This window comes from Pseudomonas sp. 1176_21 (genome assembly GCF_052850635.1).
Map to the genome: position 1 here is coordinate 394333 of NZ_VXCV01000004.1, position 115343 is coordinate 509675.

Consider the following 115343-nt stretch of genomic DNA (forward strand, 5'->3'; position numbering starts at 1 on the left):
CCTGACCCGCCTGCGCAGCATCGCGACCCTGCAGCTGGAGCACGCCCCGTCGCTGCAGGACGAGGTGGTTCAGGCCCTGCACGAACGCCAGCTGGCCCAGGGGCAGTTGCGCCAGCAACTGCTGGAGGTCGAGCAGCAGATCGCCCAGTCGCTGGAGGCGACCGCGCAGGTACAGGAGCGCCTCGACGACCTCGACCGCCAGGCCCGCGACCAACTGGCCCAGGACCCGACCTACACGGCGCAGATGCACCAGCTGGAACAGGCCATCGCCGCCAACCTCGAAACCGTCACCGGGTATGCCGACATTCGCCAGGAGTGTGCCGACAAGCTGCCGATGTTCGGCCGCAACCCGATCTACCACTTCCTGCGTGATCGCGATTTCGGCACCGAACAGTATCGGTTGGGCCGCATCAGCCGCTGGCTCGATGGCTGGCTGGCCAGGCAGGTCGACTACAGCGGCAACCGCAGCAACGAGCTGAACCTGCTCAACATGCAGCAGCGCAACGAGGCACTGCAGCTCGAACGCGACGCGCACATTGCCGCGCTGGAGCAAAGCACCGGCCAGCAACTGGCCGACGCCCAGCAGCAGGCAGGCATGGAGCCGCTGCGCGAAGCGCACAAGGCGTTGTACAAGCAGACCGTGGCCAGCAAGCAGCAGGCCAACGACATTCACGCGCAACTGACCGCATTCACCCACAACCAGGACCCGCACTACCTGCGTGCCCGCCAGTGGCTCACCGACCAGTTGCAGGCCAAGAGCATCGAGCAACTGCTCGAGCAGGTGAAGAAGACCCCCGATACCGCAGACGACCAGATCGCCTTGCAGCTGCAGCGGCTGTACCCGCAGGTCGACGGCGTGGAACGGGCACTGGCCGAGGCGCGCCAGACCCATGGCCTGGCCCAGCAGTCCTATGACCGGGCCAAGGAGCTGGAGCGCGCGCTGCGCACCGACTTCTTCCGTGACGACGGCTATCAGTACAAGGCAACGCTGGGCATCGAACGTCTGCTGTCGGACTACATGACCCGCGATGTCACCCTGGGCTATCTGGTCGGGACCATCCGCGAACACCGCGAACTGGTGCCGCGCGTCGCCGTCGAGCGCAGCTCGTACAGCAGTAGCAGCTCGGGGTCGAGCTGGAGCAGCTCCAGTTCCAGCAGTTCGAGCAGCAGCTCCAGCAGCAGTGGCGGCTTCTCCAGCTCCGACAGCAGCGGGGGCGGCGGCTTCAGGACCTCGGACAGCTTCTGATGGCATGCCCGCTGGCCTGCCGACGCAGGCCAGCGCGGCGCATCACCCGCGCGGGTAGCGCTCGTTCACGCTGAAATCGAAGCGCCAGCAGCCCGCGTTTTTCCGGGAACTGTAGTGCTCGAACAACACCTTTTTCTGCAGTTCGTCCCAGCCGAGCGGATCCACCGAGGCCTCCTCCAGCACCGTGACCAGCGTGTCGGTGGCAACCGACGACAGGTAGATCAGGTCTTCGCGCATCACCTGCGCGTTGGCATCGAGAATCGGCAGCACCTTGTTGTGCTCGAAGTAGTAATCGATCTCCGACGCGCCCATCACACAGTGCGCATACAGGATGTGCACCTGATAGGCATAGAACACCCCGGGGCCGACCAGCTTGCGGGTGTGCTTCTGGGTGGTGGAGTCGTTCCAGCTTTGCGCAGCCTGGAACGATACCCGGACCTCTGAACTCACCCCCACGCCCTTGAATTCCAGCTGCACGCCACCAGACACTTCGGTGGTACGGCTGAAGCTTCGGGTAAAGCCATGGGTGACCTCGAAGGTGCGTTCATCCTCGCCGTTGCTCGGTACCTGGACGGTGCCGACATGCTCCACGTAAGCGGCAACCGGCACCGAATACATGTCCCACCAGCGCTTGCCGTCGAACATCTGGCCGAACTCGGTGGCATCCTTTATCCAGCAGGCCTGGCGTACCTTGTCACCGCCAAAGAGGTACTTGTCGATGTGGTAGCTCCCGCGCTGTGCGGGGGAGTCGGCGCCAAACACGTTGTCTTCACTCATGACGGTTCCCTCAGTACTTGTAGTGAATCTTCTGGCTTGCGGAAAAATCGAACGACCAGGCGCCGGCATTGCATTCAACCTCGTAACCTTCGGTCAGCACCTTGCGCTGCAGGGCATCCCAGGCAATCGGAGGGGTGGCCGCGGCATCGGCCACCGCCACATACACGGCCGTGCTGATGGCCGACAGGAAGTACAGGTCGGTACGCCCCTGCGTGGCCAGCGTCTTGCTGGTGCGAAACGCCTTGCTCAGCTGTCCGGCCGAGGTCGCGCAATGGGCATACACCAGGTTCATCTGGTAGATGGCGAACACCCCGCTGCCGGGCAGCAGCAGCGTCAGGCGGTTGTCGTTCGGCGCCCCCCAGGCGATGTCGTCGACAAAGCCGGTGTGCAGGCTGGAGAGGATATTGACCCGCTCGATGGCCGACGACACCGAATAGGGCGCGTCCACTTCACGGATGAACTGCTTGCTGTGGCCCTGGGCAAAGGTGATGGCATGGCGCTGGTTGCTCAGGCCGTTGAGCCGCAGGGTATCCACCGCTGACAGGTAGGCGAACACCGGTCGGGTGTAGGTGGCCCAGGCACTGGAGCCAATGCGGATATCGCCGTAGACGGTCTTGCCGTTGACCCAGCAGCCGGGTGCCAGGCGCTTGCCGCCGATCAGGTGGCGCTCGAGCGAATAGGACCCGGTCTTGACCGCGTAGCCGCTGAGTCGCGGATTTGTAGCGTGTTCGATTTCGTCGTCCAAGGTATGCACTCCCTGCAGAAAACCCATGAGTTTTCGATACTAGGGAGGCCGCGACAGGCTCGGCAGCGGGACGTGCTTCCTGGATGGGCAGCGGCCTTGCCGGTCAATGGCGCCGGCAAAAAAAAAGGTGCGCCGACCAAGCGCACCTCAAAGCCGTACAGCACACAACGAATTCTCTAGTCCAGCAACGCCAGCGCCTGGGCACTGCACGCCTGCACGCGTGCCCACTCGCCGTTCTTGATCCAGCTGCTGTCGAGCATCCAGGTTCCGCCCACGCACATCACATTGGCCAGGGCCATGTACTGCTTGACGTTGCCCGGGTTGACCCCGCCGGTGGGGCAGAAACGCACCTCGCCGAACGGCCCGCCGAATGCCTTGATCGCCGCCGCCCCGCCGCTGATCTCGGCCGGGAACAGCTTGAAGCGCCGATAGCCCAGCGCGTAGCCCATCATGATCTCCGAGGCGCTGCTGATGCCCGGCAACAGTGGCAACGGGCTCTCGACCCCCGCCTCCAGGATGTCCTGGGTGCACCCCGGCGTGACCACGAACTGCGCACCGGCCTGTTCCACCGCCGCCAGCATGCTGCGGTCGAGCACCGTACCGGCTCCGACGCACAGCTCCGGGCGCTGTTCGCGCAGCAGGCGGATGGCGGTCAGGCCGTGTTCGGAACGCAGCGTCACCTCGAGCGTCTTCAGCCCCCCGGCCGCCAGCGCATCGGCCAGCGGCAGGATGTCCTGCTCGCGGGCGATGGTGATCACCGGCAGAATGCGCGCCTGGCCGCAGATGCGGTCGATCAGGGCAATCTTGTCGGCCATGGAAATGCCCGGCTGTGAAGGTTCAAGGGTTGTCATAACGGCGTGTCCTTGGTTCATGGGCACCAGTAGATTTCCAGGGGGTCTTGAAGAAAGGCGCGAATCGGCATCTGCGCCGGGTCGTCACCGCCCAGCGCGGCGCGCAGGGTAGCGAGTTTGCCCGGCCCTTGCACCGACAACAGTGTCGCACCTGCACCGGCCAGCACACGCCGGGTCAGGGTCAGGCGCTGATGCGGCACGCTCGGCGCCAGCATCGGCAGTACCCGGCGCTGGCTCTGGGCCTGCAGGCCCTCGGCCAGGTTGGGGCTGCCCGGAAACAGCGAGGCGGTGTGACCGTCATCGCCCATGCCCAGCACCAGCACATCGATCGGCGGCAGCTGGGCAAGCGCCTGGTCCGCCTGCTCGGCAGCGGCTTCGAGGCTCGCGGCGGGACGGTACAGGCCGACGAACCGCGCCTTGGCGGCCTCGCCCTGCAAGAGGTGCTGCGCCACCAGGCCGGCATTGCTGTCGGCATGTTCCACCGGCACCCAGCGCTCGTCCGCCAGGCTGACCACCACCCTGGACCAGTCCAGCGGCTGCCTGGCCAGGCGCTGGAAGAACGCCACCGGGCTGCGCCCGCCCGACACCACCAGGGTGGCCTGGCCGTTTTCGTCCATCGCCGTGCGCAACCGCTGCGCCACATCCACAGCCAGGCCCTCGGCCAGGCGCGCCGCATCGGCAAACTCATGTGCCGTCACGCTCGCCGGCAGTTGCAGTTCAGATATCGCCATACCATGCCCTCCCATCGCGGGTAATCAGTGCTATCGAGCTCATCGGCCCCCAGGTGCCCGCCGCATACGGCTTGGGCGCATCACCGGCGTGGTTCCAGCCGGCGATCAACTGGTCGCACCATTTCCACGCATATTCGATTTCATCCTTGCGTACAAACAGGTTCTGGTTGCCGCGCATCACTTCCAGCAGCAGGCGCTCGTAGGCATCCGGAATGCGTGCGCTGTGCCAGGTATCGGAAAAATTCAGCTGCAACGGGCCGCTGCGCAGTTGCATGCCCTTGTCCAGGCCCTGCTCCTTGGTCATCACCCGCAACGAAATGCCTTCGTCCGGCTGCAGGCGGATGATCAGCTTGTTGCCGATCTGCAAACGTTGTTCCGCCGCGAAGATGTAGTGCTGCGGCTCCTTGAAATGGATGACGATCTGCGACAGTTTCTGCGGCATGCGCTTGCCGGTGCGCAGGTAGAACGGCACCCCGGCCCAGCGCCAGTTGCGGATATCGGCCCGCAGCGCGACGAAGGTTTCGGTGTCGCTCTGGGTATTGGAGTTGTCTTCCTCGAGGTAGCCGGGCACAGCCCGCCCCTCGCTATAGCCCGCTATGTACTGGCCACGCACCACCTGGGTGCTCAGGCCCTCGCCGCTGATCGGTGCCAGTGCCTTGAGCACCTTGACCTTCTCGTCGCGAATGCTGTCGGCCGAGAGGTCGCTGGGCGGGTCCATGGCGATCAGGCACAGCAACTGCAGCAGGTGGTTCTGGATCATGTCGCGCAGTTGCCCGGCCTTGTCGAAGTAGCCCCAGCGGCCCTCGATGCCGACCTTCTCGGCCACGGTGATTTCCACGTGGGAGATGGAGTTCTGGTTCCACTGGGTTTCGAACAGGCTGTTGGCAAAGCGCAGGGCAATGAGGTTCTGCACCGTCTCCTTGCCCAGGTAATGGTCGATGCGATACACGCGGTTTTCGGGGAAGTACTGCGCCACCGCGTCATTGACCCTGCGCGACGACTCCAGGTCATGGCCGATGGGCTTTTCCAGCACCACGCGGGTGCGCTCGCTCAGGCCGACCTTGTCGAGGTTCTCGCAGATGCCGCCGTACACCGCCGCGGCGGTGGCGAAATAGGCGATCAGTGGCGCGTCGGGTTGTACCTGTTCGAGCAGCGCCGGGTAGTCCTGAGCCTGAAGAAAATCCACATGCAGGTAGCTCAGGCGCGCCATGAAGCGCTGCAGGGCCAGGGCCTCGATATCGCTGCCCACGTGCTTGTGCAGGTGCGCCTCGATCGTCGCCAGGTGCTCCTGCGGGCTGCCGGCTTCGCGGGCCAGTGCCAGCACGCGGGTCTGCTCATTCAGCAGGCCCGCGCGATCGAGCTGGTACAGCGCCGGGAACAGCTTGCGCAACGCCAGGTCGCCGAGGGCGCCGAACAGGGCAAAGGTGCAGGGTTCAACGGTGATCGAAGCCATGATGTTGGTTCTTTTATCAAGTTGACGTAGAAATACCGGTTTCAATCGCAGTTTTCAAGGACTAATGTAGTAAAACTAACAACATATTGCCGTGTATACAGAATCAAGTGGTGCGCCAACCGTGCCATCAGTACGATAGGCCACCGCCTAAAAAGCCGTCTGCCCGTGGCAGCCGGCGGCCTCCCCGACCCAAGGACATACCCCCATGGACCGCGTGCGAAACCTCCTGGAGCAGATCCAGGGCCGCCTCGACGAGCTGAACAAGGCTGAGCGCAAAGTCGCCGAAGTCATCCTGGCCAACCCGCAGCAAGCCACGCGCTTCAGCATCGCGGCTCTGGCCCAGGCAGCCAAGGTCAGCGAACCCACCGTCAACCGCTTCTGCCGTTCGTTCGGCGTCAGCGGCTACCCCGAGCTCAAGCTGCAACTGGCGCAGAGCCTGGCCAGCGGCGCCGCCTATGTCAGCCGTGCGGTAGAAGCCGACGACGACCCTGCATCCTATACCCAGAAGATCTTCGGCAGCGCCATCGCCTCGCTCGACAGTGCCTGCCAGCAGCTCGACCCGCAACTGGTCAGCCGCGCCGTCGACATGCTGATCCAGGCGCGCCAGATCCACTTCTTCGGCCTGGGCGCCTCGGCCCCGGTGGCACTGGACGCACAACACAAGTTCTTCCGCTTCAACCTCGCCGTGTCGGCGCATGCCGACGTGCTGATGCAGCGCATGCTGGCCTCGGTGGCCCATACCGGCGAGCTGTTCGTGATCATCTCCTACACCGGGCGCACCCGCGAACTGGTCGAAGTGGCGCGCCTGGCACGGGAAAACGGCGCCTCGGTGCTCGGCCTCACCGCTGCCGACTCGCCACTGGCCAAGGCCAGCAGCCTGAGCCTGAACATCCCGCTGCCCGAAGACACCGACATCTACATGCCGATGACCTCGCGCATCATCCAGCTGACCGTGCTCGACGTGCTGGCCACCGGCATGACCCTGCGTCGTGGCGTGGACTTCCAGCCGCACCTGCGCAAGATCAAGGAAAGCCTCAACGCCAGCCGCTACCCGATCGACGACGAACTCAATTGAGCGAATGCGCCTGCAACTGCAGGTGCGCCCGCTCCCCCGGCGCCAGGCTGAGGCTGTCGCTGCTGCCACTGGCGGCCTCGACGCAGATGAAGCCCTGGGTCTCGCTGCCGCTCACGCCCATCAGCGGCCGGCTGCCTGGATGCCACACCACGGTGTCGTCGCTGTCGCCGGTATCGATGCACAGCTGACGCTGCCAGGCCGGATCGTTGACCTGCAGGGTCGCAGCATTCTGGAACACCCGCTGACAGCCGCCCTGCACTTTCAAGGCGCCCTTCTGCTGGCATGCCTGACGCCTCAGATGATCATAACCCCTCGCATTCTCGAGCCCAGATAGCGCTATCTCGGAAACGTCACTAATACGCCAGTAGGCCAGCAGAGCATGACTCAACTGGCACGGCAGGCTGTCCTGGTGCTCGGTGCTCAGTTGCAACTGCATGCGCTGGCCCAGGTTGGCCACCAGGTCGACCTGCCAGTCGCACAGTTGCAGGCGCCACGTGAGGGTCACACCCTCGTCGCTTTCGCTGCTGTCGATCAGTTTCCAGTCGAGCAGGCGCGCCCAGCCGTGGGCCGGCCACATGTCTTCACTGGGGTGACGGCCGTACCAGGGCCAGCACACCGGCACACCGCCACGAATGGCGCCGACCTGCGGCCACTGCGCCGCGCACCACAGCCACGGGCGTTCGCCACGGGGCTGGAAGTGCAGCAGTTGCGCGCCCTGGCGACTGAACACCGCCTGGCACTGGGGGTGATCGATGATCAGCACGTCGCGCTGCTGGTAACGCTCCCACTCGAAGGTCGGTCGCGGCCGCTGCGAGGTGAAGAAGCGTTGAAGCGGGTGCTCGGACATGTTTCGGGACTCTTGTTGTTAGGGGGCCTGTTCGCCGGCAACGCCGGCTCCTACAGAAGTCGACCTTGCCGGCGAAACGCCGAATTGGCGTAAATTTACAACATATCCCCTCAGAACGACGACTGAATCTTCAGCCCGGCGACGACCGCATTGTCCACCTCGCTCACCCCGCCCGGGTGACGGATGTACTGAAGGTTGGGGCGCACGGTCAGCCAGTTGGTCACGTGCACGCCGTAGTACAGCTCGGCGTTGTACTCGGTACGCTGGATCGGCACGAAGCCCATGTCGTTGTAGTCATCGATACCGCTGACCCCATTGAGCTGCTGCGCACGCTTCTTCACGTCATCGTTGACATGAATGCGCGCCACGCCGAAGCCGATGTCGTCCTTGGGCCGCGAATCGAAGGCGCCCTTGTACACCATGCCCACCTGCTGGTAGTTGTCGACCACGTTGGTGGCCTTGTCGTGCACGGTAAAGTTGGCGAACAGGCTCAGGCCGCGATTGGCATCGCCGTTGTGCGCAGTAACCTGCTGCTGCGCCACCACCCACCAGCCATGCTTGCTCGAATGCGACTTGGGGTCTGCGCCAGTCAGGCCCTGGGGTTGGCCATTGACGTCCTCGTAGATGTCATCGGCCTTGGCAGTGCTGTAGTAGTAACCCAGGCGGTACTCGCCGGGCAGGCCGTTGACCCTGGGGGCCCACACCAGCTCCACCGGCAGGATCATGCCCTTGGTGCCGCTGCCGCTGAGCTTGAAGCCATTGCCCGTCTCAAGGTTCGAAGGGTTCTGCTCGAACACCCCGACCTGGGCGAAGAACTCCGGCGTGAGGTTGTATTTGGCGCGCAACGCCCACTGGCTGACCGGCCAGTTGTACCAGATGCTGCCCACCCAGTTGCCCACCTGCGAGCCGCAGAAAGCCAGGTTCTGGAAATCGCAGGGGAAGCTGTTGAACTCCTCGCCCGGGCCGAAGCGCCCCGCCTTGAGGTCGAGCTTGCCGTCGAAGTACGTCTGCTTGACCCACATCTGGGTCAGGCGCCAGGTCTGCCCGCGGCCCCACACCTCCTGCACCGAGCTGAACTGCCCGGCCCGAGGGTCGCTGATGCGGTCGTTGGACAGGTTGCGCCCGCTGCGCTCGGTGATCGCCAGCTTGAACTCGGCGTCGTGCCAACCCAGGATCTTCTCCAGGTCCATCTTCACGCCCAGGGCGAACTGGTCGCTGTAGCGCGCCGTCTTGTCGTTGTTGTAGCCACCCTTCAGGTTGCCGGCAACCTCGCCCACGTAATCCAGCGAAAAATCGTAGCCCTTGTCCAGCAACTCGGTGCGTGTGCCGCCCCAGTCGCCACTCATCCACTTCGACTCCGGGTCGAAGGCGCCGGCAGCGTGCGCCCCGCAACTGACCCCGAAGGCGGCCAGCAGGGTCATGCAGCCCCGCGGCAAAACACGTTTGAAATGATCCATCCCCTGTGTCCTCGTCTTATTGTTTTCGATGGTGTCCATGCTTTACAACGAATTCAGCGGCCCCTGAATTGGGCAATGTTGTCGGTGCCGACCGTATCGAGCGGTGCACGCCCGCGCCCCAGCCGTTCGCCCGTTTCTGCATCGAACAGCAGCACCCGCGCAGGATCGAACTGCAAGCTCAGGCTTTCGCCGACCTGCGGCGCGAACTCCGGTGCCAGTCGGCAGCACACCTTGGTCTGGTTGAGGGTCACGAACACCAGGGTGTCCGGCCCGGTCGGCTCGGTGACCTGCACCTGGGCGCGAATGCTCGGCAGGCCATTGCCTTCGACCGCCGCCAGGCTGATCTGCTCCGGGCGAATGCCCAGGATCACCTCGCGCGCCTCCAGCCCCGCCTCACCGATGCCCAGTGGTAGCTCGCAGCGCCCCTGGCCGCTGTCGAGCAGGGCCAGCAGGCGACCCTCCTGGCGTTGCAGGCGCAAGGGTATGAAGTTCATCGGCGGCGAGCCGATGAAACTCGCCACGAACAGGTTGGCCGGGTCGTTGTAGATCTGCTGCGGGGTGCCGAACTGCTGGATCAGCCCATCCTTCATCACCGCCACCTTGTCGCCCAGGGTCATGGCCTCGATCTGGTCGTGGGTCACGTACACCGTGGTGGTCTTCAGGCGCTGGTGCATCAGCTTGATCTCGGTGCGCATCTCCACCCGCAGCTTGGCGTCGAGGTTGGACAGCGGTTCGTCGAACAGGTAGATCCTGGGCCGGCGTGCCAGCGCCCGGCCCATGGCCACGCGCTGCTGCTGCCCACCGGACAGCTGGCCGGGCTTGCGCCCCAGCAGGTGCTCGATCTGCAGTAGCTTGGCCACCCGCGCCACCTCCTCGTCGATGGCCGCCGGGGTCATCTTGCGAATCTTCAGGCCGAAGGCGATGTTGTCGCGCACGTTCATGGTCGGGTACAGCGCATACGACTGGAACACCATGGCGATGTCGCGATCCTTGGGGCTCATGCCACTGATGTCGGCGTCGTCCACCAGAATCGCCCCGCCGCTGATCTGCTCCAGCCCCGCGATGCAGTTCATGAGGGTGGATTTGCCGCAGCCCGAGGGGCCCACCAGGATCAGGAACTCGCCCGAGCCGATCTTCAGTTCGATGTTCTTCAGCGTGTCCGGCAGGCCGCTGCCGTAGGTCTTGTTGACGTTGCGCAATTCAAGCGTTGCCATGTTCTACCCCTTGACCGCGCCGGCGGTGAGCCCACGCAGGAAATACTTGCCAGCCAGCACATAGACCAACAGGGTCGGTAACCCGGCGATCATCGCCGCCGCCATGTCGACGTTGTATTCCTTGGCCCCGGTGCTGGTGTTGACCAGGTTGTTGAGGGCCACGGTGATCGGTTGCGCGTCGCCACTGGCGAACACCACGCCGAACAGAAAGTCGTTCCAGATCTGGGTGAACTGCCAGATCAGGCACACCATGATGATCGGGATCGACATGGGCAGCAGGATGCGCCCGAAGATGGTGAAGAACCCCGCGCCATCCAGCCGCGCCGCCTGCACCAGGGCCTGGGGCACGCTGGTGTAGTAGTTGCGGAAAAACAGCGTGGTGAAGGCCAGGCCGTACACGATGTGCACCAGCACCAGGCCGGTGGTGGTACTGGCCAGGCCCAGCTTGCCGAGGGTGAACGAGGCCGGCAGCAGCACCGTCTGGAACGGCAGGAAGCAGCCGAACAGCAGCAGCCCGAAGAACAGCTGCGAGCCGCGAAAGCGCCACATCGACAGCACGTAGCCGTTGAGCGCCCCCACCAGGGTGGAGATCAGCACCGCCGGCACGGTGATCTTCACCGAGTTCCAGAAATACCCGCCCACCGCGTCCCAGGCCTTGACCCAGCCGATGCCGGTGACCACCTCGGGCCAGCTCAGCAGGTTGCCGGTGCGGATGTCGTCGGGGCTCTTGAAGCTGGTCAGCAGCATCACGATCAGCGGCACCAGGTACACCAGGCAGGCCGCGATCAGGGTGGCGTAGACCGCCAGGCGGCTCAGGCTCGGTCGACGAGCAGCAAGTGAACTACTCATGGCGCTTGCTCCTGAGTTCCGAATACAGGTACGGCACCAGGATCGCCAGGATCGCCCCCAGCATCAGGATCGCGCTGGCCGAGCCCATGCCCATCTGGCCGCGGCTGAAGGTGAACGAATACATGAACATCGCCGGCAGGTCCGAAGCGTAGCCCGGGCCACCGGCGGTCATTGCCGCCACCAGGTCGAAGCTCTTGATCGCGATGTGCGCCAGAATCATCAATGCACTGAAGAACACCGGGCGCAGGCTGGGCAGCACGATGCGCAGGTAGATGGTCGGCAGGCTCGCGCCATCGACCTGGGCTGCGCGGATGATCGACGGGTCGACCCCGCGCAGCCCGGCCAGAAACAGCGCCATGACGAACCCCGAGGCCTGCCACACGGCAGCAATCACCAGGCAGTACACCACGCGGTCGGGGTCGACCAGCCAGTCCAGGCGAAAGCCTTCCCAGCCCCAGTCGCGCAGCATCTTGTCCAGGCCAAGGCCGGGGTTGAGCAGCCATTTCCAGGCGGTGCCGGTGACGATCATCGACAGCGCCATGGGGTACAGGTAGACGGTGCGGATAAAGCCTTCGCGGCGGATACGCTGGTCGAGCAGCACCGCCAGCAGCACGCCGACCACCAGGCTGATGCCGATGAACATGCCGCCGAACAGCAGCAGGTTCTTGCTGGCGACCCACCAGCGGTCGTTGTCCATCAGGCGGGCGTACTGGGCCAGGCCCACCCACTTGTAGCTGGGCATGAAGCTTGAATTGGTGAATGACAGGACGAAGGTCCACAGGATGTAGCCGTAGAAGCCCACCAGCACGATCAGCATGCTCGGCGCCAGTACCAGTCGGGGCAGCCAGCGTTGCAATGCGTCGAGGGGTGAGGCCTTGTTGAGGACGGCGATAGTGCTCATCGGAAGGTTCTCGGTTGGAAAGGCGGCGCGTTGCGCCGCATCGCGGGTCAAGCCCGCTCCCACAAAGTCATCGCAGTACCTGTGGAAGCGGGCTTGACCCGCGATGAGGCCCGAAAGATTCAGCGGATCATTTAGCCGACTTGATCGCCGAATCCAGCTGCTTGACCGCCTTGGCCGGGTCGGCCTTCGGGTCGTTGAGGAAGTTGGTCACCACATCGAAGATGGCGCCCTGCACCGCCAGGCTGGTGGCCATGTTGTGCGCCATGCTCGGTTGCAGGCCATCGCCCTGCTCGGCCGCCTTGAAGTCCGCGGCGGACTTTTGCGTGCAGGCATCGAACGGGCCCATGTCCATGTCCTGGCGTACCGGCAGCGACCCCTTGTTCTGGTTGAACACGGTCTGGAACGCCGGCTCCAGCGCCACCTTGGCCAGGTCGTTCTGGGCCTTGATGTCGTTCTCGTCCTTGAGCCTGAACATCACCAGCGAGTCGATGTTGTAGGCAAAGCTGCCCTGGGTACCGGGAAATGCTACGCACTCGTAGTCCTTGCCGGCGATCTTGCCCGCAGCGGTCCATTCGCTCTTGGCCCAGTCGCCCATGATCTGCATGCCGGCCTTGCCGTTGATGACCTCGGCGGCCGCAACGTTCCAGTCACGCCCGGCACGGTTGGGGTCCATGTAGGTGCCCAGGCGCTGCAAGGTGCTGAACGCCTTGATCATCTGCGCACCGGTCAGGGTCTTTTCATCCAGTTCGACAAAGGCGGCGTGGTAGCCCTTGGGCCCGAGAATGCTCAGCACCACGTCCTCGAACACGGTACTGTCCTGCCACGGCTGGCCGCCGTGGGCCAGGGGCACGAAGCCGGCAGCCTTGAGCTTGTCGGCGGCGGCGAACAGTTCGTCCAGGGTGGTCGGCACCTTGGCCCCGGCCTTGGCGAACACCTGCGGGTTGATCCACAGCCAGTTGACCCGATGGATGTTCACCGGCACGGCCACGTAATGACCGTCGTACTTCATGATGTCGGCAACCTTTCTGGGCAGCAGCGCGTCCCAGTCGTTGGCCTTGGCCACATCGTCCAGGTTGGTCAGCAGGCCCAGCGCGCCCCAGTCCTGGATGTCCGGGCCCTTGACCTGGGCAGCGGCTGGCGGGTTGCCGGCCACCGCGCGGCTCTTGAGCACGGTCATGGCGGCCGCGCCGCCGCCCCCGGCCACGGCGTTGTCCTTCCACACAAAGCCGTCCTGTTCGATCTGCTTGCGCAGCGTGTCCACGGCCGCCTTCTCGCCACCGGACGTCCACCAGTGGGTCACCTCGACCGTGCCGGGTTCGGCAGCCAGGGCGCTCAATGGCAACAGGGAAGCAAGGGAAACAACGGCGGCGAGGCGATTGATCGCATTCATCAAGGGAAACCTTTCTTGTTGTTATGCCGGTGCAAGTCATGCTGCTTGCGCGTGAATCGAAGTCTAGCCACCCCCTGGGGCGGCAGAAGTAACGAAGGGATGCGCGAATGTCACCGACCTGTGACATTCACCCGCTGGCCCGCACTGCGCGGCAGGCTCAGGGTGACCCGCAGGCCGCCTTCGCGCAGGTTGCGCAGGCTCACCTCGCCGCCGTGGCTGTGGGCGATGTTGCGCGCGATGCCCAGCCCCAGCCCGTAGCCCTGCTGCTGGCCGGCCAGGCGCACATGTGGCTCGAACACCTGTTCCTGACGCTGCTCCGGCACGCCGGGGCCCTCGTCGTCCACCTGCAGCACGAAGCCGGTGGCACTGTCGATGATGCGCAGGTGCGCACGCTCGCCGTACTTGAGCGCGTTGTCGATCAGGTTGCCGATGCAGCGCTTGAGCGCCAGCGGCTTGCCCGGATACGCCGCCAGCGCCCTGCCCTGCACGGTGACGCGCGCACTGGCCAGGTAGGGTTCCACCAGGCAGTCGAGCACCTGGTTGAGGTCGATGGGTTCGATGTTCTCGTGGATGTCGGTGTCCTTCACGCACTGCAGGGCGCCCTTGACCAGCAGCTCCAGCTCGTCCAGGTCACGGCCGAACTTGTGTTGCAGCTGTTCATCCTCCAGCAGCTCGACGCGCAGGCGCAGGCGCGTGATCGGCGTGCGCAGGTCGTGGGAGATCGCGCTGAACAGTTGGCTGCGCTCGGTCAGGTAGCGGCTGATGCGTTCGCGCATGGCATTGAAGGCGCGCCCCACCTCCACCACTTCGCTGCCGCCGCCCTCTACCTCCGGCGGCGCGTCGGCGCCCAGCGACAGCTCCCGCGCCGCGCGTGCCAGGCGCTTGAGCGGACGGGTCTGCCAATGCACCAGCAGGCCGATGAACAGCAGCAGAAAGAAACTGGTCAGTGCGATGAACCCCACCTGCTGGCGCGGCAGGCCCTCGGCCTCGAGGCTGGTGTAGGGCTCGGGCAGCAGCGAGGCGATGTACAGCCATTCGCCCTCGCCCAGGCGTATCTGGGTCACCAGCACCGGCGGGTTGACCGGCTCCAGGGTCAGCGAGTAGTGCGCCCAGGAGCGCGGCAGTTCATCGAGTTTGAGCCCGCTGTTGAACAGACGCAGTTGCTCGGGGCCGACGAACTCCACCGAGATTTCCATCTGCTCGCCCAGGCGCTCGTGCAGTACCTGCTCGAACGCCTCGATCACCGCCTGCTTGCGCGGGGTCACCGGCAGCACCTGCATGTCCAGCGGCCGGTCATTGAGCGACACCACGAAGCGCGTGCCCCCCATGCTGCGCAGCTGGTCCAGCACCAGCGGCCGGTAGGCCAGCGGCAGCGAACGAAAGTAACTGACGCTGGCGGTCATCGAATGCGCCAGGCTGCGCGCGCTGGCCAGCAGCCCTTCGAGCTGGCTGGCGCGCAACTGCGACACCCAGATCACGCTGGACAACCCCTGGGCCGCCGTCACCACCAGCAGGGTCAGCAGCAGCATGCGCCCCAGCAGTGAGCGTGGCAGCGGCAGGCGCCAGCGCCGCTCAGTGCGCGGGCGCAACACTGGCCGCCAGCAGGTAGCCGCTGCCGCGTACGGTGCGGATCAGTCGCGGAGGTTTTTCGGTATCGCGCAGACGCTGGCGCAGGCGGCTGACCGCCATGTCGACGATACGGTCCAGCGGCATCGGCTCGCGACCACGGGTGGCATTGCCGATGGTGTCGCGGTCGAGGATCTGTTGCGGGTGGTCGAGGAACAGCTTGAGCAGGGCGAAATCGGCGCCAGACAGGATCACCTCTTCGCCGTCGCGGTGGAACAGGCGGTGGCTGACCGTATCCAGGCGCCACTCGTCGAAGGTCAGCACGTCACCGCCGGGGCGTTCATGCATGAAGCCGGCGCGGCGCAGCAGGGCCTTGATGCGGGCTTGCAGCTCGCGGGGGCTGAAGGGTTTGCCCAGGTAATCGTCGGCGCCCAGTTCCAGGCCGATGACGCGATCGGTTTCGTCGGAACTGGCGGTGAGCATGATGATCGGCACCCGCGCCTGACGCGGATGCTGTCGCACCCAGCGGCACAGGCTGAAACCGTCTTCGTCGGGCAGCATCACATCGAGGATCACCAGGTCGGCGCCGTGTGTGTCCAGAGCCTGGCGAAAACCCTGGCCATCGGCCTGGGCCTGCACCTGGAAGCCGCATTTGCTCAGGTAGGCCTGCAGCAGTTCACGGATGTCCTGGTCGTCATCGACCAGCAGAATCGACTTGGTCACGGTTGTTGTCCTTGTCAGTGCATTCCTTGGCGGCCCCATCGCGGGTCAAGCCCGCTCCCACAGGTACGGCATCGAACCTGGTGGGAGCGGGCTTGACCCGCGACAGGGCCCGGCCAGTCACTCCAACTCAGGCGTGCTGGGCCAGTGCCTGCTGCAACGCCACTCCCGCCCCTTCCAACCCGGAATACTCCGCCGTCACCAGCCACACCGGCACCCCTTCAAGGTAGGCGCTCATGCAGCCCTTGTCGGCAAAACTCGCGGCAAAGCCGCTGCGCAGGAACAGCTCGGCAAAGCGCGGAATCACCCCGCCCACGATGAACACCCCGCCACGCCCGCCCAGGGTCAGCACATTGTTGCCGGCCACCCGCCCCAGAAAACGGCAGAACTGCTCGATCACCTCCAGCGCCACCGGGTCGTCGTGCAACGCCGCGTCGGTGATCTGGGCCGGCGTGCCCAGCGTGGGGGCATGCCCGTCCAGTGCACAGATGGCGTGGTACAGGCGCAGCAGCCCGCCGCCACTGAGCACGGTTTCGGCGCTGACGTGGCCGGTGTCCAGCGCGATCGCCTGGCGAATCGCCGCCTCGCGCGCACTGCCCACCGGCAGGTCGACATGCCCGCCCTCACCCGGCAGCGCCAGCCAGCGCTGCTCGCCCAGGCCAAGCAAGGTCCCGACACCCAGGCCGGTACCCGGCCCGATCACCACCGCCGGACGGGTGGTGTCCGGCGTGCCGGCGCACACATTGCGCACTTCATCCGGCTGCAGGCGGGTCATGCCCAGCGCCATGGCGGTGAAGTCGTTGATCAGCAGCAGGTGCCCGACCTGCAGGTTGGCGCAAAATGCCTTGCGGCTCAGGCGCCAATGGCTGTTGGTAAAACGAAATTCATCGCCGCTGACCGGCCCGGCCACCGCCAGGCACACCGCCGCCACCTCGCCCTTGGCCAGGCCCTGCGCGGCCAGGTACACGCCGATGGCCTGCTCGGGGCTGGTGTAGTCAGCCGTGGGGAACACCTGCACCGCGTGCAGCGCGTTGTCGCGCCACAACGCGAAGCGGGCATTGGTGCCGCCTATGTCACCGACCAGTGCGACCTTCATTTGAAGTTCTCCAGGGCCGAGGTGAAGGCGCTGGCGCCCTGCTCGGCCGAGCTCAGCGCCACGCGCAGGAAGCCGAACAGCTCGCGCCCGCAGCCCAGGTCATTGCCCAGCGGCGCTGCCGGCAGCTCGCGAGCGGCCAGTTCGGCCGACTCGACGCGCACCTGCAAGGTGCCGGCCACGCCGTCCACGCGCACGATGTCGCCATCGCGCACCCGCGCCAGCGGGCCGCCATCGAACGCTTCCGGGCACACATGAATGGCCGCCGGAATCTTGCCCGAAGCTCCCGACATGCGCCCGTCGGTCACCAACGCGACCTTGAAGCCGCGGTCCTGCAGCACACCCAGGAACGGGGTCATCTTGTGCAGTTCGGGCATGCCGTTGCAGCGCGGGCCCTGGAAGCGCACCACGGCGACGAAATCGCGCTCCAGCTCGCCGGCCTTGAACGCATCGGCCAGTTCCTGCTGATCGTGGAACACCCGCGCCGGGGCTTCGACCACCTGGTGCTCGGCCGCCACCGCAGACACCTTCATCACCCCACGGCCAAGGTTGCCTTGCATCACCCGCAGGCCGCCCTCGGCGGAGAACGGTTTGGCCACCGGACGCAGGATGCTTTCGTCAAGGCTGGCCTCGGGGCCTTCGCGCCACACCAGCCTGCCGTTGTCCAGGAACGGCTCCTGGGTATAACGGCGCAGGCCGGGGCCAGCCACGGTGTTCACGTCCTCGTGCAGCAACCCGGCATCGAGCAGCTCGCGGATCAGGAAGGCCATGCCGCCCGCCGCCTGGAAGTGGTTGATGTCGGCCTTGCCGTTGGGGTACACGTGCGACAGCGTTGGCACCACCTCGGACAGGTCGGCCATGTCCTGCCAGGTCAGCTGGATGCCGGCCGCCTGGGCAATCGCCGGCATGTGCAGGGTATGGTTGGTGGAGCCGCCGGTGGCGTGCAGCGCGACGATGGAGTTGACCAGCGACTTCTCGTCGACGATCTCGCCCAGCGGCATGAAGTTGCCACTGGCCCTGGTCAGGCGCGTGACCTGCTGCGCGGCCTCTACGGTGAGCGCATCGCGCAGCGGCGTGTACGGGTTGACGAACGAGGCACCGGGCAGGTGCAGGCCCATCACTTCCATCAGCAACTGGTTGGTATTGGCCGTGCCGTAGAAGGTGCAGGTGCCGGGGCTGTGGTAGGACTTCATTTCCGACTCCAGCAGCTCTTCGCGACTGGCCTTGCCCTCGGCGTAGCGCTGGCGCACGTCGGCCTTTTCCTTGTTGGAGATACCCGAGGGCATCGGCCCGCCCGGCACGAACAGCTGGGGCAGATGGCCAAAGCGCAGCGCCCCCATCAACAGGCCCGGCACGATCTTGTCGCAGATACCCAGCAGCAGCGCCGCGTCGAACATGTTGTGCGACAGCGCAATCGCGGTAGACATGGCGATCACTTCACGGCTGGCGATGCCCAGCTCCATGCCCGGTTCACCCTGGGTGACGCCGTCGCACATGGCCGGCACCCCGCCGGCAAACTGGCCCACCGAGCCGATTTCGCGCAGCGCCTGCTTGATCTGCTGGGGGAAGTGCTTGTAGGGCTGGTGCGCCGAGAGCATGTCGTTGTAGGCCGAGACGATGGCGACGTTGGCCGCGTTCATCATGCGCAGGCTGTGCTTGTCGTCGCTGCCGCAGCCGGCCACGCCATGGGCGAAGTTGGCGCATTGCAGCTTGGCGCGCATCGGGCCGTCGCTGGCCGCCCCGCGAATCAACTGAAGGTAGCGCTCGCGGGTAGGACGGCTACGGGCGATCAGCCGTTCGGTGACCTCAAGAATGCGCGGATGCATGTACTGGACTCCAGGCTAAGGGGCAGCAACCTCTGCGGCGGTTTCCCTTACAAACGATTGCGACCTAGGCTCAAGGCAGGGGCGCGAATGTCGATGGGTAACGGCTTGGCCGGTCACTCGTTGTAGATTGAACAAAATACTGCCAGCAAAAAGGCTTGTTTTCTATTTTTTTACGAATAATCTTGTAATTCCAACAACAAAATCAGATTCAGGCTCTTTCCGGGGCTCAGACAGTCTGCCAGAGGTAGCTCCATGACATTACGTATCGCAATCAATGGTTTTGGCCGCATCGGCCGCAACATTCTTCGCGCACTGTATACCCAAGGCTACCGTCAGGACCTGCAGGTCGTCGCCATCAACGACCTGGGCGACAGCTCGATCAATGCGCACCTGCTCAAGTACGACAGCGTGCACGGGGCATTCGATGCACAGGTTCACAGCGATGGCGAGAGCATCACGGTCAACGGCGACCGAATTGCCGTCAGCGCGATTCGCAACCCTGCCGAGCTGCCGTGGCAGGCGCTGGGTGTGGACGTGGTGTTCGAATGCACGGGCCTGTTCACCGAGCGCACCCGGGCCGCGGCCCATCTTACTGCCGGGGCACGCAAAGTCATCATCTCGGCCCCTGGCAAGGGCGTGGACGCAACAGTTGTGTACGGGGTCAACCACGACATCCTGCGCCCCTCGCACCAGATCATCTCCAGTGCTTCATGCACCACCAACTGCCTGGCGCCGGTGGCGCAGGTACTGCACCGCGAACTGGGCATCGAACAGGGCCTGATGACCACCATCCATGCCTACACCAACGACCAGAGCCTGACCGACGTGTACCACAGCGACCCGTACCGGGCGCGGGCGGCCACCCAGTCGATGATCCCGAGCAAGACCGGCGCAGCCGAGGCCGTGGGCCTGGTGTTGCCGGAACTGGCCGGCAAGCTGACCGGCATGGCGGTGCGGGTGCCGGTGATCAACGTGTCGCTGGTGGACCTGACCCTGAACGTGACGCGCGAGGCCAGCGTGGAAGAGGTCAATGCGCTGATGAAAGAGGCCAGCCAGCACTCGAAGATCCTCGGTTACAACACCCTGCCGCTGGTGTCGTGCGACTTCAACCACAACCCGCTTTCGTCGATCTTCGACGCCAATCACACCAAGGTTGCCGGCAAGATGCTCAAGGTGATGGCCTGGTACGACAACGAATGGGGCTTTTCCAACCGCATGCTGGACAACTGCCTGGCGCTATGGGAGGCGCAATAGTCTCAACCCGCAAGCTTCAGGCGGCAGGCAAGGCGGGGGTTAAGCCTGCTTTTCCTCCTGCCGCCTGGCACTAAAAGCTTGCCGCTGCTTTTCCCCCTTGACCAACAGCATTGATGATAAGCATTATCATTCGCTGAAATCCCGGTCAGGTATCGCTGTGAGTCAGTCCCACTTCAACGCCGTCTTCCTCGCCCAGCGGGTCACCCTGCTACGCACCCTGCAGCGCATGGTCGACAACCCCAGCACCGCCGAAGACCTGCTTCAGGAAACCTACCTGCGCGTCACCCGCGCCCTGGGCGAACGCCCCATCGAGCACCTCGAACCCTTCGTGTTCCAGACCGCCCGCAACCTCGCCCTGGACCACCTGCGCGCCCGCCGCGTGCAAGCCCGCACCCTGCTCGACGATGTGCCCGAGGCGGTGCTGCACAACGTGGCCGCCAGCCACGGCAGCGCCGAGGACGCCACCCACGCGGAGCAGTTGCTGCGCCGCCTGAGCACCTCGCTGGGCGAGCTCAGCGCCCGCCAGCAGCGCATCTTCATCCTCAGCCGATTGCACGGCGCCAGCTATCTGGAAATCGCCGAACAACTGAAGGTGTCCGCCAGCACGGTTCAGAAGGAACTGAAACTGATCATGGCCATCTGTGTAGGCGTAGCCGATCGTCTCAATCGCGATTGAGCCTGCTTGCCTCACATGCCGATACACTTGATCATTACCTGATACACAAGCATGCCAAGGACCCTCCGTGACCGACAGTGCCCCTGACCGCCCTGCGCCGCCAGACCCGGCTGCCTGCGACAGCGCCATGGACCAGGCGCTGGACTGGCTGATACGCCTGCAATGCGCCACGCCCGAAGACACCCGGGCCTTCGAGGCCTGGCTCGAGGCCGACCCGGCCAATGCCCCGGCCTACGTGCAGGCCGAAGCCCTGTGGCACGGCGACAGCGTGCGCGCCGCCGCGCTGCAGCTGCAGCAACGTCAGCGCCCCTCACGCCTGGCCCGCCTGCGCCCGCACTGGAAGCCGCTGGCCACCGCCGCGGTGCTGCTGGTGGGTGTGTTCACGGTCGGCAACCTGCCCATGCGCCTGCAGGCCGATCACCTGACCGTGGTCGGCGAGCGCCAGCGCCTGGAACTGCAGGACGGCTCCAAGGTACTGCTCAATACCAATTCGGCGTTCTCCAGCAACATCAACGACCGCCAGCGCATCGCCCGGCTGTACCAGGGCGAAGCTTACTTCCAGGTCCCCGGCGGGCAGCAGCCCTTCGAGCTGCGCGCCGGGCCGTTGCGCGCCAGCGTGCGCGACACCGATTTCGCCGTGCGCTACCTCGACGGCCAGGCACAGGTGCGGGTGCAGCGCGGCGACGTCGACCTGCTGGGCAACAGCGACCAGCGCATCCGCCTGTCGGCCGGCGACAGCATCAGCCTCGGCCCCAACGGTTTCAGCCAGCGCGAGCGCCTGGACGGGCAAAAGGACCTGGCCTGGATCGAGGGCCGGCTGGTGTTCGAGAACTGCCCCCTGAGCCAGGTGCTGGCCGAGTTGGGGCGCTACTACCCGGGCTGGATCATCAACACCAGCGAGCGCCTGCAGAACGTCGCCGTCACCGGCAACTACCGCCTCGACCAACCCCTCGAAGCGGTGCGCTCGCTGGCCCACATCACCTCCGCACGCCTGCAGGAGTACCCGGCGCTGGTGATTCTGAACTGAATCGGAATCTTTTTTTACGCGATGCCCCGTGGTCACACGTCTCGTTATAGCCAATGCAACTGATTCTTATTTTTGAATCGGCCGCACCTATAACATTCGCGCGACAGGGAGCGCTTTCGATGTCCAGAGGTTTCACTCGCCGGTCTACCGTCTCCACCCGCACAGCGGGCCTGCAACGTTGCACGCTGTCGCTGCTGACCCTGGCCATGCTGGCCGGCGGCGTCTGCAGCCTGCCGGCGCTGGCCGCCGAGCCCGCCCAGGCAGCCAACCCGCGCATGGGTGACTACCGCTTCGCCATTGCCCAGCAGCCGCTGGTGTCGGCGCTCAACGCGTTTACCGCCGTCACCGGCTGGCAGGTGGGGTTGTCCGCCGAGCTGGCCGAAGGTGTCGCCTCGCCAGGCGTGCGCGGCTCGATGCCGCCCGAGCAGGCCCTGCGCCAGATGCTCGCCGGCACCCAGCTGAACTACCGCAAGCTCAGTGCCGGCAATGTGGTGATCGAGCGCGCCGCCTCCAACGCCATCACCCTGCAGCAGGTGACCGTCAGCGCCACCCGTACCGCGCAGGACGTGAACCAGGTGCCAAGCACGGTGAGCGTGCAGACCCGCGAGCAGCTGGACAGCAGCAACGTCAACACCATCAAGGACCTGGTGCGCTACGAGCCAGGTGTCTCGGTCAGCGGCGTCGGCCAGCGCAGCGGCCTCAACGGCTACAACATCCGCGGCATCGATGGCGAGCGCGTACTGACCCAGATCGATGGCGTGTCGATCCCCGACAGCTACTTCTACGGCCCCTACGCCCAGACCCAGCGCAACTACGTCGACCCCGAGATCGTCAAGCGCGTGGAGATCCTGCGCGGCCCGGCCTCGGTGCTGTACGGCAGCAACGCCATCGGCGGCGCGGTCAGCTACTTCACCCTCGACCCGGACGACATCATCAAGCCGGGCAAGGACGTGGGTGCACGCCTCAAGGCCGGCTACAGCTCGGCCGACGAGAGCTGGCTGACCTCGGCCACCGTGGCCGGGCGCGAGGGCGATTTCGACGGCCTGCTGCACCTGAGCCAGCGCAACGGCCACGAGACCGAGTCCTACGGCAGCCACAGCGGCGATGGCCTGGCGCGCACCGAGGCCAACCCGCAGGATGCGCGCACCACAAACGTGCTGGCCAAGCTGGGCTGGAACTACGCCGACGACGCGCGGCTGGGCCTGACCTACGAGCGCTACAAGGATGATCGCGATACCAACCAACTGAGCGCAGTGGGTGGGCCGTTCATTCCCGGCTTTGGTGCCTCCAACTCCTACCGCGTACGTACCGGCAACGACACCGTCACCCGCGAGCGATTTGCCATCAACCACGAATTTGCCCTGGGCAGCCTACTGGCCGACAACATGAAGTGGAGCCTGAACTACCAGATCGGCAAGACCGACCAGCGCACCGAAGAGGTGTATGCGGCCAGAGGGCGCGAGGTGTTCCGTGATCGCCAGACCCTCTACCAGGACCGTCAGTGGGTACTCGACGCCCAGCTCGACAAAGCCTTCAGCCTTGGCGATACCGAACACCTGCTGACCTACGGCACCACGCTCAAGCAGCAGAAGGTCACCGGTTCGCGCAGCGGCACGGCAACCTGTCTGAATGTGGGCGGTACCTGCCGCGCCGTTGGCGATGCCAGCCCTGGGGACGCCCAGGTCAAGGTCAGCGACTTCCCGGACCCGACCATCAACACATACAGCCTGTTCGCCCAGGACGAGATCCGCTGGAACGACTGGACTTTCCTGCCGGGTGCACGCTATGACTACACCCGCCTCAAGCCCGACATGACCGACGAGTACCTCGGTGCACTGGGCAGCGCCAACAGCGTCAATGACGCCGAGAAGAAATGGCACCGCGTCTCGCCCAAGCTGGGTGTGACCTACGCCTTCAACGACAACTACACCTGGTACGGGCAATACGCTGAAGGCTTCCGCACGCCGACGGCCAAGTCGCTGTATGGTCGCTTCGTGAACCTGGCAGGCGGGTATACCGTGGAGCCGAACCCGAACCTGGAGCCGGAAAAGAGCAAAAGCTACGAAACCGGCCTGCGCGGCAACTTCGATGCGGGGCACTTCGATGTGGCGGTGTTCTATAACAAGTACCGCGACTTCATCAACGAAGACGCCGTGCAGTCGTCCGACCTGGGCAACACCTTCGCCGCCAACAACATCAAGCACGCGACCATCAAGGGCGTCGAGTTCAAGGGCCGCCTGAGCCTGGCGCCTTTTGGCGCGCCAGAGGGCCTGTATGCTCAGACCTCCCTGGCCTATGCCAATGGCCGCAACGACGACACCGGCCAACCGCTCAACAGCGTCAACCCGCTGACCGGGGTGTTCGGCCTGGGCTACGAACAACGCGACTACGGCACCCTGCTCAGTTGGACCGTGGTCAAGCGCAAGAACCGCGTCGATGACACCAACTTCTTCGCCCCCGACGGCAGCAGCGGCCGCTTCCGCACCCCGGGCTACGGCACGCTGGATCTGAGCGGGTTCTACAAGGTTACAGACGACATCACCATCAATGCCGGGGTGTACAACCTTGCCGACAAGAAGTACTGGCAATGGGATGACGTGCGCAGCTACGCCACCGTGGGCAAGGATGGCCTGGGTGAAGCGGCGGTTACCCAGCCGGCCAATCTGGACCGCCTGACCGCACCGGGGCGCAACTTCGCCATCAACCTGGTGTGGGATATCTAGACGCTACGCCGGCAAGGCCGGCTCCCACAGGGAGCTGGCCTGCCGGCGAATGGCCCGCAACCTTTTTTACTATTTCCACGCCCCTCATTCGTCTAGTTACTAACGTCTAGTCACCCGCTCACCATTTCCCAAGGATGCCCCATGACCGCAACCGCCGAACGCCCTGCCCTGCGCTCGCAGCGCCTCAACCAGCTCACCCATGCGCCGCACAGCGAGCTCGATGCGCTGGTCAAGTCCCATGCCCCCTTCGACACCCGCGAAAGCTTCGCCCGTTTCGTGGTCGCCCAGTACCTGTTCCAGTCCGAACTCCAGGCGCTGTACAACGACCCGCAACTGATCGCCATCGTGCCCGACCTGGCCGAGCGCTGCCGCGCCGAACAGGCCCGCCTCGACCTCGCCGACCTCGACACCGCAGTACCGGCCGCCTTCCCCGGCGCCGTGCACAACCCGAGCCTGGGCGCCGCCATGGGCTGGATATTCGTCTCCGAAGGCTCCAAACTCGGCGCCGCGTTCCTGATCAAGCGCGCCGTCGGCCTGGGCCTGTCGGACAGCTTCGGTGCCCGTCACCTGGGCGAGCCGGCCGGTGGTCGCGCCGAGGGCTGGAAGCAGTTCACCCGCATCCTCGACGGTCTGGAGCTCAGCGCCGAAGAAGAAGCGGCCGCTGAACAAGGCGCCGTGGCTGCGTTCGAACGTTTTACCGAGTTGCTCAAACACGCCTACGCCACCGCGCCCAAGGCCGAGCTGGCCTGATGCGTGCCGGGCCGGCCAGCCGCGCTGGCAGCCGGCCCTCACCTGTGCAGTCAATGGACCCCATGACCCGCCCATCCACCTCCAAGCTGTCCCGCGTGCTGTTCGGCCTGCTTGCCTATGTAAGCCTGGGCATCGGCCTGGTGGCCATCGTGATCCCCGGCCTGCCGACCACCGAGTTCATCCTACTCGCGGCCTGGGCTGCCACGCGCAGCTCGCCGCGCCTGAGCGCCTGGTTGGAAAACCACCGGTTGTTCGGGCCGATCCTGCACAACTGGCGCAACGGCAAGGTGATTCAGCGCCGGGCCAAGGTCAGCGCCACGCTCAGCATGCTGCTGTGCGCCGGCCTGATGCTGGTGTTCATCGGCCTGCGCTGGCCGGTAGGGCTCGCCATCGGCGGCATGGCCCTGGGCAACCTGTGGATCTGGTCGCGCCCCGAGCGCGTGCCTGCCGCCCCGCATTTGACCAATCAGCCCTGATGGTCTGCAATGGCCCACCAACGGGAGGGCCAACCATGAGTCATGTTCTCAACAGCATCGTCAGCGCCCTGGGGCTAGCCCAGGATGCGCTTGAGCACCTGCACCTGCACACTGCAGGAGCCCTGCCATCGACCTTCGAAGTCACCGAACTGGCCAGTGCCAGCATTGCCGCCACGGGCCTGGCCATTGCCGACCTGCTCGCCGGCCAGACCGGCACGCGCCCCGGGGTGCAGGTGGACCGACGTCTGAGCTCCCTGTGGTTCGCCACCAGCATTCGCCCCCAGGGCTGGAGCCTGCCGCCGCTGTGGGACGCCGTGGCAGGCGATTACCCGACCCGCGATGGCTGGATCCGCCTGCACACCAATGCCGCGCATCACCGCGCCGCTGCCGAACGGGTGCTGGGAGCGGTACACGACCGCGATCAGATGGCCCGGCGGGTTGTCGAGTGGGAGGCAGAGGCGCTGGAAACTGCCGTGGTGGCTGCGGGCGGATGTGCCGCGCAGATGCGCAGCTGGCAGCAATGGTCGGCGCACCCGCAGGGCATGGCGGTCAATGCCGAGCCGCTGATCGATCGCAAGGCTGGGCCGGCTGGCGAACTCAAGGGCTGGACCGGCACCGCGGCGCAGCCGCTCAAGGGGGTACGCGTGCTGGACCTGACGCGCATTCTTGCCGGGCCCGTTGCCAGCCGCCTGCTGGCGGGGTTCGGTGCCGACGTGTTGCGCATCGATCCGCCGGGCTGGGAGGAGCCCTCGGTGGTGGCCGAGGTGACCTTGGGCAAGCGCTGCGCGCGCCTGGACCTGCATGCTGCAGAGGACCGCGCCGTGTTCGAAGGCCTGCTGGCAGGTGCCGATATCCTCCTGCACGGCTACCGCGCCGACGCGCTGGAGCGCCTCGGCTATGGCGCCGAACAACGGCGCAGGCTCAACCCCGGGCTGATCGATGTCAGCCTCAATGCCTATGGCTGGAGCGGCCCGTGGCAGCATCGTCGCGGCTTCGACAGCCTGGTGCAGATGAGCAGCGGGATCGCTCGCGAGGGCATGCGCTGGCGTCAGGGCGAGCGGCCGGTGCCGTTGCCGGTGCAGGCCCTGGACCATGCCACCGGCTACCTGATGGCGGCTGCCGCGATCCGTGCACTGGATGAGCGGCTGCGCAGCGGCTGTGGCGGCTCGGCGCGTCTGTCGCTGGCGCGCACGGCCAAGCTGCTGGTGGACCAGGGCACGGTGATCGAGGACTTGCCGTTGGCCGGCGAAACCGAGGCAGACCTGGCCCCGGCCGTGGAGCAGACGCCGTGGGGGCCGGCCAGGCGCCTGCAGGCGCCGTTGCAGGTGCAAGGCGCGCCGCTGGTATGGGCGCGGGGGGCTTGCGAGCTGGGGTCGGCCGAGCCTCGCTGGTGACCGCCAGAGGCTCTTCGCCGGCAAGGCCGGCTCCTACAGAAGGTCGCACCAACCTGTAGGAGCCGGCCTTGCCGGCGAACACCTCGACACCGCTCTAAAGCGTCAACCACCCCGCATACAACGCATACGCCGCCACCCCCGCCCCCACCAGCACCGCCGCGAAAATCAGCTTCTCCCACCCGGTGAACAGCGGCTGCCCCTGCTCGTGCTTGGCGCGGTAGAACAGGATCACCCCCGGCGCGTACAGCAGCGCCGACAGCAGCAGGTACTTCAGCCCCCCGGCGTAAAGCAGCCAGATCGCATACACCAGCGCCACCCCGGCCACCAGCAGGTCCTTGCGCCGCGCCCCGGGGTGGCGCTCATAGGTTTCCCCGCGCAGTGCCAGCAGAAACGCATAGGCCGCCGACCACAGGTACGGCACCAGGATCATCGATGACGCCAGGTAGATCAGGCTGGTGTAGGTGCCCGCAGAGAACAGCGTGATCAGCAGGAACAGCTGGATCATGCAGTTGGTCATCCACAGCGCATTGACCGGCACATGGTTGGCATTCTCGCGGGTCAGAAACCGCGGCATGGTCTTGTCGCGGGCGGTGGCGAACAGGATCTCGGCACACAGCAACGCCCACGACAGCAGCGCCCCCAGCAGCGACACCGCCAGCCCCAGGCTGATCAGCAGCCCGCCCCAGGGCCCGACGATATGCTCCATCACCGAGGCCAGTGACGGGTTCTGCAAGCCGGCAAGCTCCGGCTGGGTCATCACCCCCAGCGACAGCACGTTGACCAGCACCAGCAGCGCCAGCACCCCGAGAAAGCCGATCACCGTGGCCTTGCCCACGTCCGAACGCCTTTCGGCACGGGCCGAATACACGCTGGCGCCCTCGATGCCGATGAACACGAACACGGTCACCAGCATCATGTTGCGCACCTGGTCCAGCACCCCGCCGAACTTGGGGTTGCTCAGTCCCCAGATGTCGCGGGTGAAGATATCGGCGCGAAACGCCACCGCCGCGATCACGATGAACATCACCAGCGGCACCACCTTGGCCACGGTGGTCACCAGGTTGATGAACGCCGCCTCCTTGATGCCGCGCAGTACCAGAAAGTGCACCGCCCACAGCAATAGCGAAGCGCAGGCGATGGCGATCGGCGTGTTGCCCTCCCCGAACACCGGAAAGTAGAAGCCCAGGGTGCTGAACAGCAGCACGAAGTAGCCCACGTTGCCCAGCCAGGCGCTGATCCAGTAACCCCAGGCCGACGAAAAGCCCATGTACTCGCCAAACCCGGCCTTGGCATAGGCATATACACCCGAATCGAGCTCGGGCTTGCGGTTGGCCAGGGTCTGGAACACGAACGCCAGCGCCAGCATGCCCACGGCGGTGATGCTCCAGCCGATCAGCACGGCGCCGACGTCGGCCCGCGCGGCCATGTTCTGCGGCAGCGAGAAGATACCGCCACCGATCATCGAGCCCACCACCAGCGCGACGAGCGCACCCAAGCGCAGTTTCTGTCCTGGTTCGGACATGCAGTTCCCCTTTTCGTCCCGCGTTGTCATGGTGCTGTTACACACTAGGCCTAAATATAAGCACAGCCCTGACGTTTATAGTGGATTGTCTTCAAAACTATAACCTTCATAACTAGTACGTCTATGCCGAGGCGAACTAAACAGTGAGTTTTGCGTACCCCATCTACTTCATCAAGCAAACAAGATCTTTTCTCGTCAAAAATTTGCTAAACCCGTAAAAGCGACTAGCTTCAAATCTCGCAGCCATTCAGAGCGAATGCTCTAGAAAAAGGCTGGAGGTGCCATTGCACAAGGCTTGCGGGGTGTCGGCGAGGCGCCGGCTGCAGCGCTTCAAGTCCTTCAACAACAATGGAATGTATCAATGAACTGACCTGAATCAGCTCTCGTCACGCTTGCTGGATTTATTCTGGCATCTCTCTTCTCCTGGAATGGAGTTATCCAATGTCAGACACTCCCGGAAAACTACGACTGGGTGCGTTAGTCGCACTTGTAGTGGGTTCCATGATCGGCGGCGGCATCTTCTCGCTGCCGCAGAACATGGCCGCCAGCGCCGATGTCGGCGCCGTGCTGATCGGCTGGGGCATCACCGCCATCGGCATGCTGACCCTGGCCTTCGTGTTCCAGACCCTGGCCAATCGCAAACCTGACCTGGACGGTGGCGTATACGCCTACGCCAAGGCCGGTTTTGGCGACTACATGGGCTTTTCGTCCGCCTGGGGCTACTGGATCAGTGCCTGGCTGGGCAACGTGGGCTACTTCGTACTGCTGTTCAGCACCCTGGGCTACTTCTTCCCGATCTTCGGCGAAGGCAACACCCCGGCGGCGATCATCGGTGCCTCGATCCTGCTGTGGGCAGTGCACTTTCTGGTGCTGCGCGGCATCAAGGAAGCAGCGTTCATCAACCTGGTCACCACCGTGGCCAAGGTCGTGCCACTGGCGCTGTTCATCCTGATTGCCCTGTTCGCGTTCAAGCTGGACATCTTCACCGCCGACATCTGGGGCACGATGAACCCGGATCTGGGCAGCGTGATGAACCAGGTGCGCAACATGATGCTGGTCACCGTGTGGGTGTTCATCGGCATCGAGGGCGCCAGCATCTTCTCGGCCCGCGCCGAAAAACGCTCCGACGTGGGCAAGGCCACCGTGATCGGCTTCATCACCGTGCTGCTGTTCCTGGTACTGGTGAACGTGCTGTCGCTGGGCATCATGACCCAACCGGAACTGGCCAAGCTGCAGAACCCGTCGATGGCCGCAGTGCTGGAGCACGTGGTCGGTCACTGGGGCGCGGTGCTGATCAGCGTCGGCCTGATCGTCTCGCTGCTGGGGGCCCTGCTGTCGTGGGTACTGCTGTGCGCCGAGATCATGTTCGCCGCAGCCAAGGACCACACCATGCCGGAGTTCCTGCGCCGCGAGAACGCCAACCACGTGCCGGCCAACGCCCTGTGGCTGACCAACGCCATGGTGCAGATCTTCCTGGTCATCACGCTGTTCTCGGCCAGTACCTACCTGTCGCTGATCTACCTCGCCACCTCGATGATCCTGGTGCCCTACCTGTGGTCGGCGGCCTATGCGTTCCTGCTGGCACTGCGCAGCGAAACCTATGAACAGGCCCTGGCCGAACGCAAGAAAGACCTGATCATCGGCGGTATCGCACTGCTCTATGCCATCTGGCTGCTGTACGCCGGTGGCGTCAAGTACCTGCTGCTCTCGGCCCTGCTGTATGCCCCTGGCGTGGTGCTGTTCGCCAAGGCCAAGCGCGAGGTGGGCCAACCGATCTTTACCAACGTGGAGAAGCTGATCTTCGCCGCCGTAGTCATTGGCGCCCTGGTGGCGGCCTATGGCCTGTACGACGGCTTCCTGACTCTGTAACCCCCCGTATTCGCAACTTGGAGGAAATGAACCATGTCCACGGAAAAAGCTAAGTACGGCGTACATTCCGAAGCCGGCAAACTGCGCAAAGTGATGGTTTGCTCCCCAGGCCTGGCTCACCAGCGCCTGACCCCGAACAACTGCGACGAACTGCTGTTCGACGACGTACTCTGGGTCGCCCAGGCCAAGCGCGACCACTTCGACTTCGTGACCAAGATGCGCGAGCGCGGCATCGAAGTGCTGGAAATGCACAACCTGCTGACCGACATCGTCGCCATGCCCGAAGCACTGGACTGGATTCTGGAGCGCAAGGTCACCGCCGACTCGGTGGGCCTGGGCCTGATCAACGAAGTGAAATCCTGGCTGCGCAGCCTGGAGCCGCGACACATCGCCGAGTACCTGATTGGCGGCGTCTCGGCCGATGACCTGCCCGACAGCTTCGGTGGCAAGACCATCCAGATGTTCCGCGACTTCCTGGGCCACTCCAGCTTCATCCTGCCGCCGCTGCCCAACACCCAGTTCACCCGCGACACCACCTGCTGGATCTACGGCGGCGTGACGCTGAACCCGATGTACTGGCCGGCGCGTCGCCAGGAGACCCTGCTGACCACCGCCATCTACAAGTTCCACCCGCAGTTCACCAACGCCGATTTCGAGATCTGGTACGGCGACCCGGACAAGGACCACGGCAACTCCACCCTCGAAGGCGGCGACGTGATGCCTATCGGCAACGGCGTGGTACTGATCGGCATGGGCGAACGCACGTCGCGTCAGGCCATCGGCCAACTGGCGCTGAACCTGTTCAAGAACAAGGCCGTGGAACGCGTGATCGTGGCCGGGCTGCCGAAGTCCCGCGCTGCGATGCACCTGGACACCGTGTTCAGCTTCTGCGACCGCGACCTGGTCACGATCTTCCCCGAAGTGGTGAACCAGATCGTCGCCTTCACCCTGCAACCCGACGAAGGCAAGCAGGGCGGCATCGACATCCGCCGCGAAGAAGCCAGCTTCCTCGATGTGGTGGCCAAGGCCCTCAAGCTGCCCAAGCTGCGCGTGGTTGAAACCGGTGGCAACAGCTTCGCCGCCGAACGCGAGCAGTGGGACGACGGCAACAACGTGGTGGCCGTGGAGCCGGGCGTGGTCATCGGCTACGACCGCAACACCTACACCAACACCCTGCTGCGCAAGGCCGGTGTCGAGGTCATCACCATCAGTGCCGGCGAACTGGGCCGCGGACGTGGGGGCGGCCACTGCATGACCTGCCCGATCGTGCGCGACCCAATCGACTACTAAAACGACCATCGTCCGGCCGCGCCCACAAGGCGCCGGCCGGGCCGATCAGCCCTTTGCGTTCTAAAAGAACAGGAGCAACATCATGGCGTTCAACATCCACAACCGCAGCCTGCTGAGCCTGGAACACCACACCCCGCGCGAGCTGCGCTACCTGCTGGACCTGTCCCGTGACCTCAAGCGTGCCAAGTACACCGGCACCGAGCAGCAGCACCTCAAGGGCAACAACATTGCGCTGATTTTCGAGAAGACCTCGACCCGCACCCGTTGCGCCTTCGAAGTGGCCGCCTATGACCAGGGCGCCAACGTCACCTATATCGACCCCAACTCCTCGCAGATCGGCCACAAGGAGAGCATGAAGGACACCGCCCGCGTGCTCGGGCGCATGTACGATGCCATCGAGTACCGTGGCTTCAAGCAGGAAGTGGTCGAGGAACTGGCCAAGTTCGCCGGCGTACCGGTGTTCAACGGCCTCACCGACGAATACCACCCCACCCAGATGATCGCCGACGTGCTGACCATGCGCGAGCATGCCGACAAGCCGATCCACGACATCAGCTACGCCTACCTGGGCGATGCGCGCAACAACATGGGCAACTCGCTGCTGCTGGTCGGCTCCAAGCTGGGCATGGACGTGCGTATCTGTGCGCCCAAGGCCCTGTGGCCGCATGACGACCTGGTGGCACGCTGCAAACAGTACGCAGGGGAAAGCGGTGCCCGCATCACCCTCACCGAAGACCCGAAAGCTGCGGTCAAGGGCGTGGACTTCATCCACACCGACGTGTGGGTATCGATGGGCGAGCCGGTCGAAGCCTGGGGCGAACGCATCAAGCAACTGCTGCCATACCAGGTCAACGCCGAGCTGATGAAGGCCACCGGCAACCCACGCACCAAGTTCATGCACTGCCTGCCGGCGTTCCACAACTCCGACACCAAGGTCGGCAAGCAGATCGCCGAGCAGTACCCGCACCTGGCCAACGGCATCGAAGTGACCGATGACGTGTTCGAGTCGCCGGCCTGCATCGCCTTCGAGCAGGCGGAAAACCGCATGCACACGATCAAGGCGATCCTGGTGTCGACCCTGGCCGACCTGTAACCCCGCCGGGAGCCGGCGCTGCCGGCTCCTGCACCCTAGAAAGGACATCATCATGCGTATCGTTGTTGCATTGGGCGGCAACGCCCTGCTGCGCCGCGGCGAGCCCCTTACCGCCGACAATCAGCGCGCCAACATCCGTATCGCCGCCGAACAGATCGCCAAGATCCACCCCGGCAACGAACTGGTCATCGCCCACGGCAACGGCCCGCAGGTCGGCCTGCTGTCACTGCAGGCGCAATCCTACAAACCCGACGAAGCCTACCCGCTGGACGTGCTCGGTGCCGAAACCGAAGGCATGATCGGCTACATCATCGAACAGGAGCTGGGCAACCTGCTGGATTTCGAGGTGCCCTTCGCCACCCTGCTGACCCAGGTGGAAGTGGACGCCAACGACCCTGCCTTCAAGGACCCGACCAAGTTCATCGGCCCGGTCTACGGCAAGGAAGAAGCCGAGCGCCTGGCCAAGGAAAAAGGCTGGGTGGTCAAGGCCGACGGCGACAAGTTCCGCCGCGTGGTGGCCAGCCCCAAACCCAAGCGCATCTTCGAGATCCGCCCGATCAAGTGGCTGCTGGAAAAGAGCAGTATCGTGATCTGTGCCGGGGGTGGCGGCATCCCCACCATGTATGGTGAGAACGGCAAGCTGCAGGGCATCGAGGCGGTGATCGACAAGGACCTGTGCTCGTCGCTGCTGGCCGAACAGCTGGACGCCGACCTGCTGGTGATTGCCACGGACGTGAACGCGGCGTATGTCGACTTCAACAAGCCGACCCAGAAAGCCATCGCCCAGGCCCACCCGGACGAACTGGAGCGCCTGGGCTTTGCCGCAGGCTCCATGGGGCCGAAGGTACAGGCCGCTTGCGACTTTGCCCGGCACACCGGCAAAGTAGCGGTTATCGGCTCGCTGGCCGATATCGAAGACATCGTCAAGGGCACTGCCGGCACTCGGGTGAGTACGTCCAAGCCGGGTATCGACTACCGTTGATGCAGTTGGGCGGATCTGCAGGTCCGCCCGTTTCAACCTTCCAGAGGAGCCGCCATGGCCATATTCGAACCCGGTCATCTGCACATCGAGCGCCATGCGCTGAACAAGGCCGATTACAGCTACAACCTGTGCATCGACTACAAGGTTGAGCAGGATCCCAAGGAAGGCAAAGGCATGAGTTTTCGCATGCATGGCACCATCGAGGACAAGCCGATGGACGAAACCTTCTTCATGCCCAAGGACCAGGCCTTCGACTTCGCGCGGCAGGCCTCGATCATCGCGCAGAAGTACGGCATGCCCAAAACCGCCAGCATCAGCTCGCTGCACAAGATCTACGACATGATGTTCGAGGATGTGCGCGCACAGCTCGATGTGAAATCGGGCGACCCGGTCAAGCCCGAGCACCTGGGCTAGCTCACCACGACCTCATCGCGGGTCAAGCCCGCTCCCACAAAAATCACCTGCGTCTGTGGGAGCGGGCTTGACCCGCGATTCGACCGCGCAGCGGTCGCAGGGCATACTTGCCATCCCGGCAAGCCAGAACATCCCCCATGCGTATCCACGTCAGCTTCATCGACCGCGTCGGCATCACCCAGGAAGTGCTGGCCCTGCTCGGTGCCCGCCACCTCAACCTGGACGCCGTGGAGATGGTGCCGCCCAACGTCTACATCGACGCCCCGACCCTGAGCCCCGACGTGCTCGAAGAGCTGCATGACGCGCTGTTCAACGTGCACGGCGTGCAAAGCGTGAAAGTGGTCGACATCCTCCCCGGACAGCGCCGCCACCTGCAACTCGATGCCCTGCTCGCCGCCATGAGCGACCCGGTCCTGGCCCTGGACAGCGCCGGCCATGTGCTGCTGGCCAACCCCGCATTGATTGCCCTGTGCGGCCAGGACCCGGAGGGCCGCTCGGTGGGTGAGCTGTTCGGCGACCCGCAACTGCTCGATGCGCTGATCGAACAGGGTTTCCACCTGCCCCTGCGCGAAGTCACCCTCAACGGCCAGACCCTGCTGCTCGACGCCACCCCGATCACCAACGCCGGCGCCCTGCTGACGCTGTACCAGGCCAACCGCATCGGCGAACGCCTGTCGGCCCTGCACCACGACCATGCCGAAGGCTTCGACGCGCTGCTCGGCGACTCGCCGCCCATCCGTACCCTCAAGGCCCGCGCCCTGCGTGTGGCGGCGCTGGATGCGCCGCTGCTGATCCACGGCGAGACCGGCACCGGCAAGGAACTTGTAGCCCGTGCCTGCCACGCCATCAGCAGCCGCCACAACGCACCCTTCCTGGCACTGAACTGTGCGGCGCTGCCGGAGAACCTGGCCGAGAGCGAGCTGTTCGGCTACGCCCCCGGTGCCTTCACCGGCGCGCAACGCGGCGGCAAGCCGGGGCTGATGGAGCTGGCCAACCAGGGCACGGTGTTTCTCGATGAAATCGGCGAGATGTCGCCTTACCTTCAGGCCAAGCTGCTGCGGTTTCTGAGCGATGGCAGCTTTCGCCGCGTGGGCGGTGATCGCGAGGTCAAGGTCAACGTGCGCATCCTCAGCGCCACCCACCGCGACCTGGAAAAGATGGTTGCCGAAGGCAGTTTTCGCGAAGACCTGTTCTACCGCCTGAACGTGCTCAACCTGGAAGTGCCGCCGCTGCGCGAGCGTGGCCAGGACATCCTGATGCTGGCGCGTGCCTTCATGCGCCAGGCCTGCACGCAGATCCAGCGTCCACTGTGCCGGCTGGCGCCGGGCACCTACCCGGCGTTGCTGGGCAACCGCTGGCCGGGCAACGTGCGCCAGTTGCAGAACGTGATCTTTCGCGCTGCGGCCATCTGCGAGAGCAGCCTGGTGGATATTGGTGACCTGGACATTGCCGGCACCTCGGTGGCGCGCCAAAGCGATGGTGAAGTGGCCAGCCTGGAGCAGGCCGTGGAGAACTTCGAGCGTGGCCTGCTGGAAAAGCTCTACGTCACCTACCCCTCCACCCGCCAGTTGGCCAGTCGCTTGCAGACTTCGCACACAGCTATTGCGCATCGGCTGCGCAAGTATGGCATTCCCGGAAAGGAAACCCTTCCGTAGCGAATTCGATACACCGTATCGAATTCGCTACATCGCCCGTTTGCCACTGTAATGCAAGGTTTTGATCCCTCTGCGCTTTTTCAATACTCGACAGGTGTAGCGATTTCGCTACGACCTGCATAACGAGCAGCGCCGACAAATACATAACTAATTGATTTGTAATCATTTTTTATAAATGGCCACGAACTTGCTAAGGAGATGTCAGTTCCGGGCTGGCCTGATGGTGAGCCCTACCGCACCCCTGAGGAGTTCCCATGAGCGAGTTGCGTTTTACCGAAGATCACGAATGGCTGCGCGCCGAAGCCGACGGCAGCGTCACGGTCGGGATCACCGCCTTTGCCCAGAACGCACTGGGTGACGTGGTCTATGTGCAACTGCCGGAACTGCAAACCTACGAAGCCGGGGCCGAAGCCTCCACCGTCGAATCGGTCAAAGCCGCCAGCGGCGTGTACATGCCGCTGACCGGTGAAGTGGTGGCAGTCAACGAACAGCTGCAGGACAGCCCCGAGCTGGTCAACGAAGACCCGCTGGGCGAAGGCTGGTTCTTCCGCTTCATCCCGGCCGATGCCGGCGCCGTCGCGCAACTGCTCGACCAGGACGCCTACGACCGTCTGATCAAAGCCAACGCCGACGCCTGAGGAAATCACCATGACCATCAACCTCGGCACCGCCAATCAGTTCATCGCCCGTCATATCGGCCCGCGCGACACCGACGAGCAGGCCATGCTCGCCACCCTGGGCTTCGACTCGCTGGAGGCCATGAGCGCCGCCGTGATCCCCGACAGCATCAAGGGCACCAGCGTGCTCGAGCTCGGTGACGGGCAGAGCGAAGCCGATGCCCTGGCTTCGCTCAAGGCCATCGCCGGCAAGAACCAGCTGTTCAAAAGCTTCATCGGCCAGGGCTACTACAACACCCACACCCCGGCACCGATCCTGCGCAACCTGCTGGAAAACCCGGCCTGGTACACCGCCTACACCCCCTATCAGCCCGAGATTTCCCAGGGCCGCCTGGAAGCGCTGCTGAACTTCCAGACCCTGATCAGCGACCTCACCGGCTTGCCGATCGCCAACGCCTCCCTGCTCGACGAAGCCACGGCCGCCGCCGAAGCCATGACCTTCTGCAAGCGCCTGAGCAAGAACAAGGGCAGCCACGCCTTCTTCGCCTCGGTGCATTGCCACCCGCAGACCCTCGACGTGCTGCGTACCCGTGCCGAGCCGCTGGGCATCGAGGTGGTGGTGGGCGACGAGCGCGAGCTGGGCGACGTGAGCGCCTTCTTCGGCGCCCTGCTGCAGTACCCGGCCAGCAACGGCGAGGTGTTCGACTACCGCGAACTGGTGGAGCGCCTGCACGCCGCCAACGCGCTGGTGGCGGTAGCCGCCGACCTGCTGGCGCTGACCCTGCTGACCCCGCCGGGTGAGTTCGGCGCCGACGTGGCCATCGGCAGCGCCCAGCGCTTCGGCGTGCCGCTGGGCTTCGGCGGCCCGCATGCGGCGTACTTCTCCACCCGCGATGCGTTCAAGCGCGACATGCCAGGGCGCCTGGTCGGCGTGTCCATCGACCGCTTCGGCAAGACCGCCCTGCGCCTGGCCATGCAGACCCGCGAGCAGCACATCCGCCGCGAGAAGGCCACCAGCAACATCTGCACCGCCCAGGTACTGCTGGCCAACATCGCCAGCATGTACGCCGTGTACCACGGCCCGCAGGGCCTCAAGCAGATCGCCCAGCGCACCCACCAGCTGACCGCGATCCTGGCCTGCGGCCTCAAGGCACTGGGCGTGAACGTGCAGAACGCCGCGTTCTTCGACACCCTGACCCTGGCCACCGGCGGCGCGACTGCCGCGCTGCATGAACAGGCGCGCGCCCGCCAGCTCAACCTGCGCCAGATCGATGCCGACCACCTGGGCCTGTCGCTGGATGAAACCAGCACCCAGGCCGATGTCGAGGCCCTGTGGCAGCTGTTCGCCAATGGCCAGGCCGTACCGGACTTCGCCGCGCTGGCCGCTGCCACGCCAGCACGACTGCCGGCCGCCCTGCTGCGCCAGTCGGCCATCCTCGAACACCCGGTGTTCAACCGCTACCACAGCGAAACCGAACTGATGCGCTACCTGCGCAAGCTGGCCGACAAGGACCTGGCGCTGGACCGCACCATGATCCCGCTGGGCTCGTGCACCATGAAGCTCAATGCCGCCAGCGAAATGATCCCGGTGACCTGGGCCGAGTTCGGCAACCTGCACCCCTTTGCCCCCGCCGAGCAGAGCCAGGGCTACCAGCAGCTGACCGACGAGCTGGAGGCCATGCTGTGCGCCGCCACTGGCTATGACGCCGTGTCGCTGCAGCCCAACGCCGGTTCGCAGGGCGAGTACGCCGGCCTGCTGGCGATCCGCGCCTACCACCAGAGCCGGGGCGATGCCCGCCGCGATATCTGCCTGATTCCCTCATCGGCCCACGGCACCAACCCGGCCACCGCACACATGGCCGGCATGCGCGTGGTGGTCACTGCGTGCGATGCCCGTGGCAATGTCGACATCGACGACCTGCGCGCCAAGGCCATCGAGCACCGCGACCAGTTGGCTGCGCTGATGATCACCTACCCGTCCACCCACGGTGTGTTCGAGGAGGCCATCGGCGAGATCTGCGCGATCATCCACGACAACGGCGGCCAGGTGTACATCGACGGCGCCAACATGAACGCGATGGTCGGCCTGTGCGCCCCGGGCAAGTTCGGCGGCGACGTGTCCCACCTGAACCTGCACAAGACCTTCTGCATCCCCCACGGCGGTGGCGGCCCGGGCGTCGGCCCGATCGGCGTCAAGGCGCACCTGGCGCCGTTCCTGCCGGGCCATGCGCACCTGCACAACCCCCAGGGCGCGGTATGCGCAGCGCCGTTCGGCAGTGCCAGCATCCTGCCGATCACCTGGATGTACATCCGCATGATGGGCGGCGCCGGGCTCAAGCGTGCGTCGCAGATGGCGATCCTGAATGCCAACTACATCGCCCGCCGCCTGGAAGAGCACTATCCTGTGTTGTACACCGGCGGCAATGGCCTGGTGGCGCACGAGTGCATCCTGGACCTGCGCCCGCTCAAGGACAGCAGCGGCATCAGCGTCGACGACGTGGCCAAGCGCCTGATCGACTTCGGCTTCCATGCCCCGACCATGTCGTTCCCGGTGGCCGGCACGTTGATGATCGAGCCGACCGAGAGCGAGGCCAAGGAGGAACTGGACCGCTTCTGCAACGCCATGATCTGTATTCGCGAAGAGATTCGCGCAGTGGAGAACGGCAGCCTGGACAAGGACGACAACCCGCTGAAGAACGCCCCGCATACCGCGGCCGAACTGGCCGGCGAATGGCCCCACGGCTATAGCCGCCAGCAGGCGGTGTACCCGCTGCCATCGCTGGTGGAGGCCAAGTACTGGCCACCCGTGGGGCGTGTCGACAACGTGTTCGGCGACCGCAACCTGATCTGCGCCTGCCCGTCGATCGAAAGCTATCAGGACGCCTGAGGGCCTCTTCGCCGGCAAGGCCGGCTCCTGCAGAGCCCGCGCGCATCTGTAGGGGCCGGCCTTGCCGGCGAAGCTTTTCAACCTGCACGAGGGTACGACCATGTCACTCAGCGTCTTCGACCTGTTCAAGATCGGCATCGGCCCCTCCAGCTCCCATACCGTCGGGCCGATGCGCGCAGCCGCGCGTTTTGCCGAGGGCCTGCGCCGCGACGACCTGCTGGCCAGTACCGCCAGCGTCAAGGTCGAGCTGTACGGCTCGCTCGGCGCCACCGGCAAGGGCCACGGCAGCGACAAGGCGGTGCTGCTGGGGCTTGAGGGCGAACACCCCGACAGCGTCGACACCGACACCATCGCAGCGCGCCTGCAGGCGATCCGCAGCAGCGGGCAGCTCTACCTGCTGGGCGAGCACGCCATCGAGTTCAACGAAAAACAGCACCTGGCGATGATCCGCAAGCCGCTGGCCTTTCACCCCAACGGCATGATCTTTCGTGCCTTCGACGCCGCCGGCCTGCAGGTACGCAGCCGCGAGTACTACTCGGTGGGCGGCGGTTTCGTGGTCGACGAAGGCGCCGCCGGGGCCGACCGTATCGTCGAGGACAGCACCACACTGCCCTACCCGTTCAAGACGGCCCGGGAACTGCTTGGCCACTGCACCACGCATCACCTGAGCATCAGCCAGGTGATGCTGGCCAACGAATCGGCCTGGCGCCCCGAGGCCGAGACTCGCAGCGGCCTGCTGCACATCTGGCAAGTGATGCAGGACTGCGTGGCTGCCGGCTGTCGCAACGAGGGCATTCTGCCCGGCGGGCTCAAGGTCAAGCGCCGCGCTGCGGCCCTGCACCGCCAGCTGTGCGCCAACCCCGAGGCGAGCCTGCGCGATGCGCTGTCGGTACTCGACTGGGTCAACCTCTATGCCCTGGCGGTCAACGAAGAGAATGCCTCCGGCGGTCGAGTGGTCACCGCACCCACCAATGGCGCTGCCGGCATCGTGCCGGCGGTGCTGCACTACTACATGCGCTTCATCGGGGGGGCCAGCGAAGACGGCGTGGTGCGCTTTCTGCTCACCGCCGCTGCCATCGGCATCCTGTACAAGGAAAACGCCTCGATCTCGGGGGCCGAGGTGGGCTGCCAGGGTGAGGTCGGGGTGGCCTGTTCGATGGCAGCCGGGGCCCTGTGCGAGGTGCTGGGCGGCAGCGTGCAACAGGTCGAGAACGCCGCCGAAATCGGCATGGAACACAACCTGGGCCTGACCTGCGACCCGATTGGCGGGCTGGTCCAGGTGCCCTGCATCGAACGCAATGCCATGGGCTCGGTCAAGGCGATCAACGCGGTGCGCATGGCCTTGCGCGGCGACGGGCAGCACTTCGTCTCGCTCGACAAGGTGATCCGCACCATGCGCCAGACCGGCGCCGACATGAAAAGCAAATACAAGGAGACCGCCCGCGGCGGTCTGGCCGTCAACATCATCGAGTGCTGACAACCTCAAGCCTCTAGAAGGAGTCATCAATGTCCACCGACACACTGCTGCAAACACCGCTTCATGCCCTGCATCTGGAACTGGGCGCGCGCATGGTGCCGTTCGCCGGCTACGACATGCCCGTGCAGTACCCGCTGGGAGTGCTCAAGGAGCACCTGCACACCCGCGAACAGGCCGGCCTGTTCGACGTGTCGCACATGGGCCAGATCCGCCTGGTGGGCGCCGATGCCGCCAAGGCCCTGGAAGCCCTGGTGCCGGTCGACATCATCGATTTGCCGGTGGGCATGCAGCGTTACGCGATGTTCACCAACGAACAGGGCGGCATCCTCGACGACCTGATGGTGGCCAACCTGGGCAACGACGAACTGTTCCTGGTGGTCAACGCCGCCTGCAAGGACCAGGACCTGGCCCACCTGCGCCAGCACATCGGCACGCTGTGCCAGGTGCAGCCGCTGTTCGAAGAGCGCGCCCTGCTGGCCCTGCAGGGCCCGGCGGCGGTCAAGGTGCTGCAGCGCCTGGCCCCCGAGGTGGCGGACATGACCTTCATGCAGTTCAAGCCCGTGGTGTTGCTGGGCGTGGACTGCTACGTGAGCCGTTCGGGCTACACCGGCGAAGACGGCTTCGAGATCAGTGTGCCCAGCGCCAGCGCCGAGGCCCTGGCCCGTCACCTGCTGGCCGAGCCGGAAGTGGCCGCCATCGGCCTGGGCGCGCGCGACTCGCTGCGCCTGGAAGCCGGCCTGTGCCTGTACGGGCATGACATGAATGCTGACACCACGCCGATCGAGGCGAGCCTGCTGTGGGCCATCTCCAAGGTACGCCGCGCCGATGGCTCGCGGGCGGGAGGCTTCCCCGGCGCTGCTGCGATCTTCGCCCAGCAGCACAGCGGCGTGGCGCGCAAGCGCGTCGGCCTGCTGCCGCAGGAGCGTACCCCGGTGCGCGAAGGGGCCGAGATCGTGGATGAGGCCGGCACGGTGGTCGGCAGCATCTGCAGCGGAGGCTTCGGGCCCACGCTGGGCGCGCCAGTGGCGATGGGATATGTGGACCAGGCCCATGCAGCGCTCGATACACCGCTGTGGGCCATCGTGCGCGGCAAACGGGTGGCGATGAAAGTCAGCAAGATGCCGTTCGTTGCCCAGCGCTACTATCGCGGCTGATACAGCGCAATTGAAACAAGGTGTCATGGCGCGTTCGGGATATTCGTTTTCGAACGCGTTTTACAACTTTCGAACACGCCCGACAGCGGCCCGCAAACAGCCCCGGAAATTTCCCGCCAGGCCCCGTGGTGCGGCGCTCTGCGGGACTTGTTTTTGCAATCGAAATGAGTGTAGATTCACTGCACTGTGTTTGCATGGGTCGCTATGGTTCGTGACCTGGGCAGTAGCGCCGAGTTTTGCTACAACCCGTTCGACGTCTCTTACTTTCCTGCAACCCAGCCCAGTACTCTTTCAATGAAAGAAACTGTTACTAATTCTAAGTTTCAAAGGAAATAAGACAATGTCCCAACGTCAGAGCGGTACCGTCAAGTGGTTTAACGACGAGAAAGGTTTTGGTTTCATCACTCCAGAAAGCGGTCCGGATCTGTTCGTACACTTCCGCGCTATTCAGGGCAACGGCTTCAAGAGCCTGAAAGAAGGCCAGAAAGTGACCTTCGTTGCTGTGCAGGGCCAAAAAGGCATGCAAGCCGACGAAGTTCAAGCCGAAGCCTGATCTTCATCAACGAAAGAGCCCCTGCTGGCAACAGCAGGGGCTTTTTTGTGCGCGCAATTCCGTAGAATGGGCGCTTTGTCACCCGGAGCCTGAGCGCATGCCCAAGCAACTTCTTCAACCACAGGGCGAGTTCCCCGTGGTCGGCCTGGGCCGTCGCCTGGCCGCGATGTTCTATGACTTCCTGTTGTGCACCGCCCTGCTGATGGTGACCACGCTGGTGTACAAGATGGTGCAGATGGCGATCATCGGCGAGACGCGCATGCGCGCCCTGACCGAGGCGGGGGCGCTGGATGGCGATCCATTGCTGTCGACCGTTCTGCTGTTCATGCTGTTCGGCTTCTTCGCCAAGTTCTGGACCCACGGCGGCCAGACCCTTGGCATGCAGGTATGGGGCATCCGCGTGCAGAATGCCGACGGCAGTGCCATCAGCCTGTGGCAGGCACTGCTGCGCTTTGTGGTGTCGATTGCGTCGTGGCTGTGCCTGGGCCTGGGGTTTCTGTGGTCGCTGGTGGACAAGAAAAAACGCGCCTGGCATGACATGTACTCGGAAACCCAGCTGGTGCGGATTCCCAAGCGCAAGAAGTAGAACCGCAGCGCCCCGTTCGCCGGCACAGGCAACCAATGAAAAAGCCGACCCTGAGGTCGGCTTTTTGTTGGCCAGGGTAATCGCTACCCCGCCCTGCGTAGCAACCACACCCCCGCCAGCGCACAGATTGCCGCCGGGATCACCACCGCCAGCAGCGGCGGGAAGCCGAACACCTGGCTCGAAGGGCCCAGCAGGTCCTGGGCGATGCGGAACACGAAGCCCACCAGCACCCCGGTGAACACCCGCTGGCCCAGCGTCACCGAACGCAGCGGGCCGAAGATGAACGACACCGCCATGAGTACCAGCGCCGCCGTGACCACCGGTTGCAGCACCTTGGTCCAGAACGCCAGCCAGTAGCGCGCGTTGTTCAGGCCCTGGTCGGAGAGGTAATGAATGTAGTCCCACAGCCCGCTGATCGACAGCGACTCGGGCGCCAGTACCACGGTGCTGAGCAGCTCGGGGGTCAGCGCGACGTCCCAGCGCTCCTCGGCATTGTGGATGACTTCGGTGTGGTCCCCACGGAAGTGCGTGGTGGTCACGTCGGTCAGTTCCCAGTGGCCCTGGGTGTATTGCGCCCTGCGCGCAAAGCTGGAGGTCTGCATGTGACGCTCGTTGTCGAAGCGATAACGCGTCACGCCCAGCAACAGCCCATTGGGCTGCACGGTGTTGATGTGCACGAACTCTTCGCCCTGGCGGTGCCACAGGCCGCGCTTGGAGCTTTGCGCCTCACCGCCACCCTGCGCCAGCGAACGGTCGGCCTGGGCCTTGTTCTCGGTCACGGGTGCCAGGTACTCGCCCATCAGCACGCCGATCAGCATCAGTACCAGCATCGGCTTCATGACCGCCCACACGATGCGCCCGATGGACACGCCGGCAGCGCGCATGATGGTCAGTTCGCTGCTGCTGGCCAGGCTGCCCAGGCCGATCAGGCAGCCGATCAGCGCGGCCATCGGCAGCATGTCGTACAGGCGCCGTGGCGCGGTCAGCAGCACGTAGTTGCCCGCGTCCCACAAGGTGTAGGTATCGCTGATGTCGCCCATCTCGTCGATGAAGGCGAACAGCGACGCCAGGCCGAGGATGATCCCCAGCACGGCGATGATGGCCATGAACACGCTCTGGCCGATATAGCGATCGAGTTTAGCCACGGGCCACCTCCGCACGACGGCTGGCACGCTTGAGGCGCAGCGGTTCCCAGAACATCAGGCCCAGGCCGATCAGCAGGAACAGCCCATGCACCGGCCACAGGCCCAGGCCGATCGGCAACTTGCCTTTCTCCAGGGCGCCGCGGGCGGCAATCAGAATCGTCAGGTAAGCCATATACAGAAGGATCGCCGGCAGCAGCTTGAGGAAACGGCCCTGGCGCGGGTTGACCCGCGACAGCGGCACCGCCATCAGGGTCACGATGAACACCAGCAGCGGCAGCGAAAGGCGCCACTGCAGTTCGGCACGCTCGCGCAGCCCGGTACTGCCGATCAGTTCGGACGTCGGGATGGCCTCGCGCTCGGTGACTTCCTGGCTGACCTCCGGCTTGGGCAGCAGCACACCGTAGGTGTCGTACTTGATGGCGCGGTAATCGGCCTGGCCCGGGTTGCCGTCGTAGCGGTAGCCGTTTTCAAGGATCAGGTAGCGGTTGCCGTCGGCCTGCACTTCCTGACGGCCCTTTTCGGCCACCAGCACGGAGATGCCACGGTCCTTGCTCTTGTCCTGGGACAGGCGCTTCTCGGAAATGAACACGCCGGCCAGCTTTGAACGGTCATCCGACAGCTGCTCGGTGTAGGTGACCCGCGAACCGTCGCGCAGGTTCTGGAAGCGGCCCGGCACCAGGGTGTCGAACTCGGTCAGCGCATCCTGCTGGTTGATGATCTGCGATACCTGGGTCACGCCCTGGGGCGCCAGGCTCAGGCTCAGCCAGGCCACCAGCACCGCGATCAGTGCAGCCGGCATCAGGGTCATGCCCAGCAGGCGCTGCTGGCTCATGCCGGTTGCCGAGAGCACGGTCATCTCGCTTTCCAGATACAGCCGGCCGTAGGCCAGCAGGATGCCCAGAAACAGGCCCAGCGGCAGGATCAGTTGCAGAAAGCCCGGCAGGCGGTAGCCCATGATCAGGAACAGTACGCCCGGATCGAGCATGCCCTGGGCCGCCTGGGCCAGGTATTTGATGAAGCGCCCGCTCATGATGATGACCAGCAGCACAGCGCTGACGGCACTCAAGGTCACCAGGACCTCGCGGGACAGATAACGGAAGACGATCAAACCAGACACTCCTGGGTTGTCAGGCTCGGACAGCCGAACAAGGGAAAACGTTGCAACCAAGATAGTCGCCCGCCCGCCAAAGGCGAACCCGGACAAAAGTGCGCGCATTATCCTGTGAATGGCCGTGCCTGTCACTTGGCGCCGTGCAAAGCTTCATCTCGGGGTTGTCAGCGCGCCCGCCGCAGGCTCAAACTGGGCGCTTTCTGACTGGCCCGCCACGGCGCGCCAGGCCGCTTCGAGCGCCTGCACCGCCAGCGCGCACTGACAGTTCATTCGGGGACCCTGACATGGAATTGGTTGTAAAAAGCGTAGCCGCAGCATCCTTGAAAACCGCCACCCTGGTACTGAGCGTGGGTGAAGGCCGCACACTGGGCGCTACCGCCAAGGCCGTGGACGACGCCAGCAACGGCGCCCTGAGCGCAGTGCTCAAGCGCGGCGACCTGGCCGGCAAGGTCGGGCAGACCCTGCTGCTGCAAGGCCTGGCCGGGGTCAAGGCCGAGCGCGTATTGCTGGTGGGGACCGGCAAGGACGCCCTTGCCGACCGCGCCTGGCGCAAGCTGGCGGGCAGCGTGCTCAACGTGCTCAAGGGCCTGGCTGGCAGCGATGCGGTGCTGGCACTGGACGACGTTGCCGTGACCGGCCGCGATGCCAACTACGGCAAGGTACGCCTGCTGGCCGAGAGCCTGCTCGATGGTCAATATGTATTCGATCATTACAAGAGCAAGAAGGCCGAGCCGATCGCCCTGAAGAAGATCACCCTGCTCAGCGACAAGGCCGGCCTGGCCGAGGTGGAGCGCGCCGTCAAGCACGCCACCGCGATCGCCAACGGCATGGGCTTCACCCGCGACCTGGGCAACCTGCCGCCGAACATCTGCCACCCAAGCTACCTGGCCGAACAGGCCAAGGCGCTGGGCAAGGAGTTCAAGGGCCTCAAGGTCGAGGTGCTGGACGAGAAGAAGATCAAGGACCTGGGCATGGGCGCGTTCTACGCCGTGGGCCAGGGCAGCGATCAGCCGCCACGCCTGATCGTGCTCAGCTACCAGGGCGCCGCCAAGAAGAGCGAGAAGCCTTACGTACTGGTGGGCAAGGGCATCACCTTCGACACCGGCGGCATCAGCCTCAAGCCCGGTGCCGGCATGGATGAAATGAAGTACGACATGGGCGGTGCAGCCAGCGTGTTCGGCACCCTGCGTGCCGTGCTCGAACTCAAGCTGCCGATCAACCTGGTGTGTGTACTGGCCTGTGCCGAGAACATGCCCAGCGGTGGCGCCAGCCGTCCGGGCGACATCGTCACCACCATGAGCGGGCAGACCGTCGAAATCCTCAACACCGACGCCGAAGGCCGCCTGGTGCTGTGCGACGCACTGACCTACGTGGAGCGCTTCAAGCCGCAGGCAGTGATCGACATCGCCACCCTGACCGGCGCCTGCATCGTCGCCCTGGGCAGCCATACCTCGGGCCTGATGGGCAACGACGACGAACTGATCGGCCAACTGCTGGACGCCGGCAAGCGTGCCGACGACCGCGCCTGGCAACTGCCGCTGTTCGACGAATACCAGGAGCAGCTCGACAGCCCGTTCGCCGACATCGCCAACATCGGCGGCCCGAAGGCGGGCAGCATTACCGCCGGCTGCTTCCTGTCGCGCTTTGCCAAGGCCTACCACTGGGCCCACCTGGACATCGCCGGCACGGCCTGGACCAGCGGCGGCAAGGACAAGGGCGCCACTGGCCGCCCGGTACCGCTGCTGACCCAATACCTGCTCGACCGCGCCAACGCCTGAGGCGCCGTCCACCGGCCGCGCTGCAAGGCGTAGCCGGTGGGCCACCCCACCATGAGCAAAGTCGACTTCTATATCCTGCCCAGCCCCGCGCCTGCCGCGCGGCTGGATTTCGCCTGCAAGCTGTGCGAAAAGGCCTGGCGCCTTGGGCACCGCGTGTACCTCAACTGCAGCGATGCGGCCCAGCGCGACGAGCTGGATGCGCGGCTGTGGGCGTTCAAGGGCGAGGCCTTCGTGCCCCACAGCGCGCTCGAGGACGACCCGCACGGCGCGGTGGCGCTGGGGGTCGGTGACGACCCGGGCGATCATCAGGACCTGCTGGTCAATCTCGACCTGAAGGTACCCGGTTTTGCCGCACGCTTTGCCCGCATTGCCGAGATCGTGGTGGAGGAGCCGGCCATTCGTGCGGCGGCGCGGGAGAGTTTCCGTTTCTACCGTGAACAGGGCTATGCTCTGCAAGACCACCGTTTACAGCGACTCTGATGATGGACAAACCTGCCCCCATGCCAAAACCTGCGCATTTGCTGGACGATCTGGAGTCGATTCGCCAGTTGCTGGGTGACGATGCCCTGGAACCGCCACTGCTGACCGAGACCGTCGAGGAGCAGATACCGTTGCTGCTCGAGCCGGCCGAACCGGCAGCGCGGGCCCCGGTGGCTGCCGAGCCGGCTGCCGAGCCCGACCCGCAGGCGCGCCGCCAGGACACCCTGCTGCACCTGGACAGCGAACTGCGCGCGGCGGCGCAGTTGATCATGCAGGATGTGATCAAGGACTTTACCCCGCATATCGAGAACGAGATCAAGCGACGCCTGGATGCCCGCCTGGAGCGGTTGTTGAACTCACGCTCGTAATCAAAAACGGGGGGCGAGCCTTTGGCTCGCTTCGCCGGCAAGGCCGGCTCCTACGCGAAGAATTCCCCACAGTTTTTTGCCCCACTCCCGCACCTCACGCTACGCCCCGGCCCTTATCCCCGCTATACTTCTCGGCTTTCCTGAATAAATGCCATAGGGTCCCGCCGCGCATGGATAAGACCTACCAGCCGCACGCCATTGAAACTTCCTGGTACAACACCTGGGAGTCAGAGAATTATTTCGCCCCGCAAGGCGCGGGCGATTCGTACACCATCATGATCCCGCCGCCGAACGTGACCGGCAGCCTGCACATGGGTCACGGCTTCAACAACGCGATCATGGACGCCCTGATCCGTTTTCGCCGCATGCAGGGTCGCAACACCCTGTGGCAACCAGGCACCGACCACGCCGGCATCGCCACGCAGATGCTGGTGGAGCGTCAACTGGAGGCCAAGGGCCAGAACCGTCACGACCTGGGCCGCGACAAATTCCTCGAGAAAGTCTGGGAATGGAAGGATCAGTCCGGTGGCAACATCAGCCGCCAGATCCGCCGCCTGGGCTCGTCGGTAGACTGGAGCCGCGAGCGCTTCACCATGGACGACGGCCTGTCCGAAGCGGTCAAGGAAGCCTTCGTGCGCCTGCATGAAGATGGCCTGATCTACCGCGGCAAGCGCCTGGTCAACTGGGACACCAAGCTGCACACGGCGATCTCCGACCTCGAAGTGGAAAGCCACGACGAGAAAGGCCATCTGTGGAACCTGCGCTACCCGCTGGCCGACGGTGCCACCACGGCCGACGGCAAGGACCACCTGGTGGTCGCCACCACCCGCCCGGAAACCCTGCTCGGCGACGCCGCCGTGGCCGTCAACCCGAACGACGAGCGCTACCAGGCGCTGATCGGCAAGTTCGTCAAGCTGCCGCTGGTCGGTCGCCTGATCCCGATCATCGCCGATGACTACTGCGACCCCGAATTCGGCACCGGCTGCGTGAAGATCACCCCGGCCCACGACTTCAACGACTACGAAGTCGGCAAGCGCCACAACCTGCCGCTGCTCAACATCTTCGACAAGAACGCCGCGGTGCTGCCGGCAGCCCAGGTGTTCAACCTCGACGGCAGCCTGAACGAAAGCCTGGACGCCAGCCTGCCTGCCGCCTACGCCGGCCTCGACCGCTTCGTGGCGCGCAAGCAGATCGTTGCCGACCTGGATGCCGCAGGCCTGCTGGTCAGCGTCGACGACCACGCCTTGAAAGTGCCCAAGGGCGACCGCTCCGGCACCATCATCGAGCCATGGCTGACCGACCAGTGGTACGTGTCGACCAAGCCGCTGGCCGAGCCTGCGATCGCCGCTGTCGAAGACGGCCGCATCCAGTTCGTGCCCAAGCAGTACGAGAACATGTATTTCTCCTGGATGCGCGACATCCAGGACTGGTGCATCAGCCGCCAGCTGTGGTGGGGCCACCGCATTCCGGCCTGGTACGACGTGTCGGGCAAGGTCTATGTGGGGCGCAGCGAAGAAGAAGTGCGCGCCAAGCACCAGCTGGGCGACGACGTGGTCCTGAACCAGGACAACGACGTGCTCGACACCTGGTTCAGCTCGGGCCTGTGGACCTTCTCCACCCTGGGCTGGCCGCAGCAGACCGAATTCCTCAAGACCTTCCACTCCACCGACGTGCTGGTGACCGGTTTCGACATCATCTTCTTCTGGGTTGCCCGGATGATCATGTTGACCATGCACCTGGTGAAGAACGAGGACGGTACCCCGCAAGTGCCGTTCAAGACCGTGTACGTGCATGGTCTGGTTCGTGATGGCCAGGGCCAGAAGATGTCCAAGTCCAAGGGCAACGTGCTCGACCCGCTGGACATCGTCGACGGCATCACCCTGGACGCGCTGCTGGAGAAACGCACCAGCGGCCTGATGCAACCCAAGCTGGCCGACAAGATCGCCAAGCAGACCAAGGCCGAGTTCCCCGAAGGCATCGCCAGCTACGGCACCGATGCCCTGCGCTTCACCTTCTGCTCGCTGGCGTCCACCGGTCGCGACATCAAGTTCGACATGGGCCGCGTCGAAGGCTATCGCAACTTCTGCAACAAGATCTGGAACGCCGCGCGCTACGTGCTGGACAAGGGCGAGGACTGCGGCCAGAACGGCGAGGCCTACGAGCTGTCGCTGGCCGACCGCTGGATCATCTCGCAGCTGCAGCGCACCGAAGCCGAAGTGACCCGCCAGCTGGACCAGTTCCGCTTCGACCTGGCCGCCCAGGCGCTGTACGAGTTCATCTGGAACCAGTACTGCGACTGGTACCTGGAGCTGTCCAAGCCGGTACTGTGGGACGAGAACGCACCGGTCGAACGCCAGCGCGGCACCCGCCGCACCCTGGTCCGCGTGCTGGAAGTGGCGCTGCGCCTGGCGCACCCGTTCATGCCGTTCATCACCGAGGAAATCTGGCAGCGCCTGGCGCCACTGGCCGGTATCGAAGGCAAGACCATCATGCTGCAGCCGTGGCCGGTGGCCAACGAAAGCCGCATCGATGAAGCGGCCGAAGGCGATATCGAGTGGCTCAAGGAACTGATGCTGGGCGTGCGCAACATCCGTGGCGAAATGAACATCGGCCCGGGCAAGCCATTGCAGCTGTTCCTCAAGAACGCCAGTGCCGAAGACGTGCGTCGCCTGCAGGAAAACGAAGCACTGCTCAAGAAGCTGGCCAAGATCGAATCCTTCACCGTGCTGGGCGAGCAGGACGAGGCGCCGCTGAGCGCCACCGCCCTGGTCGGTGACCTGCAGGTGCTGGTGCCGATGGCCGGGCTGATTGACAAGGATGCCGAGCTGGCGCGTCTGAACAAGGAAATCCAGCGCCTGCAAGGCGAAGTGCAGCGGGTGGGCGGCAAGCTGTCCAACCCGGCGTTCGTCGACAAGGCGCCGCCTGCGGTGATCGACAAGGAGCGCGCCAAGCTGGCCGAGGCCGAACAGGCCCTGGCCAACTTCACCGAGCAGCATGCGCGGATTGCCGCCTTGTAATAGCGCTGATCACAGCGACGCCATCGCGGGTCAAGCCCGCTCCCACCAGGAACTGTGCATGCAGCCCTGTGGGAGCGGGCTTGACCCGCGATGCTTTTCACCGGACACAAACATGACCACACCCAACAAACCCACCCTGCACCCGCGCAACCGCCACCAGGGTCGCTACGACTTCCCGCAACTGATCAAGAGCAGCCCGGAGCTGGGCCGCTTCATGATCACCAACCCCCACGGCAAGCCGAGCATCGATTTCGCCGACCCCGAGGCAGTGCGCGTGTTCAACCGCGCCCTGCTCAAGGCCCAGTACGGCATCCAGCACTGGGACATCCCGGCCGACTACCTGTGCCCGCCCATACCCGGCCGCGCCGACTACCTGCATGGCCTGGCCGACCTGCTGGCCACCGACAACGGTGGCGAGATTCCGCGGGGTGCGATGATCCAGGCACTGGATGTGGGGGTCGGGGCCAACTGCATCTATCCGCTGCTGGGTCACGTCGACTACCGCTGGCGCTTCCTGGGCTCGGACATCGACCCGGTGGCCCTGGGCGCCGCCAAGGCCATCGTGCAGGCCAACGGCCTGGGCAAGGTCATCAGCCTGCGCCAGCAGGGCAATGCTCGGCAGATCCTCGCCGGCCTGCTAAAGAGCGACGAACGCTTCGACGTCACCCTGTGCAACCCGCCCTTCCACGCCTCGCGTGACGAAGCCACCCGTGGCAGCCAGCGCAAATGGCGGGCGCTGGGCAAGGCCGACCCCAAGCGCAAGCTGCCGGTACTGAACTTTGGCGGGCAGAACAACGAGCTGTGGTGCGAAGGCGGTGAAATCCGCTTTGTCAGCCAGCTGGTGAATGAAAGCGTGGCCCTGGGCCAGCAGGTGCTGTGGTTCAGCAGCCTGGTGTCGAAGGCATCGAACCTGCCGGGTATCGAGGCGGCCCTGAACAAGGCCGGCGCAGTAGAGCACCGCGTGCTGGAGATGGGCCAGGGGCAGAAGCAGAGCCGCCTGGTGGCCTGGACCTTCCAGACACCTCAGGCGCGCGCAGCGTGGCGCCAGCTGCGCTGGACGAAACCCGCCCCCTAGGGGCATGCGCAGCACCCACAAAAAAACCGCGCCTGGTTCGCACCGGACGCGGTTTTCAGAAGCTGTTTACAATTACTTGTTTACAGCGTCGGTCAGCACTTTGGCTGGAACGAACTTGACGACTTTCTTGGCAGCGATTTCGATGGCGGCGCCAGTCGAAGGGTTACGACCGGTACGGGCAGGACGCTCGGTGATCTTCAGCTTGCCGATACCCGGCAGGGTGATTTCGCTGCCATTTTCCAGTTGATCAGCAACGATCTGGCCCAGTTGCTCCAGAGCGTTACGCGCGGTGGTTTTCGGCGCGTCGATAGCTTCGGCGATATCGGCGATCAGTTGGTCTTTGGTCAATGCCATGGTGGTGTTCCTTCCCTATCAAATTCAGTTGGTTTGCAGAGTGCAGCGTCAGCCATCGGCCCAGACCCGCGAGTCTTCGGCGGTCCGGGGTATATCCATTGCCAATCGCGTATGTAGATACACAAAAATGCGTTTGGTTCGACGTGACATCAGCGGTCTGCCAGCAATGCGCCACACGCGGTGCGCAAGACCGGGCAAAACTACCACACGAAGCGATAAATATCCGCCTCCCACAGGCCAAATGTTCTGGTTTTTCGGGGGTTTGCAGCAAATTTCGCAAAAAATCGCACAAAAAATGAACAACCCTTGCGTCGACACACATCCATACCCTGCTCAAGCCCCCGGCTGGGTTACACTTGGCCGCTTTGCAGCGCTGTATGTCGCGCCCTATTTTCAGCCGAGAATCCCATGCCGATCCGTCATTGCATCGTCCACCTGATCGACAAGAAACCCGATGGCAGCCCTGCCGTGCTGCACGCACGCGACTCGGAACTGGCCGAGTCGACCGCCATCGAGAACCTGCTGGCCGACCTCAACGACAGCTACAACGCCAAACAGGGCAAAGCCTGGGGCCTGTTCCACGCCGAGTCCGGCGCCCATCCGTTCAGCGGCTGGCTGAAGGAATACCTGGATGAAGGCAAGACCTTCACCGCCTTCAGCCGCGTGGCCGTCGAGCACCTGCAGAAACTGATGGAAGAGTCGAACCTGTCCACCGGTGGCCACGTACTGTTCGCCCACTACCAGCAAGGCATGACCGACTACCTGGCCATCGCCCTGCTGCACCACAGCGAAGGTGTGGCGGTGAACGCCGACCTGGACGTGACCCCCTCGCGCCACCTGGACCTGGGCCAGCTGCACCTGGCTGCTCGCATCAACATCTCCGAGTGGCAGAACAACAAGCAGTCCAAGCAGTACATCTCGTTCATCAAGGGCAAGAACGGCAAGAAGGTCTCGGAGTACTTCCGCGACTTCATCGGCTGCCAGGAAGGCGTCGACGGCCCGGGAGAGACCCGCACCCTGCTCAAGGCCTTCAGCGACTTCGTCGAGAGCGAGGACCTGCCCGAGGAAGCCGCCCGCGAAAAGACCCAGACCCTGGTCGAGTACGCCACCAGCCAGACCAAGGCAGGCGAGCCGGTGACCCTGAGCGAGCTGTCGGAACTGATCGACGAGGACCGCCCGCGGGCCTTCTATGACCATATCCGCAACAAGGACTACGGCCTGTCGCCGGAGATCCCGGCCGACAAGCGCACCCTGAACCAGTTCCGCCGCTTCACCGGCCGCGCCGAGGGCCTGTCGATCAGCTTCGAGGCACACCTGCTGGGCTCGAAGATCGAGTACGACGAAGAGGCCGGCACCCTGATCATCAAGGGCCTGCCCACCCAGCTCACCGATCAGCTCAAGCGTCGCAAGGACTGAGCCCCGTCCAGGAGGCCACCAGTGCCTCCTTGGCCGACTTGCGCAGCTTCTTCACCAGGCGTTCCTGGCGCAGCGCCTCGGCCTTGTCCGGCCAGGCTTCCACATACACCAACGCCACTGCCGGGCTGGTGCTGAAGTAACGCGCACCGCGGCCGCTCTGATGGGCATTGAAACGGCGCTCGGGGTTGTCACTGATGCCGCAGTACAACGAACCGTTGGCGGTGCGTACCAGATAGACATACCAGGGTTTGCGAAAGGTGGGGGTTTCGGTCACGGGCATCTGCGTACAGGAGTGAAGGCGACAGCTTACCCCGTCAACGCCCGGCCTGAAATGCGCGCAGGCCTTTTGCCGCCTGTTGGCGAATCTTGCCCTGTACCAGCGGTGTCCAGCCCAGCAGCAGGCCCTTGGTACCCAGCGCCTGGCGGGCCCAGCGCCACAGGTCGAAATGATCGTGATGCTCGACGATCAACCCGTCGCGGATCACGAAACGTGCCTGGATGTCGTTGACCACCACGCGACCGGTCTGGCTGAACAGGTAGGTGGCCACCCAGTGCGCAGTGGCGCTGCGCTCGTCGGCGCGCACGCTGTCGAAGGTCAGGGAGAAATCCTTGGCGCGACTGGCGAGCATGCGCCACATGTCGGCGGCGTCCTTGCCACGCAGGGTACCGAAGGCCGGGTCGCTGAACACCACCTCGGGGCTGTAGCAGGCGACCATGGCCTCGGCGTCGAGGCGCTGGAAGGCCTGGTAGAAACGTGTGATCAGCGCGATGTTGGCGTCGCTCATGGGCGCGGTCCATTACAGGGGAACGGACGTGAACGATAGGCCGAGTGATGGCTGAAAGCTACGGGTATCTACGGTGCGAATGATGTGCCCCACCGCGGGTCAGGCCCGCTCCCACAGGTGCAGTGCAGACCCGCGATGGCAGCCACGCGAAGTCAGACCCGTTCGCTGACCACACCCACCTGCAACGCCCGCCCGGCCTTGAGCCCGAAACCGATCGCACCCACGCCCAGCACCGCGAAAATCCAGCCCACTGCGTCCCAGCCACCGGTCACGTCATGCACCAGGCCTACCGCGAACGGCCCCATCGAGGCCAGGGTATAGCCGATGCCCTGGGCCATGCTCGACAGGTTGGCCGCCACATGCGAGTCCTTCGACCGCAACACGATCAGGGTCAGCGCCAGGGCAAAGGTGCCGCCCTGCCCGATACCCAGTACCACCGCCCAGCCCCACAGCCCGCCTAACGGGGCATACAGGCAGCCGAACAGGCCGGCCAGGGTCAGCAGCATCACCAGCACGATGGCCAGGCGCTGGTCCTTGCCACGGGTGGCCAGCCACGGCGCGGTCAGGGCACTGGCCAGTTGCACAATCACCGAACCGGACAGCACCAGCCCGGCCTCGGTCGGGCTCAGGCCACGGCCGATCAGAATCGAGGGCAGCCAGCCGAACACGATGTACGCCAGCGACGACTGCAGGCCCATGTACAGGGTCACCTGCCAGGCCAGCGGATCGCGCAGCAGCCCCCTCACCCGATAAGCCACCGCATGCTTGCCATGCCCGTGGCGCGCCTGGGGCAGCCAGAACAGCGCCGCCACCACCGCCGGAATCAGCCAGACACCCAGGCCCAGCGCCCAGCTGTCGTCGAAGTGCTGGCTCAACGGCACGGTGGCGCCGGCCGCCAGGGCCGCGCCCAGGCACAGGGCCATGGTGTACACGCCGGTCAGGGCGCCGGCATGCTTGGGGAAGTCGCGCTTGACGATGCCCGGCAGCAGCACGCCAATCACGCCGATGCTGGCCCCGGCCAGGATGCTGCCGGCAAACAGCCCCACACTGCCCAGCGAGCTGCGCAGCAAGATACCGCACGCCAGCGTGAGCAGAATGCCCAGCACCACCCGCTCGCTGCCGAAGCGACGCGCCAGGATCGGTGCCAGCGGCGCGAACAGGCCCAGGCACAGTACCGGCAGCGTGGTCAGCAGGCCGGCCTGCGAAGCACTCAGCCCCAGGCTGTCGGACACCTGCCCGAGCAACGGCGCCATGCTCGACAGCGCCGGGCGCAGGTTCAGTGCCACCAGTACCAGCCCCAGCAGCAACAGCCACGGGCGCTGCAGCACAGCGGGCGGTTGCAGCTGGGCGTCGTCGGCTTCGGCGTCGATCAGGAGTTCTTCGAGCGGCGGGTTGGGTTTGGGCATGGCTGTCTCTGCGTCAGGCTTCATTGATAAGGGTTCTGCTCAGGGCCTTGGCCCGTTCCGGGTCGCGTTGCTCGACCGCCTGCAGGATGTCGCGGTGCAGGTCGAACACGCCCTGGCAACGCGATTCGCGCATGTTGTGGTGCACGGCGCACGCCACCACGGCGGAGAAGTAGCGGTACAGCTCGCTCAATGCCGGGTTGTGTGCGGCGTCCACCAGGCGCTGGTGAAACACCAGGTCGCAGGCCACGTAGCTGTCGAGGTCGTCGTGAAAGTGCTCGGCGCTGTGCTGCAGCGCTTCATGCAGCCCCTTGAGGTCGTCGTCGGTGCGGCGCAGCGCCGCCAGCCCGATGGCCTCGGCTTCGAGGATGTGCCGGGTTTCGCGGGCCTGCTCGAGGCTGCAACGCGACAGCACCTGCACGGTGGCCAGCGGGTCGACATTGGCGCGCAGGTAGGTACCGTCGCCCTGGCGCACTTCGACCAGGCCGCTGAAGGCGAGCACGCGCATCGCTTCACGCACGGTATTGCGGCTGATGCCCAGTTCCAGGGCCAGTTCGGGCTCGGTGGGCAGGCGCTGGCCGACGGCCCAGGCGCCATCGGCGACGCGCTGGCGCAGTTGTTCGACGGCCTGCTCGACAAGGGAGCGTTTGATGAGTTGAGTCATTGACGTGCTTACATCCAATCATCGGACGAATCTGAGGAGCGGAGAATAGCCTGTCGGGCCACGTCGATGCAATCGCCAGCTAGGCGGGCTCCCGCAGGAGCCCGCCTAGCTGGCGATTGCAAGGCGCGATCAGTTCAAGGCGTCAAGCAGCGCCTGGTTCTGCTCGGGCGTACCGATGCTGATACGCAGGAACTGCGCGATGCGCTGCTGCTTGAAGTGGCGCACGATCACGCCCTGCTCGCGCAACTTGGCCGCCAGCGCAGCGGCATCCTGCTCGGGGTGACGGGCAAAGATGAAGTTGGCCGCCGACGGCAGCACCTGGAAACCGCGGTCGGTCAACTGCGCCACCAGCTGCTCCCGGCTGTCGATCACCTGACGGCAGGTCTGTTCGAAATACGCCTGGTCCTCGAACGCCGCCGCCGCGCCGACGATGGCCAGGCGATCCAGCGGATAGGAGTTGAAGCTGTTCTTGATGCGCTCCAGCGCCTCGATCAGGTCCGGGTGGCCGACCGCCAGCCCGACCCGCAGGCCGGCCAGGGAACGCGACTTGGACAAGGTCTGCGTCACCAGCAGGTTCGGGTAGCGGTCCACCAGGCTGATGGCGGTCTGGCCGCCGAAGTCGATGTAGGCTTCGTCGACCACCACCACCGAATCAGGGTTGGCCTGCAGCATCTGCTCAACTGCCTCCAGCGCCAGCAGGCAGCCAGTGGGTGCGTTCGGGTTGGGGAAGATGATGCCGCCGTTGGCGCGCTGGTAATCCTCGACACGAATCTGGAACTGCTCGTCCAGCGCTACCGCCTCATACGGGATGCCGTACAGGCCGCAGTACACCGGGTAGAAGCTGTAGCTGATGTCGGGGAACAGCAGCGGCGCATCGTGCTGGAACAGGCCGTGGAAAATGTGCGCGAGCACTTCGTCCGAACCGTTGCCCAGGAACACCTGGCTGGCCTGCACACCGTAGTAGCTGGCCACCGCCTGCTTGAGCCGGTCGCCATTGGGGTCCGGGTACAGGCGCAGGTTGTCGTTGAGCTCGCCGCGCATGGCCTCCAGCGCCTTTGGCGAAGGGCCATAGGGGTTTTCGTTGGTGTTGAGCTTGACCAGCTTGCTCAGCTTGGGCTGCTCGCCCGGCACGTAAGGCACCAGGTCCTTGACGAAGGGGCTCCAGAATTTGCTCATGCTCAGTTGCCCTCTTTATCGACAGGGGTGTGATCGCCAAGGATGCGGTATTCGGCGCTGCGTGCGTGCGCGCTCAGGGATTCGCCACGGGCCAGCACCGACGCGGTGCGACCCAGGTCCGAAGCGCCCTGCTCGGAACAGAAGATGATCGAGGAACGCTTCTGGAAGTCGTACACCCCCAGCGGCGAGGAGAACCGTGCGGTGCCGGAGGTGGGCAAAACGTGGTTGGGGCCGGCGCAGTAGTCGCCCAGCGCCTCGCTGGTGTGGCGGCCCATGAAGATCGCACCGGCGTGGCGGATCTGCGGCAACCAGGCCTGCGGGTCGGCCACCGACAGCTCCAGGTGCTCGGGGGCGATGCGGTTGGCCACCTCGATGGCCTGCTGCATGTCGCGCACGTGGATCAGTGCGCCACGGCCATTGATGGAGGTCTGGATGATCTCGGCGCGGTCCATGCCCGGCAGCAGCTTGTCGATGCTTGCGGCCACGCGGTCGAGGAACTCGGCATCGGGGCTGACCAGAATAGCCTGGGCGTCTTCGTCATGCTCGGCCTGGGAGAACAGGTCCATGGCGATCCAGTCCGGGTCGGTCTGGCCGTCGCACACCACAAGGATCTCCGACGGGCCGGCAATCATGTCGATGCCCACCTGGCCAAACACATGGCGCTTGGCGGTGGCCACGTAGATGTTGCCCGGGCCGACCACCTTGTCTACCTGCGGCACGCTCTCGGTGCCGTAGGCCAGTGCGGCAACCGCCTGGGCGCCACCGATGGTGAACACCCGGTCGACCCCGGCGATGCACGCCGCAGCCAGCACCAGCTCGTTGATTTCACCACGCGGGGTGGGTACCACCATGACCACTTCGGACACCCCGGCAACCTTGGCCGGAATCGCGTTCATCAGTACCGACGAAGGGTACGACGCCTTGCCACCCGGTACGTACAGCCCGGCGCGGTCCAGCGGCGTGACCTTCTGGCCCAGCACGGTGCCGTCGGCCTCGGTGTAGGTCCAGGAGTCCTGCTTCTGCCTTTCGTGGTAGCTGCGCACCCGGCGGGCGGCGGTTTCCAGCGCCTCGCGCTGCGCCGGGGTAATGCGGCTCAAGGCCAGCTCCAGGCGCTCGCGCCCCAGGATCAGGTCATCGATGGAGGTGGCCTGGACGCCGTCGAAACGCTGGGTGAATTCCACCAGCGCCGCGTCGCCGCGCTCGCGCACGGCCTTGATGATGTCCAGCACCCGCTGGTTGACCGCATCGTCAGACACGCTTTCCCAGCTCAGCAGATGATCCAGATGTCGGGCGAAATCCGGGTCAGCAGCGTTGAGTCGGCGAATTGCAGTGGACGTGGTCATGGCTAAGGCCTCGGTAAATGGCGGATGCTCAGGCGCCCTAAGCTACCAGTCCATCCGCGCGGGCACCCGAGAAAATTGGCTATGACGCGGATAGACGGGCGCGACAGCGAAGGTCGCGCGCAGGGGTCAGCCGCGGTGTCGCGATTCCACGGCCAGACGCAAGGCGTCGATCAGGCTCTGGATGCGTGCGTGCTGCATCTTCATCGAGGCCTTGTTGACCACCAGCCGGGAGCTGATGGTGGCGATCAGTTCCTGGGGTTCCAGGCCGTTGGCACGCAGGGTGTTGCCGGTGTCGACCACGTCGATGATCTTGTCGGCCAGGTTGATCAGCGGTGCCAGCTCCATCGAGCCGTACAGCTTGATGATGTCGACCTGACGGCCCTGCTCGGCGTAGTAGCGCTTGGCGACGTTGACGAACTTGGTGGCCACGCGCAGGCGCCCCTTGGGTTCGGCAGCGCCGATGGCACCGGCGGTCATCAGCTTGCATTGGGCAATCTGCAGGTCCAGCGGCTCGTACAGGCCCTGGCCGCCGTACTCCATCAGCACGTCCTTGCCGGCCACGCCCAGGTCGGCGGCGCCGTGCTCGACGTAGGTCGGCACGTCGGTGGCACGCACGATCAGCAGGCGTACATCGTCCTGGGTGGTCGGGATGATCAGCTTGCGGCTTTTGTCCGGATTCTCGGTAGGCACGATGCCCGCCTCTGCCAGTAATGGCAGGGTGTCGTCGAGAATGCGGCCCTTGGACAGCGCGATGGTCAACATGGGAAACGTCAATCCTTAAGCGGCTTTAGCCGCCGGACCCGTACAGGCGCCCGACGGCAATCGATTCTTGTGGCGCGTCCCTGCGCCGAGTGCAGGGCTAGCCCGGTACGCGACGGATCTTCGCGCCAAGCATCTGCAGTTTCTCTTCGATGCACTCGTAGCCACGGTCTATGTGGTAGATGCGATCGATCAGGGTGTCGCCCTCGGCTACCAGCGCCGAAATGACCAGGCTGGCCGAAGCCCGCAGGTCGGTGGCCATGACCGGAGCGCCTTTGAGGGTCTTGGTGCCGGTGACGATGGCCGTGTTGCCTTCGACCTGGATCTGCGCGCCCATGCGGTGCATCTCGTACACGTGCATGAAGCGGTTTTCGAAGATCGTCTCGATCACCGCGCCGGTGCCTTCGGCAATGGCGTTGAGGGAGATGAACTGCGCCTGCATGTCGGTAGGGAACGCCGGGTACGGGGCGGTGCGCAGGTTCACGGCTTTCGGCCGCTTGCCGTGCATGTCCAGCTCGATCCAGTCTTCACCGGTGGTGATTTCGGCACCGGCTTCCTTGAGCTTCTCCAGTACCGCCTCGAGGATGGTCGGATCGGTGTCCTTGACCTTGACGCGACCGCCGGTCACGGCAGCGGCTACCAGGTAGGTGCCGGTCTCGATACGGTCGGGCATCACGCGGTATACCGCCGAACCCAGGCGCTCGACGCCGTCGATGGTGATGGTGTCGGTACCGGCACCCTGCACCTTGGCGCCCATGGCGTTGAGGAAGTTGGCCAGGTCGACCACTTCCGGCTCGCGCGCGGCGTTCTGCAGCACGCTGCGGCCCTTGGCCAGGGCAGCGGCCATCATGATGTTCTCGGTACCGGTCACGCTGACGGTGTCGAAGAAGAAGTGCGCACCGCGCAGGCCGCCTTCAGGCGCCTTGGCCTTGATGTAGCCGCCTTCGACTTCGATCTTCGCGCCCATCGCCTCGAGGCCGCGGATGTGCAGGTCGACCGGGCGCGAGCCAATGGCGCAGCCGCCAGGCAGGGCCACTTCGGCCTCGCCGAAACGGGCGACCATCGGGCCCAGCACCAGGATCGAGGCACGCATGGTCTTCACCAGCTCATACGGCGCGACCAGGGTCTTGATGGTGCGTGGGTCGATCTCCACCGCGAGCTTCTCGTCGATCACAGGCTCGATGCCCATGCGACCGAACAGCTCGATCATGGTGGTGATGTCGTGCAGGTGCGGCAGGTTGCCGACGGTGACCGGGCCGTCGCACAGCAGGGTGGCCGCCAGAATCGGCAGCGCTGCGTTCTTTGCGCCGGAAATGCGGATTTCGCCATCGAGACGAACGCCGCCAGTGATAATCAGTTTGTCCATTGGAATCTCGCCGCCAAGTTGGCTCAGGTGCGCTCAGCCCAGGCTGCGCTGCTGAAAAATTTCATGGTTACCGCATGGATGCTGCCATCGGTGATCCACGGGTTCAGGTGAGCATAGATCTGCTGCTGACGCTTGACCGGGCTCAGGGCCGCCAATTCGTCACTGATTACGTTCAGCTGGAAGTTGCAGCCTTCGCCTTCAACTTCGACCCGGGTTCCCGGCAACTTTTCTTCAAGGAAGTTCTTAACTTCTACGGCCTGCATGCTCAACCTCAATCGGCGCCCTGTGCGCGCGGGTCGGCCATCATACAAAAAAGCCCCTCGCCTGCGAACCCCGTAAACGAGGACTCTGACAGAGGGGCCCGTCGCGCACCCGTATTTATTGACCGGCCAGCAGCTCGCCGAGCCCGTACACCTGAGCGATTTCGTGCATGCCATGGGGCATGCCGCGCACCTCGATGGTCTTGCCCGCCGCCTGCCCGTCACGGGTGAAGGCCAGCAGCAGGGACAGACCCACGCTGCTGGAAAGCTCCACCGCCGAACAGTCCAGCACCAGCGAAGGCTCGCGACTGGCAGCAATCAGGGCCCTGCCCTGCTTGCGCAGCACCGGGCCGGTGCGGTAATCCAGCACACCGGACAGGCTCAGCACGCCGGGTGCGGCAAGGGTGACTGCCGCACTCATTGGGCCTGCTTCTCGGCCGCTTGCTCGGTGGTTTCCTTGGCCTTGGCCACTTCGCCGGCCCAGCCGTCGATGGTCTTGTCCAGGTCGTTGCCGTTGCGCTGCATGGCGTCGGCGAACTGGTCACGGAACAGCTTGCCGATGTTGATGCCGTTGACGATGACGTTACGCACCTTCCACTCGCCATTGAGCTTGGTCAGGGTGTAGGAAACCGGGTAGACGGCGCCGTTGTTGCCCTTGACCGTCATGTCGACGCTGGCACGGTCGTCGCCGTCCTTCTTCTCGGCGCCCACGGTGATGCCCTGGTTGTTGTATTCCAGCAGGGCGTTGCCATAGAACTGCATCAGGCTGCGCTTGAAGTTTTCCTGGAAGCGCTGCATCTGGGCCGGGGTAGCCTTGCGCGAGTACTTGACCGTCATGATGCTGCGGGAGATGCCATCGGCATCCACCACCGGTCCCAGGTTAGCGTTGAGCGCATCGTAGAACGCGCTGGGGTTGGCCTTGTACTGCTCCTTGTTCGCCTTGAGGTCGGACAGCAGTTGCGTGGTGGTGGTCTGGATCACTTCTTTGGGCGATTGCGTGGCCGCAACGGCCATCAACGGCAGGCTCGCCAGCAATACCAACAGGCCGCGTCGCAGGATGGAAATCATGGAAACTCCTTATTTAGCTTCTTTGCCAACGGTATTGAGCAAAAACTTGCCAATCAGATCTTCCAGTACCAGCGCCGACTGGGTGTCATGGATGGTTCCACCTTCCTTGAGCACCGCTTCCTCACCGCCCACGCTGATGCCGATGTACTTCTCGCCGAGCAACCCGGCGGTCAGGATCGAGGCGGTGGAATCGGTCGGCAGGTTGTCGACGCGTTTTTCCAGCTGCAACGTCACCCGACCGGTATAGGTATCGCGGTCCAGATCGATGGCCGTGACCTTGCCGATGGTTACACCGGCCATGGTCACTTTAGCTCTGACAGTCAAACCGGCGATATTGTCGAAGTAGGCGTAAAGTTTATAGGTATCGCTGCTCGGGCTGGCGGACAGGCCGCTGACGCGCAGGGCCAGCAGAAGCAGTGCCAGGATCCCGGCCAGGAGGAACAGGCCGACACCGATTTCCAGGGTGCGGTTTTGCATCAGAAATCTCCAAACATCAAGGCGGTCAGAATAAAGTCCAGACCCAGGACTGCCAGCGAGGCATAGACCACGGTCTTGGTAGTGGCACGGCTGATCCCCTCTGAAGTGGGCTCACAGTCATAGCCTTGGAATACGGCAATCCAGGTGACGACGAAGGCAAACACGAGGCTCTTGAGCACCCCGTTGAGTACATCGTCGACGAACGAAACGCTGTTCTGCATGTTCGACCAGAAGGAACCTTCATAGACTCCCAGCCAGTCCACCGCCACCCAGGACCCGCCCCAGATGCCGACCACGCTGAAGATCATCGCCAGCAGCGGCAGCGAGATGAAGCCGGCCCACAGGCGCGGTGCAACGATGTACTTGAGCGGGTCGACGCCGATCATCTCCAGGCTCGACAGCTGCTCGGTGGATTTCATGTTGCCGATTTCGGCCGTCAGCGCCGACCCGGCCCGCCCGGCGAACAGCAGCGCGGTCACCACCGGGCCCAGTTCACGCAGCAGGGTCAGGGCAACCATCTGCCCCACCGCCTGTTCCGAACCGTACTTGGTGAGGATGCTGAAGCCCTGCAGGGCCAGCACCATGCCGATGAACACGCCGGACACGACGATGATGGCCAGCGACATCACGCCGACCGAGTACAGCTGCTTGACCAGCAACTGGAACCCGCCGCCAATCCCGCCGCGCCCCACCAGGGCATGCAGCAGGAACAGGCAGGAGCGCCCCAGCACGGCCACTACGTCGATCGCGGAGCGACCAAACAGACGAATACGTTCGAGCAATGACTTTCTGCGCATCAACGCTTCCCCAACAGATCGGCGCGGTAATCAGGCGCAGGAAAATGAAAGGGCACCGGACCATCCGGATCGCCTTTCATGAATTGGCGGATACGCGGGTTGTCCGACTCCATCAGCTCCTGCGGCGTACCCTGGCCCAGTACCTGGCCGTCCCCCACCACATACAGGTAGTCGGCAATGCTCGCGGTTTCTGCAAGATCGTGCGAAACCACGATGCTGGTGATGCCCAGCGCATCGTTGAGCAGGCGGATCAGGCGTACCAGCACGCCCATGGCGATCGGGTCCTGGCCGACGAAAGGTTCGTCGTACATGAGGATCTGCGGGTCCAGGGCAATCGCCCGGGCCAGTGCCACACGGCGCTTCATGCCGCCGGACAGTTCGTCGGGCATCAGTTCGATGGCGCCGCGCAAGCCCACGGCCTGCAGCTTCATCAGCACGATGTCGCGAATCATTTCCTCGGGCAGCTGGGTATGCACCCGCAGCGGGAAGGCGACGTTCTCGAACACGTCGAGGTCGGTGAACAGTGCACCGCTCTGGAACAGCACGCCCATGTGCTTGCGCGCGTCGAACAGGTCGCTGCGCGACAGGGTCGGCAGGTTTTGCCCGGCCACCCACACCTCGCCGCTGGCAGGGCGCAGTTGCGCGCCCATCAGACGCAGCAGCGTGGTCTTGCCGCACCCGGAAGGCCCCATGATGCCGGTAACCTTGCCGCGGGGAATGCGTATGTCGACATTATTGAAGATGCTGCGCGCGCCGCGCTTGAAGGTCACGCCCTTCAATTCGACCGCGTAGGCGTTATCAACGCTCATCTAAACTCCTTGCGATGCAGCCTTTTCACTCAGACGCCAACCTCCTTCATGGAGGCACGCACGCTCCGAGCGGGCCGAACAGGCGGCGAACTATAGCACCGCTGATAGAGCCACCCCAAGGCCATCACCGAGGCTGTTCAGCTCAAGTTAAGGCTCACTTAAGGTTTCTGGCAGAGCATCCTTGCAATCACAGGTGAGGCTTTGGCGCATTACCGCTATAATCCCCGCCTTTTCATCAGGCAATCCGATCTACGACATGAGCCAATCCACCGACCTGATCCAATCCGCACAGCGCACCATCCGTCTCGAGATCGAAGCGGTAGAGGGCCTGCTGGCCCATATCGACGCCGATTTCGTCAAGGCCTGCGAGCTGATCCTGGCCAGCAAGGGCCGGGTCGTGGTGGTGGGCATGGGCAAATCCGGGCACATCGGCAACAAGATTGCCGCCACCCTGGCCAGCACCGGCACCACGTCGTTCTTCGTTCACCCCGCCGAGGCCAGCCACGGCGACATGGGCATGATCACCCGGGACGACATCATCCTGGCACTGTCCAACTCGGGCACCACCAACGAAATCGTGACCCTGCTGCCACTGATCAAGCGCCTGGGCATCAAGCTCATCAGCCTCACCGGCAACCCCGACTCGCCGCTGGCCAAGGCCGCCGAGGTCAACCTGGACGCCCGCGTGGGCCAGGAGGCCTGCCCGCTGAACCTGGCCCCGACGTCCTCCACCACCGCTGCGCTGGTACTCGGCGACGCCCTGGCCATCGCCCTGCTCGAGGCACGCGGCTTCACTGCCGAAGACTTCGCCTTCTCGCACCCGGGCGGTGCCTTGGGCCGACGCCTGCTGCTCAAGGTCGAGAACGTGATGCACGGCGGTGACGAGCTGCCTCAGGTTCAGCGCGGCACGCTGCTCAAGGACGCCCTTCTTGAAATGTCTCGCAAAGGTTTGGGCATGACCGTGGTGCGCGAAAGCGACGGCCGCCTGGCCGGGGTGTTCACCGACGGCGACCTGCGCCGCAGCCTGGATCGCAACATCGACGTGCACACCACGTTGATCGACGAAGTGATGACCGTACACGGCAAGACCGCCCGCGCCGAGATGCTCGCGGCCGAGGCCTTGAAGATCATGGAAGACCACAAGATCAGCGCGCTGGTGGTGGTGGACACGCTCGACCAGCCGGTCGGCGCCCTGAATATGCACGACCTGCTGCGCGCCGGAGTGATGTAAATGAACGACGATCTGCTGCAACGCGGCAAGGCCATCAAGCTGGCGGTATTCGATGTGGACGGCGTGCTGACCGACGGTCGCCTGTACTTTCTCGAGGACGGCAGCGAATTCAAGACCTTCAACACCCTCGACGGCCAGGGCATCAAGATGCTCATGAACTCGGGCGTGACCACCGCGATCATCAGCGGGCGCAAGACGCCGGTGGTCGAACGTCGTGCGAAAAACCTCGGCATCCCGCACCTGTACCAGGGCCGCGAAGATAAACTGGTGGTGCTCGACGACCTTCTTGGTCAACTGGGCCTAAGCTATGAACAGGTTGCCTACCTGGGCGACGACCTGCCAGACCTGCCGGTGATTCGCCGGGTCGGCCTGGGCATGGCCGTAGCCAGTGCCGCTCCGTTCGTGCGCCAGCACGCCCATGGCGTGACCCTTGCGCGCGGTGGCGAAGGCGCAGCCCGCGAGTTCTGCGAACTGATCCTGCAAGCCCAGGGCAACCTGGACGCGGCGAATGCCAACTACCTGTAGAGCGATCCATGTTCAGTAAAAAGATCCGCAATATCGCGCTGTTCAGTGTGATCGCTGCCTTGTTTGCAGCGGTCGGCTACTGGAACATCAGCCCCGAGACGTTCCTCGACGAGCCCGCAGCGCAGGTCGACGAAAGTGCCATCGACTACTACGCCATCAACGCCCACAGCGTGCAGTTTCTGCCCGATGGCAAGCTGCAGTACGAGATGACCGCCGACAAGGTCGAACACCTCAAGGCCAGCGAAGTGACGCTGCTGACCACGCCGGACCTCAACATGTACCGCGGTACCGCCTACCCGTGGCACGTGCAGAGCACCCGCGGCGAGGTCAACCCGGACGGCACCGAAGTGGAACTGATCGACAACGTGCGGGTTGCCCGCACCGACGACCAGAACCGCGAAACCATTATTACCACTACCCGCATGACAGTCTTCCCGCAGAAGCAATATGCGCAGACCGAGCAAGCCGTTAGAATCGACGGCGCCGGTGGCACAACTACGGGCAAGGGAATGAAAGCGTATCTGAAAGACGGCAGGATGAACCTGCTGTCCAACGTAAGAGGACAGTATGAGGCTCGTTAAAACCCTCCCCTTTTTGCTCAGCCTGAGCGCAGCACTGGGAAGCGCGAGCGCCTGGGCCCTGCCGAACGACCGTGATCAGCCTATCCGTATCCAGGCTGACCAGGCTCAACTGGATGACAAGAAAGGCGTTGCCACCTATACCGGTGACGTGATCATCACCCAGGGCTCGATGATGATCAAAGGCAACACCGTGACCATCACCCGCACTGCCTCCGGCGATATCGACGTCGTGACCTCGGTGGGCAACCTGGCCTACTTCGAGCAGCAGCAGAGCGCAGCCAAGCCGGACAAGATGCAGGGCTACGGCAAGACCATTCAGTACAATGCGCCACAGAACCGCATCGTGCTGATTGACCGCGCCAAGGTCATCAATGAAGGCAACACCACCGAAGGCGAGAAAATCGTCTACGACACGGTGAAGCAGATCGCTACCGCTGGTCGCGGTGGCAAAGTCACCGAGTCGCGTCCGCGCATCGACATGGTGATCCAGCCGAAGAAGAAGGCCGAGTAGATGGCAACCCTCAAAGCCCAGCACCTGGCCAAGGCCTACAAAAGCCGGCAAGTCGTGCGTGATGTCAGCCTGTCCATCGACAGCGGCCAGATCGTCGGCCTGCTCGGCCCCAACGGCGCCGGCAAGACCACCTGCTTCTACATGATCGTCGGCCTGGTACAGGCCGACCAGGGCCGCGTGCTGATCGACGACCTGGACGTCAGCCACCAGCCCATGCATGGTCGCGCACGTGCCGGCATCGGCTACCTGCCGCAGGAAGCCTCGATCTTTCGCAAGCTGTCGGTGGCCGACAACATCATGGCGATCCTCGAGACCCGCAAGGAACTCGACCGCGATGGTCGCCGCAAGGAGCTTGAAAGCCTGCTGCAGGAATTTCACATCAGCCACATCCGCGACAACCTGGGCATGAGCCTGTCCGGTGGTGAGCGGCGCAGGGTGGAGATTGCCCGGGCACTGGCCACCGCGCCCAAGTTCATCCTGCTCGACGAACCTTTCGCCGGTGTCGACCCGATCTCCGTGGGCGACATCAAGCAGATCATCCACCACCTGAAGGCCAAGGGCATCGGCGTGCTGATCACCGACCACAACGTCCGTGAAACCCTGGATATCTGCGAAACCGCCTACATCGTCAACGATGGCCAGTTGATCGCCGAAGGCGATGCACAGACCATCCTGGCCAACGACCTGGTGAAAGAGGTGTACCTCGGCCACGAGTTCCGCCTGTAAGCTGCGGCACATGGCTGAACATGGCGCTGCCTGGGCGCTGGGAAATGGCTCCACCCGGGGTTAATTGTTCCAGCGCTCTAGGCAAACGCTTTGATTTCAGGCATATAATTTGCTTAAAGTTGGCGCCTCTCGCGCCCTTGTAGTAGATGGCGCCTGTGCGCCGGCGAATAAGGTGTTAAGCCCCAGCCATGAAACCATCGCTCGTCCTAAGAATGGGCCAGCAACTGACGATGACTCCTCAGTTGCAACAGGCTATCCGACTGCTCCAGCTCTCCACCCTGGACCTGCAACAGGAAATCCAGGAGGCGCTGGAGTCCAACCCGATGCTCGAACGCCAGGAAGAAGGCGAGGATTTCGACAACAGCGACCCGATGGCCGACAACGCCGAGACCAAGCCGGTTGCCGAACCTCAGGAGAGCAGCTTCCAGGAGTCCGCCCCCACGGTGGACAACCTCGAAGAAGGCGAATGGAACGAGCGCATCCCCAACGAACTGCCGGTCGACACGGCCTGGGAAGACATCTACCAGACCAGCGCCAGCAGCCTGCCCAGCAATGACGATGACGAGTGGGACTTCACCACCCGCACCTCTGCCGGCGAGAGCCTGCAGAGCCACCTGCTGTGGCAGCTCAACCTGGCACCGATGTCCGACACCGACCGGCTGATTGCCGTGACGCTGATCGACTGCATCAACAACCAGGGCTATCTCGAAGAAACCCTCGAAGAGGTGTGCGAGTCGTTCGACCCGGAACTGGACATCGAACTCGACGAAGTCGAGGCCGTGCTGCACCGCATCCAGCAGTTCGAGCCCGCCGGCATCGGTGCCCGCAACCTCAGCGAATGCCTGCTGCTGCAACTGCGCCAGCTGCCGCCGCGTACGCCGTGGATGGCCGAGGCGCAGCGCCTGGTCAGCGACTACATCGACCTGCTCGGCAGCCGCGACTACAGCCAGCTGATGCGTCGCATGAAGCTCAAGGAAGACGAACTGCGCCAGGTCATCGAACTGGTACAGAGCCTCAACCCGCGCCCCGGCTCGCAGATCGAGTCCAGCGAAGCCGAATACGTGGTGCCCGATGTCATCGTGCGCAAGGATTCCGACCGCTGGCTGGTCGAGCTGAACCAGGAAGCCGTGCCGCGCCTGCGGGTCAACCCGCAATACGCCGGTTTCGTGCGTCGCGCCGACACCAGCGCCGACAACACCTTCATGCGCAACCAGTTGCAGGAGGCGCGCTGGTTCATCAAGAGCCTGCAGAGCCGCAACGAGACGCTGATGAAGGTGGCCACGCAGATCGTCGAGCACCAGCGCGGCTTTCTCGACCACGGCGACGAGGCGATGAAACCGCTGGTACTGCACGATATCGCCGAGGCGGTGGGCATGCACGAGTCGACCATTTCGCGGGTGACCACGCAGAAATACATGCACACCCCGCGCGGCATCTACGAACTGAAATACTTTTTCTCGAGCCACGTGAGCACCTCCGAGGGCGGCGAATGCTCGTCCACGGCGATCCGCGCGATCATCAAGAAACTGGTCGCGGCTGAAAATCAGAAAAAGCCATTGAGTGACAGCAAGATCGCTGGTTTACTGGAGGCACAAGGCATCCAGGTAGCCCGTCGCACCGTCGCCAAGTACCGCGAGTCCCTTGGCATTGCACCGTCGAGCGAACGCAAGCGATTGATGTGACATCCCCTGAGATGTGCCACCGCAATTCAGTGGCAGGCGCAACACCTGCCTCTTATGCACCGGCAACAAAAGGAGAAGCTGTATGCAAGTCAATATCAGTGGACAGCATGTAGAAGTCACTCCGCCACTGCGCGAGTATGTCGAGCAGAAGCTGAAACGACTGGAGGGTCACTTCGACAAGATCACCAACGTGACGGTGATCATGAAGGTCGAAAAGCTTCAGCAGAAAATTGAGGCTACCTTGCAGATCCCGGGCGGCGAAGTGGTTGCCAACGCCGAACATCAAGACATGTATGCAGCGATCGACGCCCTTACCGACAAGCTCGACCGCCAACTGAAAAAACACAAGGAAAAACAGCAAAGCCTCCTGCAAGGTGCAGCGGCCCGCTGATCCCCCCCACCCATGATCCGACTAGAAGATATCCTGACCCCCGGCCGTTCCCTCGTGAACGTGTCGGGCGGCAGTAAAAAGCGTGCGCTCGAACAGATTGCCAATCTGATCGGCAAGGAAGTACCCGAGCTGGACACCCAAACCGTGTTCGAGAGCCTGATCGCCCGTGAAAAACTGGGCTCGACCGGCTTCGGCAATGGTATCGCCATCCCGCACTGCCGCTTGAAAGGTTGTGAAAAACCGGTAAGCGCCCTGCTGCACCTGGACGCTCCCATCGACTTCGACGCCATCGATGGCGCTCCCGTCGACCTGCTGTTTCTGCTGCTGGTCCCGGAAGCCGCCACCGATGCGCACCTTGAGCTGCTGCGCCAGATCGCCAGCATGCTCGACCGCAAGGACGTGCGCGACAAACTGCGCGCGGCCACCGATAGCCAATCCCTGTACCAGGTCGTACTGGACGTGCAAAACGGGCACTGAACATGCGTTTGATCATCGTCAGCGGTCGCTCCGGCTCCGGCAAGAGCACCGCGCTCGCGGTACTTGAGGACAACGGCTACTACTGCATCGACAACCTGCCTGCCGGGCTGTTGCCGCAACTGGCCGAAAACGCACTGATCAATACCGAGCTGCTGCAGCCGCTGGTGGCCGTTTCCATCGACGCGCGCAACCTGCCCAGCCACCTGAGCCGCTTCCCCGAGCTGCTGGAGGATGCCCGCAGCAAGCACATCCATTGCGATGTGGTGTACCTGGACGCCGACGAGGAAACGCTGCTCAAGCGCTTCTCGGAGACGCGCCGACGCCACCCGCTGACCAACACGCAACGCTCCCTGGCCGAAGCTATCCGGGTAGAGAGCGACCTGCTGGGGCCGATCGCCGACCTGGCCGACCTCAAGATCGACACCACCAACCTCAACCTGTACCAGCTGCGCGACTCGATCAAGCTGCGCCTGCTCAACCAGCCCGAGCCGGGCACGGCGTTTCTGGTGGAGTCGTTCGGCTTCAAGCGTGGCATGCCGGTCGACGCCGACCTGGTGTTCGATGTGCGCTGCCTGCCCAACCCCTATTGGAAGCCCGAGCTGCGGGATCATTCGGGGTTGGAGCAACCGGTCATCGACTACCTGGCCGCGCAACCGGACGTCGAGGAGATGTTCCAGGACATTTCGTCGTACCTGCTCAAGTGGCTGCCACGGTTCGCCGCCAGCAACCGGGCCTATGTCACCATCGCCATCGGCTGCACCGGCGGTCATCATCGCTCGGTGTACATCACCGAACGCCTGGGCCAGGTGCTGCAACAAACATTGAAGAACGTCCAGGTTCGCCACCGCGACCTCTAGCCCTCAGGATCCCGCCCGCGATGCCCGCAATTGAAATCGAGATTATCAACAAGCTGGGGCTGCACGCCCGGGCAGCGGCCAAGTTCGTTGGCGTGGCGGGCAAGTACCCGTGTTCGGTGCGTGTAGGCCGTACCCCGGAGTCGATGGTCGATGGCAAGAGCATCATGGCCGTGATGATGCTCGCCGCTGGCAAGGGCACGAGCATCCACCTCAAGACCGAAGGCGAACAGGAAGCCGAAGCGCTGCAAGGCCTGGTCGAACTGATCAACAACTATTTCGACGAAGGCGAGTAACCTCGCCTTCTCGCTTCAGGACAACGCGGTATCCATCACCATCATCAGGCAGAACCCGATGCACAGCCCCAGGCTGGCCAGGCGATGATTGCCGTTGCTGCGTGACTCGGGAATGATCTCCTGGGTCACCACCAGCAACATGGCCCCGGCAGCGAAAGCCAGGCCCAGCGGCAGCATCAGTTCGGCGACGCTCACCACCCACGCGCACAGTACCGCCGCCAGTGGCTCCACCAGCCCGGATGCCGCGCCGATCACAAACGCCTTGAAACGGCCCATCCCCGCTCCAGCCAGCACCAGCGCGATCACCAGCCCCTCTGGCACATCCTGCAGGGCGATACCCATGACCAGGCTGTCGGCATCCGGCATGCCGCCACCGGCCGACACCCCGATGGCCATGCCTTCGGGGATGTTGTGGGCAATGATGGCAATCACGAACACCCAGATGCGCGCCGGAATCACCGGCCTGCCGGGCACGGCGACCAGGTCGTCCGGTGTTGCGCCCGAGACCCTGCGGTCCACCAGGTAGATGCAGAACGCACCGAACAGCAGGCCGAAGCTGATCAGGCCACCTGCCCCCCATTTGCCGAAGCCGACCGCCTGTGCGGCGTCCAGCCCCGGGATGATCAACGAGAACGCCGTGGCGGCCAGCATCACGCCTGCACCGAACCCCATCAGGGTATCGGCCACGGCCACCGGCATGCTGCGAATCACCAACACCGGCACTGCGCCCAGGGCAGTGCCCAGCGCACACATGGCCCCACCCTCAAGCGCACGCAACATCCGCGGTTCCAGGTCCAGCCAGGCGAAGCCCTGTACCAGCAGCAACGCCGTCCCCACCAACAGCAGCAGTGTGCCCAGCGCCAACCTGAACAGGCGCACACCGCCAATGGCCATCACCTCCGAGCGCATGCCGCTAGGACTCACACCAGGGCAGCAACGTAGCGACGCTCTACTTCGGACCAGTTGATCACGTTGTAGAAGGCGCCGATGTATTCGGGGCGACGGTTCTGGTACAGCAGGTAGTAGGCATGCTCCCACACGTCCAGGCCAAGAATGGGCGTATTGCCATTCATCAGCGGGCTGTCCTGGTTGCCGCTGCTCTCTACCACCAGGGTTTTCTGCGGCGTTACGCTCAGCCACGCCCAGCCACTGCCGAAGCGGGTCAGCGCAGCCTTGGTGAACGCATCCTTGAATGCCTCGAAACCGCCCAGCTGGTCATCGATCGCCTCGCCCACCGCGCCGTGGGGCTGACCGCCGCCGCCGGGCGCCATCACCGTCCAGAACAGACTGTGGTTGGCGTGCCCGCCGCCCTGGTTGATCACTGCGGCCTGCAGATTCTGCGGCAGGCTCTTGACGCTGGCGACCAGCTGCTCGATCGGCCACTCGGCGTATTCAGTGCCCTCGATGGCGGCATTGAGGTTGTTGATGTAGGTCTGGTGGTGCTTGCTATGGTGAATCTGCATGGTCTGGGTGTCGATGTGCGGTTCCAGCGCATCGTAGGCGTACGGCAATGCAGGCAAGGTATGCGGCATATCAGTGGGTTCCATAATGAAGGGCTGGGGGCTGTAGTTGTTCCTGGCCGGCAAACAGTGCCGGCTGCGCCCCCTGGCGGTAGAGCAGGCGTTCGGTACGGGGGTACTGGCCATACTCGCTGATGAAATTGAGCAGTTCGGTGTAGGTCTTGCTGCTCTGGCGCAGCGCCGCATCGCGCAGCAACGGCGAAAGGCGCTGATCCTGGCTGGCCTGCAACAGGCGCTGGTGGATGGCGCACAGGTACTCGGCGCTCTCCTGCGGCTGCTTGAGGCGCAAATGCAGGTCGGCCAGGTTGTGGTGCGAAATCACACAGGCGGCCACCGCCTCGTCGGCGTCCTGCCAGCGCTCGAACAACACCTGGGCCAAGGCCAGGGCCTGCAAGTACAACTCGCGGGCATCCACCAGATCGCCCTGTTGGAACAGGCGGTTGGCTATTTCAGTGGTGCGTTTCCAATGCTGCATGACAGAAACCTCCGAAGCGGTGGGCGGTGTCAGATACCGCCGGCCGTGAGTTTTTCAGGGTCGAGCAGGACTTCCAGCTGGCTGCGCGGCAGGTCGGTGTGTTCCAGCGCAACCTCGATGATCGGGCGCCCCTGCTTGTAGGCGGTCTTGGCGATTTCGGCAGCCTTCTGGTAGCCGATGATCGGGTTCAGCGCGGTCACCAGGATCGGGTTGCGCGCCAGGGCTTCCTTGAGCTTGGGTTCGTTGACCTTGAAGGTGGCGATGGCCTTGTCGGCCAGCAGACGGCTCACATTGGCCATCAGCTCGATGCTGCCCAGCAGGTTCTGCGCAATGATCGGCAGCATCACGTTCAGTTCGAAGTTGCCCGACTGGCCCGCCACGGCGATGGCCGCATCGTTGCCGATGACCTGCGCGGCCACCATGGCGGTGGCTTCCGGAATCACCGGGTTGACCTTGCCCGGCATGATCGAGGAGCCGGGCTGCAGCCCTTCAAGCTCGATCTCGCCCAGCCCGGCAAGCGGGCCGGAGTTCATCCAGCGCAGGTCGTTGGCGATCTTCATCAGGGCCACGGCGGTGGCCTTGAGCTGGCCGGAAACAGCCACGGCGGTGTCTTGCGAGCCGATCAGGGCAAACAGGTTTTCCCCCGGCACGAACTGCACCCCGGTCAGGCCGCTCAGTTGCTGGCTGAAGCGCGCGGCGAACGCGGGGTGGGCGTTGATCCCGGTGCCCACCGCAGTGCCGCCCTGGGCCAGGGCCTGCAGGCTTGGCAGGGTGTCGTTCAGGTGACCGATGCCCGCCTTGACCTGTGCCGCCCAGCCGCCCAGCACCTGGCTCATGCGCACGGGCATGGCGTCCATCAGGTGGGTGCGACCGGTCTTGATGAACGGGTGCACCTGCTCGGCCTTGTGCTCGATCACCTGCACCAGGTGCTTGAGCGCCGGCAGCAGTTGTTCGTGCAGGGCCAGCGCGGCGCTCACGTGGATGGTGGTAGGGATGATGTCGTTGCTGCTCTGGCCGCAGTTGACATGGTCATTGGGGTTTACCGTGTCGCCCAGCACACGGCTGGCCAGGGTCGCGATCACCTCGTTGGCATTCATGTTGGAGCTGGTGCCGGAGCCGGTCTGGTACACGTCGACCGGGAAGTGCTGCATGAAATCGCCAGCCAGCAACTGTTCCACGGCGGTGACGATGGCAGCGCCCTGTGCCTGGCTGATCTGCTCCAGCTCGACGTTGGCCTTGGCGGCGGCGGCCTTGGCCAGCAGCAGGGCCCGGATGAACTGGGTCGGCATGCGCTGCTGGCTGATCGGGAAGTTGTTCACCGCGCGCTGGGTCTGGGCGCCATACAGGGCCTCGGCCGGCACCTGCAGCTCACCCATGCTGTCACGCTCGATACGGGTATTACTCATCATCAAGTCCTTGCATCAGTTCAGCGAAAGAAATCGAAGGCAGCAGCGTGCAGTTCGCCAGTTGCAGGGCGAAGGGCTGCCAGCGCTGGCCGTGCTCGCCGCCGTCGAGCTTGCGCAGCTGCAGCAGCGGCTTCCAGGCCTGGTCCAGGCACAAGCAGCGCCAATGCCACGGCAGCATGCGGTCGCACGCGGTGTCGAGCAGCAGGCGGAAGGAAGTCAAGGCGACGGTCCAGGCCGAGGTCTCGGTGCAGCAGACCAGGTAGCGACCTTCGGCCAGGTAGTGTTCGATCAGGCGCGGCTCGTCGGGCTCGAGGGCACAGCGAATTCGCCGGCTCAGCCAGCGCCAGTTTTCGAGGTAGGGCAATTCGTGAAGGACAGGTCTCATGAACATCATCGCCTAGATAATGATAGTCATTATTAAGTGATAATCAGAATCAGTTCAAGTGCAACCAAAGGCGAAAAGCAAAAAGCCCGGCACGGGGCCGGGCTTCGATGTGTAACCTGAGGTGGCCCCTTCGCCGGCAACGCCGGCGCCTACGGGGACCGCGCACAGGCCGGCGGTGTCAGCTGCCGGCGACCGTCATGCGCTCGATCAGCACCGAGCCTGTGTGAATATTGCTACGGGTTTCAAGATCGTTGCCGATAGCGACAATCTGCTGGAACATGTCCTTCATGTTGCCGGCAATCGTGACTTCCTGAACCGCAAACTGGATCTCGCCGTTCTCCACCCAGTACCCCGCTGCGCCGCGCGAATAGTCACCGGTCACCATGTTCAAGCCATGCCCCATCAGCTCGGTCACCAGCAACCCGCGCCCCATGCGGCGCAGCAATGCAGCCTGATCTTCGACCCCATGCGTGACGAACAGGTTGTGCACGCCACCGGCGTTGGCGGTGCTTGGCAGCCCCAGCTTGCGTCCGGAATAGGTGCTCAGCACATACGACACCAGCTCGCCATTTTCGACGAACGGCTTGGCATAGGTCGCCAGGCCGTCCCCATCGAACGAGGCACTGCCCAGGGCACGCTGCAGGTGCGGCCGCTCGTCCAGAGTCAGCCAGCTGGGGAACAGGCGCTGGCCCATGCAGCCTTCCAGAAACGACGACTTGCGGTACAGGTTGCCGCCGGAAATCGCCGACAGGAAACTGCCGAACAACCCGCCGGCCAGCTCCGCCGAGAACAGCACCGGTACCTCGCAGGTCGGCACCGGACGTGCGCCCAGGCGCGCCGCCGCACGCTGCGCAGCGCGACGCCCGATACTCTGCGGATCGGCCAGCAGCTCGCCCTGGCGGTTCACGTCATACCAGTAGTCACGCTGCATCTGCCCGTCACCTTCGGCGATCATCACGCAGCTCAGGCTGTGGCGGGTGGAGGCGTAGCCACCGATGAAGCCGTGGCTGTTGCCGTACACCCGGCATCCCTGGTGGGTGCTGAGTGTGGTGCCATCGGCGTTCTTGATGCGGGCATCGGTGTCGAACGCCGCAGCTTCGCAGGCCAGGGCCTTTTCGATGGCCTGCTCGGGGGTGATGTCCCAGGCGTGATAGAGGTCGAAATCCTGCAGGTCACGGGCCATCAGGGCCGGGTCGGCCAGGCCCGAGCATTCGTCCTCGGAGGTGTGCTTGGCGATGGCCAGGGCCGCCGCCACGGTTTCGCGAATGGCATCGCTGCCACTGGCCGAGGTGCTTGCCGAGCCCTTGCGCTGGCCCACATACAGGGTGATGCCGAAGCCCTGGTCGCGGTTGAACTCCACCGTCTCCACCTCGCGCTGGCGCACCGAGGTCGACAACCCCTGCTCCAGCGATACGGCCACTTCGCAGGCGCTGGCGCCCTGGCGCCGGGCTTCGGCGATGATCTGTTCGACCTGTTCCTGCAACGCCGGCAGGGCCTGCGGACCTACGCTCTGGACTGCACTCATGGTTTTCTCCACTCAAATTCTGCGTTCGGCTCGGGTCAATCTACGACCGGACCGGACAAGCGGCCCCCGACTGGTTATCATGGCGGCGATTCTCAGCGGACTGCCCCCATGGTTGATTCTTACGACACCGCCTTCGACGGCGAAAAAAGCAAAACCCAAATCAAGCGCGAGATGCAGGCGCTGGTTGATATGGGCGAGCGCCTTACCACGCTCAAGCCCGATATCCTGGCCAAACTGCCCTTGACCGACGAACTGCGCGCGGCCCTGGAAGAGCACAAGCGGCACACCGCGAACGAAGCCAAGCGCCGTCACAAGTCGTTCATCGGCAAGCTGATGCGCGACCAGGACATCGACGCGATCCTCGCGCTGCTCGACCAGCTCGACGCCTCTTCGCGCCAGTACAACGAACGCTTCCACAACCTCGAACGCTGGCGCGACCGGCTGATCGGCGGCACCGACGACGTACTGGAGAAGTTCGTCCAGGAATACCCGGACGCCGATCGCCAGCAGCTGCGCTCGCTGATCCGCCAGGCCCAGCACGAGCTGGCGCGCAACAAGGCGCCCACCGCCAGCCGCAAGATCTTCAAGTACATCCGCGACCTCGACGAAATCCAGCGCGGCCTGCGCTGATTCTCGCCACCGGGCAGGCACCCTGCCCGCCCGGTTTCATGCTCATGCGCCCGTGCCACCCACGGTGATCGCATCGATCTTCAGGGTCGGCTGGCCAACGCCCACCGGCACCGACTGCCCATCCTTGCCACAGGTACCCACACCACTGTCCAGCGACAGGTCGTTGCCGACCATCGACACCCGGCTCATGGCCTCGGGGCCGTTGCCGATCAGCGTCGCACCCTTGACCGGCGCGGTGATCTTGCCGTCTTCGATCAGGTAAGCCTCGCTGGTGGAGAACACGAACTTGCCGCTGGTGATGTCCACCTGGCCACCGCCGAGGTTGGCGCAGTAGATGCCACGCTTGACCGAGGCGATGATCTCCGCCGGGTCGCTTTCGCCGGCGCGCATGTAGGTGTTGGTCATGCGTGGCATCGGCAGGTGCGCATACGACTCGCGCCGCCCGTTGCCGGTGACTGCCATGCCCATCAGGCGGGCATTGAGCTTGTCCTGCATGTAGCCCTTGAGAATGCCGTTCTCGATCAGTGTGGTGCATTCGGTCGGGGTGCCTTCGTCATCCACGCTCAACGAACCGCGGCGCCCTTCGAGGGTGCCGTCGTCGACGATGGTGCACAGGCTGGACGCGACCTTCTCGCCCAGGTGGCCACTGTAGGCCGAGCTGCCCTTGCGGTTGAAATCGCCCTCCAGGCCATGCCCGACCGCCTCGTGCAGCAGCACACCGGACCACCCGGCGCCCATCACCACCGGCAAGGTGCCGGCCGGTGCCGGAATGGCCTCGAGATTGACCAGTGCCTGGCGCAGCGCCTCGCGGGCAAAACCCATCACCCGCTCGTCGGTGAAGTAGCGGTAGTCGGTGCGCCCGCCGCCGCCATGCCCGCCACGTTCGCGACGGCCATTCTGCTCGACGATCACACTGACGTTGAAGCGCACCAGCGGCCGCACGTCGGCCGCCAGGCTGCCATCGGCAGCGGCCACCAGAATGCGCTCCCACACCCCGGCCATGCTAACGCTGACCTGCTGGATACGCGGGTCCAGGGCACGCGTGGCCACGTCGACACGCTTGAGCAGCTCGACCTTCTCGGCGCGGCTGAGCACATCCAGCGGGTTGCCCGGCGCATACAGCGCGGTCACGTCCTGGCTCTTGAAGGCCTGCACGCTGCCATTCTGGCCGGCGCGGGAAATGGAGCGCGCGGCGCGTGCAGCGGAAGTCAGGGCTTCGAGGTTGATCGCGTTGCTGTAGGCAAAGCCGGTCTTTTCACCAGACTGGGCGCGTACCCCGACCCCCTGGTCGAGGTTGAAGCTGCCTTCCTTGACGATGCCGTCTTCAAGCGCCCAGGACTCTGAAATCTGGCCCTGGAAGTACAGGTCGGCTGCGTCGATTCCCGGCCCGGCCAACTCGCCCAGCACCGATTGCAGGCTGTCGAGGGTCAGGCCGCCCGGCGCCAGCAGGTGATCGCTGACAGTGGATAACAACTCGCTCATAGTCACTCCGAGGTGTGCGCAGGCCGCAATGCGTCCTGCGAAAAAAAGCGCCGGTGCGAGGCCACCGGCATCCGCGCCCGAATGGACGCCTGTTCGCTGCTGTCGCGGGGCGCCAGCAGAACCGCTTCACCGCTGGCCTGCTGGGCAACGATACGCCCCCAGGGGTCGACGATGGCGGCATGGCCATGGGTTTCCCGTGGCCCCGGGTGCGTGCCGCCCTGGGCGGCCGCCAATACGTAACACTGTGTCTCTATGGCCCTGGCGCGAATCAGCACGTCCCAATGGGCCGCACCGGTTACTGCAGTAAAGGCTGCCGGTGCACTGATCAGTTCGGCTCCGGCCGCACGCAGCGCGCTGTACAGCTCGGGAAAGCGCAGGTCATAGCACACGCTCAGGCCAAGGCGCCCCACCGGGGTATCGGCCACCACCACCCGCGCGCCGTGGGCATAATCGTCCGACTCGCGGTAGCGGCCACGGTTGTCGGCCACATCCACATCGAACAGATGCAATTTGTCGTAGCGGGCCACCTGCTCGCCGTGCTCGTCGACCAGCAGGGAGCAGGCATGGGCTTTGGCCTCGGGCCGGTCGAGCGGCGGCAGCGGCAAGGTGCCCGCTACAATCCATAACCTGAGGTCGCGGGCCGCCTGTTTCAACCATGGCAGGATCGGCCCCTCCCCCAGCGCCTCGGCCCGGCCGATGGCGGCGCTGTCGCGCCGGCCCATGGCAGCGAAGTTTTCCGGCAGCACCGCCAGCCGCGCGCCCCCTTCGGCAGCCCGCTCCAGCAGGGCACGGGCCCGCGCCAGGTTGCCCGGCACATCGTCCTGGCTGACCATCTGAATAACCGCTGACGTCATGTCCATGTTCTAGCGCGACTTCTCGAAAGGTTTGATAAAGCTAATCTTAGGCTCTTTCCACGGGCCCTCGACGCGGTAATGCACACTGGCATAGCGCGCCACCCGATCCCCCAGCAGCCGGTCCACCAGGAACAGCGCCCCGCCCACCGCTGGCGCGCCCACGATCAGCGCCGCCAGGGGCAGGTTGTTGGTCACCGGCAAGGTCACCTGCAAGGTCGCATCGACCCGGTCCCGAACCATGTCCAAAGTGCCATCGAGCTCGAGGTTGCTGGACGGGCCGGTCAGGGTGATCGGCTCGCGCGTCACATACACCCCCTCGCTTGCCACCAGCAGGCCCTTGACCCGGTCGTAGCTCAGGCCCTTGTCGAGCAGGTCGGAGAAGTCCAGGCGCAGGCGCCGGCCGATCGAGTTGAAATTGAGCAGGCCGAACACGCGCAAGGCCTGCGCCCCGCCTTCCACTTCGACGAACTGCCCCTTGCGCAGCAAGGCATCGAGGTTGCCGGAGAAGTGCTTGAGGCTGACCCAGGCCGGCGACCCCTGCCAGCGTCCGTCCACGTCCAGGCGGAAGTCGCGGCTGGTCACCGTCGGCGCGAAGCCCCAGGCGGTCAGCACATCGGCCAGGTTCTTGCCTTCCAGGCGCCCCTTGTACCAGCTGTCGCTGCGCCCCGGCGTGCCTTCCCAGGTGGCGGTGCCATCGATCGCCAGGCCCTTGAGGTTCAGGTCCAGGTCGTTCAGGGCCACGCCCTTGGAGGTGGGACGGGTTTTCAGCGCGACGCTGCCGAGCAGATCATCGCCAAGGAACAGCCTGCCGATGCTCAGGTCGATCGCCGGGATCTTGCGCGGGTCGACATCGGCCAGCGGGTCCGGTCCGTCCACTGCGCTGGCGTCGGCCGGGTCGGACGGCGGCAGGTGGAGGGTCGGCAGGTTGATCACGATCGGGGCGCCCTTGGCATCGGGCAGGCGGGCCGTGCCGATGACCTCCTTGCTGTCCAGGCGCAGGTTCCAGAAGTTGCTCCCGCGGTCCAGGCGTACCACTGCCTGGTTGAGGGTCTGGCCAAAGCCCTTGAGCTGGCCGATGCTCACGTCCACGCTGTTGAGCACCTGCCGGGCATTGCCGCCCGGATCGTCACCGGCCATCTGCTCGAACTGCTTCTGCCAGGGCTCAATGTCCAGCTGGGCGAGTCGGCCACGCACCCGCAGGCCCTGACCGGCCGGCAGTTGCGCCGTGCCGTTGCCCAGCAGCAGCTCACCGCGTCCCTGGCCGAGCTTGCCGGCAGGCGCGGCATAGGCCAGCCTGGCGACGTCGGCGTAGGCCACATCGAAGCGCTGTTGCGGCCCTTGCAGGTTCATCTTGAACTGCGTGGCCCGGGTTTCGCTGACCGCCTTGCCGAACGGCGCCGGCAGGTCCACTTTCAGGCCCTTGAGGGTAGAGTCGATGCTCAGCTGGTTTTCGCGGCTGCCGACACTGACCTGCAACTGGTAGGGGATTTCTCCGGAGGCTGGCAAGGGCTGGGTGAATTTCAGCCAGTCGGTCAGCGCCTTCAAGGCGATCTGGCCCTTGGCGGCGATACGGGTCTGCAGTTGCCCAGGCTGCCCCTCGGCAAAGATCTGTGCGCTGATGGGCTTGTCGAAGGCGCGCGCGGTGATGTTCTGGCCGCTGAGCCCCTTGTCGAAGTCGAAGCGGAAAGTGCCGTTCAACTGGCTCAGCTCCAGCGGCGGTTCACTCAGCTTCAGGCGCGCCTGTTCGGTGCTGAAGTCCACCAGCACCTTGGGCTGCTGGCCGTGCTCCAGGGGGATATCGAGCTTGAGCTTGCCCTGCAGCGGGCCCTCGCCTTCCCAGCCGGCGAAGGTCGGGCCGGTACCGATCGGCGCGTCCTGCAGGATCTTCACCCCGTCGGCCAGGCGCCCGTCGAACTCTCCGTCCAGGTACAGGTGGGTATGCTCGCCTTCGTTCACATGGGGAATGTTCACGTCCACATTGCGCACCCGGGTGCCGAGCAACTGGCCGCTGCGCGCCTTGACCCGCACACCGGTGTCCTCGATGAACACGTCGCCATCGACCTTGCTCACGTGGGGCCAGCCGGGCTGGAAGTCCAGCTCGGCGTCATGCACCTTGAAGAACAGGCTGATGCTGCGCGACTCGGGGGTCGCGCCGTGGTGCAGCGAGCCCTGGTACTGGAAGTAGCCTTCATCCACCGCGCCCTTGAGGATTGCGGTGCGCAACCAGTGGTCCAGCGCAGGGCTGAGCACTTCGGGCAGGTACTTGGCGGTGTAGCGGCCATCGCCGTCGACCAGGCCCACACGCAGGTCCATGTAGTCTTCGCGTGCATCGTCGAACAGCAGCCGGATCAGGAAGTCGCCGGCAATCCTGCCCTCGTCACCCAGCACCTTAAGGTACGGCGCAACCAGGGTGAAACCCTCGGAGTCCAGTCGCCAGGTCAGGCGTGCATTGGCCTTCAGGTAATGCCAGGGGTCGGCGAAGATCGGCGTCAGGTGCAGCATGAACTTGTCGGTGTCCAGGCGCAGCTCGCCCTGGCCCAGGTCGCCGCTGATGCTGCCGCTGACATTCCCGGCAGCGGGGGCGCCGTGGTAGGCATTGAAGCCGACGCGGTCCAGGTTGGCTGCAAAGCTCAGGCGCTGATCGCCTTCGGCCCTGGGCCGCACGTCCAGGCGCACATTGCGCAGGCCGCCGGTGACCTTGAGGCCCTCGACCACGGCCATGCCCGCCTCCGGCAGCGGCGCGAGCGCCTGGATCAGCGGGGTCAGCGGGGTCAAATCGAGGCGGTCGGCCTGGATCGCCCACACTTCATCGGCCGGCTCGGTGGCGGCGCTCTGCCTGAGTTGAACGTGGGATTCCCAGCGGGTGTCGCCCAGGCTCATGGCCAGGGAATCGAGCACCACGTCAAAGCCCTTGTCGCTACGCCTGAACCAGGCATTGAGCGCCAGGTTCTCGACCTTTACCGCCTTGCGACCGGCATGCGCACCCTTGAGCTGGGGCGCGTTGAGGCGCAGCGTCGCGGTCTGCAACTGGCCTTTGCCCCACCCTACCCAGGCCTCGCCACCGGCACGCAGTTCGCTGGCCGTGTACGGGCCCAGCAGCCGCGCCGGCACCCATTTGGCCCAGTCGCTCTGTGGCAGGCTGAGGTAGGCATCCACCGCACCGTCGCGCCACTGGTCGGCGCGCACGCGGCTGCGCAGGCTCAGGCTCATCGGCTGGCCGTCGGGCAGGGTCAGGCGCGCATCCAGGCGCTGGCGCACGCTGCCGGTCTGCAGCCCGAGGCTCACATAGGTCAGGGTCATCGGCTCATGCGCGAACGGCTCCAGGGTCACCTGGCTGTCGAGCACCGACACCTTCGCCACCACCTGGCTGCGTTCGAGCAACTGCTGTACATCCAGTGGCTGATCGTCCTGCACCGGAAGACCCTTGAGGCTCCAGTGACCGTTTTCATCTTCGTGCAGGTTCAGTTGCAGGCCGCCCAGTTCGACCTGGGCCAGGCGGACCTGACGCTGCATCAGGCTGGCCCACAGGTCAGGCACCACCTTGACCTCGTCCAGGCGCAAGGCGCCGGCGCCTTCGCCCAGCTGCACGTCGCGCACGCGCAACACCGGCGCAAGGCCGCTCCAGCGGCCTTCCAGGGCACCGATATGCACCGGCATGCCCAGTGCGGCCTCGGCCTTCTGCTCCACCTCGGCGCGGTACTCGGCAACCAGTGGCACCAGCTCGCGGCCAAGGCTGACGTACAACGCCACCAGCACGGCAAGCAAGGCGCACAGGACAAGCCCCCAACGGGTCAAGATGCCCAGAACGCGGATCAGACGCTCCATGGCAAGGGCTCCCCGTGTGGTCCGTTAACTATGGCCCGGTACGCGCAGTTTTCCAGCGCAGGGTAGGTTTCAACGCGAGTCAGAGCAGCACCACATCGTATTGTTCCTGGGAATACATGGACTCCACCTGGAAGCGGATGGTTCGCCCGATGAATGCCTCCAGCTCCGCCACGTTGCCCGATTCCTCGTCGAGTAGGCGGTCCACCACCTTCTGGTTGGCCAGCACCCGGTAGCCTTCGGCCTGGTAGGCGCGGGCCTCGCGCAGGATCTCGCGGAAAATTTCGTAACAGATGGTCTCAGGGGTCTTCAGCTTGCCGCGGCCCTGGCAACTGGCGCATGGTTCGCACAGCACCTGTTCGAGGCTTTCGCGGGTGCGCTTGCGGGTCATCTGCACCAGCCCCAGCTCGGTGATGCCGATGATGTTGGTCTTGGCGTGATCACGTTCCAGCTGTTTTTCCAGGGTACGCAGCACCTGGCGCTGGTGTTCTTCGTCTTCCATATCGATGAAGTCGATGATGATGATGCCGCCGATGTTGCGCAGGCGCAGCTGGCGGGCAATCGCCGTGGCAGCCTCCAGGTTGGTCTTGAAGATGGTCTCTTCGAGGTTGCGGTGGCCGACGAAAGCCCCGGTGTTGACGTCGATGGTGGTCATCGCCTCGGCCGGGTCAACCACCAGGTAGCCGCCGGACTTGAGCGGCACCTTGCGCTCCAGGGCGCGCTGGATCTCGTCCTCGACGCCATACAGGTCGAAGATCGGCCGCTCCCCCGGGTAATGCTCCAGACGGTCGGCGATTTCCGGCATCAGCTCGGCGACGAACTGCGTGGTCTTCTGGAAGGTTTCCCGCGAATCGATGCGGATCTTCTCGATCTTGGGGTTGACCAGGTCGCGCAGGGTACGCAGGGCCAGGCCCAGGTCTTCGTAGATTTCGGTGGGTGCGCCAACGGTCTTGATCTGGGCGCCGATCTGGTCCCACAAGCGACGCAGGTAGCGGATGTCCATGACGATCTCGTCGGCGCCGGCGCCCTCGGCCGCGGTGCGCAGGATGAACCCGCCGGCGTCCTGGATGTTTTCCTGGGCGATGCAGTCGGTGACCACCTGCTTGAGCCGCTCGCGTTCGCCTTCGTCCTCGATCTTCAGCGAGATGCCCACATGGCTGGTACGCGGCATGTACACCAGATAGCGCGACGGGATCGACAGCTGGGTAGTCAGGCGTGCACCCTTGGAGCCGATCGGGTCCTTGGTCACCTGCACCACCAGGCTCTGGCCTTCGTGCACCAGGGCACTGATGGTCTCGACACTGGCGCCTTCGCGCTGGGAGATTTCCGAGGCGTGGATGAACGCCGCGCGCTCCAGGCCGATGTCGACGAACGCTGCCTGCATGCCGGGCAGCACCCGCACCACCTTGCCCTTGTAGATGTTGCCGACGATGCCCCGCCGCTGGGTGCGCTCGACGTGCACCTCTTGAAGAACACCGTTCTCCACCACCGCCACGCGTGATTCCATCGGCGTGATATTGATCAGAATCTCTTCACTCATGGCAGGCTCTCGTCAAAGGTCTTTAGCTAATGATGGATTGCCCGGCGGTCGCTGGCGAGCAATTAAAGGGGTACGGGCAGTTCCTCGCTCAACGGGGCGGCAGGCCTTGCCAGCAGGGAATGGCAAATTGCTCCAGCAGCTCGGCGGTTTCGCTCAGCGGCAAGCCGACCACCGCCGAGTAGCTGCCCTGCAGCGCCTTGACGAAAATTGCCGCCAGGCCCTGGATCGCGTAGCTGCCGGCCTTGTCCTGCGGCTCGCCGCTGGCCCAGTAGGCCAGGGCCTGTTCGGGGCTGATGGGGCGCAGGCTGACGCGGCTGGCAACGTTCACGCTCAGGCAGCGCTCGCCATCGGTCACCGCCACTGCCGTCAGCACGTCGTGCTCGCGTCCGGACAATGCGGCCAGCATGGCCAGGGCGTCGGCCTGCCCCTGCGGCTTGCCGAGGATCTGCCCGTCGAGCACCACCGCAGTGTCGGCGCCCAGTACCGCCAGGTGCCCTTCCACGCCGCTGGCGCGCAACACCGCCAGGCCGGCAGCCGCCTTCTCGCGCGCCAGGCGCTCGACATAGGCGTCAGCCGGTTCGGCATCCAGAGGGGTTTCATCGATGCTGGCGGCCACCGGGGTGAACGGCACGCCGATCTGGGAGAGCAGCTCACGTCGGCGTGGCGAACCAGAGGCCAGGTACAGCGGGGTCATGTGACGTCTCCGTGTCAGCGTCGGTGGGCAACGCGAATCAGTTGATACTCAGGCGTCGGCGCAGGCCGCGCAAGGCGAAGCTGATCCAGGGCCACAGCAGCGCACTGATCACCGCCGGCCACACCAGCGCCAGGGTCGGCTGGCGGTTGCCGGTCAGGGCGCTGAGCCACAGCTGAACCAGCTGGGCCAGGCCGAAGATCACCAGAATCACCAGGCTCTGCTGCCACATGGGGAACATGCGCAGGCGTTGCTGCAGCGACAGCACCAGGAAGGTGATAAGCACCAGCACCAGGGCGTTCTGCCCCAGCAGCGTGCCGTACAGCACGTCCTCGGCAAGCCCCAGCACGAATGCGGTGGTCATGCCGACCTTGTGCGGCAGGTGCAGCGTCCAGAAGGCCAGCAGCAGGGCCAGCCACAGCGGACGGAAAATCTCCATGAACGGCAGCGTGGGCCACACGCTCAGCAGCAGGCCGATCAGGAAGGTCAACCAGACCACCCAACCGTTGCGGCTACGGGTACTGCTCATCAGTGTCTCTCCCGAGAAGTGGCCGGTGCGGCTGCAGGGGCAGCGGGCGCGGCGGCAGGAGCAGGTGCAGGGGTTGGCGCAGGCGTGCCCGGCGCAGCGGGTGCGGCAGGTGCGGCAGGTGCGCCCGGCGCGGCAGCCGGCATGCTGCCATCGATCGGGCTCTGCGCCTGGCGATCAGCCGCTTCCTGAGCCTGCGCGGCATCGGCGGCGCGCTGTTCGGGGGTACGGCTGTCGGAAAACACCAGCAGCATGTAGCGGCTGCGGTTGAGCGCCGCGGTAGGCACCGCCCGCACGATGGCGAACGGCTGCCCGGAGTCGTGGATCACCTCGCGCACCGTGGCCACCGGGTAGCCGGCCGGGAAGCGCTGGCCCAGGCCGGAACTGACCAGCAGGTCGCCTTCCTTGATGTCGGCGGTGTCGGCCACGTGGCGCAGTTCCAGGCGTTCGGGATTGCCGGTGCCACTGGCAATCGCGCGCAGGCCGTTGCGGTTGACCTGCACCGGAATGCTGTGAGTGGTGTCGGTGAGCAGCAGCACCCGCGAGGTGTACGGCATCAGCTCGACCACCTGGCCCATCAGGCCACGGGCGTCGAGCACCGGCTGGCCCAGCACCACGCCGTCGCGTTCGCCCTTGTTGATCAGGATGCGGTGGGTAAAGGGGTTGGGGTCGACGCCGATCAGCTCGGCCACCTCGACCTTCTCGTTGACCAGTGCCGAGGAGTTGAGCAACTCGCGCAGGCGCACGTTCTGCTCGGTCAGGGCCGCCAGCTTCTGCAGGCGACCTTGCAGCAGCAAGGCTTCGGTCTTGAGTTTCTCGTTCTCGGCGATCAGCTCGGTGCGGCTGCCGAACTGGCTGGCCACGCCCTGCCACATGCGTTGCGGGAAGTCGCTGATGGTATAGGAAGGCATCAGCACCAGCGCCATCTGGCTGCGCAGCGGCTTGAGCAAGGTAAAGCGGGCGTCCACCACCATCAGGGCGATAGACAGCACAACCAGCACAAGCAGGTGCACGCCCAGCGAAGGGCCTTTGGCGAAAAGCGGTTTAATAGGCCGCTCCTCGAAGATTCAGGGGGTCATTCATACGGCAACGCACCGGCCTGCTTGCAGGATGGATGGAAACGACGCCCACACGCGCCACCAGCACATACAGGTAGCACTGTGGGCGCTACCTGTAAACCGGGGGACGGGGTGGCGGTCAGCAAATCACTCGCTGGAGAGCAGGTCCATGGTGTGTTTGTCCATCATCTCCAGCGCGCGACCGCCGCCACGGGCGACACAGGTCAGCGGGTCTTCGGCGACGATCACCGGCAGGCCGGTTTCCTGGGCCAGCAGCTTGTCCAGGTCGCGCAGCAGCGCACCACCACCGGTCAGCACCAGGCCGCGCTCGGCGATGTCCGAAGCCAGCTCCGGTGGCGATTGCTCCAGGGCGCTCTTGACCGCCTGCACGATGGTCGCCAGCGATTCCTGAAGGGCTTCGAGCACTTCGTTGGAGTTCAGGGTGAAGGCACGTGGCACGCCTTCGGCCAGGTTGCGGCCGCGTACGTCGACTTCACGCACTTCGCCGCCCGGGTAGGCAGTACCGATTTCCTGCTTGATACGCTCGGCGGTGGACTCGCCGATCAGGCTGCCGTAGTTGCGGCGCACGTAGGTGACGATGGCCTCGTCGAAACGGTCGCCACCCACACGCACGGATTCGGCGTATACCACACCATTGAGGGAGATCAGTGCGATTTCGGTGGTACCACCACCAATATCGACGACCATCGAACCACGGGCTTCCTCGACCGGCAGGCCGGCACCGATGGCGGCGGCCATTGGCTCTTCGATCAGGAACACTTCACGGGCACCGGCACCGAGGGCCGACTCGCGAATGGCGCGGCGCTCTACCTGGGTCGACTTGCACGGAACGCAGATCAGCACGCGAGGGCTGGGCTGCAGAAAACTGTTTTCGTGAACCTTGTTGATGAAGTACTGCAGCATCTTTTCGCAGACGCTGAAATCGGCGATCACACCGTCCTTCATCGGACGAATGGCAGCGATGTTGCCGGGCGTACGGCCGAGCATGCGCTTGGCCTCGGTGCCGACAGCGACGACACTTTTCTGGTTGCCGTGAGTACGAATGGCCACAACCGAAGGCTCATTCAGGACGATACCGCGCTCACGCACGTAAATAAGGGTGTTGGCAGTGCCCAGGTCGATGGAAAGATCGCTGGAAAACATGCCACGCAGTTTCTTGAACATGGGAAAGTGACCCTAGGCAACGCGTGGGTAAAAAAGTGCGGCAAACTCTAACAACGGCGGGGATTTTGGGCAAGGCGCCAATATGTTAAATTGGCAGTTTTTCCGAGCAAGCCAGCACACAATCGCGGCCTTATGACCGTAAATCTGCCAGCATGTTCCTCATTCGCGGACCAATTCCGTTTTTTGTTTTCCCCTGGAGATCCCCATGGCGCTTGAACGCTGCGACGTGGAAAAGATCGCTCACCTGGCCCGCCTGGGCCTCAATGAAGCCGATCTTCCGCGCACTACCGATGCCTTGAACAGTATTCTGGGTTTGGTCGACCAGATGCAAGCGGTCGACACCACTGGCATCGAGCCACTGGCCCACCCCCTTGAAGCCCGTCAGCGCCTGCGTGCCGACGTGGTAACAGAAAGTAACCAGAGAGACAGCTACCAGGCCATCGCCCCGGCGACCGAAAGCGGCCTGTACCTGGTTCCTAAAGTCATCGAGTAAGGGAATAGAGCCTGCCATGCATCAACTGACCCTGGCCGAGATCGCCCGCGGACTCGCCGACAAAGCCTTTTCTGCCGAAGAGCTGACCCGCACGCTGCTGGCGCGCATCCAGCAGCTCGACCCGCAAATCAACAGTTTCATCAGCGTCACCGAAGACCTGGCCCTGGACCAGGCGCGTGCCGCCGACGCCCGCCGTGCTGGCGGTGAAACCGGCGCCCTGCTGGGCGCCCCCATCGCCCACAAGGACCTGTTCTGCACCCAGGGCGTGCGCACCAGCTGCGGCTCGAAGATGCTCGACAACTTCGTCTCGCCGTATGACGCCACCGTGGTCAGCAAGCTGGCCGAGGCCGGCATGGTCACCCTGGGCAAGACCAACATGGACGAGTTCGCCATGGGTTCGGCCAACGAATCCAGCCACTACGGCGCGGTGAAGAACCCGTGGAACCTCGAACACGTGCCGGGCGGTTCGTCCGGCGGTTCGGCCGCCGCCGTGGCCGCGCGCCTGCTGCCGGCCACCACCGGCACCGACACCGGCGGTTCGATCCGCCAGCCGGCGGCGCTGACCAACCTCACCGGCCTCAAGCCGACCTACGGTCGCGTGTCGCGCTGGGGCATGATTGCCTACGCCTCCAGCCTCGACCAGGGTGGCCCGCTGGCGCGTACCGCCGAAGACTGCGCGCTGCTGCTGCAGGCCATGGCCGGTTTCGACGCCAAGGACTCCACCAGCATCGACGAACCGGTGCCCGACTACAGCGCCCCGCTCAACGCCTCGCTGCAGGGCCTGCGCATCGGCCTGCCGAAGGAGTACTTCGGTGCCGGCCTGGACCCGCGCATCGCCGACCTGATCCAGGCCAGCGTCAAGGAGCTGGAAAAGCTCGGCGCGGTGGTCAAGCAGATCAGCCTGCCGAACATGCAGCACGCGATCCCTGCGTACTACGTCATCGCCCCGGCCGAAGCCTCGTCCAACCTCTCGCGTTTCGACGGCGTGCGCTTCGGCTACCGCTGCGAAGACCCCAAGGACCTCACCGACCTGTACAAGCGTTCGCGCGGTGAAGGCTTCGGCCCGGAGGTGCAGCGGCGCATCATGGTCGGCGCCTACGCGCTGTCGGCCGGCTACTACGATGCCTACTACCTGCAGGCGCAGAAGATCCGCCGCCTGATCAAGAACGACTTCATGGCCGCCTTCGAAGAGGTCGACGTGATTCTCGGCCCGACCACGCCCAACCCGGCCTGGAAGCTTGGCGCCAAGAACAGCGACCCGGTCGCCGCCTACCTGGAAGACGTCTACACCATCACCGCCAACCTCGCCGGCCTGCCAGGCCTGTCGATGCCGGCCGGTTTTGTCGACGGCCTGCCGGTCGGCGTGCAACTGCTGGCCCCGTATTTCCAGGAAGGCCGCCTGCTCAACGTCGCGCACCGCTATCAGCAAGTGACTGATTGGCACACCCGCGCACCTACCGGCTTCTGAGGGACAGACACATGCAATGGGAAGTTGTGATCGGGCTGGAAATTCATACCCAGCTCGCCACCCAGTCGAAGATTTTCTCCGGCAGCGCCACCACGTTCGGCTCCGAGCCGAACACCCAGGCCAGCCTGATCGACCTGGGCATGCCCGGCGTACTGCCGGTGCTCAACGAAGAAGCCGTGCGCATGGCCTGCATGTTCGGCCTGGCGATCGACGCCGAAATCGGCGAGCACAACGTGTTCGCGCGCAAGAACTACTTCTACCCCGACCTGCCCAAGGGCTACCAGATCAGCCAGATGGAGCTGCCGATCGTCGGCAAGGGCTACCTGGACATCGCCCTTGAAGACGGCACCGTCAAGCGCATCGGCATCACCCGCGCGCACCTGGAGGAAGACGCCGGCAAGAGCCTGCACGAAGACTTCAGCGGCGCCACCGGCATCGACCTGAACCGCGCCGGCACGCCGCTGCTGGAAATCGTCTCCGAGCCGGAAATGCGCAGCGCCAAGGAAGCCGTGGCCTACGTCAAGGCGATCCACGCACTGGTGCGCTACCTGGGCATCTGCGACGGCAACATGGCCGAGGGCTCGCTGCGCTGCGACTGCAACGTGTCGATCCGGCCCAAGGGCCAGGTCGAGTTCGGCACCCGCTGCGAGATCAAGAACGTCAACTCGTTCCGCTTCATCGAGAAGGCGATCAACACCGAGGTGCAGCGCCAGATCGAACTGATCGAGGATGGCGGCCGGGTGATCCAGGAAACCCGCCTGTACGACCCGAACAAGGACGAGACCCGCTCCATGCGCAGCAAGGAGGAGGCCAACGACTACCGTTACTTCCCCGACCCGGACCTGCTGCCGGTGGTCATCGAGCCGGCGTTCCTCGACGCCATCCGCGCCACCCTGCCCGAACTGCCGCCACAGAAGCGCGAGCGCTTCCAGAGCCAGTTCGGCCTGTCGGCCTACGACGCCAACGTGCTGGCCTCCAGCCGCGAGCAGGCCGACTACTTCGAGCAGGTGGTCGGTGTGTGTGGCGATGCCAAGCTGGCGGCCAACTGGGTCATGGTCGAGCTGGGCAGCCTGCTGAACAAGCTGGGCCTGGAGATCGACCAGGCGCCGGTCAGCGCCGCGCAACTGGGCGGCATGCTGCAGCGCATTCTGGACAACACCATCAGCGGCAAGATCGCCAAGGTGGTGTTCGAGAAGATGGCCGCCGGTGAAGGCGATGCCGACCAGATCATCGAGGCAGAAGGCCTGAAACAGGTGACCGACACCGGCGCGATCGAGAAGGTGCTGGACGAAGTGCTGGCGGCCAACGCCGAGCAGGTCGAGCAGTACCGCGCGGCGGACGAGGCCAAGCGCGGCAAGATGTTCGGCTTCTTCGTCGGCCAGGCGATGAAGGCGTCCAAGGGCAAGGCCAACCCGCAACAGGTGAACCAATTGCTCAAGAGCAAGCTCGAAGGCTGAACCGCGTCGCCTGCATTCGCCGGCAACGCCGGCTCCTACAAGGACGCACCAATCCCTGCAGGAGCCGGCGTTGCCGGCGAAGGCCACACCACGGAGTAACCGGATACATGTGGCGTCCCCTCAGCGCACTGCTCGCGCTTTTCACCCTGCTCGCCGGCTGTGCCAGCCACACCCTCGACCCCCGCGGTTACGACCAGACCGGCACTGCCTCCTATTACGGTTCCCGCCATCACGGCAAACGCACCGCCAGTGGCGAACCCTTCGACCAGCACGGCCTGACCGCCGCCCATCGCAGCCTGCCCTTCGGCACCCGCGTGCAGGTCACCAACCTCGCCAACGACCGCCGCGTCGTGGTACGCATCAACGACCGCGGCCCGCATACCCGGGGTCGACTCATCGACCTGTCACGCGCCGCCGCCGACCAACTGGGCATGCTCCGTAGCGGAACCGCGCGGGTACGGGTACAAAGTCTCAGCAACTGACCCTGCTTCGGAGCACGACCATTTTCGACCTGGCCGCTTTACCCACCTTCAGCCTGCTGCAACTAGCCCTGGGCCTGCTGCTGCTGATCACCGGCGCCGAACTGCTGGTGCGCGCCGCCCTGCGCCTGGCCGCCAGCCTGCAGGTGCGTCCGCTGATCATCGGCCTGAGCCTGGTGGCCTTCGGCAGCAGCGCCCCGCAACTGACCGTGAGCCTGCAGGCGGCCTACACCGGCGCACCCGACGTGGCGGTGGGCAGCGTGATCGGCAGCAACATCTTCAACGTGCTGGTCACCCTGGGCCTGGCCGCTCTGATCATCCCCCTGCGCGTTTCGCGGCAACTGGTACGCCTGGACATCCCGCTGATGATCGGCGCCAGCCTGCTGGTGTACCTGCTGGCCCTGGACGAACGCATCGGCCGCCTCGAAGGCGCCCTGCTGCTGCTCGGGCTGGTTGCCTACCTGGCCATCCTGTGGCACCAGTCACGCCACCACGCACGCACCTACCCCGCCCCCGGCCCGCGGCCGCAGCGTGGCGTCGGCTTCTGGTTCGGCACCCTGGCACTGATGCTCACCGGCCTGGGCCTGCTGAGCCTGGCCGGGCACCTGTTGCTGGAGGCAGCAGTGGAAGTGGCCGTCGACCTGGGCCTGTCGGAGCGGGTGATCGGCCTGACCGTGGTGGCGGTATGCACCTCGCTGCCGGAGCTGGCCACCTCGCTGATCGCCGCCTTGCGCGGCGAGCGTGAAATCGCCGTGGGCAACGTGATCGGCAGCAACCTGTTCAACCTGCTGGCGGTGCTCGGGCTGACCGCGCTGGTGGCCCCGGTGCCGCTGTCGATCTCGCCCAACGCGCTGGCCTTCGACCTGCCGGTGATGCTCGGCGTGGCCGTGCTGACCCTGCCGGTGTTCTATTCCGGCTACCGCGTCACCCGCGCCGAAGGTCTGGTGTTCCTGTGTCTTTACCTGGCCTATGGTCTGCACGTGGTGGCCTTCACCACCGGCATGCCGCTGGCCAACCGTCTGGAGCAGCTGATGCTGCTTTATGTCCTGCCGACGCTGGCGGTGGTGCTGATGTACACCACCGTGCGCGCCTGGCGCCGCCAACACTAAGGAAAACAACATGGGCGAGAGCAACAAAACCGGCGAACAGGTTCGCCGCCAGGTCATGGGCGATGCATTCGTGGACCGTGCACTGGGCAATGCCACCGAGTTCACCGAGCCGCTGCAGGCGTTCGTCAACGAGCACGCCTGGGGCAGCGTGTGGAGCCGCGAAGGCCTGCCGCTGAAAACCCGCAGCCTGATCACCCTGGCGGCGCTGACCGCGCTCAAGTGCCCGCAGGAGCTCAAGGGCCACGTGCGTGGCGCCCTGAACAACGGCTGTACGGTGGAAGAGATTCGCGAGGCGTTGCTGCATTGCGCCGTGTACGCCGGCGTACCGGCGGCGATCGATGCGTTTCGCGCCGCCCAGGAAGTGATCGACAGCTACCAGCAGGGCTGACCGATCACCCCGCAGGGCCGTCAGCCGGCGACGGCGGCGGCCTTCTGCCCCTTCTTCTTGAGCCAGAACGCCACGCCCAGGGTGGCGATCCAGGCCGGAATCAGCAGTACCGAGATGCGGATCGGCGGGGTCAGGTACATCACCACCAGAATCAGCACGATGAACGCCAGGCACAGGTAATTGGTCACCGGGTGCCCCCAGCTCTTGTAGAAGGTCGACTCGCCGGCAGCGATCTTGGCCTTGCGAAATTTCAGGTGGGTGATGCTGATGCTCGCCCAGTTGATCACCAGTGCCGACACCGCCAGCGCCATCAGCAGGCCGAAGGCTTCGCCCGGCATCAGGTAGTTGATCAGCACGCACAGGCCGGTGGCCACCGCCGATACGCCCAGCGCCGCCAGCGGCACGCCACGACGGTTGATCTTGAGCAGTGCCCGCGGCGCATCACCCTGGCTGGCCAGGCCGAACAGCATGCGGCTGTTGCAGTAAACGCAGCTGTTGTACACCGACAGCGCGGCAGTCAGCACCACCACGTTGAGAATGGTGGCCACCAGGTTGCTGTCCAGGTTGTGGAAGATCATCACGAACGGGCTGCCGCCCTGCACCACCTTCTGCCAGGGGTACAGCGACAGCAGCACTGCCAGTGCGCCGATGTAGAAGATCAGGATGCGGTACACCACCTGGTTGGTCGCGCGTGGAATGCTGTAGCGCGGGTTGTCCGCCTCGGCCGCGGTGATGCCGACCAGCTCCAGCCCGCCGAAGGAGAACATGATCACCGCCATCGCCATCACCAGCCCGGTGATGCCATTGGGGAAGAACCCGCCGTACTGCCACAGGTTGGCCACGCTGGCATCCGGCCCGCCGCTGCCGCTGGCCAGCAGCCAGGCGCCGAAACCGATCATGCTGACGATGGCGATCACCTTGACCAGCGCGAACCAGAATTCCAGCTCGCCGTACACCTTGACCTGGGTGAGGTTGATCAGGTTGATCGCCACGAAGAAGATCGCTGCAGTGGCCCAGGTGGGGAAGTCCGGCCACCAGTACTGCACGTAGATACCCACCGCCGTCAGCTCGGCCATGCCCACCAGCACATAGACCACCCAGTAGTTCCAGCCCGAGACGAAGCCGGCGAACTCGTTCCAGTAGCGGTGCGCAAAGTGGCTGAAGCTGCCCGCCACCGGTTCCTCGACCACCATCTCACCCAGCTGGCGCATGATGAAAAAGGCCATCAGGCCGGCGATGGCGTAGCCCAGCAGCACGGCAGGGCCTGCCATCTGGATGGTCTGGGCGATGCCCAGGAACAACCCGGTGCCGATGGCGCCGCCCAGCGCGATCAACTGGATGTGACGGTTCTTCAGGCCGCGATGCAAACGCTCGGGCGTGATCTGGTCTTGCATGAAGTGTCCTCAGGCAGGGAGGCCGTTATTTTGAGTGTGGGCGACAGGATCTAGATCCAGCCGCCCCACTGCAAGATAAATATGCCGATATTCGTCGTAACTGCGGCCATCAGCGTGGTAATCACGATGATCGAGGCGGCCAGCTGGTGATTGCCGTTGGCCGCGCGCGCCATCACGTAGCTGGACGCGGCGGTGGGGCTGGCGATGTACAGGAACAGCACCCCCAGCTCCGCGCCGCGAAAGCCGCACAGCCAGGCGCCGAAGGTGGCCAGCAGCGGCAGCCACACCATCTTTACCAGGCTGGCACTCAGCGCCATGCGCCCGCTGGCGTGCAACGAGGCCATCGACAGCGTGCCGCCGATGCAGATCAGCGCCAGCGGCAGGGTCATCTGCGCCAGGTAGTCACCGGAGGTCAGCAGCCAGTTGGGCAGCCCCACCTTGGCATACGCCAGCACGCCGGCCACCAGCACACTGATGATCAGCGGGTTGCGCAGGATGCTCTTGAGGATGCTCCAGGGGTCGGACTTGATGGTCGGGCTGTACACCGCCAGCACCACGGCCGACAGCGAGTTGTAGAGCAGGATCACCAGCCCGGCCAGCACCGCGCCGATGGAGATGCCATGATCGCCGTACATGCTCCCGGCCAGCGCCAGGCCGATGACCGCATTGTTGCCGCGAAAGCCGCCCTGGGCGTAGATGCCGCGATCTTCACGGGGGCAGCGCCAGATCGCGATCAGCCAGGCCAGGCCGAAACTGCCCAGGGTGGCGACGGTGAAGTACAGCAGCAGCGAGGGCTGGACCGCCGCCTCGAGATCGGCGTGGTAGATGCCCAGAAACAGCAGCGCCGGCATGCTCACGTTGAACACCAGGGCCGAGGCGGTCTGGATGAAGCTGTCGTTGATGGCGTTGATGCGGCGCAGCAGCACGCCCATGAACATCATCGCGAACACCGGCGCGGTGATGTTCAGGGTCTGGAGAAAAAGGGCGAGCATGCAGGTGGTCCCGTCGGCGTCGTTAGGGAGCTAATCATACGTCAACCTTGGGGCTGCCACGCAGCCTCTTCGCCGGCCTTGCCGGCGAAGAGGCCCTGAGGTTCAGCGCCGAACCGGGCGCTTCTGCAATTTGCGCTGCAGGGTACGCCGGTGCATGCCCAGCGCCCGCGCCGTGGCCGAGATATTGCCCTCATGCTCGGTCAGCACACGCTGGATGTGCTCCCACTGCAGGCGGTCCACCGACATCGGGTTTTCCGGTACCAGCGTGTCCAGGTCGGCGTGCTCGGACGCCAGCGCCGCCAGCACGTCGTCGGCATCGGCCGGCTTGCACAGGTAATTGCAGGCGCCGCGCTTGATCGCCTCCACCGCGGTGGCAATGCTCGAATAGCCGGTGAGGATCACCACGCGCATCTCCGGGTCCAGCTCCAGCAGCTTGGGCAGCAGCACCAGCCCGGAGTCGCCCTCCATCTTCAGGTCCAGCGTGGCGTAGTCCGGCACGTCCTGCTGGGCAATCTGCAGGCCCTCTTCGGCAGAACCCGCCGTGCTCACGCGAAACCCGCGCCGGCTCATGGCCCGGGCCATCACCCGGGTAAACGTGGCGTCGTCATCCACCAGCAGCAGGTGCGGCAGCTCTTCGCCTTCAGCCTGAATTTCATCACTCATCACACGTCTCCTCGCGCGTCACGCGGCAGGCGCAGCTCGGTGAGCGTACCGCCTTCCTCATGACTATAGAGTTTTACCGAGCCGCCAGCACGGGTCACGCTGGCCTTGCTCAAGAACAGGCCCAGGCCGAAGCCCTTGCCCTTGGTGGTAAAGAAGGGTTTGCCGATCTGCTCGGCGATCGCCACCGGCACGCCGGGGCCATGGTCGCGAATGCTGATCACGATGTCCTCGGCGTCCCAGTCCAGGTACACCTCCAGGTCATTGGGGCAGGCATCGGCTGCATTGTTCAACAGGTTCAGCAGGGCCTGGGTCAGGTCCGGCGGCGGCGCCAGGCGCGGCACCGTACCCTGCCCCAGGCGCTGGAAGCGATAGCTGGCCTCGGGGCGCATCAGGTGCCAGCGGTTGAGCGCCTCGTCCAGCCAGAAGCTCGCCTCCTGCTCTTGCACCGCCATGCGCCGGTTGGCCTCGGCGGCGCGCACCAGGTTCTGCAAGGTGTGCTTGCACTGCTTGACCTGCTCCTGCAGCGTCTCCAGGTCTTCCTGCAGCAGCGGGTCGGTGTGGTCCTGGCGCATCTCGTTGATCAGCACGCTCATGGTCGCCAGCGGCGTACCCAGCTCATGGGCGGCACCGGCGGCCTGGGTGGCCACGGCCAGCAGTTGCTGGTCGCGCAGGCCTTCCTCGCGGCGCTGGGCCTGGAACTGCTGCTGGCGACGCAGCTCTTCGGCCATCTTGGCGGCAAAGAAGGTGATCACCCCGGCGGCCAGGGCAAAACTCAGCCACATGCCGTAGATCTGCATCTTCTCGCGGGCCATGGGGAAGGTTTCGAGCGGGAAGTACTGCACCAGCAGCAGGGTGTAGGCCACCAGCGCAATGCCCGACAGAATCAGCGAATACAGCCATGGCAGCGTCACCGCGGCAATCGCCAGGGGCACCAGGTAATAGGACACGAAGGGGTTGGTCGAGCCCCCGGAAAAATACAGCAGCGCACTGTGGATCAGCAGGTCGCAGGCCAGCTGCACCGCATACTCCAGCTCGGTGACCGGCAGCGAGGTGCGCAGCCGGATGGCCGTGAGCACGCACAGCACCATGGAGAACCCCAGGGTGATGCTCAGCGCCAGCCACGGCAGTGGCAGCAGTTCGGTCCAGTAGGCGACCGCCACCGAACCGGCCTGGGCGGCCAGCACCAGGGTGCGGATGAAGGTCAGGCGCCAGAGGTTCTGACGTGTGGCAGACAGCATGAGTACGGGGGCGAGCATGAGCTCTCCTGATGAGTGCTCCAGGTGAATCGTGGCGAGTATACCCAAGCTGCACCCCGCGCTGCAGCAATGCGGCAAAGCGCCACAGGCACACCGGCATCGATGATGGCTTTTTGAACCTCGTCGGTTTGTGCGAGTCTGATGGGGTCTGCGTGGTCGGGATCGACCGCCGCCACGCCTCAATTTCAAGGAGTTGCCCATGCACACTGTGTCTCGCGCCAGTACCACCCTCGTCCTCGCGACCGGCCTGTTTGCCAGCTTTGCGGCACTGGCCGACGAGCCTCGCTACAACCAAGTCTCACTGCGCGCCGAAGCCAGCAAGGAAGTCGCCCGCGACCTGATGGTCGTGACCCTGTACACCGAGGCGCAGAACACCGACCCGGCCAAGCTGGCCAACGAGATCACCACCAGCATGAACAAGGCGCTGGAAAAGGCCCGTGCGGTCAAGGACGTCAAGCTCAGCCAGGACAGCCGCAACAGCTACCCGATCTACGACAACAAGAACCAGAAGATCACCGGCTGGCGCGAACGTGCCGAGCTGCGCCTGGAAAGCGCGAACTTCCCGGCGCTGTCCAAGCTCACCGGCGAGCTGCTGCAGGACCTGAAGATGGGCGGGATGGATTTCGCCATCGCCCCGGCCACCCGCAAGAGCAGCGAAGACGCCCTGCTCAAGGATGCCATCGACGCCTTCAAGGCCCGCGCCCAGCTGACCACCGAAGCCCTCGGCGGCAAGGGCTACAAGGTGGTCAACCTGAACCTCAACAGCAGCGGCTACCCGCACCCCTACGCCCGCGGGGCCATGATGATGAAGGCCAGCATGGACGCCGAAGCCGCGCCAAGCCCGGAAATCGAAGCCGGTACCAGCCAGGTCAGCCTCAGCGCCGACGGCACCATCGAAGTGCTGATGCCCTGATTCACCTGCGGGCAACGCCTGCATCGCTGTCAGCTATGGTTTGAGGGTCGCGCTGGTCAACAGGCCAGCCTCCCTGCCCGCCGAGCGGCCCCACTGGCCGCCCGGCGCACCAATGACATCGATGAGGCCAACAATGCTCAAACACGCGGTCCTTCCCTACCTGCTCGGCGCAGGCCTGCTGGCCGGCGCACCGCTGGCCCATGCGGCCAGCAACCTGGTGTTCTGCTCCGAGGGCAGCCCGGCGGGCTTCGACCCGGGCCAGTACACCACCAGTACCGACTTCGACGCCTCGGCCGAGACCGTCTTCAACCGCCTCAGCCAGTTCGAACGCGGCGGTACGGCGGTGATCCCCGGGCTTGCCACACGCTGGGACATCAGCGACGACGGCCTGAGCTACACCTTCCACCTGCGCGAAGGCGTGCAGTTCCACAGCACCGACTACTTCAAGCCCAGCCGCCCCTTCAACGCCGATGACGTGCTGTTCACCTTCAACCGCATGCTCGACAGGAACCTGCCGTTTCGCAAGGCCTACCCCACCGAGTTCCCCTACTTCACCGACATGGGCATGGACAAGAACATCGTCAAGCTCGAAAAACTCGACGAACACACGGTCAGGTTCACCCTGGCCAGCGTGGACGCCGCGTTCATCCAGAACATGGCCATGAGCTTCGCCTCGATCCAGTCCGCCGAATACGCCGAGCAACTGCTCAAGCAGGGCAAGCCGGCCGACATCAACCAGAAGCCGATCGGCACCGGCCCCTTCGTGTTCGCCAAGTACCAGAAAGACGCGCAGATCCGCTTCAAGGGCAACAAGACCTACTGGCAACCGCAGGACGTGAAGATCGACAACCTGATCTTCGCCATCACCACCGACCCGTCGGTGCGCATGCAGAAGCTCAAGAAGAACGAATGCCAGATCACCCTGTTCCCGCGCCCGGCCGACCTCAAGTCGCTGGAAGCGGACCCCAACCTGAACCTGCCGCACCAGGCAGGCTTCAACCTGGGCTACATCGCCTACAACGTGACCGACCCGATCAAGGGCACCACCGCGCCCAACCCCATGGCCCAGCTCAAGGTGCGCCAGGCCCTGGACATGGCGGTGAACAAGCAGCAGATCATCGACGCGGTGTACCAGGGCGCGGGGCAGCTGGCTGTCAATGCCATGCCGCCCACCCAGTGGAGCTACGACGACACCATCAAGGACGTGCCCTACGACCCGGCCAAAGCCAAGGCGCTGGTGCAGGAGGCCGGGGTCAGGGAGGGCACCGAGATCACCCTGTGGGCCATGCCGGTGCAACGCCCCTACAACCCCAACGCCCGGCTCATGGCCGAGATGATCCAGGCCGACTGGGCGAAGATCGGCATCAAGGCCAGCATCGTCAGCTACGAGTGGGGCGAATACATGAAGCGCGCCAAGGCCGGTGAGAACGGCGCCATGCTGATCGGCTGGAGCGGCGACAACGGCGACCCGGACAACTGGCTGGGCACCCTCTACGGCTGCGACGCGGTGAACGGCAACAACTTCTCCAAATGGTGCGACCCCGCCTACGACGCGCTGATCAAGCAGGCCAAGGCCACCCCCGACCAGGCCCGACGCACCGAGCTGTACAAGCAGGCGCAGCACATCATCAAGGCGCAGGTGCCGATCACCCCGATCGCCCATTCCACGGTGTACCAGCCGATGCGCAAGACCGTGCAGGACTTCAAGATCAGCCCCTTCGGCCTGAATGCCTTCTACGGCGTAAGCGTCAGCCAATAGACACGCAACGCGATGTTTAGCCTGTCCCTGCGGGCGCCGAGCTCATCGGTGCACGCGGGGCACTGATACCTGCTTGAAAATTACGACACCACACCAAGATTTTTCCCACGCCTCACACCCACTTCCTTACCTGCACGCCCGCCGCCCGCGTCCCTACCGTGGAGCGCGTGGTGGTGCTGGCACCCTGCTGTCGCCGCGCCCCCACGCCTCGTACAACAACAAAGGAATGGGACCGCATGCGTATTTCTCCGGTTTTCGCCGCACTGCTGGGCCTGGGGGCACTGGCCTATGGCCCGACAGCCCTGGCCAAGGGCAACCTGGTGTTCTGCTCCGAGGGCAGCCCGGGCGGCTTCGATATCGCCCAGTACACCACCTCCATCGAAAACGACGCCGCCGAGCCGCTGTACAACGGCCTGGTAGAATTCGAACGCGGCGCCACCCGCGTCATCCCCTCGCTGGCGACCGGCTGGGACGTTTCCGATGACGGCCTGACCTATACCTTCCGCCTGCGCCAGGGCGTGAAGTTCCACGCCAACAAGGACTTCACCCCCACCCGCGACTTCAACGCCGACGACGTGCTGCTCACCTTCCAGCGCATGCTCGACCCGCAGCACCCGTTTCGCGTGGCCTACCCGGCCGAGTTCCCCTACTTCGTCAGCATGGACCTGGACAAGAACATCGCCCGGGTCGAAAAGCGTGACCCCTACACGGTGGTCTTCACCCTCAACAGCGTCGATGCCGCCTTCATCCAGAACCTGGCCATGGGCTTTGCCTCGATCGTCTCTGCCGAATACGCCACCCAGCTGATGGCCAGCGGGCGGCTCAGCGACTTCGACCAGAAGCCGATCGGCACCGGCCCCTTCGTGTTCCAGCGCTACCAGAAGGATGCGCAGATCCGCTACCGGGCCAACCCCGACTACTGGGACCCGCAGCAGGTCAGGCTCGACCAGCTGATCTTCTCGATCAACACCGACGCCTCGGTGCGGGTGCAGAAGCTGCGCAAGGGGGAATGCCAGGTCACCGTCAACCCGCGCCCCGCCGACCTCAAGGCCCTGGCCGCCGACCCGAAGATCAACATGCTCGACCAGTCCGGCTTCAACCTGGGCTACATCGCCTACAACGTGCAGCACCCGCCGTTCGACCAGCTGCAGGTGCGCCAGGCCATGGACATGGCGGTGAACAAGGCGGCCATCGTCAAGGCGGTGTACCAGGATGCCGGCCAACTGGCCGTGAACTTCATGCCGCCCACCCAGTGGTCCTACGACCCGAGCATCCGCGATGCCGGCTACGACCCCGACAAGGCCCGCGCCCTGCTGGCCGCCGCCGGGGTCAAGCCCGGCACGCCCATCACCCTGTGGGCCATGCCGGTGCAGCGCCCCTACAACCCCAACGCCAAGCTGATGGCCGAGATGCTCCAGGCCGACTGGGGCAAGGTCGGGCTGGACGTGAAGATCGTCAGCTACGAATGGGGCGAGTACATCAAGCGCACCAAGAACGGCGAGCACGACGTGATGCTGCTGGGCTGGACCGGCGACAACGGCGACCCCGACAACTGGATGGGCACCCTCTACAGCTGCGGTGCCATCGGCAGCAACAACGTGTCGATGTGGTGCGACCCCGAATACGACGCCCTGGTGCAGCAGGCCAAGCGCATCACCGACCCCGCCGCGCGCACCGCGCTGTACCAGCAGGCCCAGCAGCGCATGAAGCAGCAGGTGCCGATCACCCCGGTCGCCCACTCCACCGTGCATCAACCGCTGAGCGTCCGGGTACAGGACTTCAAGGTCAGCCCGTTCGGGCGCAACAGTTTTTCGGGCGTCAGCGTCGACTGACCTCTGCCCGCCCCCTCCCAAGGTTCACCGCCGCACCCGCCGGGCTCACGAGGCCCGGCGGCTAATAAAAACATGCAAAGGAGCATCACCTTGAGACCTACCCGACACGCAGCACTTTGCCTGGCACTTGGCGGCCTGAGCGCGCTGGCCCAGGCCGAGCCCGTCAGCCAGGATTTCGTTGCGCTTACCCTGCGCACCACCTCCGACCAGGCCCAGGCCAGCGGCTTTCTCGACGGCCAGCGCCTGTCCGGCTCGACCCGCAACTGGTACGCCCACGAGCACGCCACCCGCGGGCCACTGTGGTCGTACAGCAAGCGCGACGGCAGCCGCCACCCCACCAGCAGCCGCGACAACTGGGTCCAGGGCACCCTCCTCAACTACACCTCCGGCTTCACCGAGGGCACCGTGGGCCTGAGCACCGAAGTGGCGCTGTACAACGCGGTGGCCCTGCAGCGCGGTCGCGCCAGCGTGGCCGGGCCGAACAACCGCACCCTCACCCACAGCGACGGCGAGGTACTCGACCAGTGGAGCAAGGTCGGCCTGGCCAACCTCAAGGCCCGGGTGTCCAACACCACCCTCACCGCCGGCCGCCAGTCCATCGACACCCCGGTGATCGCCTACATCGGCAACCGCGCACTGCCCTCCAGCTTCCAGGGCGTGAGCCTGCACAGCGCCGAGTTCGACAACCTGAGCTTCGACCTGGGCACCTTCGACCGCGTGTCGATGCGTACCGAGCAGGGCCAGAGCAAGTTTCGCTCCGAGTATGGCGATTCCCGCCAGTTCACCGACCGGGTCAGCATGGCCGGGGTCAACTACCAGCCGCTGCAGAGCCTGAGCACCAGCCTCTACGTGTCCAAGGTCGAGGACCTGTGGAACCAGTACTACTTCGGCGCCAACCACCTGCTGGGCGACAACGCGGTGCTGGGCCTGAACACCGGGCTCAACTACTACAAGACCCGCGACGCCGGCCAGAGCAAGCTGGGCGCCATCGACAACGACACCTTCAGCCTGTCGCTGGCCCTGACCCACCAGGCGCACACCGTGTCGGTCGCCTACCAGCAGGTCAACGGCAACGAGTACTTCGACTACCTGCACGACACCAACGCGATCTTCCTGGCCAACTCGCTGCTGTCGGATTTCAACGGCCCCAACGAGAAATCACTGCAGATCGGCTACGTGCTGAACATGGCCCCCTTCGGCGTGCCCGGCCTCAAGTTCAACCTGTACAACGCCCGCGGCTGGGGCATCGACGGCACCCATTACAAGGGCGGTGGCTACGACGTGAAGAACCTCGACGGCGAGCACCACGACGAATGGGGCATCGGCACCAGCTATGCCGTACAAGGCGGCGCGTTCAAGGACACCACCGTGCGCGCCACCTACACCACCCACCGCGCCAGCAAATTGCAGGGTGACGGGAGCCTGAACGAGGTGCGCGTGGTCACAACCATTCCGTTCAACATCCTCTAGGGCGGCAGGTCGCGGCCGATTCGCCGAATCGGCCGCGATGGCTACGCTGGTTTAATCGAATGCAGGGAAGTGTCATGAAACAATCAACCCTACAGGCTGCCCTTGCAGCCATCCTGTTGAGCGCCGCAGCCCCGCTGATGGCCAAGCCCCTGGTGGTGTGCACCGAGGCCAGCCCCGAGGGCTTCGACATCGTGCAGTACACCACGGCCGTCACCGCCGATGCCGCCGCAGAAACCCTGTTCAACCGCCTGGTGGACTTCAAGCCCGGCACCACCGAGGTGCAGCCGGCCCTGGCCGAACGCTGGGAGGTCAGCCCCGACGGCCTGACCTACACCTTTCACCTGCGCAGCGGGGTCAGGTTCCACACCACCGACTACTTCACCCCCACCCGCGACCTGAACGCCGACGACGTGCTGTGGAGCTTCCAGCGCCAGCTCGACCCCGCCCACCCCTGGCACGACAAGACCAGCATCGGCTTCCCCTATTTCGAGAGCATGGGTTTCCAGCACCTGCTCAAGTCGGTGGAAAAGCTCGACCCGCACACCGTGGCGTTTCACCTGACCCGCCCCGAGGCACCGTTTCTGCGCGACCTGGCCATGGCCTTCACCTCGATCTATTCCGCCGAATACGCCGACCAGTTGCTCAAGGCCGGCACCACCACCGAACTCAACAGCAAGCCGGTCGGCACCGGACCGTTCATCTTCCAGCGCTACAACAAGGACGCGCAGGTGCGCTACAGGCCCAACCCGGACTACTTTCGCGGCAAGCCGCCGAGCGATGCGCTGATCTTCGCCATCACCCCCGACAACAACGTGCGCCTGCAGAAGCTGCGCGCCAACGAATGCCAGGTGGCGCTGTACCCCAAGCCCGACGACATACCCGGCATCCAGGCCGACGCGCGCCTGAAGGTGGCCGAAATGGAGGCCCTGACCACCGGCTACATCTCGCTCAACACCGAGCACAGGTACCTGAGCGACGTGCGCGTACGGCGCGCCATCAACCTGGCCTTCGACCGCGAACACCATGTCGAGCAACTGTTCGGCAAGGGCAACGCCCTGCTGGCGGTGAACCCCTACCCGCCGACCCTGATGGGCTACAACAGCCAGAACCGCAACCCGCCCCGCGACCTGGACCAGGCCCGCGCGCTGCTCAAGGAGGCCGGCGTACCCGAAGGCACCGTGCTCACCCTGTTCACCCGCAACGGCGGCGGGCCCACCAACCCCAACCCGCGCCTGAGCGCCGAGATGCTTCAGGCCGACCTCGCCCAGGTCGGCCTGAAGGTCGACATCCGCGTGATGGAATGGGCCGAGATGCTGCGCCGCGCCAAGGCCGGCGAAGCCGACATGGTGTCGGCCGGCTGGGCGGGCGACAACGGCGACCCGGACAACTTCCTGACCCCGCTGCTCAGCTGCGCCGCAGCGAAGAATGGGGAAAACTACGCACGCTGGTGCAACCCGCGATTCCAGGTGCTGATCGACCACGCCCGCGAAACCGCCGACCCCGATCAACGCGCCGCACTCTATGTCCAGGCACTGGCGGTGTACGATGAGGCCAAACCGTGGATCAACATGGCCCACCCGAAGGTGTTCACCGCCCTGCGCGAGAACGTCGAGGGCTACGTCATCAACCCGATGACCAACAACAACTTCGCCACCACGCGGGTGAAGTAGAACGATAACGCTTGCAGCGCCCGCCCCCGGGCGCTCGCAGGCATGCCTTAGGCTGATGAGGTACACCACACGATGTTTAGTTTTATTGCACGGCGTCTGGGCCTGTTGATCCCGTCGTTCTTCGGCATCACCCTGCTCACGTTCGCGCTCATACGCCTGATCCCCGGTGACCCGGTGGAGGTGATGATGGGCGAACGCAGGGTCGACCCCGAGATGCACGCTCAGGCCATGGAACGGCTCGGCCTGAACAAGCCGCTGGCGCAGCAGTACCTGGACTACGTCGGCAAGCTGGCCCAGGGCGACCTGGGCGAGTCGCTGCGTACCCGCGAAAGCGTGTGGCACGAGTTTCTCGCGCTGTTCCCCGCCACCCTCGAACTGGCCATGGCCGCGCTGCTGTTCGCCGGCATCGTCGGGCTGCTGGCCGGGGTGATCGCCGCGCTCAAGCGCGGCTCGCTGTTCGATCACGGGGTCATGGGCATCTCCCTGGCCGGCTACTCGATGCCGATCTTCTGGTGGGGCCTGATCCTGATCATGTTCTTCTCGGTCGGGTTGGGCTGGACGCCGGTGTCCGGGCGCATCGACCTGCTCTACGACATCGAGCCGACCACCGGCTTCATGCTCATCGACACCCTGCTCAGCGACGAGGAAGGCGCGTTCAAGGACGCGTTGATGCACCTGATCCTGCCGGCCATCGTGCTCGGCACCATCCCGCTGGCGGTGATCGCACGCATGACCCGCTCCTCGATGCTCGAAGTGCTGCGCGAGGACTACATCCGCACCGCACGGGCCAAGGGCCTGTCGCCGGCACGGGTGGTGTTCGTGCACGGCCTGCGCAACGCGCTGATCCCGGTGCTTACGGTGGTCGGCCTGCAGGTCGGCACGTTGCTCGGTGGCGCGGTGCTTACCGAAACCATCTTTTCCTGGCCGGGCATCGGCAAATGGCTGATCGAAGCCATCGGCGCCCGTGACTACCCCGTGGTACAGAACGGCATCCTGTTGATTGCCTGCCTGGTGATCCTGGTCAACTTCGTCGTGGACATCCTCTACGGCCTGGCCAACCCACGCATCCGACATCAGCGCTGAGGCCTTCGCTCATGACCAATCCGCTTGCAAAAAACGCTGCCGTCGACGCCGCGCCGCTCGACCAGAGCCTGCTCTACCCCTCCCCCTACAAGGAATTCTGGCACGCCTTCTCGCGCAACAAGGGCGCGGTGGCCGGCCTGCTGTTCATGTGCCTGATCGTGTTCTGCGCGCTGTTCGCCCCGTGGGTGGCGCCGCACAACCCCAGCGAGCAGTACCGCGACTTCCTGCTGACCCCGCCGGTATGGCTCGAAGGCGGCCAGTGGCAGTTTCTGCTGGGTACCGACGAGCTGGGCCGCGACCTGCTCTCGCGGCTGATCCAGGGTTCGCGCCTGTCGCTGCTGATCGGCCTGTCGTCGGTACTGATCTCGCTGATCCCGGGCGTGCTGCTGGGCCTGCTGGCCGGGTTTTTCCCGCGCCTGCTTGGCCCGTCCATCATGCGCCTGATGGACGTGATGCTGGCGCTGCCCTCGCTGCTGCTGGCGGTGGCCATCGTGGCGATCCTGGGCCCTGGCCTGATCAACACCGTGATCGCCATCGCCATCGTCTCGCTGCCGGCCTACGTGCGCCTGACCCGCGCCGCGGTGATGGGCGAGCTGAACCGCGACTACGTCACCGCCGCACGCCTGGCCGGGGCACGCTTGCCGCGCCTGATGTTCGTCACCGTGCTGCCCAACTGCATGGCGCCGCTGATCGTGCAGGCCACCCTGAGTTTCAGTTCGGCGATTCTCGATGCCGCCGCGCTGGGCTTCCTGGGCCTGGGCGTGCAACCGCCGACCCCGGAGTGGGGCACCATGCTGGCCTCGGCCCGCGACTACATCGAACGCGCCTGGTGGGTGGTCAGCCTGCCGGGCCTGACCATCCTGCTCAGCGTGCTGGCAATCAACCTGATGGGCGACGGGCTGCGCGATGCGCTGGACCCGAAACTCAAGAATGCCGCCTGAGGAGAAGCCCATGTCACTTCTACACATCAAGAACCTGAGCGTGCGCTTCGGCGACGCCTCGGCGGTACCGGTGGTCGACGGCCTCGACCTGAACGTGGAAAAGGGCGAGGTGCTGGCGATTGTCGGCGAGTCCGGCTCGGGCAAGTCGGTGACCATGATGGCGCTGATGGGCCTGATCGACGCCCCCGGGCGCATCACCGCCGACGCCTTGACCTTCAACGGCAGCGACATGCTCACTCTGAGCGGCCGGCAGCGGCGCAAGGTGGTCGGCAAGGACATGGCGATGGTCTTCCAGGACCCCATGACCGCACTCAACCCCAGCTACACCGTGGGTTTCCAGATCGAGGAGGTGCTGCGCCAGCACCTGGGGCTGCGCGGCAAGGCGGCGCGCCAGCGTGCGCTGGAGCTGCTGAAGAAGGTCGAGATCCCGGCCCCGGAAAGCCGCCTGGATGCCTACCCCCACCAACTCTCCGGCGGCATGAGCCAGCGCGTGGCAATCGCCATGGCGATTGCCGGCGAACCCAAGCTGCTGATCGCCGACGAGCCCACCACGGCGCTGGACGTGACCATTCAGGCGCAGATCATGGAGCTGCTGCTCAACCTGCAGAAAGAGCAGGACATGGCGCTGATCCTGATTACCCACGACCTTGCCGTGGTGGCCGAAACCGCCCGCCGCGTGTGCGTGATGTATGCCGGCCAGGCAGTGGAAGTCGGCCAGGTGCCCGAGCTGTTCGAGGTGCCTGCGCACCCCTACAGCGAAGCCCTGCTGGCAGCGATCCCCGAGCACAGCGAAGGCGCCGAGCGCCTGGCGACCCTGCCCGGCATCGTGCCCGGACGCTACGACCGGCCCCACGGCTGCCTGCTGTCGCCGCGCTGCCCCTACGTGCAGGACCACTGCCGCCAGCAGCGTCCGAGCCTGGACCCCAAGGCCCACAGCCTGGCCCGCTGCTTCTACCCGCTCAACCAGGAGGTGGCGTGATGAGCGTCGTACTGACCGCCCGTGACCTCACCCGTCATTACGAAGTGTCCCTGGGCCTGTTCAAGGGCCATGCCCTGGTACGCGCCCTCAATGGGGTGTCGTTCGAACTGGAGGCCGGCAAGACCCTGGCCGTGGTCGGCGAATCCGGCTGCGGCAAGTCGACCCTGGCCCGCGCCCTGACCCTGATCGAGGAACCGTCGTCGGGCTCGTTGCAGATCGCCGGGCAGGAGGTGGCCGGTGCCAGCAAGCAGCAGCGCCGGCAACTGCGCCGCGATGTGCAGATGGTGTTCCAGAGCCCCTATGCTTCGCTCAACCCGCGCCAGAAGGTCGGTGACCAACTGGCCGAGCCGCTGCTGATCAACACCCGGCTGTCCAGGGCCGAACGCCGCGAGAAGGTGCAGGCGATGATGCAGCAGGTGGGCCTGCGGCCCGAGCACTACCAGCGCTACCCGCACATGTTCTCCGGTGGCCAGCGCCAGCGCATCGCCCTGGCGCGGGCCATGATGCTGCAACCCAAGGTGCTGGTGGCGGACGAGCCGACCTCGGCGCTGGACGTGTCGATCCAGGCGCAGGTGCTGAACCTGTTCATGGACCTGCAGAAGGAGTTCAACACCGCCTACGTGTTCATCTCGCACAACCTGGCGGTGGTGCGGCATGTGGCCGACCAGGTACTGGTGATGTACCTGGGGCGCCCGGCGGAAATGGGGCCCAAGGAGGATATCTATGCCAGGCCTTTGCACCCTTATACCCAGGCCCTGCTGTCGGCGACCCCGACCATTCACCCCGACCCGCTCAAGCCAAAGATCAGGATCGTGGGCGAGCTGCCCAACCCGCTGAACCCACCGCCGGGGTGCGCGTTCCACAAGCGTTGCCCGTATGCCACCGAGCGCTGTGCCAGTGAAGAGCCGGCGTTCCGGCCAGTGGGTACACGGCAGGTGGCGTGCCACTATGCGGAGCAGTTTCTCTAGAACCGCTGCGCCAGCAATCGCGGGTCGAGCCCGCTCCCACACGGATCACTGCTGTCCTTGTGGGAGCGGGCTTGACCCGCGATAGGGCCCTGCAGGTATTCTGCTTTCCTACCTCCAATGAGCCAGCCCCATGGCCGCACACCCGATCCCCGACGGCCCCGAACACACCGCCGAAACCGCCGCCACCGTGCTGCGCTACCACCTGTGCTGGAAACACCGCGACCTCGACGGCGTGATGGCGCTCTATCACCCCGACATCCAGTACAACGACTTCTTCCAGAACCGCGTACTGCACCTGGCCGAGCTGCGCGAATACGTGGCCGCCAGCATGCCGCGCCAGGACGGCGAGGACATCGTGCACAGCGACCGCATCCGCACCGACGGCTGCACCGCCTTCATCCAGTACCAGGTAACGCTGCGCGGCGGCGACGGCATCACCGCGTTTCGTGCCAGCGAGGCCATCACCGTGCGCGACGGCCTGATCTGGCAGGTCAACGAATACGCCTCGCTGGTGCGCGAGCCTTCACGCCACACCGGCCACCCCAGCCTGCGCCCGGCCACCAGCCGCCTGGGCCTGTCACCGCGCCAGCTGAGCTTCATGGCCCAGGACCTGCAGCACTACTTCACCCGTCGCCAGCCCTATCTGGACCCGCAACTGGACCTGCAACAGGTCGCCCGCGAGTGCGGCTACAGCCGCAACCAGATCTCCTACCTGCTCAACCAGGTGCTGGGCCAGAGCTTCTACCGCTACGTCAACCAGGCCCGCCTGCAGCATCTGCTGGCTGAACTGGAACGCGCAGGCCCGGCGCCCAAGGTCGATGACCTGGCCTTCGCCGCCGGCTTCAATTCACTGTCGGCGTTCTACAAGTGCTTTCGCCAGCACACCGGCCTGTCGCCCAAGGCCTACGTGCAACAGATTTCTCTGCGGACACGCACGCAAGACAATCCGCCCGCCCAGCCCTAGCATCGGCCCACACCGTTACGGATGTGGAGCCGAACACAATGCAGGCATGGCGCAGTATCAGCCTTTGGATGGACCAGCTTGACGAGCCGCTGATCGCGCGCCCGGCGTTGCGCCAGGACCTGGACGTGGATGTATGCATCATCGGCGCCGGCTACACGGGCCTGTGGAGCGCCTACTACCTCAAGCGCCAGGCACCGCACCTGAACATCGCCATCGTCGAGGCCAACATCGCAGGCTTCGGCGCCTCGGGGCGTAACGGCGGCTGGCTGATGGGCAACCTGCTGGGCGAAGACCGCCTGCTGGCCGATTGCTCCCCCGAACAGCGCCGCGACGCCTATGACCTGCTGCACGGCATCCCTGACGAAGTGGAAACGGTACTCGAGCGCGAAGGCATCCACTGCGACTACCGCAAGGGCGGCGCCCTTTATTGCGCGGCGCGCTACCCCGAGCAGGAAGCGAGCCTGCGCAGTTACCTGCAAAAGCTCTACCGGCAGGGCCTGAACGAGGCCGAGTATCGCTGGCTGAGCCCGGTCGAGCTGGCCGCGCAGCTGCGCATCGCCAAGCCCTATGGGGCGATCTACACGCCGAACGTGGCCACCGTGCACCCGGCCAAACTGGTGCGCGGCCTGGCCCGGGCCGTCGAGCGTCTGGGGGTGAAGCTCTACGAGAACAGCCCGGTCATCGACTGGCACAAGGGGCAGGTACGCACCGCCCAGGCACAGTTGCGCTGCCAGTGGGTGGTGCCGGCGGTGGAAGGCTATGCCGTCGGGCTGCCGCCGCTGGGTCGCTATCAGTTGCCGGTACAGAGCCTGCTGGTGGCCACCGAGCCGCTGCCTGAGCAGGTGTGGGAGCAGATCGGCCTGAACGCCGGTCAGGCCTTCAGCGAAAACAGCCGCCAGGTCACCTACGGCCAGCGCAGTGCCGACAACCGCCTGGTGTTCGGCGCCCGCGGCGGCTATCGCTTCGCCGGGCGCCTGCGCGAAGACTTCACCCTCAGCGACAGCGAAATCGGCCTGCGCCGCTACCTGTTCGGCGAGCTGTTTCCGCAGCTCAAGAACGTCGACATCACCCACGCCTGGGGCGGCAACCTGGGCATGGCGCGGCGCTTTCGCCCGCACATGCTGTGCGATGCCGATCAGGGAATCGCCCTGGCCGGCGGCTATGGCGGCGAAGGCGTGGGCGCCAGCAACCTGGGCGGGCGCACCGTGGCGGCGCTGATCCTGGGCCAACGCAACGCACTCACCGCCCAGCCCTGGGTACACCCCGCGGCGCGCCTGAACAGCCTGGCGCGCTGGGAGCCCGAGCCGTGCCGCTGGCTCGGCTACAACGCGATCATCAAGAGCTTCGTCCACGAAGACCAGACCCTTGCCAACCCGGCCAGCGCCCCCTGGCGCCGGCGCCTGGCCAGCGGTGTGGCGGACTTCATGGAAAGCCTGATGCACTGACTTCCCCCTGCACAGGAACACCGGCATGCGCATTACCCAGTTCAAGCACACCCATAGCGTCGCTCTCGAACAGTCAAACCCGGTGGCCGTGCCCCTGGGCGAGCCGGTGGCGGTCACCTCGGTGACCTGCGTGGAGCGCAACGACGGCGTCGAAACCGGCATCTGGGAATGTACCCCGGGCCGCTGGCGGCGCCAGATCGAGCAGCAGGAGTTCTGCCACTTCATCAAGGGCCGCTGCACCTTCACCCCCGATGGCGGCGAGCCGCTGACCATAGAAGCCGGCGACGCACTGATGTTGCCGGCCAACAGCACCGGTATCTGGGATATCCACGAGACCGTGCGCAAGACCTACGTATTGATTTTCTGATCCTTTGATCGCCTGCCTCCTTCGACAAAAACAGACCAAGCAAGGAATCCGGACATGCGCCCATTGCTCTTCGCCCCGCTGTTGCTGGCCGCCTCCATCGCCCAGGCGGCCGACTCGGTAAAAATCTACAACTGGTCCAGCTACATCGCCCCCGACACCCTGAAGAACTTCCAGGCCGCCAGCGGCATCGTGCCCACCTATGACGTGTTCGACAGCAACGAGACCCTCGACGGCAAGCTGATGACCGGCAATTCGGGCTACGACGTGGTGTTCCCCTCCAACCACTTCATGGCCCGGCAGATCCAGGGCAAGGCGCTCAAGGCGCTGGACAAGCGCCAGTTGCCCAACTGGAAGAACCTCAACCCGGTGCTGCTCAAGGCGCTGGAAGTCAACGACCCGGGCAACCGCTACGGCTTCCCCTACCTGTGGGGCAGCACCGGCATCGGCTACAACATCGACAAGGTCAAGGCGGCGCTGGGCGAGAATGCCCCGGTGGACTCCTGGGACCTGATCTTCAAGCCCGAGAACATCAGCAAGCTCAAGAGCTGCGGCGTGGCGATCCTCGACAACGGCCCCGAACTGCTGCCGATCGCGCTCAACTACCTGGGCCTGCCGCACCACAGCCAGGACCCGGCCGACTACGAGAAGGCCAAGGCCCTGCTGATGAAGGTGCGCCCGTACATCAGCTACTTCCACTCCTCCAAGTACACCGGCGACCTGGCCAACGGCGATATCTGCGTGGTGGTGGGCTTCTCCGGCGACGTGCTGCAGGCCAGAAACCGTGCAGAAGAGGCCAGAAACGGGGTGAAGGTGGGCTATGAGATTCCCAGGGAAGGCGCGCCGATGTGGTTCGACATGGTCGCCATGCCCGCCGATGCCCCGGACGAAAAGGCCGGCTATGCCTACATGAACTACCTGTTGCAACCCGAGGTGATGGCCGACATCAGCAACCATGTGCAGTACGCCAACGGCAACCAGGCAGCCGACCGCCTGGTGGACCCGGCGCTCAAGGCCAACAGCATGATCTACCCGACCGATGCCATGCTCGGCAAGCTGTTCGCCCTGCAGGCCATGCCGGCCAAGATCGACCGCCTGCGCACCCGCATCTGGACCAGCATCAAGGCCGGCAACTGAGCCACCCTGCAATAGATACCACCCTCGGCCTGTGTGCCCCGGCAGCCTGAAGCCCTTGCCGGGGCAACAGCGCAGCCCGCCCGTTGCCCGGCGCCCACCCACTGCCGAGCACACACCATGCCCTTGAAGACCCTGCCGTACTTTCACCGCGTTGCGCTGCGCCAGCGCTTTGCCGATCACCTGGCACAGGCCCGAGACAGCCTCGATGACGAGGAGCATCGCTGGCTGCAAGGCTGGCTGCAGGCGCCAGGGCCCGACGCGCCGCGAATCGACCGCCTGAGCGCGATCACCGCCAGCGCCCACGCCAGCGAACTGACCGCCAGCCTGCTGCTGAGCCGCAGCACGCACCCCCGTGTTTTTTTCTACCACCCGTTGCTGGGGCTGCTGCGCTTCGAAGACCGTACCCAGCTCAAGCACCACCTCGTTGAACTGCTGAACAGCGGCCACCCGCACGTACTGCTGCACTACATCGCCCCCAGGGATCGCCTGCTGGCAGGCCAGGGCGGCATCGTGGATGTTCAGGTCGAACGGCTGGAGGACGAGGTGTTCGAGTACCTGATGCTGGTCATCGCCGCTCGCCAGGGCCAGGCGCTGGGCGAGCTGCAGCAGCAGGTACTGGGCCAGCCGCCAGCCGACTCGTTATGGGAGCAGGCCCTGGCCACCACCACCGCTACCGCTACCGCTACCGCTGCAGCGGCGCCGCAGCGCCTGGCGGCGGCACGCGACTGCCAACGGCAACTGCACCGGTACTGGCATACCGCCAAGGCCGGCAGCGACACGCCGGCCCGGCAACTGGCCCGCCTGATGGGCGCGGGCGTGCGCGAGGCGATCACGCGCCAGGCCTGGGCCGGCGCCCTTGCCGAAACCGACCATGCAGCGCTGCTGCAATGGCTGGACACCGAGGCCCTCTCGCCCCTGCAGGCGTTCAGCCTCAACGTCACCACCGCGCAAGGCC

The 115343-nt window shown here is 64.8% G+C and carries 109 protein-coding genes (2 of these 109 only partly in view); 58 read left to right on the plus strand and 51 right to left on the minus strand.

Features of this window, described 5'->3' with window-relative positions:
* Nucleotides 1-1246: the 3' portion of a hypothetical protein gene (locus FW760_RS12655; protein ID WP_054915073.1), read on the plus strand. It extends 125 nt beyond the left edge of the window; 1246 of the gene's 1371 nt are visible here — the last part of the coding sequence; the start codon falls outside the window, past its left edge; it ends in the stop codon at nt 1244-1246.
* A 42-nt stretch (nt 1247-1288) separates the two neighbouring features.
* On the opposite strand, the gene FW760_RS12660 is transcribed toward FW760_RS12655, so the two are convergent.
* The 5 genes from FW760_RS12660 to zwf all read right to left on the minus strand — a co-directional run bounded on the left by FW760_RS12660 (nt 1289) and on the right by zwf (nt 5803).
* Entirely contained in the window at nt 1289-2023 is a 735-nt protein-coding gene (locus FW760_RS12660) for a monalysin family beta-barrel pore-forming toxin (RefSeq protein WP_043860399.1), read from the minus strand.
* A gap of 10 nt (nt 2024-2033) precedes the next feature.
* Nucleotides 2034-2768, minus strand: a complete 735-nt coding sequence (locus FW760_RS12665; RefSeq protein WP_157811420.1) for a monalysin family beta-barrel pore-forming toxin — start codon at nt 2766-2768, stop codon at nt 2034-2036.
* A 176-nt stretch (nt 2769-2944) separates the two neighbouring features.
* On the minus strand, nt 2945-3619 hold the full coding sequence (locus FW760_RS12670; protein WP_043860397.1) for a bifunctional 4-hydroxy-2-oxoglutarate aldolase/2-dehydro-3-deoxy-phosphogluconate aldolase: 675 nt from the start codon (nt 3617-3619) through the stop codon (nt 2945-2947).
* 17 nt (nt 3620-3636) lie between these two features.
* The gene (gene pgl, locus FW760_RS12675) at nt 3637-4350 is read right to left on the minus strand and encodes a 6-phosphogluconolactonase (RefSeq protein WP_054915075.1); all 714 of its coding nucleotides are present in this window, start codon (nt 4348-4350) and stop codon (nt 3637-3639) included.
* Nucleotides 4337-5803, minus strand: coding sequence for a glucose-6-phosphate dehydrogenase (zwf, locus tag FW760_RS12680; RefSeq protein ID WP_116052980.1), 1467 nt, complete (start codon nt 5801-5803; stop codon nt 4337-4339). The genes pgl and zwf overlap by 14 nt, the downstream gene beginning before the upstream one ends.
* Before the next feature lie 214 nt (nt 5804-6017).
* Here zwf and hexR point away from each other — a divergent pair, with 214 nt between their 5' ends.
* Nucleotides 6018-6878 (plus strand): DNA-binding transcriptional regulator HexR, encoded by an 861-nt coding sequence (gene hexR / locus FW760_RS12685; RefSeq protein ID WP_173925072.1) that lies wholly within the window; start codon nt 6018-6020, stop codon nt 6876-6878.
* Here hexR and FW760_RS12690 read toward each other — a convergent pair.
* The 10 genes from FW760_RS12690 to edd form a co-directional block, all read right to left on the minus strand.
* Nucleotides 6871-7725, minus strand: a complete 855-nt coding sequence (locus FW760_RS12690; protein WP_043860393.1) for a D-hexose-6-phosphate mutarotase — start codon at nt 7723-7725, stop codon at nt 6871-6873. The genes hexR and FW760_RS12690 overlap by 8 nt on opposite strands.
* 110 nt (nt 7726-7835) lie before the next feature.
* A complete protein-coding gene (locus FW760_RS12695; RefSeq protein WP_370409066.1) occupies nt 7836-9146 on the minus strand; it encodes a carbohydrate porin in 1311 nt (436 codons plus the stop codon).
* An 89-nt stretch (nt 9147-9235) separates the two neighbouring features.
* Nucleotides 9236-10396 (minus strand): ABC transporter ATP-binding protein, encoded by a 1161-nt coding sequence (locus FW760_RS12700; RefSeq protein WP_058541443.1) that lies wholly within the window; start codon nt 10394-10396, stop codon nt 9236-9238.
* Nucleotides 10397-10399: 3 nt separating this feature from the next.
* Nucleotides 10400-11245, minus strand: coding sequence for a carbohydrate ABC transporter permease (locus FW760_RS12705; protein ID WP_116052977.1), 846 nt, complete (start codon nt 11243-11245; stop codon nt 10400-10402).
* Nucleotides 11238-12146: a carbohydrate ABC transporter permease gene (locus FW760_RS12710; RefSeq protein ID WP_043860389.1), complete on the minus strand. Its 909-nt coding sequence runs from the start codon at nt 12144-12146 to the stop codon at nt 11238-11240. Before FW760_RS12710 ends, FW760_RS12705 begins: the two co-directional genes overlap by 8 nt.
* Nucleotides 12147-12273: 127 nt before the next feature.
* Complete coding sequence (locus FW760_RS12715) at nt 12274-13536, minus strand: ABC transporter substrate-binding protein (protein WP_043860388.1); 1263 nt, start codon at nt 13534-13536, stop codon at nt 12274-12276.
* A gap of 110 nt (nt 13537-13646) precedes the next feature.
* On the minus strand, nt 13647-15089 hold the full coding sequence (locus FW760_RS12720) for an ATP-binding protein (protein ID WP_196933097.1): 1443 nt from the start codon (nt 15087-15089) through the stop codon (nt 13647-13649).
* 19 nt (nt 15090-15108) lie between these two features.
* Nucleotides 15109-15864 (minus strand): response regulator, encoded by a 756-nt coding sequence (locus FW760_RS12725; protein ID WP_054915080.1) that lies wholly within the window; start codon nt 15862-15864, stop codon nt 15109-15111.
* Nucleotides 15865-15952: 88 nt separating this feature from the next.
* Nucleotides 15953-16918, minus strand: a complete 966-nt coding sequence (locus FW760_RS12730) for a glucokinase (protein ID WP_116052974.1) — start codon at nt 16916-16918, stop codon at nt 15953-15955.
* The gene (edd, locus tag FW760_RS12735) at nt 16915-18741 is read right to left on the minus strand and encodes a phosphogluconate dehydratase (RefSeq protein ID WP_116052971.1); all 1827 of its coding nucleotides are present in this window, start codon (nt 18739-18741) and stop codon (nt 16915-16917) included. Before edd ends, FW760_RS12730 begins: the two co-directional genes overlap by 4 nt.
* Before the next feature lie 252 nt (nt 18742-18993).
* On the opposite strand from edd, the gene gap reads away from it, so the two are divergent.
* The 7 genes from gap (at nt 18994) to FW760_RS12770 (ending at nt 27041) form a co-directional block, all read left to right on the plus strand.
* Nucleotides 18994-19995 (plus strand): type I glyceraldehyde-3-phosphate dehydrogenase, encoded by a 1002-nt coding sequence (gene gap, locus FW760_RS12740; RefSeq protein WP_054915083.1) that lies wholly within the window; start codon nt 18994-18996, stop codon nt 19993-19995.
* Between the two features lie 157 nt (nt 19996-20152).
* Nucleotides 20153-20671 (plus strand): RNA polymerase sigma factor, encoded by a 519-nt coding sequence (locus FW760_RS12745; protein ID WP_043860382.1) that lies wholly within the window; start codon nt 20153-20155, stop codon nt 20669-20671.
* Between the two features lie 67 nt (nt 20672-20738).
* The gene (locus FW760_RS12750) at nt 20739-21698 is read left to right on the plus strand and encodes a FecR family protein (RefSeq protein ID WP_054915084.1); all 960 of its coding nucleotides are present in this window, start codon (nt 20739-20741) and stop codon (nt 21696-21698) included.
* A 119-nt stretch (nt 21699-21817) separates the two neighbouring features.
* A complete protein-coding gene (locus tag FW760_RS12755) occupies nt 21818-24421 on the plus strand; it encodes a TonB-dependent receptor (RefSeq protein WP_116052969.1) in 2604 nt (867 codons plus the stop codon).
* A gap of 141 nt (nt 24422-24562) precedes the next feature.
* Nucleotides 24563-25171, plus strand: a complete 609-nt coding sequence (locus tag FW760_RS12760; protein WP_043860379.1) for a biliverdin-producing heme oxygenase — start codon at nt 24563-24565, stop codon at nt 25169-25171.
* A gap of 62 nt (nt 25172-25233) precedes the next feature.
* A complete protein-coding gene (locus FW760_RS12765; protein ID WP_043860378.1) occupies nt 25234-25647 on the plus strand; it encodes a YbaN family protein in 414 nt (137 codons plus the stop codon).
* A 35-nt stretch (nt 25648-25682) separates the two neighbouring features.
* The gene (locus FW760_RS12770; RefSeq protein ID WP_043860377.1) at nt 25683-27041 is read left to right on the plus strand and encodes a CoA transferase; all 1359 of its coding nucleotides are present in this window, start codon (nt 25683-25685) and stop codon (nt 27039-27041) included.
* A gap of 94 nt (nt 27042-27135) precedes the next feature.
* On the opposite strand, the gene arcD (FW760_RS12775) is transcribed toward FW760_RS12770, so the two are convergent.
* Entirely contained in the window at nt 27136-28563 is a 1428-nt protein-coding gene (arcD, locus tag FW760_RS12775) for an arginine-ornithine antiporter (RefSeq protein WP_116052966.1), read from the minus strand.
* A gap of 441 nt (nt 28564-29004) precedes the next feature.
* Between arcD (FW760_RS12775) and arcD (FW760_RS12780) the strand changes: the two genes are divergently transcribed.
* The 12 genes from arcD (FW760_RS12780) (at nt 29005) to FW760_RS12835 (ending at nt 43140) form a co-directional block, all read left to right on the plus strand.
* Complete coding sequence (arcD, locus tag FW760_RS12780) at nt 29005-30432, plus strand: arginine-ornithine antiporter (protein WP_054915088.1); 1428 nt, start codon at nt 29005-29007, stop codon at nt 30430-30432.
* Nucleotides 30433-30465: 33 nt separating this feature from the next.
* The gene (arcA, locus tag FW760_RS12785) at nt 30466-31722 is read left to right on the plus strand and encodes an arginine deiminase (RefSeq protein WP_116052963.1); all 1257 of its coding nucleotides are present in this window, start codon (nt 30466-30468) and stop codon (nt 31720-31722) included.
* A gap of 82 nt (nt 31723-31804) precedes the next feature.
* Nucleotides 31805-32815, plus strand: a complete 1011-nt coding sequence (locus tag FW760_RS12790; protein WP_116052961.1) for an ornithine carbamoyltransferase — start codon at nt 31805-31807, stop codon at nt 32813-32815.
* 52 nt (nt 32816-32867) lie between these two features.
* Nucleotides 32868-33797: a carbamate kinase gene (gene arcC, locus FW760_RS12795; protein ID WP_043862425.1), complete on the plus strand. Its 930-nt coding sequence runs from the start codon at nt 32868-32870 to the stop codon at nt 33795-33797.
* Between the two features lie 54 nt (nt 33798-33851).
* A complete protein-coding gene (locus FW760_RS12800) occupies nt 33852-34211 on the plus strand; it encodes a DUF5064 family protein (RefSeq protein WP_043862426.1) in 360 nt (119 codons plus the stop codon).
* A gap of 137 nt (nt 34212-34348) precedes the next feature.
* Entirely contained in the window at nt 34349-35866 is a 1518-nt protein-coding gene (locus tag FW760_RS12805; RefSeq protein WP_100633036.1) for a sigma-54-dependent transcriptional regulator, read from the plus strand.
* 254 nt (nt 35867-36120) lie between these two features.
* Complete coding sequence (gene gcvH / locus FW760_RS12810) at nt 36121-36504, plus strand: glycine cleavage system protein GcvH (RefSeq protein ID WP_043862428.1); 384 nt, start codon at nt 36121-36123, stop codon at nt 36502-36504.
* Between the two features lie 10 nt (nt 36505-36514).
* Nucleotides 36515-39370: an aminomethyl-transferring glycine dehydrogenase gene (gene gcvP, locus FW760_RS12815; RefSeq protein WP_116052958.1), complete on the plus strand. Its 2856-nt coding sequence runs from the start codon at nt 36515-36517 to the stop codon at nt 39368-39370.
* A 100-nt stretch (nt 39371-39470) separates the two neighbouring features.
* A complete protein-coding gene (locus FW760_RS12820) occupies nt 39471-40847 on the plus strand; it encodes an L-serine ammonia-lyase (protein WP_078479978.1) in 1377 nt (458 codons plus the stop codon).
* Nucleotides 40848-40876: 29 nt separating this feature from the next.
* Complete coding sequence (gene gcvT / locus FW760_RS12825; RefSeq protein ID WP_116052955.1) at nt 40877-42001, plus strand: glycine cleavage system aminomethyltransferase GcvT; 1125 nt, start codon at nt 40877-40879, stop codon at nt 41999-42001.
* 340 nt (nt 42002-42341) lie between these two features.
* Nucleotides 42342-42554 (plus strand): cold-shock protein, encoded by a 213-nt coding sequence (locus tag FW760_RS12830; RefSeq protein WP_003175786.1) that lies wholly within the window; start codon nt 42342-42344, stop codon nt 42552-42554.
* 97 nt (nt 42555-42651) lie between these two features.
* Nucleotides 42652-43140, plus strand: coding sequence for an RDD family protein (locus FW760_RS12835; protein WP_043862432.1), 489 nt, complete (start codon nt 42652-42654; stop codon nt 43138-43140).
* Nucleotides 43141-43223: 83 nt separating this feature from the next.
* Here the strand turns inward: FW760_RS12835 and lptG are convergent, their stop codons facing one another.
* Together lptG and lptF are read right to left on the minus strand one after the other, a co-directional pair.
* Nucleotides 43224-44285 (minus strand): LPS export ABC transporter permease LptG, encoded by a 1062-nt coding sequence (gene lptG, locus FW760_RS12840; RefSeq protein WP_054916376.1) that lies wholly within the window; start codon nt 44283-44285, stop codon nt 43224-43226.
* The gene (lptF, locus tag FW760_RS12845; RefSeq protein WP_043862434.1) at nt 44278-45393 is read right to left on the minus strand and encodes an LPS export ABC transporter permease LptF; all 1116 of its coding nucleotides are present in this window, start codon (nt 45391-45393) and stop codon (nt 44278-44280) included. Before lptF ends, lptG begins: the two co-directional genes overlap by 8 nt.
* Nucleotides 45394-45680: 287 nt before the next feature.
* On the opposite strand from lptF, the gene FW760_RS12850 reads away from it, so the two are divergent.
* From FW760_RS12850 to rlmF, 5 genes are all read left to right on the plus strand, one after another.
* A complete protein-coding gene (locus FW760_RS12850) occupies nt 45681-47174 on the plus strand; it encodes a leucyl aminopeptidase (RefSeq protein WP_054916377.1) in 1494 nt (497 codons plus the stop codon).
* 51 nt (nt 47175-47225) lie between these two features.
* The gene (locus tag FW760_RS12855) at nt 47226-47654 is read left to right on the plus strand and encodes a DNA polymerase III subunit chi (RefSeq protein ID WP_043862523.1); all 429 of its coding nucleotides are present in this window, start codon (nt 47226-47228) and stop codon (nt 47652-47654) included.
* A 2-nt stretch (nt 47655-47656) separates the two neighbouring features.
* Nucleotides 47657-48022 carry a hypothetical protein gene (locus FW760_RS12860; RefSeq protein WP_043862436.1) on the plus strand — a complete coding sequence of 122 codons (366 nt, stop codon included), beginning with the start codon at nt 47657-47659 and terminating at the stop codon, nt 48020-48022.
* A 170-nt stretch (nt 48023-48192) separates the two neighbouring features.
* Entirely contained in the window at nt 48193-51039 is a 2847-nt protein-coding gene (locus FW760_RS12865; RefSeq protein WP_043862437.1) for a valine--tRNA ligase, read from the plus strand.
* A 112-nt stretch (nt 51040-51151) separates the two neighbouring features.
* On the plus strand, nt 51152-52114 hold the full coding sequence (rlmF, locus tag FW760_RS12870; protein ID WP_043862438.1) for a 23S rRNA (adenine(1618)-N(6))-methyltransferase RlmF: 963 nt from the start codon (nt 51152-51154) through the stop codon (nt 52112-52114).
* Between the two features lie 72 nt (nt 52115-52186).
* Here the strand turns inward: rlmF and FW760_RS12875 are convergent, their stop codons facing one another.
* Entirely contained in the window at nt 52187-52468 is a 282-nt protein-coding gene (locus tag FW760_RS12875; RefSeq protein WP_009398256.1) for an HU family DNA-binding protein, read from the minus strand.
* Nucleotides 52469-52876: 408 nt separating this feature from the next.
* On the opposite strand from FW760_RS12875, the gene yejK reads away from it, so the two are divergent.
* On the plus strand, nt 52877-53884 hold the full coding sequence (gene yejK / locus FW760_RS12880) for a nucleoid-associated protein YejK (protein ID WP_043862439.1): 1008 nt from the start codon (nt 52877-52879) through the stop codon (nt 53882-53884).
* On the opposite strand, the gene FW760_RS12885 is transcribed toward yejK, so the two are convergent.
* The 14 genes from FW760_RS12885 to FW760_RS12950 form a co-directional block, all read right to left on the minus strand.
* Nucleotides 53865-54158: a GIY-YIG nuclease family protein gene (locus tag FW760_RS12885; RefSeq protein ID WP_258662045.1), complete on the minus strand. Its 294-nt coding sequence runs from the start codon at nt 54156-54158 to the stop codon at nt 53865-53867. The genes yejK and FW760_RS12885 overlap by 20 nt on opposite strands.
* A 40-nt stretch (nt 54159-54198) precedes the next feature.
* Nucleotides 54199-54669, minus strand: coding sequence for a nuclear transport factor 2 family protein (locus FW760_RS12890; RefSeq protein ID WP_043862441.1), 471 nt, complete (start codon nt 54667-54669; stop codon nt 54199-54201).
* Nucleotides 54670-54821: 152 nt separating this feature from the next.
* Nucleotides 54822-56099 carry a CynX/NimT family MFS transporter gene (locus FW760_RS12895; RefSeq protein WP_100633030.1) on the minus strand — a complete coding sequence of 426 codons (1278 nt, stop codon included), beginning with the start codon at nt 56097-56099 and terminating at the stop codon, nt 54822-54824.
* Nucleotides 56089-56736, minus strand: coding sequence for a FadR/GntR family transcriptional regulator (locus FW760_RS12900; protein WP_043862443.1), 648 nt, complete (start codon nt 56734-56736; stop codon nt 56089-56091). The genes FW760_RS12895 and FW760_RS12900 overlap by 11 nt, the downstream gene beginning before the upstream one ends.
* Before the next feature lie 129 nt (nt 56737-56865).
* On the minus strand, nt 56866-57912 hold the full coding sequence (gene hisC / locus FW760_RS12905) for a histidinol-phosphate transaminase (RefSeq protein ID WP_043862444.1): 1047 nt from the start codon (nt 57910-57912) through the stop codon (nt 56866-56868).
* 2 nt (nt 57913-57914) lie between these two features.
* Complete coding sequence (hisD, locus tag FW760_RS12910) at nt 57915-59255, minus strand: histidinol dehydrogenase (RefSeq protein WP_043862445.1); 1341 nt, start codon at nt 59253-59255, stop codon at nt 57915-57917.
* A 126-nt stretch (nt 59256-59381) separates the two neighbouring features.
* Entirely contained in the window at nt 59382-60017 is a 636-nt protein-coding gene (gene hisG, locus FW760_RS12915) for an ATP phosphoribosyltransferase (RefSeq protein ID WP_043862446.1), read from the minus strand.
* A gap of 97 nt (nt 60018-60114) precedes the next feature.
* A complete protein-coding gene (murA, locus tag FW760_RS12920) occupies nt 60115-61380 on the minus strand; it encodes a UDP-N-acetylglucosamine 1-carboxyvinyltransferase (protein ID WP_043862447.1) in 1266 nt (421 codons plus the stop codon).
* Nucleotides 61381-61403: 23 nt separating this feature from the next.
* Nucleotides 61404-61643 (minus strand): BolA family protein, encoded by a 240-nt coding sequence (locus FW760_RS12925; protein WP_010223373.1) that lies wholly within the window; start codon nt 61641-61643, stop codon nt 61404-61406.
* Between the two features lie 115 nt (nt 61644-61758).
* Nucleotides 61759-62061 carry an STAS domain-containing protein gene (locus FW760_RS12930; RefSeq protein WP_054916378.1) on the minus strand — a complete coding sequence of 101 codons (303 nt, stop codon included), beginning with the start codon at nt 62059-62061 and terminating at the stop codon, nt 61759-61761.
* On the minus strand, nt 62058-62708 hold the full coding sequence (locus tag FW760_RS12935) for an MlaC/ttg2D family ABC transporter substrate-binding protein (RefSeq protein ID WP_043862449.1): 651 nt from the start codon (nt 62706-62708) through the stop codon (nt 62058-62060). Before FW760_RS12935 ends, FW760_RS12930 begins: the two co-directional genes overlap by 4 nt.
* A 9-nt stretch (nt 62709-62717) precedes the next feature.
* A complete protein-coding gene (gene mlaD / locus FW760_RS12940; RefSeq protein ID WP_043862450.1) occupies nt 62718-63185 on the minus strand; it encodes an outer membrane lipid asymmetry maintenance protein MlaD in 468 nt (155 codons plus the stop codon).
* Complete coding sequence (gene mlaE, locus FW760_RS12945; protein WP_043862451.1) at nt 63185-63982, minus strand: lipid asymmetry maintenance ABC transporter permease subunit MlaE; 798 nt, start codon at nt 63980-63982, stop codon at nt 63185-63187. Before mlaE ends, mlaD begins: the two co-directional genes overlap by 1 nt.
* Entirely contained in the window at nt 63982-64791 is an 810-nt protein-coding gene (locus FW760_RS12950; protein WP_043862452.1) for an ATP-binding cassette domain-containing protein, read from the minus strand. Before FW760_RS12950 ends, mlaE begins: the two co-directional genes overlap by 1 nt.
* Before the next feature lie 256 nt (nt 64792-65047).
* Between FW760_RS12950 and FW760_RS12955 the strand changes: the two genes are divergently transcribed.
* From FW760_RS12955 to FW760_RS13000, 10 genes are all read left to right on the plus strand, one after another.
* Nucleotides 65048-66022, plus strand: a complete 975-nt coding sequence (locus FW760_RS12955) for a KpsF/GutQ family sugar-phosphate isomerase (protein ID WP_043862453.1) — start codon at nt 65048-65050, stop codon at nt 66020-66022.
* Nucleotides 66023-66547 carry a KdsC family phosphatase gene (locus FW760_RS12960; protein ID WP_043862454.1) on the plus strand — a complete coding sequence of 175 codons (525 nt, stop codon included), beginning with the start codon at nt 66023-66025 and terminating at the stop codon, nt 66545-66547.
* Nucleotides 66548-66555: 8 nt separating this feature from the next.
* The gene (lptC, locus tag FW760_RS12965; protein WP_043862455.1) at nt 66556-67128 is read left to right on the plus strand and encodes an LPS export ABC transporter periplasmic protein LptC; all 573 of its coding nucleotides are present in this window, start codon (nt 66556-66558) and stop codon (nt 67126-67128) included.
* A complete protein-coding gene (gene lptA / locus FW760_RS12970; RefSeq protein WP_054916380.1) occupies nt 67115-67639 on the plus strand; it encodes a lipopolysaccharide transport periplasmic protein LptA in 525 nt (174 codons plus the stop codon). The genes lptC and lptA overlap by 14 nt, the downstream gene beginning before the upstream one ends.
* On the plus strand, nt 67640-68365 hold the full coding sequence (gene lptB / locus FW760_RS12975; RefSeq protein WP_043862457.1) for an LPS export ABC transporter ATP-binding protein: 726 nt from the start codon (nt 67640-67642) through the stop codon (nt 68363-68365).
* A 188-nt stretch (nt 68366-68553) separates the two neighbouring features.
* Complete coding sequence (locus tag FW760_RS12980) at nt 68554-70047, plus strand: RNA polymerase factor sigma-54 (RefSeq protein ID WP_043862458.1); 1494 nt, start codon at nt 68554-68556, stop codon at nt 70045-70047.
* Nucleotides 70048-70129: 82 nt separating this feature from the next.
* The gene (gene hpf / locus FW760_RS12985) at nt 70130-70438 is read left to right on the plus strand and encodes a ribosome hibernation-promoting factor, HPF/YfiA family (RefSeq protein WP_043862459.1); all 309 of its coding nucleotides are present in this window, start codon (nt 70130-70132) and stop codon (nt 70436-70438) included.
* 12 nt (nt 70439-70450) lie between these two features.
* A complete protein-coding gene (gene ptsN / locus FW760_RS12990; RefSeq protein WP_116052946.1) occupies nt 70451-70915 on the plus strand; it encodes a PTS IIA-like nitrogen regulatory protein PtsN in 465 nt (154 codons plus the stop codon).
* Between the two features lie 2 nt (nt 70916-70917).
* Entirely contained in the window at nt 70918-71772 is an 855-nt protein-coding gene (rapZ, locus tag FW760_RS12995; RefSeq protein WP_043862461.1) for an RNase adapter RapZ, read from the plus strand.
* A 20-nt stretch (nt 71773-71792) separates the two neighbouring features.
* Nucleotides 71793-72065 carry an HPr family phosphocarrier protein gene (locus FW760_RS13000; RefSeq protein WP_043862462.1) on the plus strand — a complete coding sequence of 91 codons (273 nt, stop codon included), beginning with the start codon at nt 71793-71795 and terminating at the stop codon, nt 72063-72065.
* A 15-nt stretch (nt 72066-72080) separates the two neighbouring features.
* Here the strand turns inward: FW760_RS13000 and FW760_RS13005 are convergent, their stop codons facing one another.
* The 6 genes from FW760_RS13005 to pmbA form a co-directional block, all read right to left on the minus strand.
* Nucleotides 72081-72974 (minus strand): ZIP family metal transporter, encoded by an 894-nt coding sequence (locus tag FW760_RS13005; RefSeq protein WP_446443813.1) that lies wholly within the window; start codon nt 72972-72974, stop codon nt 72081-72083.
* A gap of 11 nt (nt 72975-72985) precedes the next feature.
* A complete protein-coding gene (locus tag FW760_RS13010) occupies nt 72986-73597 on the minus strand; it encodes a superoxide dismutase (RefSeq protein WP_043862464.1) in 612 nt (203 codons plus the stop codon).
* A 1-nt stretch (nt 73598) separates the two neighbouring features.
* Nucleotides 73599-74060, minus strand: a complete 462-nt coding sequence (locus FW760_RS13015) for a tetratricopeptide repeat protein (protein ID WP_043862465.1) — start codon at nt 74058-74060, stop codon at nt 73599-73601.
* A 29-nt stretch (nt 74061-74089) separates the two neighbouring features.
* Nucleotides 74090-75466, minus strand: a complete 1377-nt coding sequence (locus FW760_RS13020) for a class II fumarate hydratase (RefSeq protein WP_058541428.1) — start codon at nt 75464-75466, stop codon at nt 74090-74092.
* Nucleotides 75459-75860, minus strand: coding sequence for a hypothetical protein (locus tag FW760_RS13025; RefSeq protein WP_043862467.1), 402 nt, complete (start codon nt 75858-75860; stop codon nt 75459-75461). The genes FW760_RS13020 and FW760_RS13025 overlap by 8 nt, the downstream gene beginning before the upstream one ends.
* A gap of 169 nt (nt 75861-76029) precedes the next feature.
* Nucleotides 76030-77376: a metalloprotease PmbA gene (gene pmbA, locus FW760_RS13030; RefSeq protein WP_043862468.1), complete on the minus strand. Its 1347-nt coding sequence runs from the start codon at nt 77374-77376 to the stop codon at nt 76030-76032.
* A 108-nt stretch (nt 77377-77484) separates the two neighbouring features.
* Here pmbA and yjgA point away from each other — a divergent pair, with 108 nt between their 5' ends.
* The gene (gene yjgA / locus FW760_RS13035) at nt 77485-78006 is read left to right on the plus strand and encodes a ribosome biogenesis factor YjgA (RefSeq protein WP_043862469.1); all 522 of its coding nucleotides are present in this window, start codon (nt 77485-77487) and stop codon (nt 78004-78006) included.
* A 42-nt stretch (nt 78007-78048) separates the two neighbouring features.
* Here the strand turns inward: yjgA and tldD are convergent, their stop codons facing one another.
* The 8 genes from tldD to mreB all read right to left on the minus strand — a co-directional run bounded on the left by tldD (nt 78049) and on the right by mreB (nt 89164).
* A complete protein-coding gene (gene tldD, locus FW760_RS13040) occupies nt 78049-79488 on the minus strand; it encodes a metalloprotease TldD (RefSeq protein WP_043862470.1) in 1440 nt (479 codons plus the stop codon).
* A 2-nt stretch (nt 79489-79490) separates the two neighbouring features.
* A complete protein-coding gene (locus FW760_RS13045; RefSeq protein WP_054916383.1) occupies nt 79491-80342 on the minus strand; it encodes a carbon-nitrogen hydrolase family protein in 852 nt (283 codons plus the stop codon).
* Nucleotides 80343-80351: 9 nt separating this feature from the next.
* Entirely contained in the window at nt 80352-84167 is a 3816-nt protein-coding gene (locus FW760_RS13050; RefSeq protein WP_043862472.1) for a YhdP family protein, read from the minus strand.
* A gap of 79 nt (nt 84168-84246) precedes the next feature.
* The gene (gene rng / locus FW760_RS13055; protein ID WP_043862473.1) at nt 84247-85704 is read right to left on the minus strand and encodes a ribonuclease G; all 1458 of its coding nucleotides are present in this window, start codon (nt 85702-85704) and stop codon (nt 84247-84249) included.
* 88 nt (nt 85705-85792) lie between these two features.
* Nucleotides 85793-86398: a Maf family protein gene (locus FW760_RS13060; RefSeq protein WP_043862474.1), complete on the minus strand. Its 606-nt coding sequence runs from the start codon at nt 86396-86398 to the stop codon at nt 85793-85795.
* Nucleotides 86399-86435: 37 nt separating this feature from the next.
* The gene (gene mreD, locus FW760_RS13065; protein WP_043862475.1) at nt 86436-86924 is read right to left on the minus strand and encodes a rod shape-determining protein MreD; all 489 of its coding nucleotides are present in this window, start codon (nt 86922-86924) and stop codon (nt 86436-86438) included.
* The gene (gene mreC, locus FW760_RS13070; protein ID WP_446443819.1) at nt 86924-87940 is read right to left on the minus strand and encodes a rod shape-determining protein MreC; all 1017 of its coding nucleotides are present in this window, start codon (nt 87938-87940) and stop codon (nt 86924-86926) included. The genes mreD and mreC overlap by 1 nt, the downstream gene beginning before the upstream one ends.
* 186 nt (nt 87941-88126) lie before the next feature.
* Entirely contained in the window at nt 88127-89164 is a 1038-nt protein-coding gene (mreB, locus tag FW760_RS13075) for a rod shape-determining protein MreB (RefSeq protein ID WP_008371426.1), read from the minus strand.
* 205 nt (nt 89165-89369) lie between these two features.
* Between mreB and gatC the strand changes: the two genes are divergently transcribed.
* From gatC to FW760_RS13105, 6 genes are all read left to right on the plus strand, one after another.
* Nucleotides 89370-89657 (plus strand): Asp-tRNA(Asn)/Glu-tRNA(Gln) amidotransferase subunit GatC, encoded by a 288-nt coding sequence (gene gatC, locus FW760_RS13080; protein ID WP_043862477.1) that lies wholly within the window; start codon nt 89370-89372, stop codon nt 89655-89657.
* 16 nt (nt 89658-89673) lie between these two features.
* Complete coding sequence (gene gatA, locus FW760_RS13085; RefSeq protein WP_043862478.1) at nt 89674-91125, plus strand: Asp-tRNA(Asn)/Glu-tRNA(Gln) amidotransferase subunit GatA; 1452 nt, start codon at nt 89674-89676, stop codon at nt 91123-91125.
* 11 nt (nt 91126-91136) lie between these two features.
* Nucleotides 91137-92582, plus strand: coding sequence for an Asp-tRNA(Asn)/Glu-tRNA(Gln) amidotransferase subunit GatB (gene gatB, locus FW760_RS13090; protein ID WP_054916385.1), 1446 nt, complete (start codon nt 91137-91139; stop codon nt 92580-92582).
* A gap of 107 nt (nt 92583-92689) precedes the next feature.
* The gene (locus tag FW760_RS13095; protein ID WP_043862480.1) at nt 92690-93064 is read left to right on the plus strand and encodes a septal ring lytic transglycosylase RlpA family protein; all 375 of its coding nucleotides are present in this window, start codon (nt 92690-92692) and stop codon (nt 93062-93064) included.
* Nucleotides 93065-93093: 29 nt separating this feature from the next.
* Nucleotides 93094-94170: a calcium/sodium antiporter gene (locus tag FW760_RS13100; protein ID WP_116052940.1), complete on the plus strand. Its 1077-nt coding sequence runs from the start codon at nt 93094-93096 to the stop codon at nt 94168-94170.
* Nucleotides 94171-94180: 10 nt separating this feature from the next.
* A complete protein-coding gene (locus tag FW760_RS13105; RefSeq protein ID WP_043862482.1) occupies nt 94181-94558 on the plus strand; it encodes a carboxymuconolactone decarboxylase family protein in 378 nt (125 codons plus the stop codon).
* A 20-nt stretch (nt 94559-94578) separates the two neighbouring features.
* On the opposite strand, the gene FW760_RS13110 is transcribed toward FW760_RS13105, so the two are convergent.
* The 4 genes from FW760_RS13110 to FW760_RS13125 all read right to left on the minus strand — a co-directional run bounded on the left by FW760_RS13110 (nt 94579) and on the right by FW760_RS13125 (nt 98863).
* Nucleotides 94579-95952, minus strand: a complete 1374-nt coding sequence (locus tag FW760_RS13110) for an amino acid permease (RefSeq protein WP_043862483.1) — start codon at nt 95950-95952, stop codon at nt 94579-94581.
* A 50-nt stretch (nt 95953-96002) separates the two neighbouring features.
* A complete protein-coding gene (locus FW760_RS13115) occupies nt 96003-96944 on the minus strand; it encodes an AEC family transporter (protein ID WP_054916387.1) in 942 nt (313 codons plus the stop codon).
* A 102-nt stretch (nt 96945-97046) separates the two neighbouring features.
* Complete coding sequence (locus FW760_RS13120; RefSeq protein ID WP_043862485.1) at nt 97047-97607, minus strand: response regulator transcription factor; 561 nt, start codon at nt 97605-97607, stop codon at nt 97047-97049.
* Nucleotides 97607-98863, minus strand: a complete 1257-nt coding sequence (locus FW760_RS13125) for an ATP-binding protein (RefSeq protein WP_054916388.1) — start codon at nt 98861-98863, stop codon at nt 97607-97609. The genes FW760_RS13120 and FW760_RS13125 overlap by 1 nt, the downstream gene beginning before the upstream one ends.
* Nucleotides 98864-99062: 199 nt before the next feature.
* Here FW760_RS13125 and FW760_RS13130 point away from each other — a divergent pair, with 199 nt between their 5' ends.
* The 14 genes from FW760_RS13130 to FW760_RS13195 form a co-directional block, all read left to right on the plus strand.
* On the plus strand, nt 99063-99776 hold the full coding sequence (locus tag FW760_RS13130) for an SIMPL domain-containing protein (protein WP_043862487.1): 714 nt from the start codon (nt 99063-99065) through the stop codon (nt 99774-99776).
* Nucleotides 99777-99909: 133 nt separating this feature from the next.
* The gene (locus FW760_RS13135) at nt 99910-101535 is read left to right on the plus strand and encodes an ABC transporter substrate-binding protein (RefSeq protein WP_054916389.1); all 1626 of its coding nucleotides are present in this window, start codon (nt 99910-99912) and stop codon (nt 101533-101535) included.
* A gap of 236 nt (nt 101536-101771) precedes the next feature.
* A complete protein-coding gene (locus tag FW760_RS13140) occupies nt 101772-103367 on the plus strand; it encodes an ABC transporter substrate-binding protein (RefSeq protein ID WP_116052937.1) in 1596 nt (531 codons plus the stop codon).
* 72 nt (nt 103368-103439) lie between these two features.
* Nucleotides 103440-104837 carry an OprD family porin gene (locus tag FW760_RS13145; RefSeq protein WP_116052934.1) on the plus strand — a complete coding sequence of 466 codons (1398 nt, stop codon included), beginning with the start codon at nt 103440-103442 and terminating at the stop codon, nt 104835-104837.
* A 74-nt stretch (nt 104838-104911) separates the two neighbouring features.
* Nucleotides 104912-106507: an ABC transporter substrate-binding protein gene (locus FW760_RS13150; RefSeq protein WP_116052932.1), complete on the plus strand. Its 1596-nt coding sequence runs from the start codon at nt 104912-104914 to the stop codon at nt 106505-106507.
* A 72-nt stretch (nt 106508-106579) separates the two neighbouring features.
* Nucleotides 106580-107590, plus strand: a complete 1011-nt coding sequence (locus tag FW760_RS13155; RefSeq protein ID WP_043862492.1) for an ABC transporter permease subunit — start codon at nt 106580-106582, stop codon at nt 107588-107590.
* An 11-nt stretch (nt 107591-107601) separates the two neighbouring features.
* A complete protein-coding gene (locus tag FW760_RS13160) occupies nt 107602-108531 on the plus strand; it encodes an ABC transporter permease subunit (protein WP_116052929.1) in 930 nt (309 codons plus the stop codon).
* A gap of 10 nt (nt 108532-108541) precedes the next feature.
* Nucleotides 108542-109510: an ABC transporter ATP-binding protein gene (locus tag FW760_RS13165; protein ID WP_054916393.1), complete on the plus strand. Its 969-nt coding sequence runs from the start codon at nt 108542-108544 to the stop codon at nt 109508-109510.
* On the plus strand, nt 109510-110478 hold the full coding sequence (locus FW760_RS13170) for a peptide ABC transporter ATP-binding protein (protein WP_043862495.1): 969 nt from the start codon (nt 109510-109512) through the stop codon (nt 110476-110478). The genes FW760_RS13165 and FW760_RS13170 overlap by 1 nt, the downstream gene beginning before the upstream one ends.
* A 130-nt stretch (nt 110479-110608) precedes the next feature.
* Nucleotides 110609-111442: an AraC family transcriptional regulator gene (locus FW760_RS13175; protein WP_043862496.1), complete on the plus strand. Its 834-nt coding sequence runs from the start codon at nt 110609-110611 to the stop codon at nt 111440-111442.
* A 38-nt stretch (nt 111443-111480) separates the two neighbouring features.
* The gene (locus FW760_RS13180) at nt 111481-112887 is read left to right on the plus strand and encodes an NAD(P)/FAD-dependent oxidoreductase (RefSeq protein ID WP_116052926.1); all 1407 of its coding nucleotides are present in this window, start codon (nt 111481-111483) and stop codon (nt 112885-112887) included.
* Nucleotides 112888-112912: 25 nt separating this feature from the next.
* Nucleotides 112913-113254 carry a cupin domain-containing protein gene (locus tag FW760_RS13185; RefSeq protein ID WP_043862498.1) on the plus strand — a complete coding sequence of 114 codons (342 nt, stop codon included), beginning with the start codon at nt 112913-112915 and terminating at the stop codon, nt 113252-113254.
* Nucleotides 113255-113308: 54 nt separating this feature from the next.
* On the plus strand, nt 113309-114388 hold the full coding sequence (locus FW760_RS13190; RefSeq protein WP_054916396.1) for a polyamine ABC transporter substrate-binding protein: 1080 nt from the start codon (nt 113309-113311) through the stop codon (nt 114386-114388).
* 117 nt (nt 114389-114505) lie between these two features.
* On the plus strand, nt 114506-115343 hold the 5' portion of the coding sequence (locus tag FW760_RS13195) for a dermonecrotic toxin domain-containing protein (RefSeq protein ID WP_446443814.1). The gene runs 3938 nt beyond the window's last position; the window shows 838 of its 4776 coding nt (coding positions 1-838); its start codon is at nt 114506-114508; the stop codon falls past the right edge of the window.

Bases quoted from the DNA above. Each gene is read 5' to 3' on its own strand.
- FW760_RS12660 (WP_043860399.1), bottom strand. From the start codon at position 2,023: ATGAGTGAAGACAACGTGTTTGGCGCCGACTCCCCCGCACAGCGCGGG.
- FW760_RS12670 (WP_043860397.1), bottom strand. From the start codon at position 3,619: ATGACAACCCTTGAACCTTCACAGCCGGGCATTTCCATGGCCGACAAG.
- pgl (WP_054915075.1), bottom strand. From the start codon at position 4,350: ATGGCGATATCTGAACTGCAACTGCCGGCGAGCGTGACGGCACATGAG.
- zwf (WP_116052980.1), bottom strand. From the start codon at position 5,803: ATGGCTTCGATCACCGTTGAACCCTGCACCTTTGCCCTGTTCGGCGCC.
- FW760_RS12690 (WP_043860393.1), bottom strand. From the start codon at position 7,725: ATGTCCGAGCACCCGCTTCAACGCTTCTTCACCTCGCAGCGGCCGCGA.
- FW760_RS12695 (WP_370409066.1), bottom strand. From the start codon at position 9,146: ATGACCCTGCTGGCCGCCTTCGGGGTCAGTTGCGGGGCGCACGCTGCC.
- FW760_RS12700 (WP_058541443.1), bottom strand. From the start codon at position 10,396: ATGGCAACGCTTGAATTGCGCAACGTCAACAAGACCTACGGCAGCGGC.
- FW760_RS12705 (WP_116052977.1), bottom strand. From the start codon at position 11,245: ATGAGTAGTTCACTTGCTGCTCGTCGACCGAGCCTGAGCCGCCTGGCG.
- FW760_RS12710 (WP_043860389.1), bottom strand. From the start codon at position 12,146: ATGAGCACTATCGCCGTCCTCAACAAGGCCTCACCCCTCGACGCATTG.
- FW760_RS12715 (WP_043860388.1), bottom strand. From the start codon at position 13,536: ATGAATGCGATCAATCGCCTCGCCGCCGTTGTTTCCCTTGCTTCCCTG.
- FW760_RS12725 (WP_054915080.1), bottom strand. From the start codon at position 15,864: ATGGGGCCGCCAAGGAATGCACTGACAAGGACAACAACCGTGACCAAG.
- FW760_RS12730 (WP_116052974.1), bottom strand. From the start codon at position 16,918: ATGAAGGTCGCACTGGTCGGTGACATAGGCGGCACCAATGCCCGCTTC.
- edd (WP_116052971.1), bottom strand. From the start codon at position 18,741: ATGCATCCGCGCATTCTTGAGGTCACCGAACGGCTGATCGCCCGTAGC.
- gap (WP_054915083.1), top strand. From the start codon at position 18,994: ATGACATTACGTATCGCAATCAATGGTTTTGGCCGCATCGGCCGCAAC.
- FW760_RS12755 (WP_116052969.1), top strand. From the start codon at position 21,818: ATGTCCAGAGGTTTCACTCGCCGGTCTACCGTCTCCACCCGCACAGCG.
- FW760_RS12760 (WP_043860379.1), top strand. From the start codon at position 24,563: ATGACCGCAACCGCCGAACGCCCTGCCCTGCGCTCGCAGCGCCTCAAC.
- FW760_RS12765 (WP_043860378.1), top strand. From the start codon at position 25,234: ATGACCCGCCCATCCACCTCCAAGCTGTCCCGCGTGCTGTTCGGCCTG.
- FW760_RS12770 (WP_043860377.1), top strand. From the start codon at position 25,683: ATGAGTCATGTTCTCAACAGCATCGTCAGCGCCCTGGGGCTAGCCCAG.
- arcD (WP_116052966.1), bottom strand. From the start codon at position 28,563: ATGTCCGAACCAGGACAGAAACTGCGCTTGGGTGCGCTCGTCGCGCTG.
- arcD (WP_054915088.1), top strand. From the start codon at position 29,005: ATGTCAGACACTCCCGGAAAACTACGACTGGGTGCGTTAGTCGCACTT.
- arcA (WP_116052963.1), top strand. From the start codon at position 30,466: ATGTCCACGGAAAAAGCTAAGTACGGCGTACATTCCGAAGCCGGCAAA.
- FW760_RS12790 (WP_116052961.1), top strand. From the start codon at position 31,805: ATGGCGTTCAACATCCACAACCGCAGCCTGCTGAGCCTGGAACACCAC.
- arcC (WP_043862425.1), top strand. From the start codon at position 32,868: ATGCGTATCGTTGTTGCATTGGGCGGCAACGCCCTGCTGCGCCGCGGC.
- FW760_RS12800 (WP_043862426.1), top strand. From the start codon at position 33,852: ATGGCCATATTCGAACCCGGTCATCTGCACATCGAGCGCCATGCGCTG.
- FW760_RS12805 (WP_100633036.1), top strand. From the start codon at position 34,349: ATGCGTATCCACGTCAGCTTCATCGACCGCGTCGGCATCACCCAGGAA.
- gcvH (WP_043862428.1), top strand. From the start codon at position 36,121: ATGAGCGAGTTGCGTTTTACCGAAGATCACGAATGGCTGCGCGCCGAA.
- gcvP (WP_116052958.1), top strand. From the start codon at position 36,515: ATGACCATCAACCTCGGCACCGCCAATCAGTTCATCGCCCGTCATATC.
- FW760_RS12820 (WP_078479978.1), top strand. From the start codon at position 39,471: ATGTCACTCAGCGTCTTCGACCTGTTCAAGATCGGCATCGGCCCCTCC.
- gcvT (WP_116052955.1), top strand. From the start codon at position 40,877: ATGTCCACCGACACACTGCTGCAAACACCGCTTCATGCCCTGCATCTG.
- FW760_RS12830 (WP_003175786.1), top strand. From the start codon at position 42,342: ATGTCCCAACGTCAGAGCGGTACCGTCAAGTGGTTTAACGACGAGAAA.
- FW760_RS12835 (WP_043862432.1), top strand. From the start codon at position 42,652: ATGCCCAAGCAACTTCTTCAACCACAGGGCGAGTTCCCCGTGGTCGGC.
- FW760_RS12850 (WP_054916377.1), top strand. From the start codon at position 45,681: ATGGAATTGGTTGTAAAAAGCGTAGCCGCAGCATCCTTGAAAACCGCC.
- FW760_RS12855 (WP_043862523.1), top strand. From the start codon at position 47,226: ATGAGCAAAGTCGACTTCTATATCCTGCCCAGCCCCGCGCCTGCCGCG.
- FW760_RS12860 (WP_043862436.1), top strand. From the start codon at position 47,657: ATGGACAAACCTGCCCCCATGCCAAAACCTGCGCATTTGCTGGACGAT.
- FW760_RS12865 (WP_043862437.1), top strand. From the start codon at position 48,193: ATGGATAAGACCTACCAGCCGCACGCCATTGAAACTTCCTGGTACAAC.
- rlmF (WP_043862438.1), top strand. From the start codon at position 51,152: ATGACCACACCCAACAAACCCACCCTGCACCCGCGCAACCGCCACCAG.
- FW760_RS12875 (WP_009398256.1), bottom strand. From the start codon at position 52,468: ATGGCATTGACCAAAGACCAACTGATCGCCGATATCGCCGAAGCTATC.
- yejK (WP_043862439.1), top strand. From the start codon at position 52,877: ATGCCGATCCGTCATTGCATCGTCCACCTGATCGACAAGAAACCCGAT.
- FW760_RS12890 (WP_043862441.1), bottom strand. From the start codon at position 54,669: ATGAGCGACGCCAACATCGCGCTGATCACACGTTTCTACCAGGCCTTC.
- FW760_RS12895 (WP_100633030.1), bottom strand. From the start codon at position 56,099: ATGAAGCCTGACGCAGAGACAGCCATGCCCAAACCCAACCCGCCGCTC.
- FW760_RS12900 (WP_043862443.1), bottom strand. From the start codon at position 56,736: ATGACTCAACTCATCAAACGCTCCCTTGTCGAGCAGGCCGTCGAACAA.
- hisC (WP_043862444.1), bottom strand. From the start codon at position 57,912: ATGAGCAAATTCTGGAGCCCCTTCGTCAAGGACCTGGTGCCTTACGTG.
- hisD (WP_043862445.1), bottom strand. From the start codon at position 59,255: ATGACCACGTCCACTGCAATTCGCCGACTCAACGCTGCTGACCCGGAT.
- hisG (WP_043862446.1), bottom strand. From the start codon at position 60,017: ATGTTGACCATCGCGCTGTCCAAGGGCCGCATTCTCGACGACACCCTG.
- murA (WP_043862447.1), bottom strand. From the start codon at position 61,380: ATGGACAAACTGATTATCACTGGCGGCGTTCGTCTCGATGGCGAAATC.
- FW760_RS12925 (WP_010223373.1), bottom strand. From the start codon at position 61,643: ATGCAGGCCGTAGAAGTTAAGAACTTCCTTGAAGAAAAGTTGCCGGGA.
- FW760_RS12930 (WP_054916378.1), bottom strand. From the start codon at position 62,061: ATGAGTGCGGCAGTCACCCTTGCCGCACCCGGCGTGCTGAGCCTGTCC.
- FW760_RS12935 (WP_043862449.1), bottom strand. From the start codon at position 62,708: ATGATTTCCATCCTGCGACGCGGCCTGTTGGTATTGCTGGCGAGCCTG.
- mlaD (WP_043862450.1), bottom strand. From the start codon at position 63,185: ATGCAAAACCGCACCCTGGAAATCGGTGTCGGCCTGTTCCTCCTGGCC.
- mlaE (WP_043862451.1), bottom strand. From the start codon at position 63,982: ATGCGCAGAAAGTCATTGCTCGAACGTATTCGTCTGTTTGGTCGCTCC.
- FW760_RS12950 (WP_043862452.1), bottom strand. From the start codon at position 64,791: ATGAGCGTTGATAACGCCTACGCGGTCGAATTGAAGGGCGTGACCTTC.
- FW760_RS12955 (WP_043862453.1), top strand. From the start codon at position 65,048: ATGAGCCAATCCACCGACCTGATCCAATCCGCACAGCGCACCATCCGT.
- FW760_RS12960 (WP_043862454.1), top strand. From the start codon at position 66,023: ATGAACGACGATCTGCTGCAACGCGGCAAGGCCATCAAGCTGGCGGTA.
- lptC (WP_043862455.1), top strand. From the start codon at position 66,556: ATGTTCAGTAAAAAGATCCGCAATATCGCGCTGTTCAGTGTGATCGCT.
- lptA (WP_054916380.1), top strand. From the start codon at position 67,115: ATGAGGCTCGTTAAAACCCTCCCCTTTTTGCTCAGCCTGAGCGCAGCA.
- lptB (WP_043862457.1), top strand. From the start codon at position 67,640: ATGGCAACCCTCAAAGCCCAGCACCTGGCCAAGGCCTACAAAAGCCGG.
- FW760_RS12980 (WP_043862458.1), top strand. From the start codon at position 68,554: ATGAAACCATCGCTCGTCCTAAGAATGGGCCAGCAACTGACGATGACT.
- hpf (WP_043862459.1), top strand. From the start codon at position 70,130: ATGCAAGTCAATATCAGTGGACAGCATGTAGAAGTCACTCCGCCACTG.
- ptsN (WP_116052946.1), top strand. From the start codon at position 70,451: ATGATCCGACTAGAAGATATCCTGACCCCCGGCCGTTCCCTCGTGAAC.
- rapZ (WP_043862461.1), top strand. From the start codon at position 70,918: ATGCGTTTGATCATCGTCAGCGGTCGCTCCGGCTCCGGCAAGAGCACC.
- FW760_RS13000 (WP_043862462.1), top strand. From the start codon at position 71,793: ATGCCCGCAATTGAAATCGAGATTATCAACAAGCTGGGGCTGCACGCC.
- FW760_RS13005 (WP_446443813.1), bottom strand. From the start codon at position 72,974: ATGCGCTCGGAGGTGATGGCCATTGGCGGTGTGCGCCTGTTCAGGTTG.
- FW760_RS13010 (WP_043862464.1), bottom strand. From the start codon at position 73,597: ATGCCGCATACCTTGCCTGCATTGCCGTACGCCTACGATGCGCTGGAA.
- FW760_RS13015 (WP_043862465.1), bottom strand. From the start codon at position 74,060: ATGCAGCATTGGAAACGCACCACTGAAATAGCCAACCGCCTGTTCCAA.
- FW760_RS13020 (WP_058541428.1), bottom strand. From the start codon at position 75,466: ATGAGTAATACCCGTATCGAGCGTGACAGCATGGGTGAGCTGCAGGTG.
- FW760_RS13025 (WP_043862467.1), bottom strand. From the start codon at position 75,860: ATGATGTTCATGAGACCTGTCCTTCACGAATTGCCCTACCTCGAAAAC.
- pmbA (WP_043862468.1), bottom strand. From the start codon at position 77,376: ATGAGTGCAGTCCAGAGCGTAGGTCCGCAGGCCCTGCCGGCGTTGCAG.
- yjgA (WP_043862469.1), top strand. From the start codon at position 77,485: ATGGTTGATTCTTACGACACCGCCTTCGACGGCGAAAAAAGCAAAACC.
- tldD (WP_043862470.1), bottom strand. From the start codon at position 79,488: ATGAGCGAGTTGTTATCCACTGTCAGCGATCACCTGCTGGCGCCGGGC.
- FW760_RS13045 (WP_054916383.1), bottom strand. From the start codon at position 80,342: ATGACGTCAGCGGTTATTCAGATGGTCAGCCAGGACGATGTGCCGGGC.
- FW760_RS13050 (WP_043862472.1), bottom strand. From the start codon at position 84,167: ATGGAGCGTCTGATCCGCGTTCTGGGCATCTTGACCCGTTGGGGGCTT.
- rng (WP_043862473.1), bottom strand. From the start codon at position 85,704: ATGAGTGAAGAGATTCTGATCAATATCACGCCGATGGAATCACGCGTG.
- FW760_RS13060 (WP_043862474.1), bottom strand. From the start codon at position 86,398: ATGACCCCGCTGTACCTGGCCTCTGGTTCGCCACGCCGACGTGAGCTG.
- mreD (WP_043862475.1), bottom strand. From the start codon at position 86,924: ATGAGCAGTACCCGTAGCCGCAACGGTTGGGTGGTCTGGTTGACCTTC.
- mreB (WP_008371426.1), bottom strand. From the start codon at position 89,164: ATGTTCAAGAAACTGCGTGGCATGTTTTCCAGCGATCTTTCCATCGAC.
- gatC (WP_043862477.1), top strand. From the start codon at position 89,370: ATGGCGCTTGAACGCTGCGACGTGGAAAAGATCGCTCACCTGGCCCGC.
- gatA (WP_043862478.1), top strand. From the start codon at position 89,674: ATGCATCAACTGACCCTGGCCGAGATCGCCCGCGGACTCGCCGACAAA.
- gatB (WP_054916385.1), top strand. From the start codon at position 91,137: ATGCAATGGGAAGTTGTGATCGGGCTGGAAATTCATACCCAGCTCGCC.
- FW760_RS13095 (WP_043862480.1), top strand. From the start codon at position 92,690: ATGTGGCGTCCCCTCAGCGCACTGCTCGCGCTTTTCACCCTGCTCGCC.
- FW760_RS13105 (WP_043862482.1), top strand. From the start codon at position 94,181: ATGGGCGAGAGCAACAAAACCGGCGAACAGGTTCGCCGCCAGGTCATG.
- FW760_RS13110 (WP_043862483.1), bottom strand. From the start codon at position 95,952: ATGCAAGACCAGATCACGCCCGAGCGTTTGCATCGCGGCCTGAAGAAC.
- FW760_RS13115 (WP_054916387.1), bottom strand. From the start codon at position 96,944: ATGCTCGCCCTTTTTCTCCAGACCCTGAACATCACCGCGCCGGTGTTC.
- FW760_RS13120 (WP_043862485.1), bottom strand. From the start codon at position 97,607: ATGAGTGATGAAATTCAGGCTGAAGGCGAAGAGCTGCCGCACCTGCTG.
- FW760_RS13125 (WP_054916388.1), bottom strand. From the start codon at position 98,863: ATGCTCGCCCCCGTACTCATGCTGTCTGCCACACGTCAGAACCTCTGG.
- FW760_RS13130 (WP_043862487.1), top strand. From the start codon at position 99,063: ATGCACACTGTGTCTCGCGCCAGTACCACCCTCGTCCTCGCGACCGGC.
- FW760_RS13135 (WP_054916389.1), top strand. From the start codon at position 99,910: ATGCTCAAACACGCGGTCCTTCCCTACCTGCTCGGCGCAGGCCTGCTG.
- FW760_RS13140 (WP_116052937.1), top strand. From the start codon at position 101,772: ATGCGTATTTCTCCGGTTTTCGCCGCACTGCTGGGCCTGGGGGCACTG.
- FW760_RS13145 (WP_116052934.1), top strand. From the start codon at position 103,440: ATGCAAAGGAGCATCACCTTGAGACCTACCCGACACGCAGCACTTTGC.
- FW760_RS13150 (WP_116052932.1), top strand. From the start codon at position 104,912: ATGAAACAATCAACCCTACAGGCTGCCCTTGCAGCCATCCTGTTGAGC.
- FW760_RS13155 (WP_043862492.1), top strand. From the start codon at position 106,580: ATGTTTAGTTTTATTGCACGGCGTCTGGGCCTGTTGATCCCGTCGTTC.
- FW760_RS13160 (WP_116052929.1), top strand. From the start codon at position 107,602: ATGACCAATCCGCTTGCAAAAAACGCTGCCGTCGACGCCGCGCCGCTC.
- FW760_RS13165 (WP_054916393.1), top strand. From the start codon at position 108,542: ATGTCACTTCTACACATCAAGAACCTGAGCGTGCGCTTCGGCGACGCC.
- FW760_RS13170 (WP_043862495.1), top strand. From the start codon at position 109,510: ATGAGCGTCGTACTGACCGCCCGTGACCTCACCCGTCATTACGAAGTG.
- FW760_RS13175 (WP_043862496.1), top strand. From the start codon at position 110,609: ATGGCCGCACACCCGATCCCCGACGGCCCCGAACACACCGCCGAAACC.
- FW760_RS13180 (WP_116052926.1), top strand. From the start codon at position 111,481: ATGCAGGCATGGCGCAGTATCAGCCTTTGGATGGACCAGCTTGACGAG.
- FW760_RS13185 (WP_043862498.1), top strand. From the start codon at position 112,913: ATGCGCATTACCCAGTTCAAGCACACCCATAGCGTCGCTCTCGAACAG.
- FW760_RS13190 (WP_054916396.1), top strand. From the start codon at position 113,309: ATGCGCCCATTGCTCTTCGCCCCGCTGTTGCTGGCCGCCTCCATCGCC.